The sequence below is a fragment of the Sorangiineae bacterium MSr11954 genome (assembly GCA_037157815.1).
Lineage (GTDB): Bacteria > Myxococcota_A > Polyangia > Polyangiales > Polyangiaceae > Pendulispora > Pendulispora albinea.
Map to the genome: position 1 here is coordinate 5,435,488 of CP089984.1, position 115,343 is coordinate 5,550,830.

At 65.7% G+C, this 115,343-nt stretch carries 46 protein-coding genes (2 of these 46 only partly in view); 23 read left to right on the top strand and 23 right to left on the bottom strand.

The window, feature by feature from the left end; all coding sequences use genetic code 11:
• From fabD to LZC94_21220, 10 genes are all read left to right on the top strand, one after another.
• Nucleotides 1-2,213, top strand: the 3' portion of a protein-coding gene (gene fabD / locus LZC94_21175; protein ID WXB19725.1) for an ACP S-malonyltransferase. 85 nt of this gene lie to the left of the window's left edge; only the last 2,213 of its 2,298 coding nucleotides appear in the window; its start codon lies off the left edge, out of view; it ends in the stop codon at nt 2,211-2,213.
• Nucleotides 2,214-2,228: 15 nt separating this feature from the next.
• On the top strand, nt 2,229-2,996 hold the full coding sequence (locus LZC94_21180) for an outer membrane lipoprotein-sorting protein (protein WXB19726.1): 768 nt from the start codon (nt 2,229-2,231) through the stop codon (nt 2,994-2,996).
• 133 nt (nt 2,997-3,129) lie between these two features.
• Nucleotides 3,130-4,224, top strand: a complete 1,095-nt coding sequence (locus LZC94_21185) for an FtsX-like permease family protein (protein WXB20222.1) — start codon at nt 3,130-3,132, stop codon at nt 4,222-4,224.
• A gap of 10 nt (nt 4,225-4,234) precedes the next feature.
• Nucleotides 4,235-5,491: an ABC transporter permease gene (locus tag LZC94_21190; GenBank protein WXB19727.1), complete on the top strand. Its 1,257-nt coding sequence runs from the start codon at nt 4,235-4,237 to the stop codon at nt 5,489-5,491.
• A 31-nt stretch (nt 5,492-5,522) separates the two neighbouring features.
• The gene (locus LZC94_21195) at nt 5,523-6,233 is read left to right on the top strand and encodes an ABC transporter ATP-binding protein (GenBank protein ID WXB19728.1); all 711 of its coding nucleotides are present in this window, start codon (nt 5,523-5,525) and stop codon (nt 6,231-6,233) included.
• A gap of 11 nt (nt 6,234-6,244) precedes the next feature.
• Nucleotides 6,245-8,641: a PfaD family polyunsaturated fatty acid/polyketide biosynthesis protein gene (locus tag LZC94_21200; protein ID WXB19729.1), complete on the top strand. Its 2,397-nt coding sequence runs from the start codon at nt 6,245-6,247 to the stop codon at nt 8,639-8,641.
• On the top strand, nt 8,638-27,756 hold the full coding sequence (locus LZC94_21205) for an SDR family NAD(P)-dependent oxidoreductase (GenBank protein WXB19730.1): 19,119 nt from the start codon (nt 8,638-8,640) through the stop codon (nt 27,754-27,756). The genes LZC94_21200 and LZC94_21205 overlap by 4 nt, the downstream gene beginning before the upstream one ends.
• On the top strand, nt 27,749-37,276 hold the full coding sequence (locus tag LZC94_21210) for an SDR family NAD(P)-dependent oxidoreductase (GenBank protein WXB19731.1): 9,528 nt from the start codon (nt 27,749-27,751) through the stop codon (nt 37,274-37,276). Before LZC94_21205 ends, LZC94_21210 begins: the two co-directional genes overlap by 8 nt.
• Nucleotides 37,273-37,719: an ester cyclase gene (locus LZC94_21215; protein WXB19732.1), complete on the top strand. Its 447-nt coding sequence runs from the start codon at nt 37,273-37,275 to the stop codon at nt 37,717-37,719. Before LZC94_21210 ends, LZC94_21215 begins: the two co-directional genes overlap by 4 nt.
• 20 nt (nt 37,720-37,739) lie before the next feature.
• The gene (locus LZC94_21220) at nt 37,740-39,497 is read left to right on the top strand and encodes a hypothetical protein (GenBank protein WXB19733.1); all 1,758 of its coding nucleotides are present in this window, start codon (nt 37,740-37,742) and stop codon (nt 39,495-39,497) included.
• A gap of 58 nt (nt 39,498-39,555) precedes the next feature.
• On the opposite strand, the gene LZC94_21225 is transcribed toward LZC94_21220, so the two are convergent.
• Nucleotides 39,556-52,239: an SDR family NAD(P)-dependent oxidoreductase gene (locus LZC94_21225; protein ID WXB19734.1), complete on the bottom strand. Its 12,684-nt coding sequence runs from the start codon at nt 52,237-52,239 to the stop codon at nt 39,556-39,558.
• A 737-nt stretch (nt 52,240-52,976) separates the two neighbouring features.
• Between LZC94_21225 and LZC94_21230 the strand changes: the two genes are divergently transcribed.
• The 4 genes from LZC94_21230 (at nt 52,977) to LZC94_21245 (ending at nt 60,539) form a co-directional block, all read left to right on the top strand.
• Nucleotides 52,977-58,034 (top strand): SDR family NAD(P)-dependent oxidoreductase, encoded by a 5,058-nt coding sequence (locus tag LZC94_21230; protein ID WXB19735.1) that lies wholly within the window; start codon nt 52,977-52,979, stop codon nt 58,032-58,034.
• A gap of 341 nt (nt 58,035-58,375) precedes the next feature.
• Nucleotides 58,376-58,801: a nuclear transport factor 2 family protein gene (locus tag LZC94_21235; GenBank protein ID WXB19736.1), complete on the top strand. Its 426-nt coding sequence runs from the start codon at nt 58,376-58,378 to the stop codon at nt 58,799-58,801.
• An 11-nt stretch (nt 58,802-58,812) separates the two neighbouring features.
• On the top strand, nt 58,813-59,727 hold the full coding sequence (locus tag LZC94_21240; GenBank protein ID WXB19737.1) for an NAD-dependent epimerase/dehydratase family protein: 915 nt from the start codon (nt 58,813-58,815) through the stop codon (nt 59,725-59,727).
• Between the two features lie 92 nt (nt 59,728-59,819).
• Entirely contained in the window at nt 59,820-60,539 is a 720-nt protein-coding gene (locus LZC94_21245) for a transcriptional regulator (GenBank protein ID WXB19738.1), read from the top strand.
• Here the strand turns inward: LZC94_21245 and LZC94_21250 are convergent.
• From LZC94_21250 to LZC94_21270, 5 genes are all read right to left on the bottom strand, one after another.
• Nucleotides 60,536-61,228, bottom strand: coding sequence for a hypothetical protein (locus LZC94_21250; GenBank protein WXB19739.1), 693 nt, complete (start codon nt 61,226-61,228; stop codon nt 60,536-60,538). The two genes, LZC94_21245 and LZC94_21250, sit on opposite strands and share 4 nt — an antisense overlap.
• A 76-nt stretch (nt 61,229-61,304) precedes the next feature.
• Nucleotides 61,305-63,926 (bottom strand): serine/threonine-protein kinase, encoded by a 2,622-nt coding sequence (locus LZC94_21255; GenBank protein WXB19740.1) that lies wholly within the window; start codon nt 63,924-63,926, stop codon nt 61,305-61,307.
• A 736-nt stretch (nt 63,927-64,662) separates the two neighbouring features.
• Nucleotides 64,663-66,747, bottom strand: a complete 2,085-nt coding sequence (locus LZC94_21260) for a hypothetical protein (protein WXB19741.1) — start codon at nt 66,745-66,747, stop codon at nt 64,663-64,665.
• 17 nt (nt 66,748-66,764) lie between these two features.
• On the bottom strand, nt 66,765-67,931 hold the full coding sequence (locus LZC94_21265; protein ID WXB19742.1) for a hypothetical protein: 1,167 nt from the start codon (nt 67,929-67,931) through the stop codon (nt 66,765-66,767).
• 33 nt (nt 67,932-67,964) lie between these two features.
• Nucleotides 67,965-68,795 (bottom strand): hypothetical protein, encoded by an 831-nt coding sequence (locus LZC94_21270; GenBank protein ID WXB19743.1) that lies wholly within the window; start codon nt 68,793-68,795, stop codon nt 67,965-67,967.
• A gap of 1,848 nt (nt 68,796-70,643) precedes the next feature.
• Between LZC94_21270 and LZC94_21275 the strand changes: the two genes are divergently transcribed.
• The 6 genes from LZC94_21275 (at nt 70,644) to LZC94_21300 (ending at nt 81,001) form a co-directional block, all read left to right on the top strand.
• A complete protein-coding gene (locus LZC94_21275) occupies nt 70,644-76,403 on the top strand; it encodes a hypothetical protein (protein WXB19744.1) in 5,760 nt (1,919 codons plus the stop codon).
• A gap of 11 nt (nt 76,404-76,414) precedes the next feature.
• Entirely contained in the window at nt 76,415-76,885 is a 471-nt protein-coding gene (locus tag LZC94_21280; GenBank protein WXB19745.1) for a hypothetical protein, read from the top strand.
• Entirely contained in the window at nt 76,882-77,181 is a 300-nt protein-coding gene (locus LZC94_21285; protein ID WXB19746.1) for a hypothetical protein, read from the top strand. The genes LZC94_21280 and LZC94_21285 overlap by 4 nt, the downstream gene beginning before the upstream one ends.
• Before the next feature lie 679 nt (nt 77,182-77,860).
• Entirely contained in the window at nt 77,861-79,534 is a 1,674-nt protein-coding gene (gene istA, locus LZC94_21290) for an IS21 family transposase (protein WXB19747.1), read from the top strand.
• Complete coding sequence (gene istB, locus LZC94_21295) at nt 79,497-80,183, top strand: IS21-like element helper ATPase IstB (protein ID WXB20223.1); 687 nt, start codon at nt 79,497-79,499, stop codon at nt 80,181-80,183. Before istA ends, istB begins: the two co-directional genes overlap by 38 nt.
• Nucleotides 80,184-80,326: 143 nt before the next feature.
• Nucleotides 80,327-81,001, top strand: coding sequence for a hypothetical protein (locus LZC94_21300; GenBank protein WXB19748.1), 675 nt, complete (start codon nt 80,327-80,329; stop codon nt 80,999-81,001).
• 635 nt (nt 81,002-81,636) lie between these two features.
• Here the strand turns inward: LZC94_21300 and LZC94_21305 are convergent.
• Nucleotides 81,637-81,882: a hypothetical protein gene (locus LZC94_21305; protein WXB19749.1), complete on the bottom strand. Its 246-nt coding sequence runs from the start codon at nt 81,880-81,882 to the stop codon at nt 81,637-81,639.
• A 565-nt stretch (nt 81,883-82,447) separates the two neighbouring features.
• Here LZC94_21305 and LZC94_21310 point away from each other — a divergent pair.
• The gene (locus LZC94_21310) at nt 82,448-82,702 is read left to right on the top strand and encodes a hypothetical protein (GenBank protein ID WXB19750.1); all 255 of its coding nucleotides are present in this window, start codon (nt 82,448-82,450) and stop codon (nt 82,700-82,702) included.
• A gap of 131 nt (nt 82,703-82,833) precedes the next feature.
• Here LZC94_21310 and LZC94_21315 read toward each other — a convergent pair whose 3' ends face one another.
• The 5 genes from LZC94_21315 to LZC94_21335 form a co-directional block, all read right to left on the bottom strand.
• A complete protein-coding gene (locus LZC94_21315) occupies nt 82,834-83,328 on the bottom strand; it encodes a DUF4275 family protein (protein WXB19751.1) in 495 nt (164 codons plus the stop codon).
• Nucleotides 83,325-89,096: a hypothetical protein gene (locus tag LZC94_21320; protein ID WXB19752.1), complete on the bottom strand. Its 5,772-nt coding sequence runs from the start codon at nt 89,094-89,096 to the stop codon at nt 83,325-83,327. Before LZC94_21320 ends, LZC94_21315 begins: the two co-directional genes overlap by 4 nt.
• A 743-nt stretch (nt 89,097-89,839) precedes the next feature.
• Nucleotides 89,840-91,102 (bottom strand): M15 family metallopeptidase, encoded by a 1,263-nt coding sequence (locus tag LZC94_21325; GenBank protein WXB19753.1) that lies wholly within the window; start codon nt 91,100-91,102, stop codon nt 89,840-89,842.
• Between the two features lie 1,881 nt (nt 91,103-92,983).
• Nucleotides 92,984-94,063, bottom strand: a complete 1,080-nt coding sequence (locus tag LZC94_21330; GenBank protein ID WXB19754.1) for a glycoside hydrolase family 43 protein — start codon at nt 94,061-94,063, stop codon at nt 92,984-92,986.
• A 745-nt stretch (nt 94,064-94,808) separates the two neighbouring features.
• On the bottom strand, nt 94,809-96,191 hold the full coding sequence (locus LZC94_21335) for a DUF4349 domain-containing protein (GenBank protein WXB19755.1): 1,383 nt from the start codon (nt 96,189-96,191) through the stop codon (nt 94,809-94,811).
• Nucleotides 96,192-96,364: 173 nt separating this feature from the next.
• Between LZC94_21335 and LZC94_21340 the strand changes: the two genes are divergently transcribed.
• Nucleotides 96,365-97,795: a hypothetical protein gene (locus tag LZC94_21340; GenBank protein ID WXB19756.1), complete on the top strand. Its 1,431-nt coding sequence runs from the start codon at nt 96,365-96,367 to the stop codon at nt 97,793-97,795.
• Between the two features lie 1,077 nt (nt 97,796-98,872).
• The gene (locus LZC94_21345) at nt 98,873-99,496 is read left to right on the top strand and encodes a DUF2306 domain-containing protein (protein ID WXB19757.1); all 624 of its coding nucleotides are present in this window, start codon (nt 98,873-98,875) and stop codon (nt 99,494-99,496) included.
• 55 nt (nt 99,497-99,551) lie between these two features.
• On the opposite strand, the gene LZC94_21350 is transcribed toward LZC94_21345, so the two are convergent.
• The 11 genes from LZC94_21350 to LZC94_21400 all read right to left on the bottom strand — a co-directional run.
• Nucleotides 99,552-101,327, bottom strand: coding sequence for a M4 family metallopeptidase (locus LZC94_21350; GenBank protein WXB19758.1), 1,776 nt, complete (start codon nt 101,325-101,327; stop codon nt 99,552-99,554).
• 413 nt (nt 101,328-101,740) lie between these two features.
• Complete coding sequence (locus LZC94_21355; GenBank protein WXB19759.1) at nt 101,741-102,670, bottom strand: hypothetical protein; 930 nt, start codon at nt 102,668-102,670, stop codon at nt 101,741-101,743.
• The gene (gene sbnA / locus LZC94_21360; protein WXB19760.1) at nt 102,667-103,776 is read right to left on the bottom strand and encodes a 2,3-diaminopropionate biosynthesis protein SbnA; all 1,110 of its coding nucleotides are present in this window, start codon (nt 103,774-103,776) and stop codon (nt 102,667-102,669) included. Before sbnA ends, LZC94_21355 begins: the two co-directional genes overlap by 4 nt.
• Before the next feature lie 143 nt (nt 103,777-103,919).
• On the bottom strand, nt 103,920-106,790 hold the full coding sequence (locus LZC94_21365; protein WXB19761.1) for a hypothetical protein: 2,871 nt from the start codon (nt 106,788-106,790) through the stop codon (nt 103,920-103,922).
• Between the two features lie 327 nt (nt 106,791-107,117).
• Nucleotides 107,118-107,960: an alpha/beta hydrolase gene (locus LZC94_21370; protein WXB19762.1), complete on the bottom strand. Its 843-nt coding sequence runs from the start codon at nt 107,958-107,960 to the stop codon at nt 107,118-107,120.
• Nucleotides 107,961-108,115: 155 nt separating this feature from the next.
• Nucleotides 108,116-109,345, bottom strand: a complete 1,230-nt coding sequence (locus LZC94_21375; protein ID WXB19763.1) for an MFS transporter — start codon at nt 109,343-109,345, stop codon at nt 108,116-108,118.
• A gap of 30 nt (nt 109,346-109,375) precedes the next feature.
• Entirely contained in the window at nt 109,376-110,455 is a 1,080-nt protein-coding gene (locus LZC94_21380; protein ID WXB19764.1) for a cupin-like domain-containing protein, read from the bottom strand.
• Between the two features lie 47 nt (nt 110,456-110,502).
• Nucleotides 110,503-111,402 carry a phytanoyl-CoA dioxygenase family protein gene (locus tag LZC94_21385; protein ID WXB19765.1) on the bottom strand — a complete coding sequence of 300 codons (900 nt, stop codon included), beginning with the start codon at nt 111,400-111,402 and terminating at the stop codon, nt 110,503-110,505.
• A 35-nt stretch (nt 111,403-111,437) separates the two neighbouring features.
• Entirely contained in the window at nt 111,438-112,496 is a 1,059-nt protein-coding gene (locus tag LZC94_21390; protein ID WXB19766.1) for a hypothetical protein, read from the bottom strand.
• 2 nt (nt 112,497-112,498) lie between these two features.
• Nucleotides 112,499-112,723, bottom strand: coding sequence for an MbtH family NRPS accessory protein (locus LZC94_21395; protein ID WXB19767.1), 225 nt, complete (start codon nt 112,721-112,723; stop codon nt 112,499-112,501).
• An 88-nt stretch (nt 112,724-112,811) separates the two neighbouring features.
• On the bottom strand, nt 112,812-115,343 hold the final stretch of the coding sequence (locus LZC94_21400; GenBank protein WXB19768.1) for a non-ribosomal peptide synthase/polyketide synthase. 12,339 nt of this gene lie beyond the right edge of the window; 2,532 of the gene's 14,871 nt are visible here — the last part of the coding sequence; its start codon lies off the right edge, out of view; it ends in the stop codon at nt 112,812-112,814.

A 115,343-nucleotide genomic window follows, 5' to 3' on the forward strand; every position in this document is an offset into this window, starting at 1 on the left:
TCGACGATCCCGAGCACCAACTCCATCGAACGCAGTACACGCAGCCGGCCCTCTACGTGGTGAATGCGCTTTCGTATCTTCAGTACGAGCAGGAAAATGGGCCGCCCGATTTCGTAGCTGGCCATAGCCTCGGGGAGTACAACGCCCTCTTGGTCGCCTCCGTCTTCGACTTCGAGACAGGCCTCCGCCTGGTGAAGAAACGCGGCGAGCTGATGGCGACGGCGCAGGGCGGCGGGATGGCCGCCGTCGTCGGTCTCTCGCTCGAGCAGATCCGGGAGACGCTCGCGCGTGAGGGCCATGCGGACATCGACGTGGCGAATTTCAACGCTCCCGACCAGAATGTCATTTCGGGACCGCGCGACTCGATCGAAAGGGCCAAGAAGGCGTTTGCGGAGGCGGGGGCAAACCTTTACGTCGAGCTCAAAGTTAGCAGCGCGTTTCACTCGCGCTATATGGCGCCTGCGCGGCGTGAGTTCGAAGCGTTCCTCGCGGGGTTCGAGCTGAAGCCTCCGCGGATGGCCGTCATTTCGAACGTGGAGGCGAGGGAGTACTCGGACGGGCGCGCGCACGCGCTGCTCGCGGAGCAGCTCACGGGCTCGGTTCGGTTCGTCGAATCCATCCAAGGGCTGCTCCGCCGCGGCGTGACGAGCTTCCACGAGGTAGGACCCGGCAACGTGCTCCAACGTCTCGTCGATAAGATCAAGAAGGCGCCGCTGCCGGCCGAGACGCCGGCGCGTCGCGACGTGGTCGCGCAAACTGTCGAACCGGCGCGTCTCGCCGTCGAACCGGCGCGTCGCGAAGTGGTCGCGCATGCCGTCGAACCGGCGCGTGTCATCGGCTCCGAAGCATTGGGCTCCCCATGGTTCCGTTCGGCGTACGACGTCCGCTACGCCTATGTCGCGGGATCGCTGGACGCGGGCGTGACGTCCCCCGCCCTCGTGCAAGCCATGGCCGCGAAGGGGTTCCTCGCATTCTTCGGCGCGGCATCCCTGCCGGTCGATCGCGTGATCGACGCCATCGCGGCCATCCGTCGCGGCGTTGGAAATCGGACCTTCGGCGTCGGAATTGCCCATGAGACCTCGCACCCCGAGGAGGAGGAGGCCCTCGTCGATGCCCTGATGGGCGCGGGTGTTACCGCCCTCGAAGTGCGGGGCTTCATCGGGGTCACCCGCGCGCTCGTACGCTATCGAGCGCACGGCCTTGGACGCGGTGTCCGGCGTCGGATCCTGGCCCGTGCGTCGCGGCCCGAGATCATCGAGGCCTTCTTGGCCCCGGCGCCGGAGAGCCTGCTCGCCAAGCTGGTTCAGGAAGGCGCCATTTCATCTCAGGACGCGGCCATCGCGCGCACCCTGCCGATGTGCGATGACATCTGCGTGGATATCGAGTCCGGCTGGCTCGCGGACTACGGCACCCCCGAAGTCCTATTGCCTTTGGCCCTCGCCTTTCGCGATATCGCCGCGGCCACCCATGGATATGCGCAGAAGCCACGGGTCGGGATGGGCGGCATCGGTACACCCGTCGCTGCAGCCTCGGCGTTCCTGTTGGGGGCCGAGTTCGTCCTGTCCGGCGTCGTCAACGCGGCCACCGTCGAGGCCGCGACCAGCAACGCGGCAAAAGACCTCCTCGAGAGGATGGGGGTACAGGACACCGACTTTGCACCGTGCCCCGACAGGTTCGAGTTGGGAGGAAAGATCCGCGTCCTCAAGCGTGGCGCCATGTTCGCCGCGCGCGCGACCAAACTCTACGAGCTCTATCGTCACCATGAATCGATCGAGAGCCTGGATGAGCGCACCCGCCGCCAGCTCGAGGAGAGGATCTTCCATCGATCGCTCGACGATGTCTGGAATGATGTGGAGCGCAGGCTCGAACCGGCCGAGCGCGCGCGACTCGAACGTCAGCCGCGGCAGAAGATGGCCGCTATCTTTCGGTCGTATCTGCTCGATGGTCGAAGGCGTGCTCTCGAAGGCGATCCGAACCACGTCGTCGACTACCTGATCCCCGCGGCACCTTCGCTCGGAGCCTTCAACGAGTGGGCTCGGGGGACGAAGCTCGAACGATGGCGGGATCGGACCGCCGTCCAAGTTGCCGGCGCGATCCTCGATGGCGCGGCCGACTTCATCGCCACGCGCTTCCGAATCATGCTCCCTGCCGACGCGGTCGCGGCGAAGCCGGCACGGGCACGGGCAAACGGCAGTGTCGTGCACGAGATGTGAACTGGGAGGACATGGATGCGCATCATCACCTGGCTGCTGGCCGTTTTTGGAATCTCCGTATGGCTGCTCCTCCCGCCGCGCACGAGTCAAGCCGCGCCCGCGAACGATGTGGGCGCGATCCTCGACCATGTCGACGATCTGTATCGCGGCAGCTCGAGCCACAGCACCTTGACCATGCACGTCGTGACGGCGCACTCCACGCGCGATCTCGACATCGAGCAGTGGACAAAGGGGACCGACAAGTTCCTGATGCGAATCCTCGGCCCCGAAAAGGAGCGCGGAATTTCGACGCTCATGTCGGGCAGCAATATTTGGAACTACTTTCCAAAGGTCGATCAGCTCACCAAACTTTCCCCCTCCATGATGGGCGCGTCCTGGATGGGCAGCCATATCTCGAACAACGAGCTCGTAAAGCGCTCGCGCATGCGCAATGACTTCATCCCCACCAAGACGTTCGAAGGCACCCGCGACGGTCAAGCGGTCATCGAGCTCACGCTCCTTCCCAAGCCCGACGCGGCGGTGGTCTGGGGGAAGATCGTCTTGTTGATCAAGGTGAGCGACCACAACCCGACAAAAGCCTTCTATTTCGATGAAGGGAAGAAGCTCGCGCAGACCGTGATCTTCTCGGCGGAGAGGCCGTTCAGCGGCCGGAGCCTCCCCAGCTCGATGAAGTTCGTCCCGGCAGACAAGCCGAACGAGTACACCGAAATCCGCTGGAACGTGCTCGAGTTCGACGTGAACGTCGCGGACGACAAATTTTCGCAGCGCAGCCTTCAGAAGTGAACGATGGCTCGGAGGGTGTATGGGAAGCGGCTGGCGTCTCGCGTGGCGTAATCTACATCGAAATCGATTGCGGACTCGTATAAGCCTCGCAGCGGTCGCGTTCAGCACCGCTGTTCTCGTCATTTGCTATGCGATGGCGAGCGGGATGATGGAACAAATGAGCCGCAGCATCGTCGACCTCGGGTTCGGTGAGGTCCAGGTGCACGCGACCGAGTACATGGTCGCGCGATCGATCCACGAGACCGTGCAAGGCGCCCCCGAGATCCTTTCGCGCGCGCGCGAACATGGAGTATCCGCCGCCCCTCGTGCGTTTGGTCCGGCGCTCCTCTCCATGAACGAGCACGCCGCGGGCGGTCAAATCTGGGGGGTCGATCCCGCCGCCGAGAGGGAGCTCGGTGAGCTCCCGAAGCACCTCCTTCGCGGTGCCTTCCTCGGCGAGGGGAACCACCGCAGGCGCGTCGTCCTCGGGGCCAAGATCGCCAGGACGTTGGGCGCCGATATCGGCTCGCGCGTCGCCATCATCGTCGGCGCCGTGGACGGATCGGTCAGCACGGACATGTACGAAGTCGAAGGTATTCTCAAGCCGGTGACCGAGATGATCGACGGCACGGCCGTCATCATGCGGGCCGACGATTTCGGTGAGATGTTCGCGAATGGCGGCGGGGTGCACGAGATCGCGCTCTCGTCGCATGGGCGTCTCTCTCCCGAGGCCGTCGCGGCGCTCGTCGGGGGCGTCTCCCGGGGCCAGGACGTCCGAACGTGGCGGAAGCTCCTTCCGGCGGCCGCCGGCGCCGTCGACATGGTCGGAGGGTCCACGGCCATCGTGGGCATGATCTTCCTCTTCGCGGCCGCGCTCGGAGTGCTCAACACCATGCTCATGGCATCGTTCGAGCGAATCCCCGAGTTCGGCGTCATTCGCGCCCTCGGGGCTACGCCGGGTCGCATCGTCCGCGACGTCGCGCGCGAGGCGTTCCTCCTCGGCCTCGTCGGGACGGTGGTGGGGGCGGCCTTCGGTGGGGTGATCGCCGCCTTGGCGCAGCACTACGGCATCAACCTCGGGAGCGTATCGATGTCCGGTGTCGAGATGAGCGTCTGGCGCCCGAAGCTGTCTCTCGCGGCCATCGTGGTCCCGATCGCGGCCATGTGGGTCGCGGCGCTGGGCGCGTCACTCTATCCGGCATGGAAGGCGGGCGGGCTGAATCCCATCCAAGCGATGAACCACATATGAGGGATTTGCGATGAAGCCCCGCGGAGAGAAACTGGTCGTCTTCAAGCTCGCGTGGCGAAGCCTCTGGCGCAACAAACGGCGCACGCTCATCACGTTGTCGTCGATCGCTCTGGGGCTGGCGTTCGCCGTATTTTTTGCGAGCTTCGTCACGGGGATGCATAAACGAACGATCGGCGACATGACGCGCATGCTCGCCGGGCACATCACGGTGGAGCACGCGAAGTTCCGCGAAGATCCGGCGGCGGGGTGGTTCGTCCCCAGCATCGCCAGGGTCCAGAGCCTGGCATCGACGTATCCGGAGATCGAGATCGTCAAGCCCATCGTCCTCGCCCAAGCGATGGTCAGCGTCGCCAATGGCTCGTCCGGCGCGGTGTTGATGGGCGTCGACCCCCGGGTCGAGGCGGAGGTCTCGCTCTTCGCCCATCGCATCGTCAAAGGACGCTATCTCGCGCCCGACGACGCCAAGGGCGTGCTCATTGGCAAACGTCTCTCCGAGCGGCTGAAGCTCGATCTGGACTCCAAGGTCGTGCTCACGACGGTCGACGCGCACGGTGAATCGAGCGACACCCTCTTGCGCGTCATTGGCATCTTCGAGACGGCCTCCGATGAGATTGACCTCGGTATTCTCCAGGTCACCTTGGCTACGGCGCAGAAGATCCTCGCCCTCGAGCCCGACCAGGCGACGCAGGTGGGGCTCGTTTTGTCGGACTGGAATACGCAAACCAGAGTGCTCGAGGGGCTGCGCCGCGATTTGGCCGGCCCCCTGGTCTCCGTCCGTCCCTGGCAAGACCTGATGCCCCAGATCGCGAGCTGGCTCCTCATGAGCGGCACCATCACACGCGTACTTGGGATCATCATCATCGTTCTGGTGACGGCGACCATTCTGAACACCATCCTGATGAGCGTCCTCGAGAGGAGTCGTGAGTTTGCCGTCCTGCTCGCGCTGGGGACGCCCCCGCGCCTCCTGCGAAGCCAGGTGATGACCGAATCCATCATCTTGGGCATCCTCGGGAGCGCGGCAGGGGCGCTCTTGGGCGGCGGTTGTGCGCTGTTCTTCGCCACGCGCGGCATCGATCTGGCGTGGGCATCGGGGGGTGAGTTCTCGGTGGGTGGCTTCGCCGTCGACTTGAAGATACGCACGTACCTCGATCCGTCGAATCTCGTCTTCCTCGCCGTGATGGTCTTCGTCTTCACGGTCATGGCGGGCGTCTGGCCGGCCGTGCGATCGACGCGGATCGATTTGGCGAGGGCCCTGCGATTACGCTGAAACGTCAAAAACTCTGCACCAAGGATCCGGAATGGCCATCATCCAACTCGAAGGCGTCACCAAGAATTACGGAACGGGCGTTGGCCAAGTGAGAGCTCTGCGCGGCGTCGATCTCGTCATCGACAAAGGCGAATTTGCCGCCATCTGCGGGCCTTCGGGGTCGGGCAAGAGCACCTTGCTCAACCTGGTCAGCGGGCTCGATCGGGCCACGTCCGGGCGCGTGCTGGTCGACGATGTCGAGACCACGAAACTATCGGACGCGGCGCTCAGCCATTTGCGTCTTCAAAAGATCGGCTTCGTATTCCAGGCCTACAATCTCATCCCGGTCCTCGACGCCCTCGAGAACGTCGAATACGTCATGATGCTGCAGGGGCGCGACCTGAAGGAACGCCGCGCGCGCGCGCGCCACGTCTTGTCCCTGGTGGGATTGTCGGGCATGGAGGCTCGATTTCCCGCGGAGCTCTCGGGCGGTCAGCAGCAGCGCGTCGCCATCGCGCGAGCCATCGCCGCCGAGCCCCGCCTGGTGCTGGCGGACGAGCCGACCGCGAACCTCGATGCCAAGACGGCCGCGTCGCTCATCGACTTGATGGCCGAATTGAACGAGACGAAGGGCATCACCTTCGTGTTCTCGACCCACGATCCGGCCGTCATGCGGCGGGCCCGGCGCTGCATCGCGATGACCGATGGTCTCGTCGACGAAGCAGGTTCCCGATCGGGCGATTTCGTAGCCGCTGCAAACTGAGGCTCGCGAGGATGAGCAAGCAAAAGACGGTCTTCATGTTCTCGGGGCAGGGTTCCCACTATTATCAAATGGGAAAAGAGCTCTTCGAAGAGCACCCGATCTTCCGAAAGACCATGCTCGAGCTCGACGAGTCGTTCGCGAAGCTCGCGGGCGGATCGGTCCTCAAGGAGCTCTATCGCGAGGACCGCAAAGCGAGCGACTGGTTCGACACGATTCGATACACGCACCCCGGCATCTTCATGGTGGAATGGGCGCTCTTTCAGGCCCTTCGATCCGAGGGGATCGAGCCCGATTGCGTCTTTGGTGTCAGCGCGGGCGAGTTCGCGGCCGCCGCCGCCGCGGGGATGATGAAGGTCGAGGACGTCGCCCGCTGCATCGCAAAGCAGGTCGAGGTGATCGAAGCGACGTGTCCGACCGGGGCGATGCTCGCGGTGCTCGCGGATCCCACGACCTTCGAACGGATCGACGCGGGCGGTGAACATGCCGAAATCGCGGGGGTCCATTACGCCTCGCACTTCGTGCTGTCGGGCCCCACCGAGGGCATCGCACGCGTGGCCCGCTCCCTGGATCGGCTAGGCACCGTTCATCAGAAGCTCCCTGTCAGCTATCCATTCCATTCGCGGTGGGTGGACCCGACGCGCGCCGCCTATTGCGAATTCCTTTCATCGCGTGAAATGCGACGGGCGCGGATACCCTTCGTATCGTGTTTGCGTGGCGATTTTCTCGACGCGCTCGCGCCCGATCATCTCTGGCAAATGGGGAGAGGGCCCATCCTCTTTCGCGAGGCCGTCCGAGCGCTCGAGACGACGGGGGATGAATGGGTCTACGTGGATCTCGGCCCGTCGGGCACGCTCGCGGGCTTCGTCAAGAACAATGCAAAAGAGAGATCACCGAAGGCCGTCGTGAGCATCTTGAGCCCCTTCGGGCCCGCGACGAAGGGGCTCGAGCGGGTGAAGGAGCTCGCGCATGCGGGCCGGTCCCGTGACGCGCCGCTCGTTCGCCCCGCACGCGAGGACCAAAGGCCGCCCAAGGATCGTTTGGATGCTGCGCTCCCGGCGATCACCTCCGAGACGCTCGGGAGCCGCTCGTTTCGCGAGGCTTATGGGGTCAAGTACGCGTATGCGTGCGGCGCCATGTACCGCGGCATCGCCTCCGAGGCGCTGGTGGTCCGCGCCGGGAAGGCGGGCCTCCTCGGATTTTTCGGTACCGGAGGCCTCGAGATCGCGCGGATCGATGCCGCCATCGCGACCATTCGAAAGGAGCTTACCCACTCCGAGCCGTTCGGAATGAACCTCGTTCACAACCCGAGCCTCCCCATCGTGGAAGACGAGACGGTGGCTCTCTTTCTCGCGCGTGGAATCACGACGATCGAGGCGGCCGCGTTCATGCAGGTGACCCCCGCCCTCGCGCGCTTCCGAGTCGCGGGGCTCCGGCGCAACGAGCACGGGCAGGTGGACGCGCGCCATCGCATCCTGGCCAAGGTCTCTCGGCCGGAGGTCGCCGAAGCGTTTCTCCGGCCGGTCCCGGAGAAGATCCTCGACCGCCTGCGGCGTGCCCAAATGGTCACCGAGGAGCAGGCGCAGATGGCACGCGAGGTGCCGATGGCCGACGACCTCTGCGTCGAGGCCGACTCGGGCGGCCACACCGATCGAGGCAACCTCGTCGTGCTCCTGCCCACCATGCTCCGGCTGCGCGATCGCATCGCGCGCGAGCACGGGTGGGCGGCGCGCGTGCGCGTCGGTGCGGCAGGCGGCATCGGCACCCCGGAGACGGCGGCGGCAGCGTTCATGTTGGGGGCCGATTTCATCCTCACCGGTTCGATCAATCAATGCACGGTGGAAGCCGGTACGAGCGACGCAGCCAAGGACATGCTCGAAGGGATGGATATCCAGGATACGGACTATGCGCCCGCGGGCGACATGTTCGAGCTCGGCGCGAGCGTGCAGGTGCTCCGGAAGGGGGTCTTCTTTCCAGCCCGCGCCAAGAAACTCTATGAGCTCTACCAGCAGCATCCATCGCTCGACGCGATCGATCCGGCGACGGTGGCACAAATCGAAGAGCGCTATTTCAAAAAGAGCATCGACGCCGTGTGGCGCGAGACGAAAGCATACTTCACGGCAAAGGATCCGCGTGAGGTCGAAAAGGCGGAGGCCAATCCGAAGCACAAAATGGCCCTCGTGTTCCGCTGGTACTTCGGCCACAGCCAGCGGCTCGCCATGGCCGGCACGGAGGGGAGCCGTGTCGACTATCAGATCCACTGCGGGCCCGCGCTGGGTGCGTTCAACCAGTGGGTCCGCGGCACGAGGCTGGCGCGGTGGCGCGACCGTCATGTCGACGACATCGCGCTGACATTGCTCGAAGCCACGGCCGGATACCTGAATCGCCGTACGCAGGAGCTCGCGCGATGAAACGTCGGACGCCGGACATGGATGCGGTTGCGGTCATCGGGATTGGCTGCCGATTTCCCGGCGCGCGCGATCGCCATGCGTTCTTCGAGAACCTTCGCCGCGGCGTGAGCTCCATTCGTGACGTTACGCCCGATCGCTGGGATGTCGCGCGCTTCTACTCCCAGGACATCGAGGAGGCGAACACGATCATCAGCAAGTCCTGCGGCCTGCTCGAAGACGCCTTCGCGTTCGACGCAGGATTTTTTCGAATCCCGCCGAGGCAAGCGAAGATCATGGATCCTCAGCAGCGCCTGCTCCTCGAGGAGGCGTGGCACTGCATCGAGGACGCGGGTGTCCCCCTCGAGGAACTGCAGCGGGAGCGCTCGGCCGTCTTCGTCGGTGCCAGCAACTTGGATTATGTCTTGCGTGAGGCGCACCCGACGGCGAGGGTCGAGAGCCATTCGGCGCCGGGCAATGTGCCGTTCATGATGGCCAACCGGTTGTCCCACGTGCTCGGGCTGACCGGTCCGAGCTTCACCTTCGACGCCGCCTGCTCCTCCGGGCTCGTCGCGGTCCACGAGGGCGCGCGGGCCCTGGCGACGATGGAGGCCGATTGGGCCCTCGCCGCCGCCGTGAGCCTCTCGCTCCATCCATGGCGATACATCGGCTACTCGAAGGCGCGGATGCTCAGCCCGGACGGCCAGTGCAAGGCGTTCGACAAGAGCGCAAACGGCTTCGTCCCCGGTGAAGGCGTGGGCGTCGTGCTTCTGCGAAGGCTCGCGGACGCGGTGCGGGACGGGCAACACATCTACGGCCTCATCGTGGGGAGGGGCATGAACCGAGGTGGCGATCCGCGCAGCATCACCGCCCCGAGCGTGGCGGCTCAGCGTGATGTGGTCCTGCGGGCGCTGGAGCACGCGAAGATCGACCCCTCGACGATCACCTACCTGGAGGCCCACGGCACGGGGACATCGCTCGGAGATCCGATCGAGGTGGCCGCGTTGACCGAGGCGTTCCGGCGCTTCACGGATGCCAAGGGGTACTGCCGCATCGGCTCGGTCAAGAGCAACATTGGACACCTCGAATCGGCGGCAGGCATCGCGTCGCTCGTCAAGGTCCTCATGATGCTCGAGCACCGCGAGGTGCCAAAGACCTTGCACGTCGCGACGCCGAACCCCCTCATCGACTTTGGGGGCAGCCCGTTCCAACTCGCCACCGAGCTCTCCGACTGGCATCCGGCGCGGGAGGATTTGCCCCTGCGGGCAGGCGTCAGCAGCTTCGGCGCCGGGGGCGTGAATTGTCACGTTCTCCTCGAAGAGTACGTTCCGCCGCCACAGCCCGCGCATGCGTCGCGACCGGGCGGGGCGCATCCGTTCGTGCTCTCGGCCGCGACCCCGAGCGCGCTCGCGGCGCTCGTCGATGCATGGCGGGGCTTCGTCGACGGCGCGCGGTTCGCGTCGCTGCCGGTCGAAGACATCTGCCGTACGCTCGCGACGGGTCGAGCGCACTTGCCGCAACGTATTGGCGCGGTGGTCGAACGCCATGACGAAATTCGAACGTTCCTCGCGGATCCGCCTCGTCCGATGGATCCTGCTCCCTTTTGGCTCGCCTTGGGGACCGTTCCGGCCCTCGAGCGAGAGTCGCTGAAATCGGTCCTTGCGCGCGATCCGTTCGTCTCCGTCGTCTCGGACGCCGAGAAGAAGTTCGTCATGGAGGAGCCGGCGGCGAGCGGCATCCTGCTCGCGAGCGCATTCGCGCGGGCGCTGTCGGCGCACGGCTTCGTGGCGGCTGCGATTGCCAGCGAGGGCTCCGGCTTGTGGAGCGCGCTGCTCACCGCCAACATGATCGATCTCGAGGGGGCCTTTGCGCTCTCGACCTCCCGAGCACCGCCGGGCGGCGAGCTGCGGAGGCCATTGATCCCGTTCGTCGATCCGACGACGGGTCGCATCGTTGGCCGCTTTGGCGTCGCGGCATCGTACGGGAGCTCGCTCGTCCGCGAGGCCCGCCTCGACGAGCGCGAGGCGCAGCGCCTCTTTGCGATGGCGCGCCTCCTCGGGGAGGGCCAGTACACGTTTCGGAGTCACATCGACGAGTGGAACGAGGCCTTGCGACAGCACGGCCGCGCCGGGTCGAGCGTGCTCGGTGACCACGCCGGCGAGCGACGATCCGTGCTCGACGCCGTGGCCGTGCAGAACGCCCTCGATCGACTCAACCGCAAGTGGAGCCTCTCGCCCGAGCGAAGCATCTCCGATCCTCACATCGGTGAGCTCTGCGATCTCCTGCTGGACGGCCTGCTCACGATCGAGTCGTGCGTCTCCCTCTTCGTCGGTGGTGAAGCCGCGAGCGCGCGGATCGCGGCGGAGATCGGCGCGCGCATCGATCGGCTCGACGACGGCAAGCCCTACCGCACCTTGCGGGAGCATGGCTCGCGCCTCGACGAGGTTCACGATGCGGCCGAATGGGCCGAGCGCGCGCTGCGAGCGGACGGGCGGGTCCACGCGCCGGCGGGCACGCGCCTCGTCCAGGTGGGGCGAGGTCGAGACGATCGGCGCGCGGCGCGGGTCGTCGACGATCCAGCGTCGGCCCGCTTCGCAGACGTACTCCTTTCCCTGTGGCTGCAGGGATCCCAGGTCGACTGGGGAAAGGTTCATGCGGGTACGGGTCACCGGCGCGTCCCGCTTCCAACGTACCCCTTCGCGCGCGAGACCTACGTCGCGGCGCATCCAACCCCGGGATGGCTCCCGGGTGCGCCCCAGTTGCCCGAGCTGCGATCCGCGGCCCCGGACGCGGGGGCGTCGCTCGTCCTCTTGGAGCCTCGTTGGGTGAAAGCGGCTGCCCTTCGCGAGCACGACTCCATGTCCGGTCCGGTGCTCGTCTTCGACCCGAGCACGTCCGAGCTCGACACAGCGGCCGACGGAATAGCCGACAGGATAGCGGATGCACTGGGCGCGCCCGATGTCTTCGTCGCGCGATCCGGGTCGCGCTACGAGGAGCGCGGTCGCCAATTCACGATCCGGCCTGCCGAGAAAGACGACTACGCGCGGATGCTGGGGGCCATCCGCCGGAGCGCTCCCCTGCCCTGCACCATCGTCCATGGTTGGTCCCTCGCCGCGGGACGTGACCACGAGACCGCGATCGACGAGGGGGTGATCGCGCTCTTTCTTCTGACGCAGGCGCTCATCGCGCAGCGACCCGAGGGCGCGATCCGTATCGTGCACCTGCATCGGGCAGGTCCCGCGCGGCCCGAGCTCGCCGCGGTGGAGGGGCTGGCGCGGACCGTGCGCATCGAGAATCCAGCCTTCGTTCTCAAGTCGGTCGCGCTCGACACGGGTACGCTCGACGCGGGCGCGGGAGACATCCCGTGGGGCGTCATCGCGCTCGAGGTCGCGGCCGCGTTCGACGGCACCTCGGTGCGCTATCGCGGCGCGCGACGTTTCGTGAAGCGTCATCGGGAGATTGCACCTCCTTCGGAGATCGCACCGCCTTCGGAGATTGCGCCGGTGCCGCGGCCGAGCGGCCTCCGAGGTGGCGGCGTCTACCTGATCGTGGGCGGCGCGGGCGGCATCGGTCTCGAGCTCGCGTCGCACATGCTGGCAACGGTCGATGCGAAGGTCGTCCTCTCCGGACGCTCGCCCATGAGTGACGCGCTCGAGCGCCGCCTCGGGCAGCTCGGCCACAGGGACCGCGTGGTGTATCTGCAGGCGGACATCGCGCGGCGTTCGGAGGCCGTGCGCCTGGTGTCGAGCATCAAGGCTCGGTTCGGGCGGCTCGATGGGGTCGTTCATGCCGCCGGGGTTCTCCGGGATTCGTTCGTGATCCGAAAGTCGGTGGCCGATTTTCATACGGTGCTCCGCCCGAAGACCGGCGTCGTGCACCTCGACGAAGCCACGAAGAACGAGCCGCTCGACTTCTTCGTCCTCTTCTCGTCCCTCGCGGCCGTCGTCGGGAACGCGGGCCAGACCGACTATGCTTCCGCCAACGCCTTCCTCGATGCGTTTGCGGTCAAGCGCGCTCGAATGACCTTGCGCGGAGCGCGCTCCGGTCGAACCATCGCCATCGGCTGGCCGCTGTGGGCCGACGGCGGCATGCGCGCGACCGACGGCGCGGGCACCGCGTTCAACGCCGAACACGGCTTCTGCCCCATGCCGACGAGCATCGGCATGCGCGTCTTCGAGGACGCGCTCACCCGGGCGGACGCGCGCGCGCATTGGCTCGTGCTCTACGGCCAGCGCGAAAAGCTGCTCCGTCTCGTCGAGGAAGCGCCTACCCCGACCGCCGTGGTCGCCGCGAAGCCGGAGACGAGCGCTCCCGCGGAGGGCATCGTGGAAGCGGTCACCGCCTATGTGCAACGCATCTTCTCCGAGCTGCTGGAGATGCCCATCGCCGAGATGGACGCACACGCGGGTCTCGACGATTTCGGGCTGGACTCTCTCCTCGTCAACCAGTTCAACACCCGCGTCGAGCGCGACCTCGGGCCGGTGTCGAAGACGCTCCTCTTCGAGTGCCGCACGATGGCCGATGCCGCCGCCAGCCTCGCGCGGCTGCACGCTCCACGATTGACCGCGCTGCTCCATCCGAGCGGTGGCGAGACCCACGACGCGCCGGCCACCCCGCGGGCATCGGTCCGGGCCTCCCAGCGCGACGCGTCGCGCTCGGCGGCCGAGGACGCGGGGATCGCCATCATCGGCCTCGCAGGGCGCTATCCGCAGGCCGCGGATCCAGCGCATCTGTGGTCGGTCCTCGCCGAGGGGCGGGATTGCATCTCGGAGATGCTTCGATTTCCCGCCGGAGAGCATCGGCGGTGGGCCGGAGTGCTCGAGGACGCCGACGCGTTCGATCCGCTCTTCTTTTCGATATCGCCGTCGGAGGCCGAGCTCATGGATCCTCAAGAGAGGATCTTCCTCGAGACCGCCTTCGCGGCGATCGAGGACAGCGGATACACGAGAAGGACACTGCGCGAGCGCGCGGCCCGGAGTGTGGGCGTCTTCGCGGGGGTCACGACCAACACCTACTTGCTCTGGGGGCCGGACGAATGGCGCAAAGGCCATGACACCATCCCGACCTCGTTTCCGTGGTCCGTGGCCAACCGCGTCTCGTACTTCTTCGATCTGCACGGGCCGAGCGTCACCGTGGACACGGCCTGCGCGTCGTCGCTGACGGCCCTGCACCTCGCTTGCGAGAGCCTGAAAAAAGGTGAATGCGCGCTCGCCCTCGCCGGTGGCGTAAACCTCTATTTGCACCCCTCGAAGTTCGATTACCTCCGCCAAAAGGGTATGGCTTCGCCGACGGGGCGCTGCCACACGTTCGGCGAGCGCGCCGACGGCTTCGTGCCTGGAGAGGGGGTCGGCGCCGTCGTGCTCAAGCCTCTCGCGAAGGCGCTGGCCGACGGGGACCGCATCCATGGCGTCATCAAGGCGACCGCGGTGAACCACGGCGGACGCACGAACGGATTCGCCGTGCCGAACCCGAAGGCGCAGACCGAGGTGATCGCGCGAGCCCTCCGCGAGGCACGCATCGATCCGAAGACCGTGGGGTATGTCGAGGCGCACGGCACGGGGACGTCGTTGGGCGATCCGATCGAGGTCGCGGCCCTCTCGGAGGCGTTTGCAGGTGCAGAGCGCTGCGCGATCGGGTCCGTCAAGACGAACATCGGTCACCTCGAGGCCGCCGCCGGCGTGGCGTCGCTCACCAAGGTGCTCCTCCAGATGCAGCACCGGAAGCTCGCCCCATCGCTCCACGCCGAGCGACTGAACCCGAAGATCGACTTCGCCGGCTCGCCGTTCGTCGTCCAGCAAGAGCTCTCGGACTGGGAGCCGATCACCCTTCGCGAAGGGGGGCAGCTCCGGATCTATCCGCGCCGCGCGGGGGTGAGCTCCTTCGGTGCGGGCGGGGCGAACGCTCACGCCGTCATCGAGGAGCATATCGAGGCGCGGCCGTGGGGATCTGCGCGCGACCTCGAGCATGCGATCGTCGTCTCGGCCAAGAACGTCGAGCAGCTGCGCGCGCACTGCGAGCGTCTTGCGGTCTTCCTTCGCGAGCATCCGCGCGCACCGCTCGGCACCATCGCCCATCAGCTGCAAGTGCGTCGCGAGGCCATGGAGGAGCGGTTCGCGTTCCTGGCCCGCAGCAGCGACGAGGCCGCGACGGTGCTCGCGTCGTTCGCGGACGGGACGCTCTCCGAGGGTCCGAACGTGGTGCGCGGCACGGTGCGCTCGGGCGGCGCCGCATTGGCCAAGGCCTCCGCGCGCACGCCTGCAGCCATGATTCGCCAGTGGGTGCAGGGCGCGGAGGTCGATTGGAGCTCGCGCTATGACGGTACACCGGCGCATGTCACCTTGCCGAGCTACCCCTTTGCGCGCGAGCGCTATTGGATCCCCGGCGCGGGTGCTCCTCCGGTCGAGACGACCGTTCATCCGCTCCTCGGCCGCGCGCGCGAGGGAGCTCATGACGAGCTCACCGTCGAGCTGAAGGCCGCCGAATTTTACCTCCGCGATCACGGCGTTCACGACGCAAAGGTGCTCCCGGCCGTCGCCTATCTCGAGATGGCGCGCGCGGCGGGAGCGTCCCTCGGTTTGGCGACGGCCCGACTGCGCAACAACGTATGGCCCGCGGCGATTGCCCTTCGCGCGGGCGAGCAGGCGCGAACCGTTCACGTCGGGGTGGAGGCGACCTCGAAGGGAGCCGACTACCGCGTGTGGAGCCGTGGCCCGAACGGCGACGAAATCATCCACGGGCAGGGAAAGATCGAGGCGTCGCACACACGCGAGCCCGAGATCGTGGACATCGACTCAATCCGGCGACGGTGCGCGGAGCGAGGGAGCCCCGCCGCCCTGTATGCGCGGCTCGACGAGCTCGGCCTCCACCTCGCGAAGAGCTTCCAAGGGATCCGCGACGTACGCTTCGGCGCGTCGGAAGCTCTCTCCGAGATCCAGTTGCCGGAGCATCTGCGCGGAGGGAGCTCGCCCTACGTCCTTCACCCGGCCTTGATGGACTCGGCGCTCCAGGCCACGCTCGGTCTCGTCGATCGCCGTGCGCCGCTGGACGCGCTCCACATCCCGTTCACCATGGGGGACGTCGAAGTCTGGGACGCGATCCCCGAGCGCTGCTTTGCGCACGTGGAGCTTCGCGCCGCGACGCCCAACGGCAAGAAGGTGGACGTGCGCATCCTCGACGTAGAGGGGCGAGTCGTCGTCCACATCCGCGACTTCTGGGTCCGGCCTGCGGCGGCGGCGACGACGGCATCGGCATCGGCGGTGACGGCGGCATCGGCGCCCGGGAGAAGCCCGGCCGCCGCCTTGGGATCGTTTTTCCAAGCGCGATGGGTCGGGATCGCGAAGGGCGCGGCGGCGCCTCGCGATGCATCGGGACCGCTCGTGGTCTTTGCCCCGACCCATGCGCCGCGGGCGAGCCTCGAACGGCACCTCGGGCGGGCCGTGATCACGGTCGTGCCGGGCTCCAAATTTCGCGCGGTCCCCGGTGGGTTCGAGGTCGATCCGGCTTCTGCGCCCGACCTTCAGGCGTTGGTGGACGAGGTACGTCCGCACGACGTCCTTTTTGCTTGGTCGAGGGGCGACTTCGCGTCGCGCGACGATGCGCTCGGCGCGCGCGTGCACGCCAGTCTGATGCCGATCGTGCGCCTGACGCGCGCCATCGTGGCGAGCAAGACGCATCGGTCCAAGGTGCGACTTCTGGTCGCGTATCCTGGAGGGCCCGACGACCGTCAGCCCGGAGATCAAGCGATCGCGGGATTTTTGCGCGCATCGTCGCTCGAGAGCCCGCGGCTCTCCCACGCGGTCGTCGAAGTGGCTCGGCGCGCATTCGACGCGCTCCTGGCGGGCAGGCTCGTGGGCGCTGGCAGCATGCTCGTCGACGAGCTCGCGGGCGAATGGGAAGCTTCCGAGCTCCGTCTGCATGACGGGCGGCGCTGGGTTCGCCGGCACGAGCCGCTCTCGCTCGATGCGCATGCGCGCTCGATTCGCGAAGGTGGGTCCTGGATCATCAGCGGCGGCGCGTCCGGTCTCGGCCGGCTCGCGGCGAGAGATCTGGTGGTGCGCACGGGGGCGCGCGTCGTGCTCGTGGGGCGGTCGCCTCACGATGGCCGCATCGACGCGCTCGTTGCATCGCTGCGCGAGCTCGGCGGCGACGCGCGCTACATCCAGGCCGATGTCGCGCGAGCAAGCGATGTCTTCGACGCGGTACGGAGGGCCAAGGCCGCCTTTGGAGCGCTTCACGGCGTCATCCATGCGGCGGGGGTGAAGCGGGACGGTTACCTCGTCCACAAAACGGACGAGGATTTCCGCGCGGTGCTCGCTGCGAAGGTCGACGGGACCGCCCATCTCGACGCGGCGACCGCGGACGAAGAGCTCGACGTCTTCGCGACGTTCGCGTCCATGGCCGGGGTCACCGGTAACGCGGGTCAATCCGACTATGCCTTCGCCAACGCGTTCCAAGACTCGTTCACCGAGTGGCGCGAAGAGCTGCGCGCCGCGGGTAAACGCTCCGGTAAGACCATCGCGATCGATTGGCCCCTATGGGCGGAAGGCGGGATGCAGGTCGGACCCGAGGCCCTCGAGGCGCTCCGCGCCACATTCGGACTGGCGCCCCTCGCGACCCACGAAGGTCTGGCGGCTCTCGCCTCGATCCTCGAAGGGCCAGCCGGATCCATCCTCTATGTGCCCGGCGATACGACCAAGGTGCGGCGGATGCTCGATGGCCGAACGGCCTCCTCCATCCGGGCGGTCGCGGTCGCGCCCGAAGCCCCTGCCCGCGCGGCCGCCGCCACCGTTCGGGCGGTCGCGGTCGCGCCCGAAGCCCCTGCCCGCGCGGCCGCCGCCGCGACGGATGCGGTCATCGCGATCGTCTCGGAGATCACGAAGCTGCCGCGCGGCCGCGTCGACGCGAAGAAGGCCCTCGCCGACTATGGCCTCGATTCGATCGCGTTCACACGCCTCGCGAACAGCATCAACACCCGGTGGAACCTGGAGCTCACGCCCGCCATCTTCTTCGAACATGCGACGATCGCGAGCTTCGTCGACTACCTCGCCGAGGCCCACGGCGCGGACCTCACACCGCCGGACGCTCCCGTCGCGGCGGAGCCGACCGCCCCGCCGCCGCCCGCGGAGACAGCGCCGCCCCCCGTGGAGATGGCATCGCCCTCCGTCGAGACGGCGGCGCTCCGCGTGGCGACGGCGTCGCCCTCCGTCAAGACGGCGGCGCCCTCCGCCACGACGGCGGCGCCCCCCGTGGAGACGGCATCGCCCCGCGTGGCGACGGCATCGCCCTCCGTCAAGACGGCATCGCCCTCCGCCACGACGGCGCCGCCCCCCGTGGAGACGGCGCCCGCGGGCACACGCGAGCCGATCGCCATCGTCGGGATGCACGGGCTGATGCCGCAATCGGACGATCTCGCCGAGTTCTGGCGCCACCTCGAAGCGGGCGACGACCTCGTGACGGAGATCCCCGCCGATCGCTGGGACTGGCGCGCGGTCTTCGGTGATCCCCAAAAAGAACGGAACAAAACCAACAGCAAGTGGGGAGCATTTCTGCGCGCCGTCGACGAGTTCGACGCGAGCTTCTTCGGCATCTCGCCGCGCGAGGCGGAGCTGATGGATCCGCAGCACCGCGTCTTCCTCGAGTGCGCCTACAAAACCATCGAGGAGGCCGGATACAAGCCGTCCGACCTCGCGGGCTCGAAGACGGGCCTCTTTCTGGGCATCTCCAGCCGCGACTACTACGACGTGATCCGGGACAGCGGCGTGTCCGTCGAGGCCTACACGACCACGGGCAACCTCCACTGCGTGGGGGCAAATCGCATCTCGTACCTTCTCGACTTGAAGGGACCGAGCTTTCCCATCGATACGGCGTGTTCGAGCTCGCTCGTCGCCATCCGGTCGGCCATCGAAGCCATTTGGGCTGGGAGCTGCGATCTCGCGATCGCGGGCGGCGTGAGCTTGCTCGTCACGCCGACGATTTACGTCTCCTTCTCCCGGGCGGGGATGCTCAGCCCCGACGGTCGATGCAAGACGTTCGACAAGAGCGCCAACGGCTACGTGCGCGGCGAGGGCGCGGGCGCGTTGCTGCTCAAGCCTCTGAGCAAGGCCCGGCGCGACGGGGATCATATCCATGCGATCATCCGCGGCAGCGCGACCAACCATGGTGGCCGCGTCAACACGCTCACGACGCCGAACCCCCATGCGCAAGCGGAGCTCATCGTGTCCGCTTACGAGGAAGCGAAGGTCGACCCGGAGACCGTCTCGTACATCGAGGTGCACGGGACGGGCACGGCCCTCGGAGATCCGATCGAAATCAATGGGTTGAAGAGAGCTTTCCGCGAGCTGCGCAAACGCGCGGGCCAAACGGAGCTCACGGAGCCGAGCTGCGCGCTCGGCTCGGTCAAGACGAACATCGGGCATCTCGAGCCCGCCGCCGGCATGGCAGGGCTCTTCAAGGTCCTCCTCGCCATGCGGCATGGCAAGCTCCCCCGGACCTTGCATCTGCAGGAGCTCAATCCGTACATCCAGCTCGACAAGAGCCCATTTTTCGTCGTTCGTGAGCCTTTGGAATGGAAGCCACGCCTCGACGCGAACGGGCGTCCGCAGCCGCGACGCGCCGGCGTGAGCTCGTTCGGCTTCGGAGGCGCGAACGGTCATCTGCTCCTCGAAGAGTGGCTCGACGGCGCGCGACCGGTGGAGACCCCGCGCGACGAGGTCTTCGTCCTCTCCGCCAAGAGCCACGAACGGCTGCGCGAATATGCCCGCATCCTCGCGCGCTTCGTCGATGCTCGGCCCCCCGCCCCCGAAGCCACCGGCGCGGCAGCACCGGACGCCACGGACGTGGAGGAGGAGCTCGTGACCCGCGCGGCGGAGATGCTGGGCGTCAGCCCCGCGGAGATCTTCGTCGACGAGGACCTGGAGATGCTCGGGTTCGATGGCGTACGCCGAGGAGCGCTCTGGGAGTGGATCTCTGGCGCCTACGGTTTCGCGCGCGATCCCCACGCCGAGACGTCGGCGCTGTCGATCGCCTCGATCGCGCGCTATCTCGCGACCGAGCACACGGGCGTGCGGCGCGCCCCCGGTGGCGCCCTTCGCCCGCCCGGCGCCGGTGAGCTTCCCCTCTCCGATATCGCCTACACGCTCCAAGTGGGGCGTGAGGCCATGGAGCACCGCCTGGCCATCGTCGCGCGAGGCGAGCGCTCGCTCATCGAGGCTTTGTGTGCGTTCGCCGAGCACGGGGGGCTCACGGCCGCGAGCTTCGGCGGCGTAGCCGATGCGAAAACGGCGCACCCGGCGGGTGACCTGCGCGATCCCGCCTCGCTCGCGCGCGCATGGGTGTCGGGAGCGAGCGTCGACTGGAAGCAGCTCCACGATGGGCGCGCGCCCCGGCGGGTGTCCCTCCCGACGTATCCGTTCGCGCGCACGCGTCATTGGATCGCGAAGCGGGCGGTGCCCGCGGAGAGCACCGCGCGACATCCCTTGCTCGATGGTCGCGTCGCGGGACGAGCGTCGACCTTCCACAGAACCCTCCGGCCCGACGAGCCGGTGGTCGCAGAGCACGTGGTGCAGGGACGGCCGGTGCTCCCGGGTGTCGCGCACCTGGAGATGGCGCGCGCGGCGATCGCCCAGCTCGAAGGGTTCGACGCTCGGGTCGATCTCCACGACGTCGTGTGGCTCGAGCCGCTCGACGTCCCCGCGGGCGAGGTCGAGGTGCAGGTCGACGTACGGCCCGGCGGCGGCGCGGCCCGCTACGAGATCACCAGCCACCGCGGCGAGGGTCGGATCGTGCGGCACTCCCGCGGGGAAGCGAGGCCCGTACGCGACACCTCCGAGGTCGAGACCGCCCCGCGCGAGCCCCTCCACGCCATACGTGCACGATGCACACATCGCCTCGATGGGGCCGAGGTCTACGCGCGCCTGGCGCAGATCGATCTGATGTACGGACCGAAGTTCCAGGGCATCCGTGAGGTCTTCACGGGACGCGACGAGGCGCTTGCCCGCGTGGCCCATGCAGGCGGTACCGAACCGTACGTGCTGCACCCCACGATGATGGATGCGGCCCTTCAGACGATCCACACCGCATCGCTCGCCGAGAACGCCGACAGGACACGGCTGCCCTTCGCCGCCGAACGCATCGAGGTGATCGGGCCGATCCCGGCCGTGGGGTGGACGCACGCGCGGAAGGTCGGCCACGATCGCTACGAGGTCGCCATCCTCGACGACGGAGGGCGGCCTTGCGTCGTTCTGCGGGAGGTGTCCGTCCGGGAGGCCAAGGCACCTCCGCGCATCGCGGGCGACCGCGACCTCCGCGGCCCTCGCCGGAGCGCGCACCAAGGCGCGGGCGAGGATCCGTTCGCGAACTTCTTCTTCGCCCCGGTCTATCGTCCGCGGCCGCTCCCCGCAGCGCCATCGCCCGAGGCGAGGGCCTCCGAGGCTGCGCGCCGCGCGGGCCCCGTCCTCATCATTCACACCGAGAGGAGCTCGGCGCTGGCCGATGCCATCGCCGCCCGCGAGCCGATGGCAGGACGGAGCGTGACGCGCCTCGCGATCGACCCCGCCGCACCGCAGAGCTTTCTGAACGCCCTCGGCCGTGTATCCGCGCCGCGCCGCGTGTACTTCCTTGGAGGCGCGACGGACGCGGTCGATGCCCTGGATCCCGCGCACCTCGACCTCGCCGAGGAAGCCGGCGTGGTCGCGCTCTTCCGGCTGATGAAGCACCTGGGCGAGCGCGAGCGCGTTCAGGAGCTCACGGCCCTCACGGTGGTCACGTGCGGGGCGACGGATCCCGACGGACGCGGGATCGCCCATCCCTTCGCGAGCGGGCTCGCCGGCCTCACGAAGGTCCTCGCGCGGGAGTACCCGCGCATGTCCGTCGCGTACCTCGACGTGGACGCGGGCGATCCCCAAGGTGCGGCCCAGGCCATCGTGGACGAGCCCGCACAGGGCCGAGGAGAGGACGTCGCGATCCGCGACGGGCGGCGTCTGGTGAGGGTGCTCGAGCCGCTCGTCCTCCCGCGGACAGAGACGCCCACGCTGCGCCGGGGCGGTACCTATCTGATCGCGGGCGGCGCCCGGGGCATTGGGCTGCGGCTCGCCGAACACCTCGTCGCCACCGTGGACGCCAGGGTCGGGCTCATCACGCGCACCGCGCCGAGCGGCGACGACGCGATCCGCGTCGAGCGACTCGTCAAGGCCGGCCGCGCCATCCACGTGTCCGCCGATCTCACGGATCTGTCGAGCGTGCGCGCGGCGGTCACGGCCATCGAGGGCCGGTTTGGGGCGATTCACGGGGTCGTTCACGGCGCCATGGTCCTCCGCGACGGGATCGTGGAGCGAATGAGCGAGGCGAGGTTTCGCGAAGCGCTCGCGCCGAAGGCAAGGGGGAGCGTCGTCCTCGCGAACGTCTTCGCGGAGCGGCCGCTCGATTTCATGCTCTTCCTCTCGTCGGTGGGCTCGTTCACGACCCCCGCGGGCCAGGGCAACTACGCGGCGGCATGCGCCTTCAAGGACGCCTTCGCCCTGCACCTCGCCGCGCGTGTGAGCTTCCCCGTACGGGTCATCAATTGGGGCTTCTGGGGAACGGTCGGCGTGGTCGCCTCCGACGAGTACCGGGAGCGGACGGCCGCGCGCGGTTTTGCCTCGATCACGCCCGACGAAGGTATGGAGGCGATCGAGCGCGTGCTCGCGGGCGATGCGCGGCAGGTGATCGCCGTCAAGGCCGACGCGCGCGTGCTCTCCGAGCTCGGGGTCGTCGCACCGGCTCCTCCCCGTCCGGGGATCGCGATGGCGCCCCTCGCCGGCCGCGCACGGAGCGCCGGCGACGAGGAGGCGCTGGGCGAGCTGCTCGGCCACGGGGTCCTCGAGAGCATGCGGACCTTGGGCGTCTTCCGCGGCCCGGGTGAGCGCTACGAGCTTTTGGCCTTGCCCGATACCCTCGGCGCTGCACCCGAATATCGGCGGCTGGTTCGCGCGCTCCTCGACATTTTGGAGCGGCGCGGATTCGTCCGGCGCGAGGGGTCGAGCTCCCTGGTCGCAACGGAGGCCGTCTCGGCAGAGGGACATCGCGGTGTCATGGAACGCATCGCGCACGCGATCCGCACGACCCGTCGTAGCCAGACCGCGCGGCTCGCTCTGCTCCTCGCGTGCCTCGGCGGACTGGCGGACGTCCTCGCGGGGCGGGTCCGTGCAACCGACATCGTCTTCCCCAATGGATCGACGGACCTGGTCCGCGATGTCTACGAGGGAGAGGAGACCGTCGACTACACGAACGCCAACGTCGCGCGCGAGGTCGCGCAGATCGTCCTGGAACGGCGGGCGCGCGGTCAGAAAACGGCGATCCTCGAGATTGGCGCGGGCACCGGCGGAACGACGCGCCCGGTACTTCACGCCCTCGCGGCGCACGCGGATCATGTGACCTACGACTTCACGGATATCGGGGTGCGGTTCCTCAAGAGCGCCGAGGCGAAGCTCGGACGCGCGCATCCGTTCCTCCGTGTGCGGCATCTCGACATCGAGAAACCCCTCGAGCCGCAAGGTTTCGCGCCGCAAGGCTACGACGTGCTCATCGCTGCGAATGTTCTCCATGCGACGCGAGACCTCGATGGGGCGCTCACCAACGGGCGCCGCCTCCTTCGGGACGGGGGCGCCATCGTCCTGAACGAGACGACGCGGGTGCAGGATTTTTTGACGGTGACCTTCGGTCTCCTCGAGGGGTGGTGGCTTCACGAGGAGGAAGACGAGCGGCTGCCTTCATCCCCTCTGCTCGATGCCGGCATGTGGACCGAGCGACTCGCACGGGCGGGCTTCGGTCATGCGGTCGCGATCGGCACCGGCGATGACGGCCGCGATCTGCCGCTTCAGGTCATCGTCGCCCGCGCCGAAGTGCTCCCCATGACAACGCCCTTACCAAAGAAGACGGAAACCGTGTCCCCACCCCCGAACGAGCGTGCCCTCGCGGCGCGTCCCAGCGCGCCGGATAAGGCCGAGAAGCGCGCGGCCGAAAATGCCTACGCCCGCGTCGCCGCCGTCCTCTTCGAGGCGGTATCGAGTTGCTTGAACCTTCCGGCCGCCGCGATCGACGCGGACAAGCCGCTGGCGTCGTTCGGGGTCGATTCGATCGTCGGGGTCGAGTTGATCAACAAGGTCAACGACGCCCTCGGCATCGTCCTGCGCACCATCGTCGTCTTCGACTACCCCACCATCGGAGAGCTGGCGAACCACATCGTCGCGACGTTCGGTCACGCCCTCGCCCCCGAGAACCGCGCGACCGAAAACCCCAGGCCCGAGAACCGCGCACCCGAGAACCGCGCGCCCGAAAGCCCCAGGCCCGAGAACCGCGCACCCGAGAACCGCGCGCCCGAAAGCCCCGCGCCCGCCGCCCCGCCGCGCGAGGACTTTACCAACACCGAGCTACGAGCCGTGCTCTTCGAGCGCCCCGGGCGGCCGCAGGATCTCCGCATCGTGCCTTTGGCGCCGCGGGGACCTCGGCAAGGCGAGGTCGAGGTCGAGGTGCGCGCCTTTCCCATCAACTTCTCGGATTTTCTTGCGGCGCAGGGCCTCTACCCGATGATGCCCGAGTTCCCCTTCACGCCCGGCGTCGAGTGCTCCGGCGTCGTGCGGCGGGTCGGCCCCGAGGTGACGCGCGTGAAGCCCGGCGACCCGGTGATCGCCCTGACGCGTCCGTCCATGGGCGGGCAAGCGTCGCGCGTGATCGTCGACGACACGTTCGTCGTCCCGAAGCCGGCGAACGTGACCCACGAGGAAGCGTGCGGCTTGCCTGCGGCGTTCCTCGCCATGTTCCTCGCGCTCGAGAAAGCCCAGGTGCGGCGGGGCGAAAAGGTCCTCATCCCAGCGGCCACCGGCACCAACGGTTTGATCGCCGTGCAGCTCGCGCTGCTGGCCGGCGCCGAGGTGTTCGCCACCGCCGGCTCCGAGCCGAAGGTCGAATTTCTCCGCAGGATGGGCGTCGCGCACGCGCTCAACTACCGCGAGCGCGACTTTGCCGCGGAGATCCGGCGGGTGACGGCGGGATATGGGGTCGACGTCGTCGTCAATACGGTCGCCGGGGAGACCTTGCAGAAGGGGCTCGACCTGCTCGCTCCAAGTGGTCGCTATGTCGAGATTGCCGTCTTTGGTCTCCAGACCTCGAAGGCCATCGATCTGTCGAACCTCGTCGACAACCAGCACTTCGTGAGCCTCAACGCGAAGAAGTACTTCATCCGGCATCCCGAGGAGCGCGCGCGCTACCTGGAGGTGCTCGCGTCGTATCTGGAGTCGGGGCGCATCAGGCCCTTCGTCTCGAAGGTGTTCCCGTTCCATCGGGTGCGCGACGCCTACACGGCCAAGGAGCACCGCGAGACGATTGGCCGGGTGGTCGTGACCCTCCCCGAGCGCGAGGCGATGCGGACCGTCGCACCGGAGGCGCCGGACGTTCGAGAGCTCGCGCCCCGCGGCCCTGCGATGGACATCGCCATCATCGGGATGTCCGGTCGTTTTCCGGGGGCAGAGAGCACGAACGCGCTCTGGAAGAACCTCGCCGAGGGTCGGGATAGCGTCCGGGAGATCCCCTCCGACCGCTGGGATCTCGGGCGCTTCTTCGACCCCGATCCGACGCGGCTCGATGCCTCGTACAGCAAATGGGGAGGATTCCTCGATGGCATCGACGAGTTCGACGCCGGCTTCTTCCAGATGTCCGGCAAGGAGGCCGCCCAGACGGATCCTCAGCAGCGCCTCTTCATGCAAGAAGCCTGGCGCGCCTTCGAGGATGCCGGCTACTCGCGCAAGGCGCTCGGCGGAAAGAAGGTCGGCGCGTTCATCGGGGCGGGCCAGCAGGACTACCTGATTCGGATGAACGCCGCGGGCGTCGTCAAAGAAGCCCAGTCGTTCTGGGGCAACGAAGCGTCGATCCTCTCCGCGCGGATCTCCTACTTCCTGAACCTCAAAGGCCCTGCCATCGCGGTGAACACCGCGTGCTCATCGTCCCTCGTCGCGCTCCACCTCGCGTGCCGCAGCCTCCTCGATGGCGACTGCGAGATGGCCCTCTGCGGAGGCGTGTTCTTGTGCATGGCGCCCGACTTTTATGTCGTGACCAGCAATGGGCACATGCTCTCTCCCGAAGGCAAATGCAAGACGTTCGATGACACCGCCGATGGCTTCGTACCCGGTGAAGGTGTCGCGGCGCTGGTCCTCAAACCCCTGGCCCGCGCGATCGCGGACGGCGACCACATCCACGCGGTCATCAAAGGGACCGCGATCAACCAGGATGGCAAGACGAACGGCATCACGGCCCCGAGCAGCCTCTCGCAGACGGAGGTGGAGCTCGCGGTCTACGAGGGTCACGGCATCGATCCGGCGACGATCTCGTATGTCGAGGCACACGGCACGGGAACGAAGCTGGGCGATCCCATCGAGATCCAGGCGCTGACCAATTCGTTCCGCAAGTTCACGGACAAAAACGAATTTTGTCGCATTGGCTCCATCAAGACGAACATCGGTCACACGGCTGCGGCGGCAGGTGTCGCGGGGATCATCAAGATCGTTCTCGCGTTTGCCAACGAGAAGATACCGCCGTCCCTTCATTTCCAATCGGCCAATCGCCATATCGATTTCGACGACACGCCCTTCGTCGTGAACGACCAGCTGACCGCGTGGCACCCTACCCCAGGCGCCCCGCGACGGGCCGGCGTGAGCGGGTTCGGGTTCAGCGGAACGAACGCGCACGCCGTGCTCGAGGAGCCGCCCGCGCGCCGGCCTGCCGTGTTCCGCCCTCGTGACCAGTATGTCCTACCGCTGGCGGCGGAGACCAAAGGCGCCCTCCATCGCAAACTGGAAGATCTGCTCGCGTGGCTGGACAGCGGTGCGGAGCACGCTCTCGCCGAGGTGGCCTACAATCTGCAAGTTTGCCGCACGCACTTCGGCGAACGGACCGTGCTCGCGGCCCGCAGCCTCGACGAGCTCCGGCGCGGAATTCGCGCGGTGCTCGCCGGTTCGAAGGGCGCGGTCGCGGGACCCACCCCCATCTCCGACCCGGAGGTGGCTGCGATGACCCAGCGGTATCGATCGGGTGAGGACGTCGACTGGGAGAGCCTCTGGCGCGGCGACCGAATGCTCCGCCTGCCCATGCCGACCTACCCGTTCGAGCGCGAGCGCCACTGGTTCACTGCCCACGATACGACCTACGGAGCTCGCCCGAAGAACCCGCGCACCCCCGCAGACGACGGAAAAAATGGGCATGGGAACGACGCGCCCCCGAGCGGGCGCGATCTCGTCGTGACCTTTACCGGCAAGGAGACGTTCCTCGCCGACCATCGGCTCGACGGCCGCCCGGTGCTTCCGGCGGCGATGATCGTGGAGCTCGCGCGGCGCGCCGCCGAACGCGCCGGGCTGCGGGAGACCCTCTTTCGCGATCTCGTGCTCGAGCGACCGATCACCGTCGGCGACGCGCCCATCAGCTTGGTCGGATCGGTGCACCGCGACGGCACGACCCACCGCTTCGAGCTTCGTGAACGCGATCGCCAAACGCTCCACGCCCGCGCCGAGCTGGTGGTGGACGCGCAAAGACCGGCGCCTTCGCTCGATCTCGAGGGCGTCCTCCGGCGTTGCAAACGGGTCATACGCCGCTCCGAACACTACGAGCGCATCGCGGCGACGGGCTTGGTGCACGGGCCGGCGATGGCGTCGGTCGACGAAGTGCGCGCGGGCGACCGGGAGGCTGTTGCGCGCTTGCGACTTCCGCCGAGGGCCGGGAGCGATTCGGCGCGCGCGCTCCACCCTGCCCTCCTCGACGGAGCGCTGCAACTGGTCGCGGCGTTCGAGCTCGATCGACGAGGCGGTGCGCGGTTTCTCCCCTTTGCCATCGACGAGGTCGCCGTGCATGGCCTTCTCGACGGCGACTGCCATGCGTACATGAAGCAGCTCGACTCCTCCTCCGCGTCGCTGCGGCGGTTCGACGTCGCGCTGGTGACCAACGAGGGCCGCCCGCTCGTCACCTTGCACGGCTTCGCGATCAAGGCGCCGGCCGCGGGCCGTGTCGCGCTCACGCCTGCCGTGGACGTGCTGGACGTCCTCCGCCGCCTCGAGCGGGGCGAAATCGGCGAGCACGAAGCATCTCTCATGCTGCAGACGACTGGAGGAACGGGTGAGTGATCCGAATCGCAAAGACATCCTCCGACGCATCCGCGCCGGAGAGCTCTCGGCCGAGGAAGGCTTTGCGCTCCTCGGGGCCCCTGGCGAGGGTGGGACCGCGACGGCGAGCCTCGCCCTGGCGGTACAAGCTTGGCTTTGCGGGATCGTCGCCGCCGAGGCGCGGGTCCCCATCGACCGGGTCAGCCCCGCCCAGCCGCTGGAGAAATACGGCATCGACTCGGTGATGGTCGTAAACCTGAATCGTGTGTTGGAGGAACACTACGGTCGGGTTTCGAAGACGCTCCTCTTCGAGCACGCGACGATCGCGACGCTCGCCCGATACCTCGCCGAGCATCATCGCGAAGCATCCGAGCGCCTTGCCTTGCCCGCCCCTCGCTCGCCCGAGCGCATGGCGCCCGAAGGAGCGCCTCGCGCGCACCGGGGCGGGGTCGCGAACGATGCAGGCGAGGTCGCAAACGAGGCAGGCGAGGCGTCGAACCATGCGATCGCCATCATCGGAATCAGCGGCCGCTTTCCGCTGGCCGAGGATCTGGACGAGCTATGGAAGAACCTCGAAGCGGGCAGGGATTGCATCACCGAAGTCCCGGCCGAGCGCTGGGATTGGCGGGCGAGCTTCGACCTCGAGAAAGGAACGCCGGGTAAGACGTATACGAAGTGGGGCGGTTTCCTCCGCGACGTCGACACGTTCGACGCAGCGTTCTTCCGGGTGTCACCGCGCGAAGCCGAACGCATGGACCCGCAGGAGCGCCTCTTCCTCGAAGAGGTTTGGCACGCGCTCGAAGATGCGGCGCTCTCCCCGCGGCGAATCGGGGGCAAGCAAGTCGGCGTGTACGTGGGCGTCATGTACTCGCAATATCAATTGATCGAGGCCGAGGAGGCGCTCAAAGGCAATCCCCTCTTTCTCGGAAACTCGTACGCGTCGATCGCGAACCGGGTCTCGTACTTCTTCGACTTCCACGGACCGAGCCTCGCCGTCGACACCATGTGCTCTTCGTCGCTGACGGCGATCCATCTCGCGTGCGAGGCGCTCGCGCGCGGCGACATCGAGGTCGCGGTGGCGGGCGGGGTCAATGTCACGATCCACCCGGCCAAGCTGCTCGATCTGGGGGCGGGGCGCTTCGCGTCGAGCGATGGGCGCTGCCGCAGCTTCGGCGCAGGTGGCGACGGATACGTCCCCGGCGAAGGCGTCGGCGCCGTGATCCTGAAGCCCTTGGCGCGCGCGCTCGCGGACGGGGATCGCATCCACGGCGTGCTGCGCGGCAGCGTGCTCAATCACGGCGGAAAGACCAATGGATACACCGTTCCAAACCCGCACGCCCAGGCGAACGTGGTGCGCGCGGCCCTCGCGCGCGCCGGCGTGAACCCAAACCACGTCACCTATGTCGAAGCGCATGGCACCGGCACGTCCCTCGGAGATCCCATCGAGATCACGGGCCTCGTCAACGCGTTCGGACCTCGCGACGACGGCCCTCCCTGCGCGGTTGGATCCATCAAGTCCAACGTGGGGCACCTGGAGTCGGCCGCGGGTATCGCCAGCCTCGCCAAGGTCTTGCTCCAGATGAAGCATGGCAAGCTCGCGGCGTCGATCCACTCCGAGCGTCTGAACCCCAACATCGACTTCGACGACACCCGGTTTCGGCTCCAACGCGAGCTCGGGGAGTGGGGTCGCCCGATCGCGGGCGGACGCGAAATCCCGCGCATCGCGGGGATCAGCTCCTTTGGCGCGGGCGGCTCGAACGCGCACCTCGTGGTCGAGGAGTGGCGCGAGGAGGCCGGCGAGGTAGCCGCGGAGGTGGCGGCCGGCGACCGAGACGAGCTCCTGGCGCTCTCCGCGCGAACCGAAGAGCAGCTCCGGGTTCTCGCGCGGCGGCTCGCCGACCACCTCGAGGAGCATCGCGAGCTCGACCTCGCCCGGGTCGCGGAGACGCTCCGCGGGCGCGATGCCCTCGAGCAGCGCAGCGTATTGACCTCGCGCGACCTGACGGACGCCATACGAAAGCTCCGAGCCGTGGCGCGCGGCGAGACGACGCCCGATGAGCTACCGCCCGCCGCGCGCGCGTGGCGGGATGGAGAGGATGTCGACCTCTCGCGTCTGGCGGGGCCCCGCCCCCCGCGTCCGCGCCCGGTGTCGCTCCCCGGCTACCCGTTCGCGCGCGAACGCCACTGGCCCGAGACCTCTGCGGCCACGGGCGCCCGGCTTCATCCTCTCGTTCATCGCAACACCTCGACCTTGGGGAAGCCGCGGTTCACGACGCGCCTCGAGGGTCGTGAAGCTCTCCTCCGCGACCATCGGGTGAGCGGGCGCGCGATCCTCCCCGGCGCCGCGATGATCGAAATGGCGCGGGCGGCCGCCGAGCTCTTCGAGGCCGGGCCCATCGTGGCGATCGAGCAGGTCGTCTTCGAAGCGCCCGTCGTGGTGGCCGCGGGCGACGCGCAGGAGATCGACGTCACCTTGGCGGCGGATGGAGACGGCGGCGCGGTATCGTTCACCATCACGTCCGGCGCGGGCGAGAACGCCACGATTCATGCTCGCGGAACGCTCCGCACGGGTCGCGGCGACGAAGCGCCCGAGGCGGCCGAGGCGCTAGATGTCGCGAGCCTTCGCGCGGCGTGCCCCCAGCGACTGGAGGCGGAGGTTTGCTATCGGACCTTCGCGGCGCTCGGCCTCGTGTACGGGGAGTCCTTTCGCGGCCTCGATCACGTGCTCGTAGGAGACCGTGAAGCGCTCGCCACCGTCCATCGCATCGCGCCGGCGCGCCCTGGCGAGGTCCTCGCCCCGGCCTTGCTCGATGCGTGCATGCAGTGCACGGTTGCCTTCGCAACGGAAATGCCGGCGGGCTCCGTGGAGGTACCGATCGCGTTCGAGCGGCTGGAGATCGCCGGGCGGCTCCCCGACGTTTGCACGGTCCACGCGCGGCAGACGGACGCGCCGCGTCGCGCAGGAGCGTCGCGCAGCTACGATCTGACGATCGCCGATTCGAGCGGGGGGGTCGTCGGCCGCATCCTCGGTCTCTCCGTCGCACCGATGCGAACGGGTGCGGGTGCGGTTCACGAGATGGTCGTCCTTCGACCCACGTGGGTGAGCGCCGCGATCTCCGCAGGAGAGCCCATACCGTCCGGTTCTCACGTGATGGTGATCGACCGCGACGATCGTCTGGCGAACGCCATGCGGCAGAGGAGCAGCGCGACGATCACGCGCGTCTCCCCCGCGGGAGCGACGGCCGCCCTACGCCGCGCCATCCCCGATTCCATCGTCCATGCGATCGCTCTGCACAACGACGCGAATGACGTAGGCGACGCAGGCCACGCAAACGATGCGGCAGCCATGACCGAGGCCGGGTTCCATACGATGCTCGAACTCGCCAAGTCGCTCCTCGAGGCGCGCGCCGCCGCGCCGCCCGGCGAACGAAGAGACGTCCGCATCGTCTTCGCGTATCCGCTCCACCGCGGTGCTCCCGAGCCGCTCTATGCCGCGATGGGAGGCCTGGCCAAGACCCTGCCGAAGGAGAGCCCGGCGCTCGTGACCTCGACCTTGGCGCTCGAGGCGTCCGACGTGGAACTGCGCGCAAGGGCGATCCTCGCGGAGATCGGCGCCGGTGCGGCGGGCGATGAGGTCCGCGTGGGTCCTCGAGGTCGCGAGGTTCGGCACCTCTCGGAGGTGGCCGACGTTTCGCCGTCGCCCAAGGCGAGCCTCCTCGAGGCCGGAGGGGTGTACGTCGTGACGGGCGGCATGGGTGGTGTCGGCAGGGCGGTCGCCGAACAGCTCGCGCGCCGCTTTGGCGCCCGCCTGGTGCTCTCGGGCCGCTCCCGGCTGGACGCGGACCGCCAGCGCTTCCTCGACGGACTCGCGGCGCTCGGAGGCGAGGCGATCTATGTCGCGGCCGACGTCTCCGATGCGCACGGGGCGCGACGGATCGTCGACGAAGCGATGGGGCGCTTCGGTCGCATCGATGGCGTGCTTCACCTCGCGGGGACCTTGCGCGACCGTTTGGTGTCGCGCAAGACGCGCGAGGACGCCGCCGCCGTGCTCGATCCGAAGGTGGCCGGCGCCCGCCATCTCGACCTGGCGACGCGGCAGCTACCGCTGCGCTTCTTCGCCCTGTTCTCATCGGCGACGGCCCTCATGGGCAACGCGGGGCAGGCCGACTACGCGTTTGCCAATGCTTTCCTCGACGCGTTTGCGGCCGAACGCGAGCGGCGGAGGGCCGCGGGGCAGCGCGTCGGGCGCACGGTTTCCATCGATTGGCCGCTCTGGGAAGACGGCGGTATGAACGTCGACGCCTCCGCGCACGCGTACCTTCGCGACGTGCTCGGCTGGGTCCCGCTCCCCGCCGCCGCGGGGGTCCGAGCGTTGGAGTCGGCGCTCGCGAGTGACGACGTGCAGCGCGGCGTGTTCGTGGGGGACCGGGCGAAAATCCTCGCATGGTTCGGCGCGGGCCCCGCGAAAAAAGAGGTTCTCCCCTCCACCGCGGCCCCCAGCGGAGGGCTGGTGAAGCATGTGGCCCGGCTCCTCGCAAAGGAGCTCCAGTTGCCCGCCGCGCGGCTCGATGTGGAGGCTCCGTTCGAGAGCCTCGGGCTCGAGTCGGTCATGGTGATGAACCTGACCCGCGCCCTCCAGGAGGACTTCGGCGAGCTCCCGACGACCTTGTTCTTCGAGTCCAAAACGGTCGTCGAGGTGTCACGCCACCTTGCCGCGAGGTACCCCGCGGCCGCGAAGCGCTTCGACATCGATCCGAGCGCGTCACGAAACGCCGAACCGAGGCCCGTCGCATCGAGCCGCAGCCATCGGGACCCCGCGGGCCGCGAGCGCCCGAAGGCCTCCGGGACGAAGGACGGCGACGCGATCGCCATCGTCGGCGTGAGCGGTCGCTACCCCATGGCCGAAACACTCGATGAGCTTTGGGACAACCTCGAGAGGGGCCGCGACTGCATCACCGAGATACCGCGCGATCGATGGGACCACGGCCCCTTCTTCGATCCCGAGCGCAAGGCCGGCAGCAGCTACACGAAGTGGGGTGGCTTTTTGGCGTCCGCCCTGTCGTTCGATCCTCTGTTCTTCGGCATCTCACCGCGCGAAGCCCAGCTCATCTCACCGCAGGAGCGGTTGTTCCTCGAGACGGCGCACCACACGATCGAAGACGCCGGATACACGCGAGCCTCGCTGCGCGATCAGAAGGTCGGGGTCTTCGTCGGGGCCATGTACGCGCAGTATCAGTTGTATGGCGCGTCGGCCGCGATGCAGCGGCAAGGCTTCGTCCCCGCCGATGTCCAGGCTTCCATCGCCAACCGCGTCTCGTACTTCTTCGATTTCAAAGGGCCGAGCCTCGCGGTCGACACCATGTGCTCGTCGTCGTTGACGGCCATCCACCTCGCGTGCGCGGCCATCCGCAACGGAGACTGCACCATCGCGCTGGCCGGCGGCGTCAACACCACGGTCCATCCCAACAAATACCTGCAGCTCAGTCAGGGCAAGTTTGCGTCGACCGACGGGCGGTGCCGCAGCTTCGGAGAGGGCGGCGATGGATACGTGCCCGGCGAGGGCGTCGGTGCGATCCTGCTCAAGCGGCTCGATCAGGCCCTCGAGGACGGCGATCACATTTACGCCATCGTGCGAGGCACGGCGCTGAATCACGGCGGACGGACGAACGGCTACACCGTCCCCGCCCCCGGGGCCCAAGCCGAGGTCATCGCCGACGCGTTCACGCGGGCCGGCGTGAGCGGCCGCGATATCGGCTATGTGGAGGCACACGGAACGGGCACGGCCCTCGGAGACCCGGTCGAGATCGCCGGCCTCGCGCGCGCCTTCGGGGACGAGCCTCTCGCGAAGCAATCGGTGCCGATCGGCTCGATCAAGTCGAACATCGGCCACCTGGAGTCGGCGGCTGGGATCGCGGCGCTGACGAAGGTCCTGCTTCAGATGAAGCACGGCGTGCTCGCACCATCGCTGCACGCGGACGCCCAAAACCCACACCTCGGGCTCGGAGACTCGCCCTTCCGCGTCCAAACGCGACGCGAGCCGTGGCCGCGCAAGGAGGGCAAGCCGCGCATCGCGGTCATCAGCTCGTTCGGCGCCGGAGGTTCGAACGCCCATATGGTCGTCGAAGAGCACATCGGCGCCCCGCGCAACGAAGCGGCGAGCCGCGAGCTCGTCGTCCTTTCGGCCAAGACCGAAGGACAGTTGAAGCAATACGCGCGGGCTCTCCGCGATCATCTCGCCCGCCGGTCTTTGCCCCAGCTGGCCGCGCCCCCGGGCGAGCTCCAACGTCGGGGTGCCGATCGAATCATCGCCGAGGTCACGGAGGCCGCGGCCGAGATGCTGGGCGTGCCGCCGGCGAACATCGAGCTCGACGAACCGCTGGAGTCGCTCGGCTTCGATCCCATGGGGCTCTCTGCGCTGATCGAGCGCCTCACCCGGCATCACGGCATCGCGAGCCGCTCGCCCGAGGTCACCGACCGCAAGACGGTGCGCGCGTTGGCCACGTGGATCGCGGACAGCCTGCCCTCGGGAACGTACGAAGCGCCCCCTGCGTGCCCGATCGTTTTGGGGGATCTCGCGCATGTGCTCCAAGTCGGACGTGAGGCGATGATCGAGCGCGTCGCGTTCGTGGTCGGCGATGTCGCGGACCTCTGCAACAAGCTAAGCCAGTTCGCGGAAGATTCACCCGACATCCAGGGTGTCCATCGCGGCCGAGCCGGCAGCGAGAGCGAGGCGATCCGCGCCCTCCTCGAGGGACCGGAGGGCACCGCTTACCTCGAGGCGATCCTGCGGGTCGAGAACTTCGACAAGCTGGCGCGTCTCTGGGTATCCGGGGTGGACTTTGCGTGGGCTTCGCTGCCGGCCGGGCGAACGCGGCGGCGCATGTCCTTGCCCACCTATCCGTTCCTCCGTCATCGGTACTGGGTTCCCGACACGGGCCGCGACGCGTCCACGGTCGACACGGTCGAACCGCGGGTGGCCGACACGGGCGAAGCGATGCAGATCGATCCGGCCGCGAGCCTCGCCGAGGGTGGGCTCCACTTTCGACGGACGCTCTCGCCGGAGGATCCCGCGCTGCGGGACCATGTCGTCGCGGGCCATCGGGTCCTTCCGGCGGCGATGCACCTCGAGCTCGCGCGCGGCTGCGCGGCCATCGTGCTCGGCGCCGATGCCCAGGTGCGCCTCCGAAACGTCGTGTGGCAGAGGCCACTGTTCGTGGACGAGCCGCTGGACGTGCGCGTCGTCCTGAAGGCGGCGGGGCCGGAGGCGTTCACCTTCGAGATCGCGACGGGCGCAGCCGACGGCGCACGCGTGGTGCACTGCCGTGGCCAGGCGGCAGCGCTGCCAAAGACTTCGACCGCGGTGCCCCGAGTGCATGTCGAGGAGCTGCGCGGGCGCCTTCGAACCGTGACCACGGGCGACGCGCACTACGCGGCGCTCACCGCCGCCGGCCTCACCTACGGACCGGCATACCGCACGGTCATGGAGGTACGGGCCGGGGACGGCGAGGCGGTCGCCGCATTGGCCGCATGCGACGGGGAGGCGCCCCGCGCACGATCCCCGGGGCTCCTCGACGGGGCGTTCCAGAGCGTGGCTTCGATCGCGCCGGCCCCTGGCGGCTCGACGGGATCGCGCGCGCGGCTGCCGTTCTCCGCCGCCGAGGTCGACGTTCTCTCGCCCCCCGGCCCCGCGTGCATCGCGCACCTCGCAGACGATGGCCAGGGCGAATATACGATCACCCTCGCGAGCGCGGAGGGAGCCCCCCACGTGGTCGTGCGCGGCCTCGCATTTCGGCCGCTCGCGGAGCCGCCGGTCTCCGGTGTCGTGGCCGCCCATCGTGCGCTCGATGCGTTCGGATCGCGCCTCCTCGTCCGCGCGATGCAGCAGATGGGGGCCCTGAGGAGAGCCGGCGAGGCATCCTCCGTTCGAGAGCTCGGGGCGCGGATCGGCATCGCGAAAGTACACGAGAGGCTCTGGCCGACGCTCTTCGCGATCCTCGAGCGCGATCGTTGCGTGCGCCTCGAGGGCGACCGTGTGATCGCGACCAGCCTCGTGGACGATATCGCGGAGGCCGATCTCGACCTCGAGAAGGGCGCCTTGGTCGAACGGCACCCCGAGATCGCCGCCCATGTCGAGCTCCTGTCCGCGTGCGTGCGCGCCTACCCGAACGTGCTCCGCGGTGAGCAGACGGCGACGGAGGTCGTGTTCCCGAGAGGGTCGATGGAGCGCGTCGAGCGGATCTACCGTGGAGACCCGGTCAGCGACCATCAAAACGCGCGGGTCGCCGACAGCGTGCGCGCCTACGTCGCCGCACGCGCCCAGGGTTCGGGCTCACGACGCCTACGCATCCTGGAGATCGGCGCGGGCACCGGCGGCACATCGGAGGGCGTCCTCGCGGCCTTGGCGCCCTTTGCCGAGCGCGTGACCTACGTGTACACGGACGTGTCGCTCGGCTTTCTCACGCATGGCCGCAAGGTCTTCGGTTCGAAGCATTCGTTCGTCGAGTTCGATAAGCTCGATATCGAGCGGCCCATCGAACCGCAGGGCTTCGAGCCGCGCTCGTTCGACTTGGTGCTCGCCTCGAACGTTCTGCATGCCACGCGCCGTATCACGGAGACCTCGCGGCACGTGCGTGAGCTGCTCCGCGATGGCGGCCGGCTCGTGCTCAACGAGACCACGGCGTTCAGCCCATTTGCCACGCTCGTCTTCGGCCTCCTCGAAGGTTGGTGGCGCTACGAAGACGATCACCGGATCGCGAGCTCCCCTCTCCTATCGGAGGAGGCCTGGCGTCACGTCCTCGCCGCCGCCGGCTTCGAAAGCGTGACCCGACCTGGCAAGCAAGAGCTCCCTGGTCAGGCCGTGCTCGTTGCCGATTGCGAACCCCACGTGGCCGAGGAGCTTCGCTCCCTCCGCGAGCCCGCGCGCACGGCGACGCTCGACGGCGTCCGCGTGGCGACGCTCGACGGCGTCCGCACGGCGACGCTCGACGGCGTCCGCACGGCGACGCTCGACGGCGTCCGCGCGGCGATCCTCGAGGCGATGTCCGGTGTGCTCCAGATCGACGCTTCCGAGTTCGACCTGGACGGGCTTCACTCCGATTTCGGGGTGGATTCGGTCCTCGCGGTCGACATCGTCGAGCGCATCAACACCACATTGGGGATCGAGATCAAACCGACCGACTTTTTCAACTACTCCACGATCCGGAAGCTCACGGAGTACGCCGCGACGCTCACCCCGTCGAAGAGCGACACCCCGTCGAAGAGCGACGCCCCGTCAAAGCACGACGCCACATCGAAGAGCGAGGCCCCGTTAAAGCACGACGCCGCGTCGAAGAGCGACACCCCGTCAAAGCACGACACCCCGTCAAAGCACGACACCACGTCGAAAATCGTCGTTCCCCCGACGCACCCCATTCCCGACCATGAGCCGGAGCAAGCACTCGACGAGCTGCTCCATCGCCTCGCGCGCGGCGAGATCAGCGCCATCGAAGCCAACGACCTCATCGTCACCAATGGCGCCATGGTCTTCGCGGAGTCGCGATGAAGCACGACGTGCTCGCCGAGGTGATGAACGACTACAACCAACTTTGGAAGACGGACCTCTCCGGAGTATCCCGGCTCGAATCGGTGATTCATCCGAGCTTCGAGCGCCACGGAACGTCTGGCAGCCTGCGAGGCATCCCCGCCTTCCGCCGATACCTGCTCCACTTCTTGAAGGCATTCCCCGACCTCCGCTTCCAAATTCACGACTTCATTTCGCATGAGGACAAGGTCATTCTTCGATATCGGTTCACGGGAACGCACCGCGACGACTTCATGGGCGTCCCCCCGACCGGGAATGCCATCGACGTCGCGGCCCTGACCATTTACCGAATCCAGGACCGACGGCTGCGCGAGCTCTGGGACTACACCGACATGCTGAGCCTCGCCGAGCAGCTCGACGTACTTGCGGTGTCGATGTCCTTGCAGAGGGACGAGTGCGGGTGACGAAAGGGCGGTAACGAAGAATGAAGAGAAATTACATCGGACTCGCGAGCACGCTCCACGACAGCGCGCTCGCCATCGTAAACGCGGAGGGCACGGTCGTATTTGCAGAGGCGACCGAGCGATACCTCCAGAACAAGCGATCCATCAATTGCGCTCCCGATTTCATCGACCGCACATTGAACGTGGTCGACAAGTATTGCGACCGAGACGCCGAGTTGGTCATCGCCCATAGCTGGAGCGCCGATACGACGAGCGAGATGACCTCGTCGCTCGAAGCCCTCAAGCAGGAGGAAGCGAAGCTCCTCAAGGTCATGGGCGAGGTCCCCGACTTCATGAAGGTGCACCTCGCTTCGCGCGAGTTCGTCTTCGAGTCGCAGGCTCGCACCGTCGGACATGCCGGCGTCACACTGAAGTACGAGCTCAACCTCCGGGAGGGCCGCAAATACGCGCCGGAGCTCGTGCAACGCCGCTACGACCACCACCGCACGCACGCCGCCGCGGCAGCTTACACGAGCCCGTTCGACGAGGCCGTGTGCGCCGTTCTCGATGGGTATGGCGAAGGGTCGTCGACGGGGGTCTACCGTTTCCGGAACGGCCGGCTCGACACGATCGAAGGCATCTCCGACCAGAGCTCAGCGAGCCTTGGATTTCTCTACACCATGCTCTGCGTGGCGTGCGGTTTCGGCCCGCTCACGGGGGAGGAATGGAAGGTCATGGGGCTCGCCCCCTATGGTGAAATCAACCGAGAGCACTATGAGCTGCTCCGGTCCTTCATCCAGGTCGATGGCGTCCGCTTGACGGCGCCCCCGGATGCCGTCCTCCTGAAGCTCTCGCAAAAGATCCACGAAATCCGTCGCAAAAAGCATGAATCGCCATGGGCCGCCGCGCACCTCGCGCGCGCGGGCCAGCAGGTATTTTGCGACATCTATTTCGAGTTTCTGAACAACCTCCACGCGCTCGGCATCTCGGACAATCTGGTCTTGGGGGGCGGCTGCGCGCTGAACTCCGCGGCCAACGGCCAGATCCTGAAATACACGCCGTTCAAGAACGTCCACATCTTCAGCGCGCCGGGCGATGACGGGAACGCGCTGGGGGCGGCCATGCTCGCCTACCGCGAGGACCATCCGAACGCCTCGTACGCGCCCAAAGTGCAGAGCCCGTATCTCGGGACCGCCATGAGCGATGACGCGCTGGCGAAGCTCCAGAAGTTCGGCCCTTCGAAGCAGGAACGTCTTCCCTTCCCCGAGCTCTGCAAGCGCGCCGCGCAAGCCATCGCCGACGGCAAGTTCGTCGGCTGGGTCCAGGGCCGGGCCGAGTTCGGACCACGTGCGCTCGGCAACCGATCCATCCTCGCCGATGCGCGCTCGCCCGACATGAAGGATCGCATCAATGCTCGCGTGAAGTTTCGCGAGGAGTTCCGCCCGTTCGCCCCCGCGATCCTCCACGAGCACGGCCCCGAATACTTCCACGACTACCAAGACACGCCCTACATGGAGCGCACGCTCGAGTTCAAGGACAGCGTGCTCTCGAAGGTGCCAGGGGTCGTCCACAAGGACAACACCGGCCGGCTCCAGACGGTGAAGAAAGAATACAACGAGAAGTTCTATCGACTCGTCCACGCATTCTACGACATCACGGGCGTACCGCTGGTCTGCAACACGAGCTTCAATGTCATGGGCAAGCCGATCATCCACACGGTGGAGGACGCGCTCGCGGTCTTCTACACCTCGGGGCTCGATGTCCTCGTGATCGAAGATCTCTTCATCCAGAAAGCGTGAGCCGGCCCGAGCGCGGCGAACCTCGTCGGCCATCACGAGCTTCGCCGCGCTTCGAGGTTCAGCCGGCAGCGACGGCCACGATGATGCTTTGCTCGAGCTCCCTCACGGGCGTACCGGGCATTCCGGTCACCTCGGCGCTCTCGAACCCCACCTCTTCGAGAATCCGCACCCAATCGTAGTTCTTGAGGAGGGGCGAGCCGCTGATGCGTTCGTCCTCGTCCTCGTAGAGCCACCAGCCGGGGGTGAGCCCGAATGTCAGCGTGTTGTAGTCGAGGCGCTGGGTCAGCTCGTTGATGACGATGATGCCCTTCGGCTTGAGCAGCCGGCGGCACTGCGCGAGCGTGTGATGGATGTCGCGGGTGGTGTGCAGGACGTTCGACGCGATGACGACGTCCATCGTGTGCGGCTCGAACCCCTGGACGTCCCCGGATTTCTCGACGTCGAACGGCGTAAACTCCACGAAGGGGAACTGCGGCGCGAACTGCTGCTTCGACATCTGGACGAAGCCCGCGCCCACGTCGGTGTAGACGTAGCGAACCTTGGAGGCATGCTCCTTGACCGCGTCGAAGATGAACACGCTGGTGCCGCCCGTCCCGGCGCCGACCTCGAAGAGTTGAACCTTGGAGTGCTTGTATTTGCGTAGCCGCCGGTGCACGAACTCACCCACCCGATCGGCCACCATTTTGTTGTAGTAGTCCGTCTGCAGGTTGCCTTTGTAAAGCTCGGCGACGAGCTTCATCGAGCCGCCTGGAAAGATGACGTCGACCGGATCGCGGGTCCCCTCGATCACCTCGAGGACCGCGGCCTGACACGTCGTGAGCAGCGGAACGTAGTCTTTGGCCGCCGGGAACTGCGCCTGCAAGTCCTCGGCTCGCGACCGAATCTCCTCCTCGGCCCCCGGGAAGAGGGGCTCTGCGAGCTTCTCGGTCACCGTGATCCGGTCGCCCTCGATGCGCACGTACCCCTCGCGGTCGAGGATGTCGATGTTCGCATTCGAGAGGCGGTTGTATCGGGGCTGGACCTTGAGCTTCTCGTGGATCTCCTGGCGCGTCGTGCTCTGGTTCGCCGGAGGCAGCACCGCGCGCATCCGGTCGGCGAGGAGCTGGTAACCGAACCGGTTGACCTCTTGGAAGGCCGTGTTGAAACGAAGGTACTCCTCCATGTCGAAGGGAGGGGGCCGGCGGAGGATCTGCTCCACCTCGCGCGCGGCCACGGTGAGCGTCGGCTCCGAGAGCATGTTCATGTGATCGTTGTCGAGCTCGACCACCTTCAACTTCCGACCCGACGGCGCCCCGTTCGCGTCGACCTCGATGATGTCGCGCCACGGCTGCGTGTAGTCGTAGCCTTTGAGGATGTTCGTGGGCGGCCAGTACTTCTCCGTCGCGCGGCCGGTAAAGCCATCCATCGCGCGGAAAAAGAGGACGTCCGACGCATCGTACGGCCGCATCGGGTGGAGCTGGTAGATGCCCTCCGCGTTCTCGGATACGAGCAGCCCGCCCTTGAGGTACAGGTAAATGTCCTCGACGGACATACGCTTTTTGCCTCGCTCCTTCGCCAGGCGCGCGAGCTCGTTGACGAGCAGCCGCTTGGGTACGTGGGCGACGTCCTCCTTGCGGATCACGAGCTCCGGGTTCTCGTCGACGTTGATGACGAAGTTCGCGAGGTACAGCGGCAAGAAGTCGTCGTCGTACGGGCCGAAGTGGCGCTGGAAGACCTCCTCGGTCGCCGGATACGTGTCGAACATGATGAGGTGCTGGATCTCCTCACCTTGCTCGGCGAGGCGGCGCGCCATCTCCATGGCGGGAACGCCGCCGAACGAATAGCCGCCGATGATGTACGGGCCCTTGGGCTGGACCATCCGGATGCACGCGATGTAGTGATCGACCATCTCGTCGAGCGTGTGGGGCATCGAGCGGCCATCGGTCCCCTTCGCCTGAAACGCATAGATGGGATAGTCCGGTCCGAGCCAGTCGGAGAGGTTCTGGAACCACACCGAGTAGCCCGTCGCGCCGTGGACCCAGAAGGACGGTGGCTTGCTCCCCTTCATGTTCATCGGCAAGAGCTCCGGCGGGAACTTCACGGCCTTCTTCGATCCGAGCGCCAGCGGAGCACCGGCCGCGGGTGCGGCGCCCTTTTGCATCTTCGTGCGCCCCGAGATCGCCGTACCGTCGAAGAACTCGTCGTGAATGTACCTCGCGAGCGCGCGGAGGGTCGGGTATTCGGCGGCCGCGCTCAACGGGATCTGGCTGCCGAACTTCTCCTGGGCGATCTGCATGATCATCGCGCCGAGCATCGAGTCGACGCCGAAGTCCGCCAGGTTCGCGTCGTCGTCGAGCTCGCGATCTTCGAGCTTCAACTTCTCGAGGAGGATCACGCGCAGCTCGGCCCGGACGTAATCCTCGCCCGCGAGGAGCTCGCCGCCATCGTCATCCGATGCCGCGCCGGCCGCGGTCTGCGCGATGACCTTCGCCCTCGACGGGGCGGCGGTCGGCCCATCGTGAAACCAGTAGCGCTTGCGCCCGAAGGCGTAGGTCGGAAGCGGAACGCGCTTGCGGCCGGCATGGAGCGACGACCAGTCGACCTTGCCACCCGCGACCCAGTGCTCGGCGAGCGCGGCGACGTGAGGCGCCGCCGAGAGCTCTCCCCCGTGCCCGGACGAGGCTCCACGATGGACGTGACGCGAGGGCCGCCCCCCGAGGTAACCGTCGAGTCGATCGCGAAGCTCGTCGTAGCTTCCAGCGATGCACGCCAGGCGCTCCTTGTGCGCTTCGCGCCCGAGCTGGAGCGTATACACCACGTCGGCCAAGGGGGGCACGGAGCCATCCTCTTGCCACTCGGCCATGCGGCGAAGCATCGCGCGAACGCTCTCTTCGAGCGCGGCCTCCGTCTTGGCCGAAAAGACGAAGACATGCTCTCGCCCGCGGTCCTCGTCGCCGCGCGCGGCCTTCGCCGATGGATCCCGCGGCCCTTGCCCGATCGGGGGCGCGACGAACTCCTCGAGCACGACGTGCGCATTGACGCCACCGAAGCCGAACGAGCTCACCCCCGCGCGCCGCGGCAACGGTTGCCCGCTGGCATCCTGGAGGCGTTGCCAGGGCATCTTTCGATCGACGACATAGAATCGACCATCTGCGAGATCCACGTACGGGTTGATCTCCGTGAGGTGGAGCGTCGCGGGCAATGTCGCGTGATGCATGGCGAGGATGACCTTGATCATCCCCGCGATGCCCGACGCGGGCTCCAGGTGGCCGATGTTCGTCTTGACGGACCCCAGCCCGCAATGGGGAGCCTGGGGCAGAGGGGTGCCGCTCTTCTTCGCGAGCTGACGGAACGCCGAACGAAGCCCGTTGATCTCGACGGGATCGCCGAGCTCCGTGCCCGTGCCGTGCAGCTCGATGTAACCGATCGTATCGTGCGGGATCCCCGCCTCTTCGATCGCGCGCACGACCAGCGACGCCTGGGCCTCGGAGTTCGGCGCGGTCAGCGAGGCGGCGCGACCTCCATGGTTCACGGCCGTCCCCCGGATGACGGCGTAGACATGATCGCCATCCATCATGGCCTTGCGCAGGGGCTTGAGGACGATGGCGGCCACCCCCTCGCCCTTCACGTAGCCATTCGCGCTCTTGTCGAGCGTCTTGCATTTGCCGTCGGGCGAGAGCAACCCCATCATCCCTGCGGCCACCGTCGAATGCGGCGCGAGGTTGAGCGCCATCCCACCTGCGATGGCCACCGAGCTCTCGCCGCTCCGCAGCGAGCGCACCGCCCGGTGAACGGCGACGAGTGAGCTCGAGCACGCCGTGTTCACGGGCTCGCTCGGGCCGCGCAGGTTCAAGAGGTACGAGATCCGATTGAGCACGATCGAGTGCTCATTTCCGATGCCCGCTTGCGCGTTCAGGAAGTTCGCCTCGTGCATCAGGTGCTGGTAATCGCTGAATTGTACGCCGGCGAAGAGGCCCACGTTCGTTCCGCTGAAGTCCGACGGTCGGTATCCCGCGTCCTCGATCCCGTGCCAGACCGTCTCGAGGAAGATCCGCGCCTGCGGGTCCATCACCTCGGCCTCGGCCGGCGAGATGCCGAAGAACAGAGGGTCGAACATGTCGACGTCATCGATGAACGATCCCCAGCGCGACGTGCAGCGCTCTTGTGCAGGGAGCTCGTCGTTGTCGTAGTCGCGCCAGTTCCAGCGCGCCTCCGGGATCTCCGTGACGAGATCGCGACCCGCCTCGAGGTTCTTCCAAAAGTCGCGGAGGGTCGGCGATCCGGCGAACCGTCCGCTCATACCGATGATCGCGATCGGCTCGTCATCGGGCTCCTCGGGGGCCCGCGTCTTCAGGCGCGCGCCGGCCATCGCGTGGGCTACGTTCGCCACGGCGGGCGCCTCGGCGCCCTCGGCGCCACCACCCTCGTAGCGCGCCCTCACCGCGGCCTCGTGCTCCTCGAGCAGCCACGAGGCGATGCCATCGAGGTTCGGACGCTCGAAGAAGATCGTCGGCTTGATGGTCACGCCGAAGGTCTCCGAAATCCGGACGGCGAGGTCCTTGAGCGCCACCGACTCGAACCCGTAGTCGCCGAAGTTGACCATCGGATCCATCCGCTCGGGGGCGAGGCCGAGGATCGGGGCGGACGCGGCGATGAGCTCCCGCACGAGCTCTCGACGTGGGTCCTTCTGCACGTCGAATCCGATGGGAGCCGCCGCGCCGTTCGTCGCGGTATCGTGTTCTCGCGTCTCCCGCATCTCGCTCGTCTCCCTTGTCTCGCTCGTCTCGCTCGTCTCCCTGGTTTCCCTCGTCTCGCTCGTGACCTCCACGGCACCGCCGCGGTCGTGCATCACGGGCAGCCAGTGACGCTCCCGCGCAAACGGGTGCGTCGGAAGCGGCACACGGCGGGGCTTGCGGGGACCCGGGTGGAGCGAGCTCCAGTCCACGGGCGCGCCCTCCACCCAGTGTCGCGCGATGCGATCGAGCGCACCCTCGCGGACCAACGCCGCGAGATACTCCCCGCCCGCGTTGCCATCGAAGACCATACTCCAAGGTTCGCCCGCGCGGAGCTGGCCTCGCGCGACGCCCGAAAGCGTATCACCGCGCGCCACCGCCTCGAGGATCTGCGCGGCGTCGGCCAGATCACGCGCCACGAAGGCGACGCGTTGCTCCATCGCTTCACGACCGACCATCAACGTGTAAGCCACGTCGGCCAGGCGAAGCGGAGACCCGTCGCGGACGATGGCGCGCGTCGCGACGGAGGCATCCGCGTCGAATCGCGACGCGACATCGGTACGCGACGCCAGCGCCGCCGCGAGCGCGCCGAGGCTCTCCAGGCCGGCCGACGGCTCGAGAGGCCCGGCGAGCCCGTAGGCCTCGACGATTTCCATGTCGAGCTGCGCGCGAACCACGCCATCGAGCCCGCAGTCTTGCAGATCGTCCTCGAGCCCGATCTGCCCCGGTGGAACACCGAGCAGCCGGCATGCGCGCTGGAGCAAGTCGGCCTCGAGGTGGCCGCGCCACCCACGCGCCTCCGCGGGTGCTCCGTCCGAGCGCGCCTGCGCAGGGTCGCACGAGGCACGCAGCCGCTCCCCGAGCGCGCGCGCGAGCGCTGCGAGCCGCGGCGCATCCTTCGCCGACACGAGCACGAGCTCCGCGCCGGCCGAAGGCGGCTGCTCGGCCGAAGGCGGCGTGGGCTCGCTCCACTCCTCGAGGATCACGTGGGCGTTCGCGCCGCCCGCCCCGAAGGAGCTCACCCCGGCGATGCGCGGTAAGGTGCGGGAGCTCGCGCCTTCGGTGATCGCCGGCCGATTCCAAGGCGCGAGCTCACGCTGGACGAAGAACGGGGATCGCGCGAAGTCGATGTTCGGGTTGACGCGATCGGCGTGGAGGCTCGGCGCGAGCATTCCGTGGCGCATCTGAAGGAGCACCTTCGTGATGGCCGCGATGCCGGCCGCCGACTCGAGGTGTCCGATCGAGGATTTCACCGAGCCAATGGGCGTGTGGTTGGCGAGCTTGGCGATCGACGAATACGCCTTCGTGAGCGCCGCGATCTCGATCGGATCGCCGAGCGCAGTCCCCGTCCCGTGGGCCTCGACATAGCTCACGTGGTCGGCAGGTATCCCGGTCTTCTCGAGCGCCTCGGCGATCGCGGCCGCCTGGGCATGAGGATTCGGCACCGTGTAGCCGTTCGTCTTGCCGCCGTGATTGATCGCGCTCCCGCGGACGATCGCGTGAATGGTGTCACCGTCGGCGAGCGCCTTTGCCAGGGGCTTGAGGAGGAGCGCGCCGACCCCCTCGCCCGGAACGTAACCGTCGCCGCCGTCCCCGAAGCTCCGGCAACGCCCATCGGTCGAAGCGAATTGGCCCAAGCTCAACTGAAGGTACTTCTGCGGATGAATGCTCACGTTCACGCCGCCTGCGACGGCGACCTCGCACTCGCCGCGCTTGATGCTCTCGCACGCGAGATGAAGGGCCGTCAGCGACGACGAGCACATGGTGTCGAGCGCGATGCTCGGACCGCGGAAGTTGAAGAAATACGAGACGCGATTGGCGATGGACGCGTGCGACGAGACGCCCACCCGTCCGTCGGTCGACGAAAAGAACTGGTACTGCCCATACATGACGCCGACGAACACGCCCGTCTTGCGGTCCCTGAACGAGGCGCGCGTATAGCCGGAGCTCTCGATCAATTGCCACACCGTCTCGAGGAAGATGCGCTCCTGCGGGGCCATCATGTCCGCCTCGATCGGCGATACGTTGAAAAAGAGCGGGTCGAACTCGTCGATGCCGCGCAAGAAGCCACCCCATTTGGAGTAGCTCTTACCGCGGGTCGCCTTATCGGAGCTGAAGAAGCCGTCGAGCTTCCAGCGATCCTCGGGGATCTCCGTGATGCAATCCCTCCCCTCGGCGAGGTTGCTCCAGAACGAATCGAGGTCGTCCGCCATCGGGTAGCGGCCGGCGACGCCGACGATGGCGATCTCCAGATCGGCCGCGGCCTCCTTCACCGTGGCCCGAGATCCCGCGGGGGCGTCGACGGCCACGAGCGCCGCGCTCGGCGAGGGCACGCTCGCGCGGGTCTCGATCGGGGTCGGAGCGGACTTCGGCTCGAGCGGATCCTTTCGCCGGGCGATCCGCTGCACCTCGCCACCGTGACGTTCCACGAAGTACTCCGAGAGATCGCGGAGGTTCTGGTACTCGAAGAACAACGTCTTCGGCAGCTCGCCGAAATCGACCTCGATGCGGCGCGATAGTCGCATCACCATGACCGAGTCGATCCCGTACGTTTCGAGCGGCTCGGTCGCGTCGATCCTCGCGGCGGGGACGCGCAGCTCCGTCGCGAGCAGCTCCTTGAGGTACGTCTCGATCTCGCGTTGCAGCTCGGGCGATGGGGTCCCGGAGGCGCTCGGCCGAATCTCCTTCGGGTGGGCCTCGTTCGGACGTACGAGCGAGCCTCGGGCGCCACCATGCCCCGCGAGGATGACGACCTCGGGCCCCGCGAAGGCGAGCGCGCGCACGAAGCCCGCGACGCCCTGCGCGTCGTCGAGCGGTATCACGTCCGAGGAGCGCAGCTCTTCCAGCGTGTCCGCCGACGCCTGCATGCCGCGCTCCCACGCTCCCCAATCGATCGCGATGGTCTTGCCCGAGCGCTTTCCCTCGCGCCGCAACGTCTCCCGCTGGTGGGAGAGCTCACCAAGGAAGGCGTTGGCGAACGCGTAGTCGGCTTGCCCCACATTGCCCGTGACCGCGACCGCCGACGAGAAGAGCGCAAAGAACTCGAGCGGATCCTCCCGCGTGAGGAGGTCGAGCCCGATGGCCCCATCGATCTTCGGGCGGAGGACTTCGCGAGCGTCCGAGAGCGTCTTGTGCATGACGAAGGCGTCCTTCACGACCCCCGCGAGGTGCACGATCCCATGGATCGCGCCAAACCGGCGCCGGCCCGCATCGAGCGCGCGCGCGAGCGCTTGCCGATCGGCGACGTCCGCGCGCTCGTAGAGGACCTCGGCTCCAAGTCGCTCGAGCTCCGCGATGCGCGTCTGTCGCGACGCATCGAGCGCGGCGCGACCGATGAGAACGAGCTTCGCTTTCCGGCTCGCCAGGTATCGCGCGAGGACGAACCCTACGCCGCCGAGACCGCCCGTGAGCACGTACATGCCCCCATCGCGGACGGCTGCCGCCATGGCGCTTCTTTCGGGCGCTGGCTCCGGAAGCGAGGTGTCCTCGAGCTCCCGCACCCATCGGGAGCCGTCCTCGAGGTACCGGACCTCGGGCGCGTCCACCGAATCGGTCTCGGCGAGCAAGGCGTGCACATGGTCGGCGAAGCGCGCGGCGGGGAGACCGACGACGGCGATCCGAATGTCCGAATGCTCGGCCCGAAGCGAGCGCGCGAACGCGCCGAGCGCCGCGAGATGAGGCGGGGCGGTCTCCTCGTGAACGGGCACCGCGACCGCGATGTCGACCGCCCGCTTCGGGCGCGCCCTCATGAGCGCCTGCGCGGCATGAAGTACCGTCGCGAAGCCCAAGGTGAGATCCGGCGAATCGGTGACCGTCTCTCTTCCACCGGGGTTCCACGTGATGAGCACGCGCCCGGGCGGTGCACCGATCGCATCGACGAGACGTGACCAGTCGTCCGCGAACGCGGGGTCGATTTCGTAGTCGTCTTTCCCCGACGAAAGGAAGCGCGGCCCGGCCACGACACGGATGAGCGCCCGGGAAGGATCCTTGGCCCGCAGAAGCGATGCGATCGCACCCCCTTCGCCGTCGAGGAGCAAGGTGGGCCCGGCGCCCTCGTTCGGCTCATTCGACCGCGCGCGTGCGCGCGCACGCCACACGGGCCGAAGAGCGACGAGCCCCTCCGAACCTCGCGCGACGGACGCGGGCGCCGGGCGGACTCGCGCGACCATGAGGTCCCGGATGGCGACGAGGACGCGCCCCGTTTCATCGGCCACGCGCACATCGACCGTGCTCTCGCCCGTGCGCACGACGTGCGCGATGCATCGCCGGGGCAGCGCGCCCGCAGCGGCGATCTCCGCGACCCCGCACGGAACGGATGGATCGGCTTCGCCCTTCGCGAGCCCGAGCATCGCTTGGAGCGCACCGTCGAGCAGGGCAGGATGAAGGACGAAGTCCGAAGCATCCCGCAAGAGCGGCTCGGGCAGCTCGAGGCGCGCCAGCACCTCGTCGTCGTTCATGGCCAGATCGGCGATGACCCTGAACCCGGGACCGTAATCGAACCCGATCGCCCGAAACTGCTCGTAGCAATCCGCACCGGCCCGCGAGGACGTGCAGCGCCGGCGGATGGAGTCGAGCTCGAGGCGCTCGAGGGCAGCGGGTGCCCCTCCGATGGTTACGAATCCACTCGCCGCAGGCGGCTGCGCGCGCCCGCCCTCGGCCGGCGCGTCGTCGAGCTCGAACCGAAACGCGTCCTCCTGCCGCGTGAGGCGCAGCTCGAGGCGAGAGGGCGCATCGACCCGGAGGGGACGACGCCAGCTCACATCGCGGATCGTGACGGCCGCGCCACCCGCGTCGCCCGAAAGAGCAACGGCGGCCCGCGCCAGCTCCACCGATACCATGGCCGCGAGGATCGATTTGCCGCCAACGACATGATCGGTCCTGAGGAAGGCATCGCGTGGCGGGTCGAAGACGAATCTCCCTGGCGCGTCCTCCGAGAGCAGCGGATACCGCTTCTTCGCCGCGCTGATGGCGGGCGCGGCGGGCGCTGCTGGCGCGGTGACCCAATAACGCTCGCGCGCAAACGGATACGTGGGCATCGAGAGACGCCGTCCCTTCCCCTGGGGGAAGACCAGGTCGACGTCGATCGCCAAGCCACGCACATAAAGGTCCGCCGCCTCACGGAGCCACGTGTCCCGAGACGCCGGCGACGAGGCCGCCGGCATCGATCGGCGCAACGTTTCGGCGCGCTGCTCCTTCTCGGCGGGCGTGAGCCGTGGCGGCAGACCGGCAGCCGCTCCGCGCGCGCGCGCCCCTCGGATCGCGCCCTCCAGCTCGGCGACGCTGTTCACGACGAAGGCGATCCGCTCGCTCCAATGCTTCCGACCGGCGTGCAGCGTGTACGCGATATCGGCGAGGCTGGCCTCACGCCCCTCCTCGGCCAACCACACGGCGAGCTCCTCGAGCCGCTGCGCCAGCGCCTCGGGCGTCTTGCCCGAAAGGAGAACGAGCCTCGGCCGACCGTCCTCGTCCCCGCCGGCGGCGGACCGCGGAGCTTCTTCCACGACGACGTGGGCGTTCGTGCCGCTGTAACCAAAGGAGCTCACCGCCGCACGTCGCGGCCTGCCCTCGCGCCGCCTCCAAGGTGTCGGCGATGTCACGGGGTAGAACGGCGTCTCGCGAAACGCGATGCGCTCGTTCTCCTCCGAGAGATGCAATGTGGGTGGAATCATCTCCTGCTCGAGCGCGAGCAGGAGCTTGATGAGCCCCGCGATACCCGCCGCCTGACCCGTGTGACCGATGTTCGTCTTGACCGAACCGATCGCGCAAAATTGCTTCTCTTGCGTGTACTTTGCAAACGAGCGGGCGAGCGCTGCGATCTCGATCGGATCGCCGAGCTTGGTCCCCGTACCGTGGGCTTCGATGAGCTGGATGGTGTCCGGCTGGATGCCCGCTCGCTCGTATGCGGCGATTTGTACGGCCGTCTGCGAGACCGAGCTCGGCGCGGTCAGGCCGTTGGTCTTGCCGTCTTGGTTGGTATCCGAGCCGAGAATGACCCCGTAAATATGGTCGCCATCCAGCTTGGCCCGTTCGAGCGATTTGAGCACGACGACGCCGACGCCATCGCCCGGTACGAAGCCGTTTGCGCTCTGGTCGAACGCCTTGCACAGACCATCGGGAGAGAGCATCCCGGCCTTGGCGGACGACACATGGAAGCTCGGCGTGACGAAGAGGCATACGCCGCCTGCCAGCGCCATCTCACATTGCCCCGTCTCGATCGAACGGCACGCGAGATCGACGGCGACGAGCGACGATGAGCACGCGGTGTTGATGGCCAGGCTCGGGCCTTTGAGGTTCAGAAAGTACGAGATGCGCGCAGGCAAGATGGCCGTGTCGTTGCCCATCATCGCTTGCGCGTCGTCGTCGGCCCCTGCCGCGTGCAGAAGCGCGGCGTAGTCGCTCCCGGGGACGCCGGCAAATACACCGCATCGCAGGCCCGAAACGGCGTCGCCCGCGTATCCGCTGTCCTCCAGGGCGCGCCAGCACTCCTCGAGAAAGAGTCGCTGCTGCGGATCGGTGAGCTCGGCCTCCCTGCCCGAGAGATTGAAGAAGAGAGGGTCGAACGCGTCGACGTCGTCGACGAACCCACCCCATTTGCAGTTCGTCTTGCCGGGCGCGCGCGGATCGGGGTCGTAGAGCGCATCGGCGTCCCATCGCTCCTTGGGGACCTCACGAATGCCGCACTTGCCCGCGGCGAGGTTCTGCCAAAACTCACGCGCGGAGCGCGCGCCCGCGAAGCGGCACGAGAGCCCCACCACCGCGATCTGGCGACGCGACGCGAGATCGACCGACGCGGAGACCTCCTGCGCCCGCGGGGTACCTTGCACGGGCGCCGGGCTCCTTACGTCGGGCGCCGCGCTCTCCACGTCGGGCGCCGGGCTCTCCACGTCGGGCGCCGGGGCGGGTGCGATCTGGCCGCGGAACTCCTCCGAGACGAAGCGAGCCAACTCGGCGACGCTGGGGTGGTCGAAGAGCGCGGTGGTCTTCAGCTCGATCCCGAGCTGCGCGTTGAGCGCATTGACCAACTCGACCAGGATGATGGAGTCGACGCCGTAGTCGGTGAAGGGTGCTTCGGGATCGAGATCCGCATCCGCGCGCCCGAGCGCACGGGCGATCCCCTCGGAGAGCAAACGCACGATGCGCGCCTCGACACCGGGCGCGGGCGCGGGCGATGCCTTCTCGGGCGCGGGCGCAATCTCGAGCGCGGGCGCGGGCGATGGCTTCTCGAGGTCGGTCGGCGGCTTGAGCTCGCGGGTCACCAGGCCGTCGATGCGGGCGCACACTTCCCCGTCCAGATCCGCGATCACGAGCTCGCACTCGATGGACGCACCGCTGTTCGGCAGGACGCGAACCCAGGCCAGCGCGCACGTGGGAATTTCGCGCCAAATTTGGATCTTGTGCATCGCGAATGGAACTTGGGGCCCTCGAGCGAGCCCCGAGTCATCGAGCGGGGCAAGGGCCTGTACCGCGCCATCGAAGCAACCCGGCAGCGCCTGCTCGCCCCCGTCGTGCACCAAGGTCGCGAGCACCTCGGTTTCGTTGTGGCGGATCTCTTCCACGGTCGAAAAGAAGGGGCCGTACAACACGGACATCTCGTCGAAGCGCCGGTAGTGGCTGCGCCGATCGACGCGCCCAGGGCAGCGCGCACGGATCTCCTCGACGGCGAGCTTCGGGGGGGGCGCGTCCTCTTCTCGGTCCCGCGGTGCCAGCGGCGCCGCCTCGCCGCGACTGTGAATCTCGGGTTTGCCGCCGCCGCCGGCCGTGCGAACCTCGTAACCGTACCGACCGTCGCCTTGCGATGTAATGGCGATCTGGAGCTCCTCACGACGCTCCACGAATACGGGGCGGAGAAAAACGACCCGCGAAAGTGCAAAAGGGACATCCCCGAAGATCTCGACCAGCGCGTCGTGCACGAGCGCCAAATGGCCCGCCGCTGGAAGCAGCGGCAGCCCGTGCACCACGTGGTCTCGGGCGAGCGGATCGTCGCTCTGGATCTGGCGATGAACGACGACCACCTCTCCCTTCGCCAGCACCGTCGCTCCATACGACGCCGCCGACCTTCGCTGTTGACCCGATTCGACGAGACGGCGCCGTCCTTCCTCGGGAGAGATCTTCTTCGTATGAACCAACTCGAGGATACGTTTTACGCTTAGCACCAAAGACACATTAGACCCTCGTATCGAGCGCGACCAGGTCGACTATCCGCGACATCGATCGAATTTCACCAAACGGAAGAATCGCGCAAACCTTCACCGGCTCCAGCTCCGAGCACGGCCGATTGCGCCAACGCGTGCCAAGGTGGCACCTACGACGTTCATCCCATTACAGGTCCAGCCCACATCTACAGGCTCGTTCCTATTTGCATGACGTCGACAAAAATCCATATTCACCAACAGCGCTAGCCGAGAACGCTCGTATACGAATCGCACGGATCAAATTAACATTTAAGCTCCCCCGCGCGCTCGCATCCACGATACAGCCGAGAACGTTCGTATACGAATCGCACGGATCAAATTAACGTTTAAGCTCCCGCGCGCGCTCGCATCCACGATACAAATGACGTAAGACCCACCGAATGTCCTTAACGCGTCTAAAGATTCTGGATCTCGTTCGCCGTGGTGCGATCACCCCTCGGGTCGGTGGCGTGCTTCTCGGCGAGCTGGCGCGAAATGATAGTGACCGCGAAGGTCATCAGGCGGCACTTCCGGCCGCTTCCCCTACTCCGACCGCAGGACCGGAGCGATCGCACATCGATATTGCCGTCATTGGTATGTCCGGCCGCTTCCCCGACGCAAAGAATGTCGACGAGTTCTGGACGAATCTGGAGTTGGGCAGGGACTCCGTCCGCGAAATACCGCAAAACCGATGGAACGTGAATGAACATTTCGACGCCGATCCACTCGCGCCCAACAAGACGTACAGCAAATGGGGCGGCGTGCTCGATGACATCGACCGCTTCGACCCCGACTTCTTCAACATGTCACCGCGCGAGGCGCGCCTCACGGATCCGCAGCACCGTCTCTTCTTGATGGAGGCGTGGCGCGCATTCGAGGACGCGGGCTACTCCGGACAACAACTCGATGGGAGCCGTTGTTCCGTTTTCGTCGGTTGCGCATCTGGGGACTACAAGAACCTCCTCAAAGAGAGTCGCGTGCCGCTCGAGGGTTATACCTTCATGGGCAACGACGCGTCCATTCTCGCCGCGAGGATCGCCTACTATTTGAACCTTCGCGGCCCTTCGATGGCGATCGACACGGCGTGCTCGGCGTCGCTCGTGGCCGTGCATCTGGCGTGCGAGGCTCTGCGTGAGGGGAAATGCGATCTCGCGCTCGCCGGCGGGGTCGCCGTCCTCGTCACCCCCGAGCTCCATATTCTCGGCAGCAAAGCCGGAATGCTCTCCCCGCGAGGCAAGTGCCGTCCTTTCGACGATGGCGCCGATGGCTTCGTTCCCGGCGAGGGGGTGGGCGCCCTCGTTCTAAAGCGCCTCGACCGAGCGCTGGCGGACGGAGATCACGTTCACGGGGTCATTCGCGCCTCCGCGATCAACCAAGACGGCAAGACGAACGGCATCACGGCACCGAGTGGCCCATCCCAGACCAGCCTCGAGCTCGAGACCTATCGTCGATTCGACATCGACCCCGACGCGATCACCTATGTCGAGTGTCACGGCACCGGCACCAAGCTCGGGGATCCCATCGAGATCGACGCCCTCGCGAAGACGTTCTCCGAGTTTACGTCGAGGCGCGGCTACTGTGCGCTCGGCTCGGTCAAGAGCAACATCGGGCACGCGCTCACGGCGGCGGGTGTCGCCGGCCTGGTGAAGGTGCTCCTTTGCCTGCGCGAGAAGAAGATCGCGCCATCCCTCCACGTCGAAAAGACGAATCAGCACCTCCGGCTCGAAAGCAGCCCGTTCTTCGTCGCGACAGAGGTCCGGCCCTGGGAAGGCCCGCGCAATGCCGCGATCAGCTCCTTCGGCTTCAGCGGTACGAACGCGCACCTCGTGGTGGGCGAAGCTCCCGCGCCCCCGACCATGCCCGAGCCAGAGGGTAGGTGGCGGGTGGCGGCCCTCTCGGCGCGAACCCCCACGGCGCTCCGCGAGCGTCTGCTCGATCTTCACGCCTGGCTTCGGGCACACCCGGGCGCGTCCCTGCGCGATGTGACGTTCACCCTCGCAACGGGGCGGATGCACCTGCGCGAGCGCCTCGCCTTCGTGGCGCGGTCCATCGACGAGCTGACGAGCCACATCTCCGAGCACCTCCAAGGCGCGAAGCCATCGCGCGATGGGTCGAGCCCGGAGATCATCGCCGCCGCGGACGCCTACGAGCGCGGCGAGCCGCTCCCCGCGTCCCTCTACGTGGGTGAACGCGCGAGGCGCGTGCCGCTACCGACGTACCCGTTCGCCCGCGACCGCTGCTGGGTGCCGGAGATCGACGCCCCCGCGGACGCGGCGAACGGCGTGGTCGAGAAGAGGACCCTCTCGGCCGACGATCCGCTCTTCTCCGAACACGTCGTGAACGGCAGCCGCGTTCTGCCGGCCGTGGCGTACCTCGCGATCGCCCACGAGGCGCTCTCGAAGTTGGCCGGAGCCCAATCGCTTCGCCGCGTCGTGTGGCTGCGACCGCTCGTGATGGCCGCTGGCCCCATCGAGGTGTGCACGCGGCTGCGCAAGGACAGCGGCAAGCTCACCTTCGAGATCTTCACCGCCGGCGGGGTTCACTGCCGCGGCGAGGCCGCCTCAGAGGACTCCTCGCGGGCGATCGTCCCGCTCCGCGACATCCAGACGCGATGCTCCGAGCTCGTCGATGCCGAGACCCATTACTCGGGCCTCACGGCCGGGGGCCTGGACTACGGACCATCCTTTCGCACCGTACGCGCGATCCGGCGCGCCGCGGATCGTGGGGAGGCCATCGTAGCCCTCGAGCGGCGCGGTGCGCTCGCGAGCCACCTCTTTCCAGGGGTCCTCGACGGAGCGCTTCAATCTCTCGACGCGCTCACCGATCCCACGCTCCCCTTGCTCATTCCGTTCGCCCTCGAGCGCCTGCAGGTGTGCTCTTCGCTGCCCAAACGCTCCTTTGCCCACGTTCGCAAGACGGGGAGCACGGAGTACGACGTGACCATCGTCGACGAGGCCGGTCGCCCGTGCGTGATCTTCCAGGGCATGGCCTTTCGCGCACCGAAGCTCGCAATCGCGACGGCGACGGCAACGGCAACGCCCCCGCCTTCGAAGGCCGTCGCGACCCGCCTCTACGTTCCCGAGTGGCGCGAGCCCCTCGAGCCGCCGCGAGTGAGCAGCGAGCCCGCACCGGGCAGGCATGTGCTCATCGTCCGCGAACCGCACCGCGCTCCGAGGGATCTCGCCCTCGCGATCGCGCGCAGGCACCCGCGGGACGTGGTCATCCAGGCATCCCCCGACGACGCCATCGTCGATCGACCTGGCGCCGACGTGGTCTACTTCCTCGCGGTATGCGACGAAGCCATCGACCCGCGTTCGCTCGATCTCGCGAGCCGAGCGGAGACATGGATCCTTCGGCTCTTTCGTCTGATCAAGACGCTCGGCGCGAAGGGCGCCGCAAACGACGCGCTGGATCTGAAGGTCGTGACATCCGACGTGCATGGAGTCCACCGCGACGACGTCGTCCGCCCGATGGCCGCGGCGCTCGTGGGCTTCACCAAGTCCCTCGCAAAAGAGCGCCCCCGGTGGAAGGTGACCTGTCTCGACATCTCGTCCGCGGAGCTCTCTGGAGCGTTGCGCGAGCACGTGGTCGACGCGCTCTTGGCCGAACCCTCGAGCCCAACCGGCGAAGAGATCGCGCTGCGGCGCGGGCGGCGCTGGGAGCGCGTCCTGCGCGAGGCGACCGTACCGCAGCCCGATCGCCTCGTCTTTCGGGAGCGCGGCACGTACGTGATCCTGGGCGGCGCCGGGGGCATCGGTCTGGAGCTCGGAATGCACCTCGCGCGCGTCGCCAAGGCGCGCCTCGTGCTGCTCGGGCGCAGTGAGCTGGACGAGCGCCGCCGGCGATCGCTCGACACCATGATCTCGCTCGGCGCCGAACCGCTCTATCTCCGTGTCGATGCGATTGACGAAGCGGCGATGGCACGCGCGGTCGCCGAGGCGAAAGAGCGCTTCGGCGCCATTCACGGCGCCTTCCATTCGGCGATCGTGCTTCAAGATCGCCTCGTGCAAAACATGGACGAGGCGACCCTCATGAGCGCGCTCTCGCCCAAAATTCGCGCGAGCGTGGTGCTCGCGCGCGCGCTCCGCGCCGAGCCGCTCGACTTTTTCGCGTTCTTTTCCTCGGCGCAGTCGTTCACGGGGAACGCCGGACAGTCGAACTATTCGGCCGGATGCACGTTCAAGGACGCGCTCGCGGACGCGCTGCGCCACCAGGGCGTCCCGACGGCAACCGTGAACTGGGGCTATTGGGGCGAGGTCGGCATCGTCGCAACCGACGAGCATCGCCAGCGGATGACCGCCCTCGGCGTCCATTCGATCACGCCCGCCGAGGGGATGGACGCGCTCGAGCGCCTCCTCACCCATCGCGTAGCCCAAGCCATGCCGCTCAAGGCCGAGGCGCGCGTCCTCGGCAAGTTCCGGGTGGACCCCCGTCCGCGACTCGACCTCCGCCGGATGCTCACCGCCTTCGACGCCCTGGACGACTTCGGACGGAGAATGCTCGTCGGCGCGTTGCAATCGCTCGGCCTGTTCGAACGACGCGGTGCCGGCGGCACGGTGGACGAGCTCGCACGACGCGCGGGGATCGTCGCCCCCCACCGGCGCCTCTTTGCCACGCTCCTGCGGATCCTCACGGAGGCCGGCGCTCTCGAGAGCACGAACGGGCGCGTGGTGGCGACCCCCAAGGTCGAGCGCCGCCAAAGCGAGGACGCGAAGGAAATGCAGCGGCGCCTCGTCACCCGCTATCCGGAGGTGACCGCGCACGCGGAGCTCTTACGGACCTGCGTGTCCGAGTACCCGCGCGTGCTCCGGGGAGAGCTCACGGCGACCGATGTGATGTTTCCGGGCTCGTCGATGCGGCTCGTCGAGGCGATCTACCGTGGGGATCCGGTCGCGGAGCACCAGAACGAGCTGGTCGCGCGGGAGGTCCGAGCGCTCGTCGCGCGCCGGGAGAGGACCCGGATCCTCGAGATTGGCGCAGGCACGGGCGGAACCAGCGCAGGAGTCCTCGAGGCGATCACTCCATTCGGTTCCAAGGTCGAATACACGTACACCGATCTCTCCGCGGGCTTCCTCCAGCATGGCCGCAAGACCTTTGGAACCAATCGCTCTTGGCTCCAGTTCCAGCGCCTCGACATCGAGCGCGATCCGGCCCAGCAAGGCTTCGAGGCCGGCACGTACGACATCGTACTTGCCGCCAACGTCCTGCATGCGACACGACGCATACGAGAAACCCTCGCCCACGCGACCAAGCTCCTCTGCCCAGGCGGCGTCCTTCTGCTCAACGAGACGACCGGGTTCAACGTCTTCGCGACCCTCACCTTCGGGCTCCTCGAAGGGTGGTGGCGCTTCGAAGACGATGAGCTGCGCGTGCCAGGTTCGCCTCTCGTCGCGCTCGAGACTTGGGAAACGCTCCTGCGCGAGCGGGGTTTCGGAGAGGTCACGGTCGTCGACCGCAGACCGGCGAGCGAGCACCCTCTTCAGAGCGTGATCCTCACCCGCCTATCGGTCGCACCCACCCGCCGAGCATCGATGCCGGCGCGCGCTCCCACGAACGGACACCGGGTGACGGACGATCTCACGCGATTGCTCGAACGATTGGCGGACGGATCGCTGTCACCGGACGAAGCATACGAGCACCTCCGGCCCCAATGATCTTACTCGGGGGAGTTGCGGTTGCTGCAGGCTTCGACCCGAAGGTGGAAGTCCGAATTTCAGTTTTCAACGCGCAGCTCCGAGCCCCCTCTTGATCGAGCGATCCGCCTGGTTCGTGGCGGCGGCTCCCGACTTCGACGACCTCGAGCCCGCTGCATGGTGATCGGCCAGATCACACGGGCCGCTCATTGAATATCGACGTTCTCGCATGAATTCGCGCGCCGCTGCAGGTGTGCATCGGCGCAACATCCATATGCAAAATCGCACATTGTTCGTCCGATACGGTCGCGCTTACCGTCCGATTCCAAGACACGCCACTCAATTGAAAAGAGGAATCGACCATGGGTGCTCCCTCCCCCGAACTTTGTAATCTATGGCTTGCACGCGCGTTCAACGCGCAAGACGTCGAGGCGGCCGCCGCGATGTATCACCCCGATGCTTCCATCGTCCGCGTCGACGAGGTGCACGGAGAGACCAAGGTCGCGCGAGGAGCGGCCGGTATTCGCGAGACGATGGCGGCCTACATCGGCCTGAAGCCTCATATGGACGTCATCACGCACCATACGACGATCTCCGGCGACTTCGCCATGACACGCTCGCAGTGGTTGATCACCGGCGTCGACCGCGACGGCAAGAAGACGGAGGTCCATCACCATGGCATGGAAGTGCACCGGCGTCTCCCCGACGGCACGTGGGTGTTCTTCATGGACCATCCCTTCGGCGCCGACCCGAGCTGGGCCCTGGACCGCCCGCCCTACACGGAGTGAGGAGGACGACCATGGGCTCAGTTCTCATTACCGGCGGTATGGGGTTCACCGGCCGATACATCGTCCGCGCGCTCCACGATCGGGGCCAGCCCGTCGTGAACTACACACGGGATTTCGTCGCCTCGGGCGAATCGGATATCGTATCCGAGCAGGGCGAGCTCTTCGACATTCCACGCATTCTCCGCGTCTTCGAGCGGCACCAGGTCGAAGCCATCGTCCACACGGCCGCGATGTCTCACCCCACCTTGTCGCTCGACTTCCCGATCGGAACGTTCTCCGCGAACGTCGACGGGACCCTCTGTCTGCTCGAAGCCGCGCGCGTCGCCAAGATCAAGCGCTTCGTGAACTTCTCGTCGGAGACGGTCTACGGCGCGGTCGACGGCCAGGTCGGCGACGACACACCGGTCAAGCCATCCACGCCTTATGCGGTATCCAAGGTCACCACGGAGTGGCTGGGCGACGTCTACACCAAGCACTACGGTCTCGACGTCATTTCCCTGCGCATCGCCCAGGTCTACGGTCCCGGAAACAAGATGCCCGAGATCGTCGGCGATATTCTAAAATCGCTCCAGCGAACCGGCTCCTATCGATTTCACCAAGGACGAGATCACGGCTTCAACTTCGTCCACGCCGCCGACGTCGCCTCCGCGACCTTGAGGACGCTCGACGCCAAAGGCCCCTTCGGGCGCTTCGCCTACAACGTCTCGAGCGGCGAATACTGGCGCGTGGGCGACCTCGTCGATTTGGTCCGCAAATGCCGGCCGAACGGCGAAATCGAGATCGGTCCAGGGCGCCTCTCCGAGCTGGATATGAAGGGGCCCCTCGACTTGACCTCGACGCAAAGAGATCTCGGCTTCGAGCCTGCCTGGGGGCTCGAGCGCGGCATCGTCCACTATATCGAGCACCTCGAAACGCATCCGTGGTAGCCGGTGCCGCCGATGCGTGAGTGAATCCGCGCGCGGCGGGTCTTGGACATCGGTGGCATTCGGAGGCCTCGGCTTCGGATAGAATGCGGAGCATGGATGGCAACGCGCCGAACGAACACCTCGACGATCTCGAGCTAGCATCCGCATGCGCCCGTGGCGAGATCGAGGCCATCGCCACCTTCGAAGCGCGCTATTTCCGGGAGATCGACGTCGCCCTCGCGCGCATTGCCCGCTCGAGCGCCGATCGGAGCGAGATCGCGCAGCGGGTTCGCGAGCGGTTCTTCGTCGCTCCTCCCGGGGGCCGGCCGCGCATCGCCGAATATGCCGGCCGCGGTGAGCTTCGAAATTGGGCGCGCGCGGGGATCGTGCGCATCGTGCTTCAGTTCGTGACCCGGCGGCCGCGCGATGTGCCCACGGAGGATGCGCTCTTTCTGGCGGGGCTCGCCTCGAACGAACCGAGTCCGGAAATGGCTTACCTCAAAGCCCGATACGGCGCGGAGTTCAAAGCCTCGTTCGAGAGGGCGGCGAATGTGCTGACCCCGCGCGAACGCAACCTTCTCCGGCACGGCATCCTCGATGGTCTGACGTCCGACGAGCTCGGCGCCCTCTTCGGCGTCCATCGTGCAACGGCTGCCCGCTGGCTCGCCAGCGCCCGGGAGCGCTTGAGCGACGAGCTCCGAAGAGATCTGTCCGCGCGATTGGAGGTCCCGAGCGCGGAGCTCGACAGCCTCCTTCGCGTCATGCAAAGCAGCCTCGAAATCACCCTGCGGCGCTACTTGGTGAACGCCGATGTGGAGGAAGAATCGGCTTAGCGCCCCACCCCGTCACCTTTGCACACGGCCGAACCTCCTTGTCCGGTGAAGGTGCAGTCCCATTGGAAGGATTTGGGCCTCGACCCGACGGAGAATTGCGCGCGGCATGCGCCGGTCACTCCCCTTGGTCCCGTCGCCGAAAACGTCGCACGATCGTTGGAATCGAGGGTCGCGCTGCGAAATCCGGGATTGGGGTTGCACGTGAACGTCAGGCTGCAATCGTTTTGCGCGAGCGTGCACTCGACGGAGGATGGAAACTCGCTGCACGCCGAGTTCGACCCCGCCGCATCGAGCACCACCGAATAGGCGCCGTGCACGTCGCCGCACGTCGCATTCGAGCCACCATCGCTCCGCGGACACGGAATTTCCTGCGCGCTCGTGGGCGTCCGGCAGGTTCCGACATTTCGTTCCGCGATCCGGCTTGGATTCGAGAGATCGCAGTAGCTTCCTCTTGCGCAATTGGAGGTATCGATGCAGCCCTCGAGGCATTGAATGTCCAGGCACCAGCGCCCTGGCTGGCACGTGGTATGCGCGCAGGCGGACGAGCCGTCCTGATCGTTGAGCGCGACGTTGTAGCACTTCTTACCGCCGTTTCCTGGAGGGGGATCGCGCCCGTCGTCGGCGCTATTCGTGGAACTGCACGCGGCGAACGCGATGAAGGAAAGCAGTAAGGTGCCGATAGCTCGCATGGATCACTCCTGCGCCACGTGAAGCGGGCGCGCGAGTAAGGACACGGCTCGCTCGCCTCCGTCGCAGACTTTCTTTCTATGGCGTGCGCATTTTCGAAAGGAAGGCTTCTACGGCCTCCTTTCGCGCCCTCGCCCCCGGGCCGGCGGCGGAGAAACCGTCGCGGGCGCGCGTAGCCCACGATCGGGCTTCGAGCGGCGTGAGGCCGGGCAGGTGCGCGAACGCGAACCGAGCCTCGGCGGATTTCACGGCGGGAGCCGGGTGCGCATCGTAGTATGCGATGGCTTTTTGCAACCTCGGTGCCGCGGCCTTGTCGCCGAGGGCAAGCTCCGCGCGCGCAAGGAGCACCATGGCGTCGACCGTCTCGAAGTGGTCCGGCCCGATGGACGCCTCCCAAATGGCCAGGGCGGGTGTCATCACGGTTCGCGCTTCGGCGAAGAGACCATGCCGCAATGCCAGCTCCGCCAGCGCCATGCGGCTGAACGCGACCGCCAGGTGCTTCGGACCGAAGGTTTTCTCCTCGATCGCGAGCCCGCGCCGCACGAGGGCGAATCCTTCGTCCGTTCGTCCCCGTTGGTCGACGACCGAGCCGAGATGAAGCAACGAAAAAACGATGACCGTGTGCTCCGGTCCAAAGGCCTTCTCTTGCAGCGCGAGGCTCCCTCGCAAGAGCGTCTCCGCCTCTTCGAGCCGGCCCAGCGCGTCGTACGTCTCACCCAAACGCTGCATGGCCGCGGCGGTTCGGGGATGCTCGGGCCCGAGCGCGCGCGTGAGAATGGCGACGGAGCGCTCCAACACGGCGGCGGACTCGTCGAAGCCGCCCACGTAGACGAGCGCGTGCCCCAACTGACCGAGGGAGAGCGTCAACTCGGGATCGTTCGGTCCCAAACGTTTTTCGAGCGCCGCCAGGTGCTCGCGCCAGAGCGACACCGATTCGGAGGCTTTGCCCGCCAAGAGCGCCACCATCGCCTTGGCCTCCACCCATCCATCGTGAAACTGGATCGGATGGCCCACTCGCTCGAGCGCGGCTTCCTCACGCGCGAGCGCACCGTAGGCGGGCTCGATCTTCCCTTCGAGCACGTAAGCACGACCCAGCACCGACCACGCTTCGAGCGTGGTTTCTTCCGCTCCCGAAGCCTCCGCATGCCAGAGCGCATCGAGCAGCGAGGCTTGGGCGTGCGCGAGATCGGTGACCGCCAACTCGAGAACTCCGCGTCTCAATGCGATGCGCGCCGTGAGCGGGCGAAAGCCCACGGCCTTTGCCTCCTCGGCGAGCGGCCGCACCCGCTCGAGCGCATCGCGATAACGGCCGGCATCGCCGAACGCCTTCACCACATCGAGCTTCGCCTCGAGCGATGCGATCGCCGCGCGGCTGGCCGGATCGGGCGGGGCCTTGGAGGAAGACGCCAAGAGAACGGTATCGTTGCACGTGGCAATGGGCACCAGATGGCCGGCCGCGCTCGATGCCTGCTCGACCACCCGCGCATTGGCGGTGGCCAAAACCTCCGTGAGCGCGCGGAGCTCGCCGAGACGTCGATCGAGGCAGAGTGTTCGCAGCGCGTGCACCGAATCGGGCTGATCCCCCCGGATACGGGTGGCCCGGCACGTATCCGTGCGCGACGCGATCCAATCGCGCGCATACGCATCGAGCTCACGGTCCAATTGCTGGAACGCGGCGCCGGCATAGGACTTCTTCGTCGCCTCGAACGACGCGCGAACGCGCTCCTTCACCGAGGGGTCCCACACGTTCGCGAGCGCGGCCTCCATCCCGGAACACGCGGGCGCGCGGGCAGGCGTCGACGTCATTCGCGCGAAGGCAAAGACGGTCGACGCGGCGGCAGCGAAGAGCGCAAACGCGGTCATTTTTCGCGTACGGGACGAGGCCGGGGCGAGCGACTGGAGGAGCTCGGCCATGTGCGGATGGCGGTCTTCCCGATTGGCGCTGAGCCCCCGGCGCAGGGAATCGCGCACCTTGGCCGAAAGATTTCGACCGTCGCGTGCCTTGGCAGGCAAGGCGGTAGGGCCGGCCTCGATCGCAGCGAGCAGCTCGCGCGGCGTGCTGCCACGAAATGGACGCTCGCCGTAGAGCGCCTCGTAAAGTGCGACGCAGAAGCTGAATTGATCGCTCCGCGCATCGGTGGGCATTCCGCGATGTTGCTCGGGAGACATGTACGCAGGCGTCCCGAACCGCACTCCATTCTCCGTCACGACCGGATCGTGGGCTCGCCCGTCGTGCTCGAGCTCCCCATCGAAGACGCGCGCGTGGACCAGTCCGAAATCGGTCACACAAACGCGCCCGTCGCGGCCGAGCAAAACGTTGTCCGGCTTGAAGTCGCGGTGGACCAGCCCTTTTTCGTGGGCGGCGCGGAGCCCCGCCCCCGCCTTCTCGAAATGCTCCAGGATCTCCCGGGTGGCGCGCGGTTGCTCGCGAATCCAATGCGCGAGCGTCCCCCCGTCGAAGAGCTCCATTGCCACGAAAATGCGGCCGAAAGCGGCGCCCACGTCGTAGACCGTGGCCACATTGGGATGCGTGAGCCGCGCCATCGCGCGGGCTTCGCGCAAAAGCCGTCCTTCGGCCTCCGCAGAGATGTCTCCGAGCTCGGGGCGCAGGAACTTGATGGCCACTTTTCGATCGAGCTCGGGATCGAAAGCCATATGCACCACCCCCATCCCGCCGCTGCCGAGCGGGGCGAGAATCACGTAGCGTCCGATGACGGCGCCGATCGAAAGCGGATCCCTCGGAGCCGAGCCCGCGTCATGCAGGTGGGGAGCACGAGAGACGTCCTCCAACGGAGGCATCGGAGCGTCTCGCGCGACCAGCGCCGCGAGATTCGATAAGAGCTTCCGGCACGGCTCGCAGCCATCCACGTGGGATTCGACCGTCGAACGGGCGAATTCATCGAGGGTTTGCTCCACGAATGCAACGGCGAGCGTTTCGCTGAGGCAATCGACGGGTCGCGAGTCCTCGATTGGCAGTATGTCGTTCGGCAGTCGATCCTCCACACGATGAGACGATTCCCCACTGCCCGAAAATATCCTCCTTCGTAAGGGTGTCAATGCACATCGTATACGAAACACCAACGTTGTGCGTGGTCGGGGAGGGATACGTTTGGCCCACGGCGGGTCGCCGGGCCGCGCTGGGACGTGTACATGCAATCGGAGAAGTTCGCTGACGATATGGCCATGCTGCTCACCGAAGCGGGCATGGACATCGACGATTCGACCTTCACGCAGCGGCTCGCCAAACTCAGAAATCCAGGCGAGGTCCTCTCCGCGATCAACGAGCTCCGGGACGGCGCGAAAGGCATCCTCGAGCTCGTCGAAATATGTCGTGAGCGTGCTCGCAGAACGAACGTGCGACGATGCGAGCATGAACGCATTCCTCAGGAAGCTGTGTCCTTCGCGTCCGCGCGCACGTGGTGTCGCGCCCGTCGGCTCACCAGATCACGGGCACCGGCTTGTCCGTACCGGCTGGTTCGACGCTCTCCGTGCGGTAGCAGCCGTGGCCGAGCGGGTTTTTCTCCTCGACGAGGGGGACACCCGCCGAGATCGCGTGCATCTCGTTGGAGCCCCAGCAAGCGACGGCACCGTTCCGAAGGCGTGCGCACGTGTGGAGAGTGCCCGTCGCGACTTCGACCGCGTCCTCGAGGTCGGGAACCCTCTCGGCTCTGGACTGCGCCTTCTTGCTGCATCGCGCGGCCCCGCCGCAATACATCGTCGTGCCCCAGCAAAAAACCCGTCCCGAAGTGGCGAGCGCACACGTCCGATCGCCCGCGGCGACGATTTGCTGGACGGGACCATCCATCCCGAGAACGTCGACCGCAAGGGGATGACGCGCCGTCGTGCCGTCTCCAAGTTGGCCATGCTCGTTGCTTCCCCAGCACCTGACGCGTCCCCCATCGAGAAGGACGCACGCGTGGCCGTTGCCTGCGGCAATTTGCAGGGCCGACTCGGTCCCTGCGAGCTCGCTCACCTGGTTGTCGCCCCAACAATGCACGGGTTGGCCCTCGGTCAGCGCGCACGTGAACGCGGAGCCGAGGGCCACACTCTTCACGCTGCCCAGAGAGCCCGCGCTCGGGATTGGTTTCTCCACCACCGCGTCGGGCGCGTCGCGGATTTGTTTCGATTCATTCGCGCCCCAGCACCAGAGCTGGCCGCTGCTGCGCACCGCGCACGCATGGTGCTCTCCCACGACGATCTGCACGGTCTGATCGAGATCGATCGGAGCCGTGGCGACAGCCAAGCCGGCACCCTTGGAGCAATGTGCAGCTCCTTCGCCGGAGATGTTGCAAGATGCGAATTTGCCAAAAGCAAATCGATGCGCGGGGCGTGCATCGAGGATTTGAATCGGTATTCGTACGGCCCTCTCGCTGGCCGCCGTGCTGGCGTGGCGGGAGAAGCAACGCCACCCGCTTGCAGCGCTTCGGAAGCATACTTGATCGCTGCCGACCGCGAGATCGCGCGCGTCGGTGATCCCCGCGAGGGGTCGAGGAACGTCACTGCTCGACGCGCGAGCGGTGCTGTTTGGAAGGATGTCGTTTCCCCAACATTGGATTTGACCGCTCTCCGTCTGCACGCAGCCCGCGAAATCCCATAGCGCGAGCCGGGCGGCGCCGGGGACCGTGCTCACGTGTTTTGGGGCTCCACCCCAAGCACCGAACGGGCCGATATCCCAACACCAAATGTCTCCCGCTCGCGTGAGCGCGCATGTTCCGTCCGCGCCCCCGCCCGCCAGGCTCACCATCGGCTCCAGCGGTATCTTCGCGCGCGGGCGCGTCGATGACTCACAAAATATCTGGCCCTGCTCGTCCAAGCAGCACGATCCCGAATCGGTGACGGCGAGCTCTCTGCAATGGTCCATCGGTGATTGAGGACTCGGTCGGTCGTCCTCGTTCGATGCCAGTCGGTCGCAGATCATCATTTTGTCGCGCATGCTGGCGCAGACGAAGCTCGAACCGATGGCCAGCGAGGTCGCCCCGTCCAATCGAGGGCGCTGGAAGTGCCCATTCGCATCCCAGCACGTCACATGCCCCGCCGCATCGAGCCCGCAGCCGCGATTGCTCCCCGCAACGACTCGGACGAACGAAGCCTCGCGAGGAGGTCGTGCCACGGGCTCACGGACCACGCCTTCTTTTTGGCTCGACCAACAGCGTGCATGGCCCGCGACATCGAGCTCACAACCATAACCCATCGCCCCGAGAGCAACGGTTTTCGCGGCCGCCGATGCGCCGAATTCCGAATTGGATCCATCGAGCGAGGCCGCCAAGGGGCTCTCGTCGCCCCAGCACCAGACGGAACCGTCCTTCATCGAAGCGCAGCTCGTATCCCCGGCCAACATGAGCGCCTGAACGCCGCCGCCCGGCACCGCGCGCGAAACGGGTCGTGGCGGCGGAGGGACGACTTCATCGTTGCATTGGCCATATCCACGGAGGATCACGAAGAGGCTGGCGATGCCTCCAAGGGCGACGAGCGCACCCGCGACGATCAGGAGCTTCAGCGCGATCCGGAACCGGCTCTGCACGTCTCGCCCCTTCCCCGTTATGGCTTCGGGCGCGCCTTGAAGTCGTCGAGACCCTGCTGGGCGCTCGGGGACAGCTTCAGATGATCGTCGCTCGTATCTTTATTCCAGTCCATGTCGGGCCAGATCAATGTCAGCGCGTATCCCTTCCTCTCCGCCTGCAGCAACCGCTCTCGTATGCGATTTCGTGCGCTCCCGATGTCTTTGTCATCGAGCTCCAGCCATGGCTCCCCTTGATGGGCGGTGGCGCCGATCTCTCCGAGGATGGGCTTCGGCGATTCTCGGTAAACGACAGGAAGGCGCTCGGGGTCCGTCAGAGGCACGATATCGAGCACACCGCCGAGGCCACGGTAATAACTCGGGTAGTAGTGAAATTGCTTGAGGTCTCCCGTCTCGTAGGTGTCGAGGTCCCGATAGTAGCGATGCCCGACGGTGGTTTTCGCCTGCGGGTCCTCGCGTTTGATGCGCTCGAGCACGGCTCCCAAGAAAGCGTTGATTTCTTTCACGCTCGCGGCCGGCACGCGGACCGTGTGGTTGGGCCAAATGGCCGCGTTCATCCACGAGGGCTCGTTCATCACCTCCCAAGCATAGATAACGTCTCGATACGACTTTCCGAGCTGCGCGAACGGAGTAACGATCTGCTCGACGAACGTCGAACGCATGGCAGGATCCGTTACGATGTGATGCCTCTTCTCCCATCGATGTACGGGATCGGCGACCCCGAAGTCGAGGATCGACGGAATCACCTTCATCTCTTTTTGTCGAACCGTGTCGAACAGAGTCTGCAGGTGCCTCAGAAACCGCGGATGGAGCGTCCGAGCGAAGGCCCATGTTCGAGCGCTGTTGTTCGAGGTCCCCAAGTTCTGAGCGTTGCATAGAAGAAAGATTCGAATGATGCGAATATCCCATTTCGATTTCAGGAGCTCCAGGTTCCTGGGAAGACACGTCAGCCAATTTTCCTGCCAAGGCTCCGGTCCACGCTCTCGTTTCTGCGGATCTTGTTCGTCGTGGAAGATTTCCTCGTAGGTCTTTCCCTGGTCGGGATCGACAGCGTCCCCTGGTCGCCAGTGGGGACCGAAATACCAACCAAATTTGTCGAAGCCCCACGTGTAGTTGTATCCGAGCAGCATCCGCGGGGCGCCGACAGCGCTGATGATCCGGTTCTTCTCGTCGGGGGTATCGCTCATGCTCGGTCACCCTGGGATCGGCAGCGGGCTCACCTACGCCGGCCTCCGGCGCCCTTCGTGGTGAATGGGGGTGAGCTCGTTAGCTTTCACACCATAGTCACGTTCGAAGGCCGCCACGTTCGCCTTTCGGGTTTCTTCGCGGTACGCGAGGTTGTGAAGCTTGCGATCGATGTGCCCCGCATCCTCCCCGTAGGTATTCGTGAATAGGCGTCGTTCGTAATGATAGTCCTGGAGGCCGCGGCGCGGGTCGTCCTGGGGGATCTCGCCCCATTCTAGGTTGCATTCATCGGCGAGCTCCAGATCTCGCTCGTCGATGAGGGCATTGTCGCGCGCGGTGCCCACGCGCACCACGCCGCCGATGCGCAAACGGTACGGCGCACCCGGCATCGGCTGCCGATCGCCATCCAACACCCAAATGCGCAGGCGCATGCGCGGCTGGTCCTCGTCCCGTGGATTGTCCGGCCGCGGGTCGTCCGGCTCATCGTTCTTCTCGGGAAACGGCCAGGGGAGCTCGTCGCGCTCGAACCGGAGCACCCCGGATTCGACGGCGTCATGGAGCATCGCTTCGAGCTCGTCGCGAAATCCGCGAAGGAGACGCCGGGGGTCTCGCGTCGGCTGGGGAAGCTCGTCGCCGAGGCGAGCGCCGGTAAGCGCGTCGTAGATTTGAAGGAGCTCGCGCGCGGGATGGTCTTCGATGGCCTGGCCGTGATTGAACGCACAACGGATGATATGCCAAAGCGGATCGTCCGAATGTGCGCGGCGCGGGATCGGCAGGCCGGTCTCGTGCTCCCGTGCGAGCCAGAAGCGCCACCGCCTTCCAAAAGGATCATCGACCCACCACTCGTCGTGGATGCCCCACCGCATGGTGCGGGATCCTAACGGTCTTCCAGGTGGACGAGCAAGACCGGCGCTGTTTATGCACCCAGGCGGTTGGGCCGATGATTCTGCGCCCGCCATGGCCAGCTCCCTCCTCGGCGAAGTGCGGGACGCCCGGCTCCTATGCACCGCGCACACCCCCTTCATCTGTCGCGCGCGATCCAGCTTGTACAGGCTCTGGCGCGGGCTCCTTGTCCTTCATGCCCGCCGCTGCGCGTTCGAGCATGTCCAGCCCTTGCACCAACGCCATCCGAATCACGGAGGTTCGCGTCACGAGTAGCCCGGGCGATCCATCTGTCGAGCAACGGCGTCCGCACGAAGGAGCCATTCGGGCGCCACGCGAAGCGTGATCTGAATCGCTTCTTCCCTACCTGGCCCCGGCATGGGTGCCATTGTGCGACGGTCATGACAAATTCCAAGCGTATTCGCAGCACTTGAGCTCAAACCTCCTGTCGATCCATGGTGGGCATCGTGTCGTGGCAATGCTGTCGATTGAACAGTCCACGGAGCCATCGGGCGAGCTCACGACAGCGCGACACAGGCGACGTCGGGGGCGCCGCACGCCCCTGAAATCGTCCATCTTGGGATCGCCGGGCGTGCGCGACTCATCGAAGCGACTCGCCCGCCAGCATGAGCCCCGCGCACCCCGCGGCGACAATGAGCAACGGCTCTCGGAGCTTTTTGAACTTCGTGAGCAGCCCGAGGGCAACACCGCAATGACGACCGTCGTGAGGTCGATGAGGGCCCGCCGGCCGAGCACGAAGGCGGCCCCTCGGCTTGGGCCGCGAGCTGCTCCGGATCCATATGAACGACATTGAGACCGCCCCGCCGACCGCCGCCAATCGCGGCTGGGGCCGATTGGACGAGGTGTTCGACTTCGGCCCGTGTGAGAGGACGACCGAGCTTACGCTCCTCCGACAGGAGAATCGCCGCGAGCGACGGCATGATGGTCGGGACCACGTCGGAGACTTGGCGGGCTTTTGCCGTTTGGTCGAGAAATCGAAATAGCTCGAACGGGTTGTGCCGCCGTCGTTTGCCCGATGGCGCGCATCGGGCCATCGCTCGAGCACGCGCCGGCGCGCGTGATCGTCGGGCCGGAAGGTATGCCCCGAAGCCAGCACGGGATCCTCGGTGAGCTGGTAGACGTGAAATGCGTCGAGCCACGCTATCGCGGCGCGCGGATCGTCCATCGAGATCTCCGCATCGGGCCGATCGAAGTGGTGCATGCCGCACGTGAAGAACGTTCTGCCGTCTCCAACGACCACCACGGCGCACTCGTAAAGGGCGCCCATCGAGCCCGCATCGAGACGCACGAGCCATGGTGTCCGGAGCGGAGCGAGTTTGACGCGCACAAGGAGCGAGCCGTTTCCCGTTGGGAGCTTCGGCGTCATCGGCGTACACGATCCGACTGGGGCACCCATCCATCGCAGGCGTCAAGTTCCGCAAGCTCGATGTCCTCTTGACCCGGACATCCGAGACGGTCGCCCAAGACGGAACGATTGGCCCGCACTCGACCACACCTACGCGACGGGAGCCGTGGTCTAAAACGGGCACTGGGTTTCATCGACCACGGTCAAAATCGGTTGCGGGAAATTTGGTGCCGCAAAGATAAATCAATTCGCCGCACGTTCGTTACCATTTGCCGACATCAAACTATCGCGCGCGACCCGTGAAATTCGACATTGCAAATGACAGCGATTTCGTACAATCTGCGCTTCCGGTAGCATGGACAAGGCATCCGTGCGCCGACGGTAACGTGGAGGATGCGCAGAGCTTGCGGCCCATTCGCAACAGCGCGCCTCATAGCTGATAGTCCAAAGACGGGAAGGTTCGTCGATGCAACCAGGGCTCTCTTCGAGATTTCTATCGGCGCTTGGCCTGCTGTTCGTGGTCATGCTCCCGTCATTCGGCGGATGCAGCAGCGGGGAGCCGCCTCCGAGCGGCGAGGCTCCGCCCATCGATCCCACGAAGCCGGTGAACTTCCACGAGGCCATGCGATTCATCTATTCCGGTCCGAACGCCAGGCAATCGGGCGTCGCGGCAGGCACCTTGGATCCGTCGCGCGAGAGCGTGATTCGAGGGCGGGTGCTCGACGGTAACGGGCACCCCATTGCAGGCGCAAAGGTCGTCGCCCCGAACCATCCCGAGTACGGTCAGACCTTGACCAGCACCGACGGTTGGTACGACTTCGCCGTGAACGGCGGCGAGCGCATCTTTCTGCGCTACTCGGCGGCAGGGCTCATCGAGGCGCAGCGCGGATTTACGCCCGGGCTGAATCGTTTTCGCAATTTGGACGATGTCGTCCTTCTTGGATCGAGCGCGAGGACAACGGCCGTTCAATTCAACGGCGGGAGCACCTGGCAGCTCGCCAGCGGGGAGCCCTCGGTAGCCGATGACGCAGCAGCCCGGACGGCGCATATCCTCTTTCCGCCGGGTGTTCGCGCGACGGTCACGAAAGCCGATGGCACCAAGGCGCCTCTTGGCTCCGGTACATTCCGCGTGACGGAGTACACCCGCGGCGACTTGGGCGACGAGGCCATGCCGGGTGCACTGCCTCCCGCGAGCGCCTACACGTATGCTTCGAACTTCGGGTTCGACGAGACAAAGGACGCTCGGGAGGTCTCTTTCGATAAGACCGTCATGGCGTACGTGGACAATTTTTTGTCCATGAAGATTGGGACCCTTGTTCCCTCCGGCGCGTTCGCGCCCGAGATGGACGCGTGGAAAGCGAGCGAATCCGGCCGAGTGCTGGCCGTGGTGAACGGCGCGAACGGAAAGCGCGGGTACGATACGGACGGCGACGGCAAGGCGGATAGTGCGACCGTGCTTGCGGCGCTCGGCATCACGCAGGCCGAAATCGACGCGAGCGCGCCCATAGCCCCGGTCGGAAAGAGCTTCTTCCGTGTTCCGTTGCAGCACTTCTCCACCTACGACTTCAACTGGGGACAGGCTCCGGCCGCCGACGCCGCCAATCCCGCTCAAGCAGCGGACGGAGCGTCGAACGGGTGCCGTCCTAAAGAGGATGTGCAGAAAGCCAATTCGACCATCCTATGTGAATCGCGGCTGCTCACCGAGCAGATCCCGGTGGTGGGCACCGGGCTGGAGCTTCACTACAGCTCGGAGCGGGTGGCGGGGCACACCGAATCATCGACCTTGACGATCCCCATCACGGAGGCGACGGTTCCCGCGTCCGCCAAGCGCGCCCAGGTGGAAATCGCCGTGCTGGGCGTTCGAACGACCAAGACGTACGACGCCGTCACGCCGAACATGACCCACACCTTCGTGTGGGATGGCAAGGATGCCTACGGGCGCGCTTGGCCCGGCCGAACGCGTGCATACGTTCGCGTGGGGCTCGTCTACGAGAGCGCCTACACAACGACTCCCGCCTTCGGCATGTGGACCGACGCATCGGGTCCCATCACTCAAAATCCGACGCGCCGCGAGTTCACGTTCTGGCGCACCTACGAGATGAACCTCGGCACCTTTCCACAGGAAGGGCTCGGATTTGGTGGCTGGGCACTCTCAGGGCTCCAAAATTACGACCCCGGCAATGGAGTCCTTTACTTCGGCGACGGGCGGCAGAACGAGCCCGATCCGCAGGCCGTGATCGAGCACATCGCAGGGAATTTCAGCCCCGGATACGATGGGGACGGTGGTCCGGCGACGGCCGCGAACTTGAACTACCCCTGGGGTCTCGCGCGCGCCGCCGACGGGACGCTCTACATCGCCGATGCGTCCAATAATCGGGTTCGAAAGGTTGTCAACGGCATCATCTCGACCTTCGCCGGCACTGGCGTCGACGGATTCTCGGGGGATGGCGGACCCGCTACGTCCGCAGACATTTCTGCTCCGACGTCGATTGCGGTCCGCCCGTTCGATGGCGCGGTGTGCTTTAGCGTCCAGTATCAGGATCGGGTGCGCTGCGTGACCAAGGACGGCATCATCCAAACGGTGCTCGGTGGTGGAACGCAAAGCGTCAACGTTTCGGGTGTTCCCGCAATAGAGGCCAATGTCCCCCGTCCCACGGATGTTGCTTTTGGGCCTGATGGGAGCATGTACGTCCTGGAAACGACGGACAACATCGTCGTGCAGCTCGAACCCGGCGGCTATGCGCGCCGGGTAGCGGGTGGAGGGACCGACCGCGGCGAGAACGTGCTCGCCTTGCGCGCAAGCCTCAGCAATGTCACCGGTATTGCCGTAGACCCGGATGGTGCGATCTACGTCTCCGAGCGCGGTGGAGGCATCGACAATCGGGTGCGGCGAATCGACCCGCGAGGGATTATCATGACCGTCGCCGGGGGAGGCTCCAATGGCGACGGGGGCGATGCGCGCCTCGCCAAGCTCGAGTTTCCGGGAGCACTCGCGGTGGATGGGGAAGGCACGCTCTACATCTCCGACGGAGGCCGCATTCGTCGCGTTTACCACGGCCGCATCTCGACCTTCGCCGGAGGCGGCGACATCCCGACGGTGAGCGGAGCGATCGGGCAACCGGCTCGGCGTGTCGCAAATACCGTTCCGTCCGCGCTGGTGCTCAGCCCCAATGGTGATCTTTACACATCCGAGTTTACCGACAGCGTGATCCTGCGCTTGCACCCCGTCGTTCCAGCGACGACGAATGGCGAAAAGTTGATCGTCAGTGGCGACGGTTCGGAGATTTACGTTTTTGACACGAACGGCCGCCACCTGCGCACCCTCGACGGGCTCACGAACGCCGTAAAGCTACGCTTTTCGTACAATGGCGCGGGGAAGCTCGCGCGCGTCGAGGACAACCATCACAATGCGACGGTGATCGGTTACGACACGAATGGCCGGGCAACGTCCATCGTCGCGCCGTTCTCGCAGACGACGCTCCTAGCATACGATGCGGACGGGTACCTCGCGAAGGTGACCGACCCGCTCGGGCGCGAAGAGAAGCTTTCGTACGGGCCGGGCGGGCTGCTCGAGCAGCGTCTCGATGCGGGGGGTGGCGTGCACGCGATGCAGTATGATGCGCGAGGAAACCTCTTGACCGACGCAGGCCCCGAGAACGCGACGTGGACCCTCTCGCGAGAGAGCTTGTCCCCGTTGCAGACCCGAATCACCACGGGACTTGGACGAACGCGTCTGCATTCGGCGTCGGGAGGGCGCGATACGGGGGATGTGCGCACCGTTACGCACGAAGATGGGACCAAGACCGTGTTGACGACCGATCCGGATCGCGGAGCGCACGTTACGTTGCCAGATGGGACGAAGGTGGATACCCTTGCAGCTGCAGATCCGCGCTTCGGTATGATGGCACCCTATGTTTCGCACGAGGTCGTGACGTTGCCCAGTGGTCTCAAGCGCACCATCGATACGAATTGGTCCGCGCGCTTCGACACCGACGGCTCGCTCCTCGGGCTCGATGGAACACGCACGACGGCGGACGGTGCGTCCAGCTCGACGTACGACGCGGCCGCACGCACATGGACCAACATCAGCGCAGGCGGACGGCAAGCGCGCACTGTGCTCGATGCCGATGGGCGGGTCGTGCGCGTGGAGGCGCCGGGGCTCGCTCCCCTCGAAGTCACCTACGATGATCGCGGGCACACGGCCCAGATCATCCGCGGCGACCGGCGGGTGACGTACGGATATGACGTCAACTCCGGGGCGCTCAAGAGCATTGCCGATGCTCTGGGGCCCCTCGTCTCGGTGGAGCGTGATGCCGCGCTGCGCGTTACCGCGTCGGTGCGAGCCGATGGGGCGCGCACCACATTCGGGTACAACGCACTCGACCGTGTGCTCACACTCACGCCTCCGGGCAAGCCTGCGCACACCATGACGTACGCCAAAGACGGACTCGAAACGTCCTATGGTGCGCCCGGTACCGGCCTGCGCTCGATGGCCTACGACGCCGATCGCGTCCTGGCTTCATTCACGCACGAGGACGGCGCGCAGACGGTCGTGGAGCGCGATAGCTCCGGACGCCCCGCGACCATGCGTTTCGCCGGCGGCACGGTGGCGATGGGCTACGACGCCGCCACCGGCAAGGCGATCACCTTCACCGGGCCGGACAACGCCTCGCTGCGTATGGGCTATGATGGCGCTCTGTTGACCAGCGTCGCCGCCACGGGGAGCGCCCCGGGCACCATCACCTGGACCTATGACCCGCTCTTGCGCCGCAAGACCGAAGCGATTTCCGGGGGCGCCTCGTTTACGTACACCTATGACGCGGATGGCCTTGGCACCGGCCTCGGCCCCGTCACGCTATCGAGAGATGCCGCCTCGGGGCTCTTGTCGAAACGCACGGTGGGGCGCCTCTCCGAGATCTACACCTTTACAGCACACGGGGAGGTCGCGACCTACAAGGCTAGCGGCGCAGGTGCCTCCCTGGACATGGCTTACGCCTACAACACCCGTGGTCAGCTCGTTGAAAAGCGAGAAAACGGCGTGCTCTGGGGCTACGGCTACGACGTGGCCAATCGGCTTGCGCGCGTTACCAAGAATGGCGTCGAACAAGCCGCATTTACCTTCGACGCAAACGGCAATCGTACCGACGGCGGGGCACATGTCGATGAACAAGATCGCCTCACACGCCGCGGCGATGCAACCTTCACGTACACGCCGCGTGGTGAGCGCGCGACCAAGACCACTCCCGCGGGCGTCACCAAATATTCGTACGATGGCCGAGGAAATCTGGTGTCTGTGGAGCTCGCGTCCGGGGTCCGCATCGAGTACCAGCTCGATGCCCTCGGCAGGCGCATCGGTCGGCGCCGGAACGGTACATTCACCCATCGTTGGCTTTACCGAAGCGAATTGCAGCCCGTAGCAGAGGTGGACGCGAGCGGCAGGGTCGTCACGCAGTTCGTCTACGCGCGCGGCGGCAACGTGCCCGACGCCATGGTTCGCGGCGGGGTGACCTATGCGCTCGTCAGCGATCATCTCGGCAGCGTGCGGCTCGTCGTCAACTCGGGCACGAACACGGCTGCCGCGCAGGCGCTCGACTATGACGTGTGGGGGCGCGTCACGAGCGATAGCAGTGCTGGGTTTCAGCCCTTTGGTTTCGGTGGCGGGCTTTATGACCCAGACACGGGGCTCGTGCGCTTTGGCGCTCGCGACTACGATCCCGAGAGCGGGACTTGGATAAATAAGGATCCAAGTCGGTTCGCCGGTGGACTGAATCTTTATGGGTACGCGTTCAACGACCCGGTCAACCTGATGGATATGGATGGCCATTCGCCGCGCCAAGCAGCCGGGAAGCTGGTTGGAACGCTCGTGGAGCGGGTTCGTGGTGGCCTTGAACGATTCGGCCGAGTGACCTTTGATAAAGCGGTCGAGGCTCTCAAAAATGGGGAGGACGTTCTCTTTCGCAATTCGGCTGAAGCCAAGGAGGCCGCGAAGCAAGCAGGTGGCGGAGCCTGCCCGATTCACGACAATGCTCATACAGGTGGCCAAGGCGGGCAGACCGCCCGACCGCACTACCATACGGGAGATCGAAGTGGAGGACACGCATTCTACTCCATCCTTCCCTTTCTCGACTTTGACGGGGATGGGGTAGTCGATTGGAGCGACGCGCTTGAAATATTTGCTCCGCCCGTACCGTTTTTTCCAACGCAGCAACTGCCCTCCGGTGCGTAGTGAGTCCGCCAATGAAGCTGCGCTATAACCAGGCCGAAGCAGATCTCTGTGAGTTCTTGTCGCGTTTTTCCATTGTGGATACGTTCTCGAAAAAGGAGCGGTGGCAATGGGAGCGTCGCTTTCGACTGACACACCTTCAAACAGAGAATCCCCGGAGAGGACGGAGACCAATCGGTGAGCTCCATGTGGAGTTTGGCGACTACAGGACCCGCGCTCTGGACTTCGGTGATGCGGAAGCGGAATATCGAACGCTCGACAACGCGGACGAGCACCGATACATCGTGCTGCCAGAGGTCCCGGCGACGATCGGATTCGATTGTCGCGGGCAGCTTCCGACCATGGAAGACTGGCAAAGCATAGCGAACGACTCCGGACTTCCCTTCGGTATCGTCGTCGTGGATTTCGAGCTTTGCTGGCTTTTCGGGATGACAGCCGATTGGCCCGGTCTCGGAGCGTATTTCGCATGGGGGGCGGATTCATGATGGAAACTCGAATCCTGATAAAGATGATCGTTCACGGTAAAGATCCAGCTTCCCGGAGGCAGTTCTTTCAAGTGCTCGCCATCGAGGCTACGGATGAAGCAGCCGGGAAGGCTGCTGCGCGACGATTCCTCACGTCCGACGGATATGACCTGTGCGGTTTCGATGGCGAGTCGACGAGGTTGCGTAGTCTCAACGAGGTACGGGATACGCTCCGTCTGTTGGAACCGCCTATTGACGGCGTGATTGCAAGGAGCGGGCGCGCATGGTTTGAAGCCGACGATGACGAGAAGGCGTGAGCCCGTACGACTCTCCAGAACGGGGCTCGTGCAGTGCATACGCGCTACGAAGCCCGTGGTGAGTCCCGGCAAGGGAGGCCGCAATCAGGGCGCAGGGGCCTGACGGCGCGAAGGTCCGGAGGGTCGGACATGGCGGGCATTACGCATGCCGTTTCTCGCAGTTTCGCAAGAAAATCAGCGCGCTGGAGAAACGTCTCCGCAAAGATGGCAGGGAACACGCGCTATCCGATCATAGGGCGTTTGAGAGCTCCACGCTGGGCAGGCCGTCGTCGACGGCGGTGGCAGAGCGTCTTGTAGGGCTCGGTCGAGGAGGCCACGTGCGCCTCGCGCTTGGCCGGGCGTCACCATCCGTGACGGCAGTGGGCGAAGTGACCAAGAACGGGGAGGGACCATCGGGGCCTATCCCAGAGGTGCCAGTTCATCAGGATTCATCCCATATTAACACTGTAGAGCTTGGTTTTAGTGCCACGTGCGTATTCCGACGTGACTCGGGGATCGATTCCAACGACACCCGGGGCCTCATTCCAACGTGACCCGGGGGCCGATTCCTGGGCACCCGGGGACGCATTCCAACGACACCCGGGGGCCGATTCCTAGGCACCCGGGGACGCATTCCAAAGGGGGCGGTCCCCCCCGCAGCGGCGAGCAGGGTCACAGCTTCATCGCGTAGACAGGCGCGATGTCGGAGCGAGTGTCCATGCGGAAGGTCCGAGAAGTTCTCAGATTGAAGTTCGAGTGCGGGCGCAGCCACGCCGAGATCGCGGCGTCGGTGGCAATCGGTGAGACGACCGTCGGCGATTACCTGGCGCGCGCACGTGCCGCGGGGCTCGCGTGGGCGGAGGCCCGGTTGCTGAGCGACGCCGAGGTGGAGGGGCGGTTGTTCCACGATGGTGGCCGTAACGAGCCGCCGTCGCGCGTGCCGATCGATTTCGCGTGGGTGCATCGAGAGCTGTCGCGTCCGGCGGTCACGTTGCAAACGTTGTGGGTCGAGTACCGCGATGGGGCGATGGGTCAGGCACCGCTCAAAGCCTACGAATACAGCCGCTTTTGCGCCTTGTATGCCCAGTGGAAGAAGAAGCTGAGCGTCGTCATGCGCCAGGTGCATCGTGCCGGCGAAAAGATGTTCATCGATTACTCAGGGAGAAAGCCACACGTCGTCCATCCATCGACCGGAGAGGTTTACGAAGTCGAGCTGTTCGTCGCGGTGCTCGGCGCGAGCAACTATACGTACGCCGAGGCGACGCGCACGCAGAAGGTCGCCGACTTCGTCGGCTCGACGATCCGCGCCTTCGAGTACTTCGGCTGCGTCCCCGAGGTCGTCGTGCCCGATCAACTTCGCAGCGCCGTTTCGGGGCCGGATCGGTACGAGCCGGACATCAACCCGACCTACCTCGAGATGGCGCAGCACTACGGCGTAACGGTGATTCCGGCGCGGCCGAGAAAGCCGAGGGACAAAGCGAAGGTCGAGGGAGGCGTTTTGATCGCGCAGCGGTGGATCCTCGCGGCGCTCCGGAATCGGACTTTCTTCTCACCCGGTGAGCTCAATGTGGCGGTCCGCGAGCTGCTCGAGCAGCTCAACAAGCGCCCGTTTCAAAAGCTCGAAGGATGCCGGCACTCGGCCTTCGAGACGATCGACAAGCCCGCCATGCGCCCTCTGCCCGCTCACCGCTACCAGATCGCGAAGTGGCGAAAGGTGAAGGTCAATATTGATTACTGCGTCGACTACGAGCACCGACTGTACAGCGTGCCGTACACGATGGTGGGGGCCGAGGTGGAGATTCGTGCAACCGCGACGAGTGTCGAGATCCTGCACCAGAGCGAGCGCGTGGCGTCCCACGTGCGCAGTTATGGTCCGAAGGGCACGGCGGTGATCTGCGACGAACACCGGCCACGCGAGCACCGCGACTATGGCAAGTGGCCGCCCGAGCGCGTGGTCGCGTGGGCCGAGAGCATTGGCGATCAGGTCGGTGAATTCGCGCGTCGGGCTCTCGGGCAGCGTACGCACCCAGAGACCGGATACCGTACCTGCCTCGGGGTGATTCGGCTCGCCGACCGATACGGCAAGGCTCGCGTGAATGCGGCGTGTGCTCGTGCGCTGAGCATCGGCAGCCCCACGTGCAAGAGCGTGACGGCGATTCTCAAAAATGGCCTCGACCGCGCGCCGCGGGTCGAGCCCCCAACTCGAGCGCCCATCGCGCACGAGCACATTCGCGGCGCAAGCTACTTCGATACGGAGGATGAACGTGATCCTGGAAGAAACGATTCAGAAGCTCGTCGAGATGAAGCTGCACGTGATGGCACAGACGGTGCGCGAGATGCACGCGTCTCCCCCGACGGAACCCCTCTCCACTGACGAGGTGATCGGGATGATGATCGACCGCGAATGGGTGGCACGGGAAAACAAGCGACTCGAACGTTTGCTCAAAGACGCCCGAATACCCAATGGCGTGAGCCTCGAAGAGCTATCGTGCGAAGCAGGCCGCGGTGTCGACCGCTCCTTCGCGCGTACGCTCGGGGCTTGCCACTGGGTCCGAGCGAAACAGAACGTGATCGTGGTCGGAGCAACGGGAGGCGGAAAGAGCTTTCTCGGTGCAGCCCTCGCCCAAGCGGCGTGCCGGCAAGGCTTTCGGGCGCTCTGCATTCGCACGTCGCGCCTGCTGGAGCAGCTCGCCGTCGCGCGTGCCGCGGGCACCTACGCCCAGGCGCTCGCGCGCATCGCGAAGATGTCGGTCCTCGTGCTCGACGATTTTCTGTTGTCGCCGATGACGGAGATCGAGCGGCGCGATCTGCTCGAAGTGCTGGAGGATCGGTACGACCAATCGTCGACGGTGATCACGTCGCAACTTCCGACGAAAACTTGGCATCAAGCCATCGGCGAAGCGACAATGGCGGACGCCATCTGCGACCGCCTCGTGCACAACGCCCACGTGGTGACCCTTCGGGGCGGCTCGATGCGGAAGAAGAAGGCGATTGCCCCCGAGGTGACCGAAACGAAAACCTGACCACGCTCGTCGCTACGCTCCGGGCCCCGCGTCATGTCGGATTGAGCCCCCGCGTCGGCTTGGAACAGCTCCCCGGGTCCTTCGGAATATGCACCACGAGCACCTTCTTCTTTTGCGAGCGCTCCCGTGTCAGAGTGGGTCGCGTGAGCGTGGGCATCGTCATCCGCGTCAAGGATCTGGCACGAAGCGAGGCGCTGTACATCGACACCTTCGGGGAGACGCTCGATGTGGCGGCCAAGGCTCGGGTGGAGACCCGCGGGGAGTTGCTCTGCATGCCTTGGAAGCAGGGCGGATGCTTGTTCGCCCTCGAGGCAAGCGGGCCTCCGGTCCGCCACGGCATCCCGGTCATTGCCGATTCGGCGGCTCTGGAACGCGCGGCCATTCATGGTGCCGAGCTTCGTCCCTTGGAAGGCGCGCAGGAAGTTGTCGACTACGATGGAAATATCTTTTGGGCGTTCGAGCCCGCTGGTGTCGAAGTACGTTATGAGACGGGAATCGGTAATCCAATTCTTCCACTGATCTACGCAATCGAGCGAGGACAGCTCGACCCTTCGTGGCTGCAGGTCTGGGGCCACGGTGGACGCGATCCCGTAGCCACCGCGTGGGCGGTCTCGGTTGGCTATCTCGAAGAGTTGCTCGCTCGGTTGCGGTGGACGGACGAGTCGCAGCGAGCGTGTGACATCTACAATGAACTCTCGCACCGGCTCGAGCCCATTTTTATCCAGGAGCGGATTCGTGGATCGGTGCGCGTGCCAACGTTGCAAGACGCCCAACTGGAGGCAGACCGCGTCGCTGCCGAGCGTGGCGGTCGCGCGTAGTGCCGCACCGTCGACGCCGATAAGATGCACGAGGGCCATCGACCCGTTCTGGCTCGAGCCCGCTCCGTATCCGTTCGGCGATTCGCGTCGCAAATTGAAAGGCAGAAGGCCGTAAATCCCATCGCCCCAAGAGGAGGCCGGGATGGGAGGCGAATCGCGGGAGGCGTGGGGCAAACGGGTGGAGCGACGGTCGCCGTTGCCCCCGGCCGCGGTCACCCGCGTGAGAGAGGTCCGGTGAGCATGTCGAGCAGCGCCATTGGCCCCGGGCACCACCGGCACGAACTACCCGGGCGAGATGGCCATCTCGTTTGATGGGCGATTCGTTTACGCCTCCAACTGTTCGGCGTTCACGCTCGCCGCGTGCGGCACGTCGCAGAAATCCGCGCGGCGGGCCCGACGGCTGCACTATCGACAAGATGATGGGCCGTTGCCATGGGCGGCGCCAACCCGTCGGGCTCCCGGCGTGCGCGACGCTGCGCCATTCGCGCATGGCGACCTTGCGAGGGTAGTTGCCGCGATGGGAAGGGAGAGGCCGGATCCGACGCAGGCGGAGCGCGTTCTGAAGGCTCCTCGGTGCCTGCCAAGTCCACAGCGCGTCGTGCTGCTACGGAGGACGACGCACGACCGCGGAGAAGTCATTGAGCCAACTTGGCACGCATCGCTTCGATGAGACTGCTCAAGGCTTCATCCGGCGTCGCCCCCTTGCCAACGGGTTCGTCGTAGTTTTGCCAAAACTCCGCACAATCGTTGTCGTCGCCTTCCGCAGCCTCGGGGATGCATTCGAGTGGAAACGCAATCCATGCAGCACCTGAATAGACTCCCCCGTAACGATCGCACGTAATAACGGTCGGCCAATGGTGTTTCAGCCAGAACTCGGTCATGGTGATTGGCAGGATAGGCGAAACGGCAGCGTCCTTGCGAGCGTTTCTCGCCGCTGCGGAAACTGAGAAACATCGAGTCCGTGGTTGGCCGACGCTCGCGCTCCCGTCGCGAGGGCATTTGGCCATCCACTCGGGGTGCGCGCACGGTACACCGCAGCGATCGTGACACATCGAGTCCCTTCCTTCACGCTGCTCGTTCCGGGCCCTTCTCGTGAGACTTCGCAGCTCGCCGATGCGCTGTTGGCCGCGTGCATCCGCGCGCGGGCACGAACGGACGCTGCGCTCCAACCCGGCGATGTGGAGATCGAACTCGTCTCCGATGACGCTCTCGGCGCGGCGTTCCGGTTTGGCCGTGGACCGTTGCCGGATGACGTGCGGCGCGAGGTCGAGCGTTGTCGTCGAGTTGCGGTGGTCGAGGTCGGCCTGCAACTGCAACGCGATCACGCGGCCATCGCGGCACTCGGGCGCGTGCTGCAGGCGGGCCGGCGGGGTCGCCGTTCGGGTGGAAGGCTCGGGGGGAGCGTGGGCTTGGGAACCATGGCTTGCGCGTCTCGATGCGGGCTCGATGGGCGCCCTTTACGAGTGCGCCGTGGTGGTCGTTGGAGACGGCAGAACGTTCTTCACGTGCGGCATGCACCACTTCGATCGGCCCGATGCGGAGATCTCGATGGACGATCCGCGCGCCGCGATAGCGTGGCTCGACACGTTTCACGTCTACCAGCTCACCGAGGATCCCGTGCTGGCTTCGGGGCATACCTTCCGGCCCGACGATCATGGGGATGAATCGGAACAAGTTCTTTGCGGCGTTCGCCGAGCTTGAATCGAAGGGCAATGTGCAGGCCGAGCGTGACGAGTTGGGGGTGTACGTGCGTTGGGTCAGCGCGGGCAATTCCGTAATGGGACCCATGGATATGTCGTAAACATCTGCACGCGAAGCCCATTACGGAAAGGTCATCCCATATCGCCTACATCTGGATCGTCCATTACCGCAACGACGAAGAACGGTCCCCCATAAGCATCCTGCTCGTTGGTTACGACGAAGGTCCATTCGAAACTCGGTGCGATGATGTAGATGTCTGAGATCTTCCAATGATCCATCAGGTCGCGGATCTCGTCGTATTTGGGGATATCGGCACCTGTACATCGAAAGCCCAACTCTTCATATCCGAGGATAACGATGAATGCATCGCCGCGGCGTTGCTCGTAAGCACTGACAGCGGCGAATTCGCGCTCCGCCGCATCCTCGCCAGAGGCAAGTGTGATCCAAAGATCCGGCGCGCGTACACGACGATCGGCGATACGTGTTGGGGTAAACCTCTCGCGCCACGCTTTGTGTACCTTCCACAGCTCGCGCTGTTCGAGCTGGATCGGTGTACCGTGTAGGTCCCGCAGCCACGACTCGAGGCCCGCTACCAGGTCCTCGCGGTGCATTCCAGTAATACTCATGCGAGCCCCGGCGGCAGGCCCGGTCCTTGGGAGGGAAAAAACGGCAGCCACGGCGTAAACAAATCGAGAATATCATCGCTGACATCGCCGTCGTCGTTCAGATCAAGCAAAAATGGAATCGTACCGAGGATGGTGTTTCGATTTCCGAAAAAGACGTGGGCTGGGAGTTTATCGCCTTTTTGATCGACGGGATGGTAGTGGCTTCCGTGTACGTCGTTATGCAATATCGGGCATCGGCCGCCGCTAGCTTGTCGCGCAATGGCTAGGGCCTCACTTTCGGATTTCGTCAGCACATCGCCGCCGTGTTCCACGATATGAACAGCGGCGTCGAACCCGACACGCTCCAATAGCTGAAGCCCCTTCCTCTCGATGAGATTTACCACCCGTACCCACGCCCCCTTCGGCGACAACCCTGTCGAGTCAACATAGTTGATTGGATCGTTGTTCGCATAACTGTAGAGATTTGATCCGCCGTTGAATCGCGACGGGTCTTTGCTCGTCCAGGTACCGCTCTCGGGATCATATTCTCGAGCACGGAAGTGCACGAGCCCAGTATCTGGATCGTACATTCCGCCAGCAAATCCGAAAGGCTGAAATCCAACGCCGCTGTCGCTCGTAACTCGCCCCCAAGGATCGTAGTCAAGTACCTGGACAGGCGCGGAGCTCGTGCTGGCGTCGACGACAAATCGAACGCTCCCAAGATGATCCGTGATAAGCGAGTAGGTCTTACCTCCACGGATCATAGCATCCGGGACGTGACCGCCGCCGGCATAGATGAACTGGGTGAGGACATTACCGCTCGCATCGACCTCGGCAACGGGCTGCAGCCCACTGCGATAAAGCCAGCGATGCGTGATCGTGCCATTGCGGCTTCTGGTGATGCGCCTGCCGAAAGCATCGAGCTGGTAGTCGATTCGCACGCCGGACGCAAGTTCGACAGACACCAGGTTACCGCGACCATCGTAGGAATACTTGGCCACGCTGGAGGGCGTGGACTTGGTCGCGCGTTCACCGCGCGGCGTGTATGTGTAGGTTGTATCTCCACGCCGCGTGAGGCGATCTTGCTCATCGACCTGGGTACCGTTGTCAGTCCGATTGCCATTGGCATCGAAGGAGTACCGACCTTGTTCGACACCATCTTTGGTGACACGAGCGAGACGGTCGGCGGCGTCATAGGCATAACCCCACAGGACGCCATTTTCAAGCTTCTCAACGAGCTGCCCTCGGTTGTTGTAGGTGTAGGCGATATTGAGAGGCTTGCCCGCGCCGCTGAGGGTGGATGTGGCGAGCTCGCCGTACATCGTATAGGTAAAGCTCTGGCTCACACGACCCGTCGAGAGGCTCGAGAGCCACCCCGAGTCGGATTGACGAGAGAGAGAGACCGGCCCGACCTTTGTCCGAAGCCCGTCGGCGTCATAAGTGTAGGCGATCGATGTGCCACCTCCCGAAAGCGTCTCCGTCTTGAGGCGCAGCAGTGCATCACGAGTCCATGCGATCGTGCCGGAAGCAGGTCCAGCGGTCGTGACACTGGTCAGAAATGCACCGTCATAAACAGCGCTGATGGAAGCGTTACTCGGGCCGCTGAAGGCGACCGCGTTCCCGGTGGCAGCATCGTAGCCGAAGCCAACCTGGCCGGTAGCGAAGCGGAGCGTCGCCGGGCGGCCGGAGCTGTCGCGCTCAAGCACCGTCTGGGCGCCATCTTCGTGGGTGAGAGCCTTAACGGCGCGGTCCCCATCGTAGCTCGTCGAAAGTGATTGGCCACCAGGGCTGGCATAGGAAGTTTCAAGCCCGTCCTTGGCACGGGTCATCGTGTGTGCAGGTTTGCCGGGAGGAGTGAGCGCGAGCACGTTGTCGAGCGGATCATAGCCGAAGACCGTGCGCGCGCCATCGGGACGGACCGACGCAACCACGCGGAGCGCTGTATCACGTTCCAACGCGGCGACCGGGCCGAGCGCGTCGGTGATGCTCTGAAGCACGCCGCTGTTCGCGTCGTACCCATACGTCATCCGTCGAGCGCCACGCGAGGTTTCGACAGGACGCCCACGAGTGTCATACCGAATATCCATCGGAGCAAGGCCCGGTGTCTCCACTCGGATCACGCGCCCATCGGCATCAAGCACGGTGCGTGCCTGCCGTCCGACCGCACTCGTGTTGGTCCACGTGCGCGAGGCCACGTCGTATGTCGAGCTCGACGCGCCATCCACCGTCGTCCGGGTCCCGTCGAGACCGAGAAGCGAGCCGTCCGTATCGAAACGCGCAGACCAGTTGGTATCGACGGTGCGTTTGAGGCCACTCGGCAGGGTCGTTACTTCGTGCGACACATAAGGCGACTGCATACCGAAACGAGGATCTGCTGCCACCATAGTATCTAGCTTCGTTCCGTCAGGCCAAGTCACGTGCGCTCCGCGATCCGGATCGGTCGTCAACACGGTCTTGGTCCCATCTTCGTGCGTAACGGTGCGCACATCCCCCGTATCGCGCCCTCCCGACGCCGAATGCAGACGCGTTCGTCCAAGTCCCGTGGTGATTCGGGTCTGCAACGGGGACAAGCTCTCTCGCGAGAGGGTCCACGTCGCGTTCTCGGGGCCTGCGTCGGTCAAGAGGTTTCCTCGCGCATCATACTGCATCGCGTGTACGCCACCCCCCGCATCGAGACGCTGCTCGAGCAGCCCGCCCGTCCCGTACGAAAGCTTCTCTTCGCGCCCGAGCGGGTCGGTCACCTTCGCGAGGTACCCGTCCGCATCGTATGCTAGGAGCGTCGTCTGCGAGAACGGCGCGACGATGGACGTTGCCCGGCCATTCGCGTCGTAACCGATCACCGTCGCATTGTGATGGTTGTCCTCGACGCGCGCGAGCTTCCCCGCGCCATTGTACGAAAAGCGTAGCTTTACGGCGTTCGTGAGCCCGTCGAGGGTGCGCAGGTGGCGGCCGTTCGTGTCAAAAACGTAAATCTCCGAACCGTCGCCACTGACGATCAACTTTTCGCCATTCGTCGTCGCTGGAACGACGGGGTGCAAGCGCAGGATCACGCTGTCGGTAAATTCGGATGTGTAAAGATCACCATTGGGGCTGAGCACCAGCGCGGACGGAACGGTATTTGCGACACGCCGAGCCGGTTGCCCGATCGCTCCGCTCACCGTCGGGATGTCGCCGCCTCCGGCGAAGGTCGAGATGCGGCCGTGGTAAACGCGACGAATGCGGCCTCCGTCGGAGATGTAGAGCGTGCCTTCCCCATCCACCGCGAGTGCTCCCGGAAACTCGAGCTTGGCGAGGCGCGCATCGCCCCCGTCGCCATTGGAGCCTCCCCCGGCGACGGTCATGATAATCCCTCGCGGGTCGATTCGCCGCACCCGATTGTCGATGCCTCCACCGCGTTCGGAGACGTAGATCGCACCATCCGGGTCTACGGCAATACCGGTGACATTGCTGAGGCTTGCGCGCAAGGCGAGCACGTTCTCGCCGCGGTCGGTCCCTCCACCCGCTACCCGGCGCGCATAGCCGCCGGGTTCGAGCTGCACGACGATGTTGTCCGTCGTTTCCAAGACGTACATGCTCCCATCAGGCCCAAAAGCAACATCCGTGGGACGGGGGACATTGGCCTCTATTGCGGGAACACCCGAAACGTTGACGCTTTGCGTTCCACCACCGAGCACCGTTTGGATGATGCCGTCCTTGGTCACGCAGCGCACCCGGTCCTGATACTGGACGCTAAAGCACACCGCGCCATCGAAGGGGCGGACCGCAATCGACGTCGGAGCAGAAATGTCTGCGGACGTAGCGGGTCCGCCATCACCCGAGAATCCGTCGACGCCAGTGCCGGCGAAGGTCGAGATGATGCCGTTGACAACCTTTCGAACCCGATTATTGGACGCATCGGCGATGTAGAGCGTGCCGTCGGCGGCGCGCGCGAGACCCCAGGGGTAGTTCAAGTTCGCGGCCGTCGCCGGACCACCGTCCCCATCGTATCCGGGGCTGAAATTCCCTGCGATGTGCTCGATCACGGCCTGCGGATCGGGCTCGTTCTGCCGCCCGTCGCCAAAGTAAAGGACTCCATTGCCGGGGTCGTAATTTTGGAGCCCTGAGAGTGCCCAGCCACCAAATCCGAGCCCTTCCTGTGGAAAGGTGCCGAGGTTCATCTCGTAGGTGCGCCAGAACGTGAACTCGCGGCGCGTCGGATTTTGCGTGATGGGACCCGATGCGTCGGTCCACATGCCGAAGGCGGGAGTCGTTGTGTAGGCGCTCTCGTAGACGAGCCCCACGCGAACGTATGCACGCGTTCGGCCGGGCCAAGCGCGCCCGTAGGCATCCTTGCCATCCCACACGAAGGTGTGGGTCATGTTCGGCGTGACGGCGTCGTACGTCTTGGTCGTTCGAACGCCCAGCACGGCGATTTCCACCTGGGCGCGCTTGGCGGACGCGGGAACCGTCGCCTCCGTGATGGGGATCGTCAAGGTCGATGATTCGGTGTGCCCCGCCACCCGCTCCGAGCTGTAGTGAAGCTCCAGCCCGGTGCCCACCACCGGGATCTGCTCGGTGAGCAGCCGCGATTCACATAGGATGGTCGAATTGGCTTTCTGCACATCCTCTTTAGGACGGCACCCGTTCGACGCTCCGTCCGCTGCTTGAGCGGGATTGGCGGCGTCGGCGGCCGGAGCCTGTCCCCAGTTGAAGTCGTAGGTGGAGAAGTGCTGCAACGGAACACGGAAGAAGCTCTTTCCGACCGGGGCTATGGGCGCGCTCGCGTCGATTTCGGCCTGCGTGATGCCGAGCGCCGCAAGCACGGTCGCACTATCCGCCTTGCCGTCGCCGTCCGTATCGTACCCGCGCTTTCCGTTCGCGCCGTTCACCACGGCCAGCACTCGGCCGGATTCGCTCGCTTTCCACGCGTCCATCTCGGGCGCGAACGCGCCGGAGGGAACAAGGGTCCCAATCTTCATGGACAAAAAATTGTCCACGTACGCCATGACGGTCTTATCGAAAGAGACCTCCCGAGCGTCCTTTGTCTCGTCGAACCCGAAGTTCGAAGCATACGTGTAGGCGCTCGCGGGAGGCAGTGCACCCGGCATGGCCTCGTCGCCCAAGTCGCCGCGGGTGTACTCCGTCACGCGGAATGTACCGGAGCCAAGAGGCGCCTTGGTGCCATCGGCTTTCGTGACCGTCGCGCGAACACCCGGCGGAAAGAGGATATGCGCCGTCCGGGCTGCCGCGTCATCGGCTACCGAGGGCTCCCCGCTGGCGAGCTGCCAGGTGCTCCCGCCGTTGAATTGAACGGCCGTTGTCCTCGCGCTCGATCCAAGAAGGACGACATCGTCCAAATTGCGAAAACGATTCAGCCCGGGCGTAAATCCGCGCTGCGCCTCGATGAGCCCTGCCGCCGAGTAGCGCAGAAAGATGCGCTCGCCGCCGTTCACGGCGAAGTCGTACCAACCGTCGGTGCTGGTCAAGGTCTGACCGTATTCGGGATGGTTCGGGGCGACGACCTTTGCGCCTGCAATGGGGTGCCCGTTACCGTCGAGCACCCGCCCTCGAATCACGCTCTCGCGCGACGGATCCAAGGTGCCTGCCGCGACGCCCGATTGCCTGGCGTTCGGACCGGAATAGATGAATCGCATGGCCTCGTGGAAGTTCACCGGCTTCGTGGGATCGATGGGCGGAGCCTCGCCGCTCGGAGGCGGCTCCCCGCTGCTGCATCCGCCGAATGACGGGAGCATGACCACGAACAGCAGGCCAAGCGCCGATAGAAATCTCGAAGAGAGCCCTGGTTGCATCGACGAACCTTCCCGTCTTTGGACTATCAGCTACGAGGCGCGCAGTTGCGAATGGGCCGCAATCCCTGCGCTTCCTCCACGTTACCGTCGGCGCACGGATGCTTTGTCCATGCTACCGGACGTGCAGATTGTACGAAATCGCTATCATTTGCAATGTCGAACTTCACGGGTCGCGTGAGACAGTTCGATGTCGGCAAATGGTAACGAACGTGCGGCAAATTGATTTATCTTTGCAGCACCAAATTTCCCGCAACCGATTTTGACGGTGGTCGATGAGACCCAGTGCCCGTTTTGGACCACGACCCCCGTCGCGTGCGTGTGGGTCGAGTACGGGCCAATCGTCCGTCTTGGGCGCCGTCGGCGGATGTCCGGGTCAAGAGGACATCGAGCTTACGGAACTTGACGCGGGTGCCCCAGTCGGATCGGGTACGCCGATGACGCCGAGGCGTCCAACGGGAAACGGCTCACTCCTTGTGCGCGTCAAACTCGCTCCGCCCCGGGCACTGAACCTCCACCGATTCGGTGGAGGTTCACTTCCGGTTTCGACGTTCGCGTCTTCTTTGCGCGCTTCGCCTGGGACGGTACGCCATCGCCGGTAATAGCCCGCGAGCCGCACATTAATGGGCCACCCGGCGCAATCGGGGAGCCCACTGCGCGTTCGGACGCCGACAGGTGGAAGACCTTACTGTACGTACTTGGGAGCACCGCCCCCAAACGACCTTCGAGCGCAAGCGGCTCGATCGCTAAATGTCGAGCTCACAATGCGGCGCATCGGGAAAGTTCACCCAGTCGAGCCCCGCGACGAGGCCCTCGGCGCGGGCGGCAGCCGCATAGGCCCTCCACACAGGGTCCGTCGAATTAGGAATGTAGACCGCGCCGTTCTTCGTCGGATAGCAGTCCGCCGCGGTTCCAGAACCGGGCGTGCCATTCCCTTGATGGCGAGACCGAGCGCCGACACCGTCGCGCTCCGTTACGATAGGGCCGGGACGTCCAAACGGTTTAGCGGTGGGGCGCCCGGAGCCATAGAGCCATTGTTGGCGTTCCGTCGTGCGGAAGCCTTCGACGAGTTGAAATGGCGTCCCGGATGCCGCAAGCTTGCCTAGCACGTTGTTGAGCTTATCGCGGAACGTATGAGTTAAATGCATCGGATTGGCGTCGATGGGCGGAACGACGGATGCGGCCCACTTTGCGGAAGGATCGATCCCCAACGGCGGCACTGGGGGCCGGCCTCCCGGATACCACGGCTCGGCGATGGTGACCGCCGCAAGCAGGCCGGCATACAATGGATTGCTCAAGAGCTCGTCGAGCCGCGCGGGAGCACCGTCGAGCGTGACGTCGAGGCTCACGAGCCGGATGCCGTGGCTATAGTCGACCCAATCCTCGTCGTGCGCCGGGTCACTTCCCTGAATCGGGCCACTCCCGTCTCGCGCCCAACCGCCAAAAATGATCGTGGGAAGCTTGCCCGATGACAACCTCTGATGCACGCGAGGCGATAGAATCACATCCTTCTTGTGCCCTGCCGTGAGCACACCGAGGGCCCCGCCGATGGAGCGACGCTCCGTCGCCACCACGTCATTGTACTGGCGATAACACGCATTCGACCTCATCCTCGCTTCGACACAGTCTGCCTTGCCGTACTGCCCCGCAAGCCAGAGTCGCGCCGGCGCCTGGTTCCATATTGCACGCACGATCTTCTCGGTCGGAAGGGCTGCATCGAAAGCATCTGCAACACGCTGGGCAGACGCGACCTTCATGGGGATGAGAACGAAGTCCGTGTTATCTCCCACGGCCAGATAGTCAGGCATGACGCGAATCGTCGCCTCGTGCTGCGCGGGAGCGATCATCGAGAGGTGGACATCGATGAGGTAGCGGAGAAATTCAGGGATGTTTCCCGACGTGATCTCGTCCACGATACGCCGCTCCCGGTCGGCGTCCGCGAGGCCTTCCGTTCGACGAAGGAATTCGCTACCCGAGATCGCATCCGGTCGACGTTCAGGGATCTGCATGGATGTGCTCCTTCCGGATTGACTGTTTCCGAAGCCGAACGACGACCCGGGAGCGGCGCTAACGGCCGCGATGTCCCGTTAAGGGTGAAGGTATCCGCGAAGGATACGAGATTTCTCCCTATCTGTCGGCCGCGCGTGGTCCCGGCCGAATGGCGTGCCTGTGCTCGCGCGAGCACCCCCGCGAATGAAGAATCTGCCCTGTGCGATGCGATCGGCCCACGGAACTGTTCGCACGAACGGGGGGGGGGACGTCCGGGATCGATCCGCAGAAGGCCCCCTATCTTGAGCGCAACCCACGAGATGCCCACAGCGGCACGCCTTGGCGACGAGGGCGCCGATGCGCGGCCGGCACGCGGCAAGCTCCTGGTGTGCCCGCTCTTGGGACGCCGTTGACAGATAAAGGGTGATCCCGTCCATTCGCCCTCGATGTGTTCGAGACCCGATCCGCCTGCGTCGCTCGCCTGAGTCGGCGCGAGCGATTGTCCAAGTTGGTCCGGTATTCGCTATCGGTCCCTCCGTTGTAGGCGACCAGCCCCTCGAGCATTCGCTGCGAGTGCACACCTCGGCGACAAATGGCGAATGCTGCTAAACGATTGAAATGATACGTGAGCCTTGTCAGGGCTCGATTGAGCTTCTAAGTCAAAGCTATCGGTCTGAGATTCCAGTGGACGAAGAAGGCGAGCGCGTAGCCCAGCGCCCGGGCCGCAAGAATATCGACGAATGGGGCTTCGAGCTGTCGTGCGATCGCTGCCACAGTGACGACCCTCGACATCGTTTGGGGCCTTGTCAACTCTCTGCCTCGAGCGAGCGCGGTCCGACCAGGGACCGCGTCTTTTTCACAACGTGCCGTACTTCGATGTCCGATGAAATGACGTCATGGACCGTGAGCGTCCGGCGACCGACTCCCGTCGATGAATCGCCTCGACTCAGCCCACACGCGCTCCTCGGGCGGATCGACGAACGGACAGCACGTCGGCGCGACGCTCATGTTGAATCGCCGTCTTGTGATGCCGTGCCTTGGCCATGATCCATGTCGCGGGCTGCGGCCCCATCGACGCCCTCGTCCGTGTGGAGACAGCAATCGTGTCCGAGAGCGCTCGCATCGATCGGGTCCGAGTGGCATGGCGATCCGGAACCGGGAATTGCCGCACCCGTACATGCGTCATGCGCGGCACCGGATGGGCATGTCGCGTCGCGGTCATCCAGACGAAAACACGTGTCGGTCGGCGCGCCGCCGTCGTCTGTCTCGCCCGCAGGGGTCGGATCGCCATCGGGGGCTGCCTCGTCGGAAGCGCAGTCCGTGCCGGTCGCCGACGAGCACGATGGCGTGAATCGGTAGGAAATAATCGACGAACGTTTGCGACAGACGTGGTCTCGGCAGACCAATTCGCCGTTGCACCAATCGTCTCTCCGGCAGCTGTCGGATTTGTGGCAGGCCCCCCCTTCCTCGCCCTCGCGCGGTCCGCAGGAAGGCAGCGACACAAGCTTGAGAATAGGTATGGCAAGCCACAGGAGATAACGTCGTCTGTTGCGTTTCCGCAACGCGGTGTGACTCGGCGGCACGCGCTCTCGAACAATGCCTTGGTGATTGGAGGCCATGTACGGCCCCCTCGCAAACGCGGTGCCGCCGTCGAATAGCCTTTCAGCTCGACCCGAGCCCTCGTCAAGGCCGCCATCGGCGACGCGGGTGTCGCCGGGCGACACCGTCCGAGGTTAATTGGCGTGCGCCAGCGATGGCGTTGCGGAGTGCCGGTGCGTGATGAAAATCGACCGGCAATCCGCGAGCGCCACCCCCGCTCTCACGAGCTGCCGCGTCACCCCGAAAGGGCCGCGCACGACGGCATGCTTCGTACGAGATGGCGCCGGGACAACACAGGCAGGTTACCTACCGCGGTCGCCGGAGGGGAGCTTGAGGTCCGTCCACGTGGCGGAGGCCACGCCGAAGATGGGGCTGCCGTTCGCGTCGAAGTTCATCTTGTCGATGCGGAGCGTGCGATCCCCGCCGCAGCTCCCGTACGGCCTTCCATCGGAGCTGGTCACGGCATGGTAGGCGTTCCAAAGCTCTTTGCCGTCCGGCGACGTGAAGAAGCTATTGTGCCCGGGCCCGAAGACCCAATTCGCATCGGACCGCGCGAAGACCGGCCACGGGGTTTTGCTCCACGATCGAGGATCGAGCACGTTGCCGCCTTTGTATTCCAGCATGCCCAACGCGTAATCCGGTGTTTCGCAGCCGCTGGCGGAGAACACCAGGAAGGTCCGATTTCCTGAATAGAGGGCCTCGGGGCCTTCGTTGACCGGGTGCTCGCGGCCGTTGCCATGGCGTTCCCAACCCGCCGTGGGGCTGGACAGGAGCACGGGGGCGCTGTCGAGCGTCCACGGATTGCTCATCGAGGCGATGAAGAGGCTTTGCGGGCCCCTCAGGTGCCCCGACCAAACGAAATACAGCTTTTGGTTGGGCATCTTCAGAACGGTCCCGTCGATGGAGAAGTCGTTTTGCGTCGCGAGGCGGGACTTGAACGAATATGGCCCCATCGGGTCCGAGCCCTGGCTCTCCAGGACGAACATCTGATGGACCGCCCCCTCCCCGTCCGCCGTGTAATAAACGTACCAGCGGCCATTCAAGAAATGAAATTCCGGCGCCCAGATGTTCTTGCCGCGGCCAGGCGTGGAGTCTTGCCAGACCGTCACGGCTTGCGCGCTCGCCAGGCCGGTCACCGACTTCGCCCGAACGAGGATGATGCGATCCACGGCGGTATACGTCAGGTAGTAGTAGCCATCGCGCTGGAACATCCACGGATCGGCGACGCCGCCTCGAACGGGGTTGCGGAAGGTCGGCGCCCGTTGCGTGATCGCCGCACCATCGTCGGTGCCGTCCGCCGGCGAGGGTTCGGCTGCGCTGCACGCCACCACGGTCGACGCCGCGACGGCGAGACCCGCGAAGAATGTCGAGATGCATTTCATGGTCTCTCGCACATGGCCAGACCATTCATGACTTTTGCGCCAATGCGCCGGCCGAGAGCGCCAAAATCAATCTGCGCCGCGCGCTCCTTTTCCGCAACGACGCAGGCACCGGCGGTGGCCCCATCACGGCACCGGCGCGGATGGACGGCGACCGCACGCGGATTGCGAAGGCCCATGTGGCGGGGTTCGCATCGCCGGCGGTACCGTGCTCCCCAACGAGGGCGAGCGCGCCTACAGCGATGCAGGGAAGCCGTCCGCCAAGAGGCCAATGCGTGGATCCGCACCCGCAGCGTATTCGATGGCGTCATTGATTTCGATGCGGCCATTCGCGATCCGCAGGCTCCTGCCCTCATGCAATCGCGCTTCGACTCGGGCGACATCCGAATGCGTACGGGATGCAGGCCATGGCCGACGCCATCGATCTCGACTCGGGCGACATCCGAATGCGTACGGAATGCAGGCCATGGCCGACGCCATCGATCTCGACTCGGGCGACATCCGAATGCGTACGGGATGCAGGCCATGGCCGACGCCATCGATCTCGACTCGGGCGATCACCTACATTCGAATGCGTACGGGATGCAGGCCATGGCCGACGCCATCGATCTCGACTCCGGCGACATCTGAATGCGTACGGGATGCAGGCCATGGCCGACGCCATCGATCTCGACTCGGGCGACGTCCGAATGCGTACGGGATGCTGGCCATGGCCGACGCCATCGATCGGACGCTATGGCAGTCGCGTTCAAAACCCCAATTCCGCGGTCAATGCGGGTTGGATCGCGAAGTGGGGGCCGTCGGGATTGCCGGCGAGCATGAGTCCACGGGCTTGGATACCGATCGAGATGGACTCGCTGCGGAAGATGTCCACGCCGCAGACGATCCCGGCAAGGAAGTCGGGGCGGTCTTGGAGCATGGCGAACCCGAGACGCACGCCCGCGTACGGAAGCAACCAGCGATGCTTGGACGATTGGAAATTCCTGGTCCACACGTCCCATCCGGTCTGGGCCATGAAGCCCGAGCCGCTTCTCGATGGCTCGCTTCCGCAGCACGCACGCAACAGGTCCACCTCGACGGGAAGGCCGCGGCCGCGACCGTTGCCGCGGAGGCGAAAGGTGAAGCCTCCGCCGGCGTAGGCGTCGGTTCCCGAGTCGCGCACGTCGAACAATGCGAGAGGGCGCACGCCGATGTACATAGGGGAGGCGTCGCCGTCGGCGCTGTCGTCACCGGGCAGTTGCGGCTTCGAAGGGGCGGCAAGTGCAATGGCGACGGTGGCGCGCGCGATGCGATCGCGAAGCCACGTCAGGCGTGCCTTGATGCGGTCTCGGTCGGACGAGGCCCGTTCGATTTCGCGCTCGGCCGCCAGCGCGTCCGCGGTCGTCGTGGCCTTGGCGAGCAGCAATTTGTAGCGCTCGATGGCGACGTCCAGGTTTTCGATCATCACCTGGAGATCGCGCTCTTCCGGCCCCGCATCGACGGCCTTCACGTTGCGCAACTCGACGCGTCCCACGTGCACCAGGCGCTGGGCGAAGGCGTCGAATTGCGATGAGGGCACGCGTACTAGAAGCTCGATGCGCGCGTCGTCCCTGCCGCTCGAGCTCTCGCTGTCCGTGGCGATCTGACCGTCCGAGGCAGCGACCAGATCGCGCACCCACTTGGCCGCCTGACGCGGATCCCTCACCGCAATGCCAAATTGTGCCTCGAGCTCGATGCGTTCGCCGGTCGGACGCCTCTCGCCGGGCTGGATCGCGACGGGTGCGATGGGGGCGACGGGCATGCCGAGTGGATTGTTCGGTGAAGACGAGGGCGAGCTCGAGCCACCGCCGGCGGCGAAAATCGAGCTTATCGCCTTCACGCTGTGCGAAAGGAAGTTGGGCCGAGGACCCACGTAGCCGCTGGTGAAGAGACCAAAGGAATCTCCGTGCGCGCCCCGCACCCTCGTTGTCTCCTGCTCTTCCTTCGTGGTGTTGCGCCGTGGGGTGTATTCGAAGGACGGACGTTCCGGCAAGGTCGGTGGCGCGATTGGCGGCGGCGCCTCCGCCGCGCGATGTCGTGCTGCGCTGTTGCAGCCGGCGCCGGAGGCTACGAGAAATGCTGCAATCGCCCAGCGCATGCGCTCATTGATCACGAGGGTAACCACGAGGACGTTGGACGAGGCGCTGTGAAATAACGTACAGACGAATTTCGCACGGCGCTCCAAATGGGTCGGTTGATTCGACGCGGTGCTCATTGTCGGATACGGACCGACTCCATTTCAATCCGGAAGGAAGCTCGGTGACTCGACCCACGTACGACATTCTCATGAGACCGATCGCCTTTCTCGCGCTCCTCGTGCTGCCGACGGCCATCGGCACCGCCATCGGATTGCCCGGATGTTCGTCATCGTCCTCGGACGGGCCGCCGTCGTGTTCCGATGGCCGCTGCGCGGATGGCGGAGGGGGGATCGACGATGCCTCGCGGGACGCAAACGCGGACGCGGCAGCTTCCACCATTCCATGGGAGCCGTGGATCTATCTCGAGCAGACGGCACGTCATGAGACGGCGTGGGAGGTGGAGCCCGCGCTGGACGGCGGCGCCATCGTCATCGTGCGCAGCTCGATTGGCGAGGAAGGAACCCCGCGCGACTACACCATCGTGCGCGTGGAGCCCAACGGGAAGACGCGCTGGCGTACGCCGTTTTCCTGCGCGGACTCCGCGAATTCCAACGGTTACGCCCTGGTGTCTCCGGGGCCGAACGGCGAGGTGGACTTGGTCCTGCGCTGCAGCGGCAGCATCACGCTCGCGGGCGCCGCGCAACCCCCGGGCGCCTGGAACCTCTTTCGGCTGCGCGACGCCGATGGCACGTTGGCCGGGTCGATCAAGCTCGACGCCGACCGCGGCGCCTTCGGCGACACGAAGTCGATGCATGGCAAAATTTATTTCGAATTCGATGTGGAGGACGGAGCCGTCGTGGGTGGCGTACGGCGGGCCGCCGGGGCCATGGTCGGCGCCTTTGCCCGTGACACGGGCAAGCTCGTGTTCGGGGTGGCAGCGCCGGGCTGGCAGAGCGCCACCATGGAGGTCCAGCCGAATGGCGACGTTTGGTCCGTCGGAAGCTTCCAGGGAACCCTGCAGCTCGGAGACAAAAGCGTGACCGCCAGCGGCACCTCGGATGGCCTGATCGCCCGCGTGACCAGCGATGGCAGGGTCGCTACGCTTCGTGCCGTGGGAGGCCCCCTTTCAACGGGCTCACGCGATATGGTCGGCCGTGTGACCGCTGGGGATGACGGCAGCGTGTACGTCACGGGAGCCGTATCGCGCGGGAACTCCGTCGGAGGCGATCCGATCGACGACGGCGCGCAGACGTCCGCATTTTTCGCTTCGTACGACGCGGCGGGCAACCACCGCTGGTCCAAGGCGCATCGGGGCAGCGATCCGACGTTCCTTCGCGGCCAACACAAGGTCGTCTTGAGCTTCTTCGAGGCCCCGAGCGCGTCCAACCCCGACAGCAGCCGAAAATGGCTCGTCTTCAACGAAGCGGGCGTGCTCGAACGCGAGCGCACGGTCGGCACCGGCCAGGGGTTGCACCTCTACTCCGGACTTCGGACGTTCGGTGGACGCTTGTACTTTTCGGGCAATATCGAATATCCCCCCGTAACCTTGTTCGGCCGGGCGCTCTCGTTCCCCAATCGAGGGGACGCGTCCATCTCGATTCGCAACCACGATGCATTCGCCATCAGCCAAGAACCGTAATGACGCGACGCACGACCGATCGCCCTAAAATGATATCCGCATTTGGGAGCTCGACGATACCTTTACGTCGGACGTCGAAGGTGATCCGGCGCGGGCCTTCGGTCGGCTCCGCGCAGAGGCGCCGGTCGCCGCGACTGATTCTCGTTCGCGCTTAGCCCCGAGCACCGCGTCGCCGGCTCACGGGTGCTCGCGCAGCCAATTCTCGGCGGCCGTCCGCTCTTTGTCATAGCCGGCGATCGGGGCGTGTCCTCCGGGCATGGCCCGAATCGCAACTTCGACGCCTGCGATGACAGTGCACTCGGCGCAATATCTGCTTCGTTTTGGCCGGCGCCGTCGCTGCTGACCGCGCAGCCTGCAATGGGTACTATGAACAAACAAGAAGATACGAACCACTTAAGTCTCATAGGGTCTCCTGTGGGATCCAACGATGGCCCTCCGCGCGAGTGAACGCCCGGTCGGGATTGTCTCCGAATCTTTGCAGAGCGCACCATATTGCGCAATACGTTCTGCCTATTTCATTATTTTTGGCACGATGATTCCACTGCGCCGCCGCCGAGACGCGCCGGGCGCAAATGGGAATAGGTATATTCCGGGCAGGCGCCATGAAATCGCGTTTGCCCGTACGTTTCCGCGTTGGACGTCTCCGAATGGCCAGCGATGAACGCGAGTGGTTCGGTCCCGTACGCTGCACCACTCGGGTGACCGTCGCGGGTGCAGGCCATGTCGTTTACCCATTCGTGCACTAGAAAACCTCCGGACGTGCGACGTGTGAAAGTCGCTTGCCCGGAGAAGGAGACGCGTCCAGCCGAACCATGTCGCGCTCTTGCTTCCAAAAAAATCGACATCGCTCGTGCACCCGGCACCACGTGCCTTCGGGCGCTCTCGGGTCGGCTCCTCGGATGCGCAGATTGCGCCGCGGGTGGCGCGATCGCGGCCGATCGAATCGCGCCAATGGATGTGCCCGCCAGTGGCCGCAAATTCATTTCTTTGGACTACGGCGCGGGTCCAGCGATTCGTGCTCTCGAAACATCGGATCGTGCGCGATTGCACGTGCCGCGAGGGCTACTCCATGACGGTATGAACGTCAGCCGTCGCACGAACAGCAGGCCCCTCAATGCGCTTCGAATGATCGCCGGGGTGGCGGTGATGGCCCTGTCGACGGTCTTCGTGTACAGGGCGCTCCGGCTCTTCAGCTTCGATCCCGATAAGTTGGGAAGGTACTTTTCCTTCAAATGGATCATCATGGGTCACGTGCTCGGGGGAACGGTGGCGCTCTTTACGGGCCCCTTTCAGTTGTGGAAGGCGTTTCGGGTCAAGTATTGGCGGGCGCACCGCATCATGGGCCGCATTTACCTGGCGGCCATTGGCGCGGGCGCTTCGTGCGCCTTGATCTTGGCGTCGACCACCGCGCGATCGGTGGGTTGGCCGTATGCGCTATCGCTTCACATGTTGGCGACCGTATGGCTCGCCAGCGCGCTGCTCGCGTGGCGAACGGCCGTCACGAAGCGATTCAAGCTGCACGAAGAATGGGCAACCCGTAGCTACATCGCGACCTTGGCCTTCGTGGTGCAGAGCTTCTCGTTCGAGATACCCTTCGTGGCCGGTCTCGGCGCCTTTGCCGAGGTGTCGCCCACCATCATGTGGTTTTCGTGGACGGTGCCTATGTTTGCATACGCGGTTTCGCGAGCGACGCGGGCGTGATCTCCAGAACGCGGATGGCCGACGAGCACCCCGCGGTCGGCGCCGTGCCGGGCGGTTACGGGATCAAGGGGCCGGCCGGGCAGACGACGAGCGGTCCGGCATTGGGATCGTACAACCCACCGTCGGGAATGCCCGAGCTACCGTCGGGGCTCGAATCGACGCCCGCATCCGAAGCGCCGGGGCAGTCGACGTTCCATTGCTTTTTCACGTCGTCGGCCTTCAGGACTTGAGCAGCCACCCAGGCGCAGGCAATGGGCTGCAGGGGTGCATTCTGTTTTCGGCCGGCCGACAAGGTGGCATTGGCCGCCGCTTTGTAGTCGGGGCTGGAGGGCATCTCGTTGGCTTGGACCTGATACCAGAGCCGGCTCGACCGCTCCCAACCGAGACCGCAAGGAACGCGTTGGCCCGTGGATTTGTGCGTACCGCCGAATGTCATCAAGTACCAGGCGTAGGTGATGATGCCGCCCGCGCTGTGGGGTTCGGGCCTGTCGAGCCAGCCGAACTTGTAGGTCGGGCAAAGGCTGGTGTCCGAAAGGGCATCCATTCGATCGCACGGGGGATTGGCGAGATCCCGGAGCGGCTGGTGTCGGACGTTCGTGCTCCGCCCGAGGGCGGTGGGGTGGCCACCCTCGATTTTGCTCGTAATGAACATGGCCAGTATGTCGCTCATGGCCTCGTCCACCGCCTTGGGGGTCGGGACGATCGATCCCCCCCACGCGCACAGCGCAATGGCATGGGTGAACTCGTGAGCCACGATATCCACCGCCGCCGATAGCGGGAAATATCCCCGGGCCGGATCGCCGTCGCCAAAATAGAACGAGGCATTGCACCATCCGAACAAGCCCGAAAAGGGGTCCGTCTCCATGGACGCGTTGATGGGGCCTTTGTCGTTGGCATTGATGTAAGCCAGGACGTCCTTTCCGTCCCCGAACGACTTGCGCTTATACAAGTCCTCGTAAGCGTCGACGACGCGCGCAAGGTTGGCCTGGGCGTCGATGGCGGCCCCAGAGGGCCTCGTGGTATCGGTCCAATTCGTCAGCGACGATCCCGTGATGGGGTCGGAAGACGTATGGCTCAGGGTCTGAATTCGGACCCCGGAGCGGGTCCGCCCATCGAGGATCGGAGGGTTGGAGGCGCTGACGGGAAATCGAATGTCCGTGGCCTGCACGTTGTACGGAGGATAACTCTTCGAGCTGCGGCCGCTCGCATAAGGCGTCGCGCCCTGCGAATGGGTCGCGTCGAAGCGGCCCAGAACGGCACCCGTATGTGCGTCCACGAAGGAATCGTCGGTGTGCCGAAAACCATCCACGACCGTGTCCGTGCGCACCGCAAAGGCCAGCGCCGGCGGCACGCCTTCCGCGGCATAGATGAGCGGATCGGGGCTAGCCTCCGCGCCGATGTTCGCGGCACCGCGCCACTCGCGCTTCACGTCCCCGCGCGCCGCGTCGGCCGCTTGCTCCCGCGTTTGGGTCGGGGAAAGGTCCACGGCGTCCACGCCGGGGACGTACACACCACTCATGGATGCGAGCTCGCCTCGCGCGTTCACGCTGGCGATCCAATCGCCGCCATAGACCCGGACGCCTCGGCTTTGTTGATAAAAACGCAAATGAGAGAAGCCCTGATCGTCGAGATTCGTCCGAAAGTGCTTCCACTCGACGACGGGGTCCCTCATTCCAAAGACCTCTTTGTATCGAGCAAGCATCGAGAGAACCGCCGCCTCACGAGGCCCGCCCTCGAGAGGCACGGCGTGCTTCTTGGGAACGGCGAAGCTCATCGTATGAAAGACGGGGTGTTGGTCGGTGATCCAATCCGTCCCCGTCCCCTCGCTCAAATCATTTTTCGAATCGGACGATGTGCTTTCATCTCGACAGCCAACGACGCTCAAACATGCGCCAAGCGTCAATGAACCCCCCAAGATCGCAATGCGCCTTATCCGGCCTCGGCGAAATCCCATTCCGTTCGCCCCCTTTCGGAGGCGTGGGCATGCAACGCACGCGCCGAATAATTACAGCCTTTCTGTGCGCCTCACCCCTTCGCGGCGGAACGATTCCTTCCGCGAAAGGAACGACCCTTTCCATGCACTCCCATGAAGTGCGGAACCTATGTCAACATGACACGCGTTCGCCTTGCCCGCAAGGCCGCGATCGATTCCAAGCACCTCTCGCCGTGAGCGATCCCGCCATCCTCGGTGCCCGCGTCGGGCGAGCCCGTGCCCCCGTGCGCCTCCATCGGGCGAAGCCGCCGTCAACCGTTCACGCTCCAATCGAGGACCGCCATCGCGGCGGTCATCTTGTGGAACGCTTGGCGAAAGGCCACGCTCTGAGGACCGTCCAGCACGTCATTTTCGACCTCGTAGCCCCGCATGGCGGGGAGATCGTGGAGGAAGATCGTGCCGCGCGGCTTCGACACGCGATCCATCAATGCCTGGTTCACAGTGTACGGCCGGAACGCCGACATCCAATTGGGGTCGGAGTGGACGACCCCCATGGTCAACCAGCGCGTCGTGTACACGACGTCCACATGGCGCGGCAGCTTCCCCAGATCGTGGTGGTGCTCCAAGAAAGCTCCGCTCTGCTCCGCGTACCGCGCGGCCTGCTGCAGTACGGCCGCGGGCAAACCATAGTTTGGCGGGGTGACGATGGATAGTCGGGTCTTCGGAAACCGAGGTAGCGCGAGCGCCAGCGCCGCCGCGGTGTTGTTGCCTTCACCGATATAGAGGACGTGCACGTCCTCCAGTTGACCAAACGCCTCGTGAATGGTCGCCAGATCCGCGAGCGCTTGCGTGGGGTGCTCCTCTTTGCTCATCGCGTTGATCACGGGCATCGTGTTCTGCGCGGCGATCGCCCGCATCTCGGAGACGGCGTCGTTGGTGCGAATCACGAGCGCATCGAGGTAGTTCGCGAGCACGCGGCCCGTGTCCTCGAGCGTTTCTCCGGTGGAGAGCTGCAGATCGTCGGGTCCGAACGTGAGCACCGACGCGCCGAGCCGCATCGCGCCCGTCGCGAACGAGGTCCTCGTTCGCGTGGAGGTCTTTCGAAAGAACGATCCGACGATCTTGCCCGCCAGCGTCTTCTCGACCTCTCCTCCGCGCCCGAAGACGACGGCGGCTTCGACGAGCCTGCGAACGCGATCGCCATCGATATCCACCAACGACAATACATGTCTCGCTCTCATACTTTGGCTCCTTGGGCCGCTCGAGGCCCCTTCGAGGTGGATGCGCCGATCGAAAGAACGGCCGTATCGGACGGCGCCCGCCGGAGGAGCTCCGCGCCCGCCAGCCGCGGGAATGTCTGCGTGACCCACTCGCGGCTGTAAAGCGTCGCGCCATAGCGATCGCCTCGATCGGGAAACAGCAGCAGCACATTCGGCTTCTCCCGTTGGTGCGCGCGCCACTGCGGATATTCGCGGCTCACGATGGGGACGAACTGCGGGTCGTTGAGGAGCTGCTTCGCCGCGCAATAAGCTGCGCCCGAGGAGCCACCGACGAAGAGCCCGAATCGGTGCAGAAGCTCGAGGCACCCCCGCACGATGTCCTCCTCGTCGACCATCACCACGCGGTCGATCTGCGCGCGCTGCAAATTGTCCGGGCGAATGCTGGAGCCCATGCCCGGGATGTGCCGCTTGCCGGGTGGTCCTCCGAAGATCACGGAGCCGGAGGTGTCGACCGCGATGATCTGAACTTGGGGAAATAGCTGCTTCAGGAGCTGCGAGACGCCGGCGATGGTGCCCCCCGAGCTGACGGGGACGAAGACGTAGTCGAGGCCCTGGTCCACGAAGGCCTTGTAGATCTCCATACCGGTGCCGAAGTAATGTGCGCGAGCATTACCTTCGTTGGCATATTGGTTTATCCATAGAGCGCCGCAGGTGGACTCCACGATCTCTTGGACGCGCGCGATGCGGCCCTTGAGATAGCCGCCGGAGTCGTCGCGGGTGTCGACCTGCGAAATCTCGGCGCCGTACTGCTCCAGTAGAAAACGGTTGTGGGCGAGCAAGAGCGGATCGACCACACACACGAAGCGCAGTCCTTCGGCCCGGCACACCGCCGCGAGCGCGACCCCGAAGTTGCCGGACGACGACTCGACGACCGTAGCGCCGCGGCGGAGCTCACCGCTCAGCAAGAGCTTGCGGATGATGTATGCCGCGGGTCGGTCCTTGGTGCTCCCGGTCGGGTTGTAGCCTTCGAGCTTCGCGAACAGGTGGGCGGGCTCCGTCGTGGCTTCGCTTCTCAACTGCACCGTCGGTGTGTTGCCGACGAGATCGAGCAACCCGGAGTAAATCATGTGCCTCGCTTTCGTGCGCTCGCGTCCACGCGGCCATCGGGCGCCGCCCGGATCGCGCGGCCGCCGAGCAACGGCCGTTGGACCTTGCTCATGTCCGCCATCGACATCGCATCGAAGATGGCACGGAGCCGCGTTAATGGAGATTATTTGCGGCCGTTACACATCGATAGATCGGCGGGGCACGCGTGAACGACTTCGATGCTCACCATGGGATCGAGGAAATAGCCGTTGGACTGCGTGACCAGAATGGGCCCGAGCCCCTGCTTGCGCATCCACGAGAGGGCGACGCGGAGGCGATTCTTGGCGGCCGCTGGAGCGATTTTTTCGTCGTGCCACCCCGCCTGAATGAGCGCGTCGGCCCGGATGGGCACACCGGGGGAGTCGACGCGCCATCTCGTGAGCGCGCGAAGAAGACGCCGAACGGCGGCTCGCTCATGGCACTCGACCTTGGTCCCGTTCGGCGGAAGAAAGAACATTCCGTCGGCCTCCACGCGGAGCGGATCGCGACTCGCACGCATGGGCGCGCATCGCCGCGGCTCGCCCGCGTCGGGACGAGCCAATCCATGACGCGAAACCCTTTGGCGCTCGAGCTCGCCCTCGACGACGCGCAAGGCCAGTCGAACCGCCGCCGATCGGGCCACCCGATGCTCGGCGGGCGCGAGCGTCGCGGAGGGATCACGGGCCGCGCGGAGGGGCTCGTGCTCCGCGCGGGCCGGAGCTCGCTCGCTCTCCGTCAGCGCCCGCTCGACGGGAATGCCGATGATCTCGACGGCCAGGCGAATGGCATGTCCCTCCGTGATTTCGTGGGTCGCGACGCGCAGCCGTTTCGCCGCCGCCTCCAGCTCGTCTCGGTGACCGGTCCGCGCGAGCAGGAGGGCGCGGTACGCGGTATACAAGATTTGGTCATGACAGGGTCGGAGCGACGCGAATGTCGCGTCGGCCCGCTCCAAGAGCTCCATCGCTTCGGCGGTGCGGCCCACCTCCATCTGGAATACACCGTAGGCCCCTAGGACCCGAGCCCGGTAGCAAGGCGGCGTCCTCGATGAATCCGCCGTCGCCTCCGTGTAGAGCTCCCGCGCCTTCACCATGTTCCCTGCCGATTGTTCCAGTTGGGCCAACGTGAGGAGCGAGCGCGCCTCCTCCAGATGGTAAATGCCACTTTCGTCGGGGAGCGAAACCACGTGCTCCTCACGGGATGCTCCGACCGCGAGGGCCGATCGAGCTGCGTTCAGCACGTAGCGCGCGCGCTCGTATTGCCCGAGATCGACGAGAACGACACCGAGGACACGCAGGCTCATGGCCTCCAAGCGGGGCGCGGCGCCTCTCCGGTGCAAGGCGACGGACTCCTCGAGGAGCGCGATCGACTCACTATGCCCGTTCAACTCGCGGAGGTTCATGGCGAGCATTCGAAGCAGGATACCCTCGCTTCGGGCGTCACCGACCCGGCGAGCCAGAGACAGCGCATCTTCACACTCCGCCCGGGCGGATTCGAACTCCTCTCGGACGTGAAGAGCCTGAGCCAGCCCCGCCCGAGCCGATACCTCGAGCCGCGGATCGCCGCACTCCTGGGCCAGGCGCAGCGCATGACGCATATCGTCCACCGAGCCGGGCGCGCTGCCCTCGTCCTTTCGGGCCAGCCGGAGGCGACCTCGGGCGAGCAGCACGTGCACCAAGAGAGAAGGCGGCAGATGGAACCGAGCTGCATCGCGGCGGGTCACGTGCGCAAAGAGCCGATCGAACCGAGCGAGGTACGAATCGACCGATTCGCTCACCAACGCGGTCGGGGCCACGGCGGTCATCGCGATGAAGCCCTCGATCACCGATTCGGAGTCATTGGGATCGGTGTCGTCCGCGAGGGCGAGGAGGTTCTCGTGCTCGCCGGCGAGATCCAAGGGCAGATCGTCGAGCAAGGTGACGCTCGCGCGCTCCAGATAATACTTCCGATGCCGCCCGATGAATACATCGAGCTCCGAGCCCGATGTCAGCCGCTCGAAGGCATACGCGCGGATCACATTGTAGAGAGCGAGGACCGTCGTCGCCCCCGAGGATAGCCGCACGCGAACGAGCGATTTGTCGCGAAGGCTCTGCACCAACTCGAAGACCGACGGCCCGCTCACGGCGTCGCCGATGACGGACTCCAACGCTTCGAGGGAGAATCCGCCGCGAAACACGGAGCACGCCATGAACGCCGTTCTCTCGTGGTCGCTGAGGGTGTTCCACGAAAGATCCAAGGCGTCGCGCATGGATCTGCGACCGACGGCCCGATCCCAGGTCGGCACCGACAAGAACTCGGGCTGGCTCACGGCCAGCTTGCACGCGTTGTCCGCGCCCAGCGCCACCACCCGCGCGGCGGCCAGCTCGATCGCGAGCGGGATCCCGTCGAGCTGGTGAACGAGCCGCGCCATGGCCTTTGCCGCTTGCCCGATCGGCGAGAACATGGGCCTCAGTCGTTCCACACATCGAAGCAAGAGCTCGTACGCGTCGCTACTTCCGTCTTGGCGTTCGACGGTCGACAGCGGCTCGATTTGGATGACCCGCTCTTCGGCGAGCCGCAGACGTTCGCGCGATGTCGCCAAAAAGCGGACACCGTGCGTGGCCTCGAGCAACTCGACGAGCCATGCGGCATCGCGGTGAGCCAATCGCCCCACGCCATCGAGGACGAAGAGCACGTTCGATCGCCACTCGCGCGTACCGAGCAAGTGCGCGATCCCCTCGCCCCTCGCGGCATCGCACCATACGACCTCGCCCGGAAATCGCGCGGTATAAGCCTTGACGAGCGCGGTCTTTCCGACCCCGGGAGGCCCGCACAACGTGATGAGCCGATCGCCGGCCTCGAAGGCCTCGGCCACGCTCTCGAGCTCGCGCTCGCGGGCCGTGAGCCGAGCGCGAAGGAACGCCCCCGACGGGACCCGAGGGGACGGAGAAGCCTCCGCTTCGCTGCGCCCGGGTGCTCCGAACGTCGTTGGCCCCCGCCCCGGCGAATCGTTTGCCTTCTTCGAGTATGCGAACTTCATCCGATACCGCAATTCGACTTGGTGCAATGCAACGATGACACGGAAATCCGCGTCACCCACGCCGGCAGTCGCTGCACGGTTTGCTCCGTATCACGCTAATACCAATGATATAGCTATAGCCAACAGTGTGGAATAAAAAGCAACTTTTGGGTGATGGCGCGGGTTGATCACACTTTGGCGCAGTCCGTACACGATATCCAACCAGCCGCGCCGCGAGGCGGATTCCAGGGAGCGGGATCGAGCCGGATTTTCGATGCGGCTCCCCTCACCTTACGCACAGCTGAGCGTGAAACTATACTCACACTGCACGGCGCTCTCGAACCGGAATCACATTCGTCCGGCGGCGACTTTCTCCAGAAATCCCTGGATACTGGCCGCTAGCTCCCCCGCCATTTCGAACTGAATCGCGTGCGCCGTTGGGAGCTCCTCGATCTCGGCGGCGGGTTGGAGCGCCGAGACCAGCTTTCGAACCTCCTCGGTGTGGACCATGCGATCGTGACTCGCCAACACGACCTTGAGAGGCCGGTCGACCTTTCCGAGGGCGTCCTGCCAAGGAAAGTCGATTGTCGCAGATCGTGGCGACGTGTAGACGAGCTTGTCGGGATCCGCGTCGATGAACTCGATCCAACGCGGAACGCTCGTAAAATCCTCCGGTCTCACTTCGGCACGTATGATGGGTTTTGTAAAATTTTCGGGAGAGAAAAGGTGGCTCACTCGAAATACGGCCAAAGCGAACTTCGCTTGCATTTCCTCGCGCGGGACGAAGCCGGGTGTTTCGAGCAGGAGTCCATCGAGCAATTCAGGCCGTTTTGCCGCGAGCACGGTGGCCGGCAAGGCGCCGAAACACCAGCCGACGAGTACGATGTTGCGATAGTGCGGTCGGCATTGTTCCAGCACCTGCTCGAAGTCGGCAATGCAACGCTCCGCGGACGACAAATCCCCGCGGTCTTCGCGGTTCATTCCGCTGCCGCGCCGGTCGATCGCCAGAAACGTCGTGTTCTCGTGCTGGACCACGTGGTCCGCCAGGACGGCTTGCCACCCCGAGTGGCTTACACCTCCGTGCAAAAATACCACCAAATGCTCGCCAGACGCGGGTCCCCAAACACGTGAATGGAGCGAATAGCCGTCGCTCATCCGAAGGACCCAGATACCCGATTCGTCGATGTCCATTTCGCCGTTCCTTTTGAGTCGAGTTCAGGTGTCGAGTTCAGGTTTCGTGATTCTTTCTCGCTCGTGCGCAGCGCGAAATCGCCGAAGGCGGTCGGGGGCGGCCCGTCCCGCGGTGCGCGTCCGGACGGAGAAGCATGAATGACGATCCGGCTCCGTCAATCGAGTTGGCGCCGCCACGCGGGGTTCAATGCCCCGCCGATCGCGCAAATGGTCATGATGCCCCCCATCAACATCAACGTGGTAGGCGCGCCGATGCCTCGCGCGATGAGCCCCATGACGGCCGTCCCCAGCGCAATGACGCCGAAATACAAAGCCAGGTGCGCCGACGTCGCACGCCCGAGCAGGTGCCTCGGTGTGAGCTCCTGGCGCGACGAGATGAGGAGGATCATCCGCGTGGCCTGGCAGAAACCGGCGGCCACGGCGGCCACGGTCATGGCGGCGGGCGAGTCGGCCGCGCCCGCGAGCCCGAATGCCGCCCCCGTTCCCACCATGCTCCCGACGAAGGTGGTTCCGAGACCGAAATGACGACGCGCCATCGGTGTCGCCAGACCGGCCAGCACCGCGCCGCCGGCCGCCACGGACATGACGAAGCCGATGGTTGCGTCGCCGACCATTGGGTGGCGCTTCAAAGCAAAGACGAACAGCTCGGTCGATGCGGCCGCCCAGAACGTGCTGAGCACCATCAAGGCCGTGAGGGGCCGCAACACCGGGTGGGCGATCAAGAACCGAAGGCCGGCGCTCGCCCCACGCCATCCCTCGGCCGACTCCGCGGCGCGAGGGGGATCGATGGTCGGAGCGGAAAAAGGCAATCGAATGGAGGCCACCATCAGCGCCGAGACGGCGAACGAGGCGGCGTTTGCGGCCACGGCGACGGGCGCGCCCGCGAACGCGCACAGATGACCGGCGAGCGCCGGTCCCAAGAGAAAGGACGTCGCGGCGCTCGTCTGCAATCGGCTATTTGCGGCGATCAATTGGTCCGAGCCGACGAGGTTCGCGACGATCGTGGTGTGCGCGACGTGCGTGATCCCCCCAAGGTATCCTCCGACCGCGGTCGCGATGTACACGATCCACATGTGCGGGCCGATCCGCCACCACCCCAAGGCGAGGAAGAGGTACGCGCACATCCGTCCCAGCTCGCTGCCCAACATCAAACGTCGCGGATTGCCACGATCGCTGATGCCACCGCTCGACAAGCACGCGACGAATGGCCCCATCCAGGACGTGCTCGCGACCAGGGCCATTTGGGTCGCCGATCCCGTGGCTTGAAACACGAGCAGCGGGAGGGCGACGAACGCGAACGAGTCGCCCAGGAGCGAGACGGTCTGTCCGAACCAGAACACTCGGAATGCGCGATTGCTCCAGAGACCATGGGCGGAGCGTTGCATGACGGACGGGACGTCCAAATCGGTTGGAGCTCAGCCCGACCAGGTCGCGTTGTTGGCAAAAACGTGGGCCACCGAAATGTTCGGCGACAACGCCCAGACGCAATGATACCAGCCGAGGGGCAGCACGAGGATGTCGCCCGGCTCGATGATGCACTCCGTCCGAACGGCTCGAGCGAGCAGCGGATACCGCGCGCGATCGAAATGATCGGGATCGATCAACTCGGTATTCAGGCTCACGGACGCGCTATACATGTACGGCGTCTGATCGGGGCAGAAGAGGACGACCCGCTTGCGACCGAAGACCTGCCCGAGGAACACCGGACCACCGTCGCGGTGCAGCCAGGTGCTCGGGTTCTCGCGGGCGGCCGCGCCCATCCAGAGCTGCGGCGGGAGAAAATCGCGCGGCGAGAACCACGGAGACGGTTGAACGTCGGGGAACATGGCGTCCGGGAGCTGGCACCCATTGACATAGGGCGGCCTATCGGTGTTCGGGCTCACGTCGCACATGCGCGCGACGAGCTCGCGCATGGAGATCGAGACTTGGCGCTCGAGCACGACGGTCGTATCGCCGTACTCGCTGGCGACGCGCTCGGGCGTCCACTGGAGGGCGCGCCAGTCCTCCATCATCCCCGCGGCGATCAGCGGTGTATTTCGCGCGAGGACGTCCAAAACCTGGCCCCGCGTCGGCCGGCGCACGCGAGGGACCTCGCGCAGCGGTTCGCCCCGCGGCATGGTGTCGACCGTCCGAAAATACTCGATCGCCTCGGAGTTCGTCTTCAAGAGCAGCGAATAGATCCCGAGCGCGAAGCTGAGATCGCCCTCGACGGCCAGTCGTCCGTCTTGGACCAACGTTCGAAAGTCCGCGCGATAGGACACCAGCTCGAGGAATGTCCCCGACGAGCACCGCACGGAGGCGCGCGCCTCGTTCTCTCCGCTCGGCACGACGCGCGCCACCCCGCTTTCGACCGCGATGTCGCAGGGCTCCCGATCCTCGAAGCCCAGATGGATCACGCCATCCGGCATACCGTCGCGGGCTGGCTGGGGAAAACGGGCCAGGACGTCGTCGAAGCTCGTGTATCTCTTGTTGTTGGGGCTGCGCGAGGCGTACATGTCTTTCTCCGATAGGGCCGAAGGGCCGGCGTCGAGCGCCCGCATCCCTACGGCGTGGGTCCGTCGTCGCGCGTCGAGATGGGGGTGAAGTTCCGGTTTGCGAGGAAGTCCGGGCGCGGTCGTGTGCCGAGCGGCGGCTCCGGAGATAGCGTGTTGTGAACGCTGTTGAAGCAATAAAAGAGGATCGACCTCGGCCATGGGCTCATGTTCGCCGCCGATCCGTGCATGACATTGCAGTCGGAGACGATGATCGTCCCGGCCTTGCCGAGCGCCTGAACGACGCCACGTTCTTGGATCGCTCGTCCCAAGAGCTCCCGATCGGGCGCCGTGTAGTCCTGGGTCCTCAGGTCTTCTTTGTAGTTCAGATCGGGCGTCGCCTGGATGCAGGGGACGAAGACCTCGTGCGAGCCCGGCACGAAGAGGATCGGTCCATTGAGGGCCGAGCTCTCGTCGAGCAGCACCGCGACGGAGAGCGCCCGCATGGCGGGCATTCCGTCCTCCGTGTGCCAGATCTCGAAATCGGAGTGCCACCAGAAGTCGCCGCCGCGCAGAGGCGCCTTGAAGTTGATCCGCGACTGGTGGACGTAAACGGCGCCGCCGAGCAGCTGGTTGGCGATGCCCAAGATGCGCGGATCGCGCGCCAGATTCGCGAAGAGCTCCGCGTTGCGGTCGACCTTGAAGATCGTGCGGACGGTTTGATCGCTCTTCTCGTAGACGCGCTCCTGCTGCGCATCGCCGCGGAGGGCCTCGGCCTCGCGACGCCATTCCGTGGCCTCGCGCTCCGGGATCCAATCGTGTAGAAGGATGAAGCCGTCGCGCTCGTAGCGGCCGACCTCCTCGGAGCTCAGAGGACCTCCTGCGCTTCGGTCCCAGATGACCGGATCGCGACGATTCGACGCCGGAACGCGCGTGCGGAGCCGAGACGGATACCTCAAAGCGTCACTCATGGCTGCATTTCCTCTTCCTATTCAAAGGCGGAAGTTCACTGTCCGTGCACGGCGCGAGCCTGGGCGCTGGCGTGCCAGTATTCGGCATTGAGGACCGCGCCGCCCGCGGCGCCGCGGATCAGGTTGTTGACCACGTAGTTCAGTCGTACGTCGTAGACTTCGTCGTCCGTCGAAACATTCCCGACGGCGATGGCCATGCCCTCCGCATGCCACGCGTCTTGGGACGGCCTCGGGCGCCCCGGCTCCTCGATGACGATCAACGGTCGAGCGGGGGCCGATGGAAGCTTCAGAGCCTGGAGCGGGGCATACGCCGCGAGGCGCTCCCGCACATCACCGGAATCGAGACCCCGCCGCCGCGTCTTGACCCGGACATCGACATAGTGCCCTTCCTGCACGAACACGCGCTGGCAGCTGACCGAGAGCCGGCACGATACGGGCAGGATTTTGTGGACCTCTCGGAAAATGTAGGTCTCCGTATTTTCGCTCGATCCGTGCAGAGGATAGACGTTGCCGACGACCAGATCGGGCGGATACTTCGCATCCCCGCGCCCCGAAAGCGATTGGAACGTGGTCACCGACACCTCGTCCAGCCCGTACGCGGACTCGAGCGCCGCCAAGACCAGGCACAGCCCCGAGCTGACACAGTTCGGATTCTTCACGAAGCGGTTCTCGCCGATGGCGGCGCCGTTGATCTCCGTGACCACGAGCGGATTGTTCGACTCGAAGCGCCCGTGGGGGCTGTTCGAGAACACCCGTCGATTGTGCGCCAGCAAGGTGTCTTCGAGCTCGCCGGCACGCTCCGGGATCGACGAAAATACGACCTCGATATCGGCCTGGGCGAGTCGTTCGAACGTATCCACCCGCCGATCGGCGAGGAGCGCCGGACAGGGGTCGATCGTCCACGTATCCAATCCGTAATGGCGCGCGAGCGCCTCCTCTTTGCGCTCCCACACCGCGCCGTAGGCTTCGCCGGCCGAGCTCGACGTACCTACCAACATGGCGAGCTCGAACCACGGGTGCTCCACCAGCATCCGCGCGAGCCGTCGACCCACGGCTCCTGTTGCGCCCAAAATGGCGACGGGTCTCTTGCGCATGGTCACGACGTGAGTGATTTGCCTTGATCCATGGCGCGGCGCAAACTGGCGGGGCGCATGTCCACCCAGACTTCGCGGATATGGGCCAGACACTCGGACTTGCTCCCGACCTTGCCCGTCTCCCGCCAACCGGCGGGCAGCGGCCGATCGGCGAACCAAATGGAGTACTGCTCCTCGTGATTCGTCACGACCTTGTACGAGCGCCCTGAATCGTCGTCGTCACTCATATGCTTCTCCAATCGAGATCGTTCACGATGAAGGGAGCTTCATCGCCCCGGCGAGCCTGATGCTGACACACGGTAGGGTTAATGTTCGTTATTTGATCTCCCCCTCTTCGAGCTCTCCGTCGGCGGTCGGGAGGATCGGCCCGGACGCCGCGCCGAGCATGCGCAGCACCTCGGCCAGCGCGGAGACGGTCCTCGCCTCGAAGATCGCACGAAGCGGGAGCCGCACGTGGAGCTCGCGGGAGAGCCGTGTCATGACCTGCGTCGCGAGGAGCGAGTGCCCGCCCAGGTCGAAGAAGTCGTCGTGCGCCCCAACGGTCTTCAGGCCCAACACCTCGCGGAAGACGGAAGCGACGGCTCTCTCGATGGGGGTGCGCGGTTCCACCGAGGGCGAGCCTTCGAGGGCCTCGTCCGCCCCCGGGGCGGGGAGCGCCCTTCGATCGAGCTTACCGTTGCGGGTGATGGGCATCGCCTCGAGCCACATGAACGCCGAAGGCACCATGTAGCTCGGGAGCTTACTTTGGAGCTCACGTCGCAGCTCGCTCCCCGCCGGCCGCGCGCCGTCGCCCGTCCGCTCGAGGAGATAGGCGACGAGGCGCTTGTCTCCCGGCGTGTCTTCGCGCACCACCACCACCGCGTCCCGCACCCGAGGATGCGCGCGCAGTGTGGCCTCGATTTCCCCGAGCTCGATCCGGTTTCCGCGGAGCTTTACCTGGTGATCGCTGCGCCCCAGATACTCCAAGGTCCCGTCTGCGCGAAAGCGGCATCGGTCACCGGTCTTGTAGAGACGCCCTCCAGGCGCGGTGGCCAGCGGGTCGGGTAAAAAGGTCTCCGCCGTCAGATCCGGCCGCCCGACATAGCCGCGCGCGAGCTGTACACCCCCGATATACAATTCTCCGACGACGCCGGTGGGGACCGGGGTTAGAGCGTCGTCGAGGACATAGAGCGTCGTATTCCAGATTGGTCTCCCGATGGGGACGACCGCGCCGCCGCCGAAGGCCGCCGTGCAGGGCCATGCGCTCACGTCGATCGCCGCCTCGGTCGGTCCGTAGAGATTGCAGATGCGCGCCGCGGGCAGCCTGTCCGAGAGTTGCGCGACCAACGACGAAGAGAGCGCCTCGCCGCCCGAGAGCACCAGCCGGAGCGAGCGACACGATTCGAGCTCCGAGGCTCCGACCATCGCCGCGAGCAGCGATGGCACGCCTTGGAAGATCGTCACGCCATGCAGGGCGATCTGCTCCACCAAGTACGGCGGATCGCCGTGCCCTTCGGGTCGCGCCATGACCAGCTTGGCCCCCGAGATCAGGGGCAAATACAGCTCGGTGCCCGACGCGTCGAAACCGAACGGGGTCTTTTGCAGGAAGACATCCGTCCCGGTCACGGAGAAGGTCGCGAGCATCCACGCCATGTGGTTGCAAACCGCGTGATGGCTCACCATGACCCCTTTGGGCTTCCCGGTCGAACCCGACGTGTAGATGACATACGCCAGGTTGTCGGGCGACACGCGAGCGGGTGGTGCCGTTTGCGAAGCTCGGGCCTGATCGATCCACGCTCCATCGAGCGCGAAGGCCGAAATACCCTCCACGACGGGCGCATCGGTGCCGTGGGTGAGCATCATCCGCACCCCCACATCGCGCGCGATCGACGCCAGCCGTTCGCGCGGAGACGTTGGGTCGAGGGGCACGTACGCGCCGCCCGCTTTGAGGACGCCGAGCAGCCCCACCACCATCTGAATGGATCGCTCCGAACAGATCCCCACCCGCACTTCGGGCCCGACCCCATGGGACCGAAGGGCGTGCGCCAATCGGTTCGCGCGTTGGTCGAGCTCGCGGTACGTCACGTGCTCCCGTTCGAAGACCACGGCGATGGCGTCGGGAGACCGCGCCGCTTGCCGCTCGAACAGCTCGTGGATGCAAATGTCGGTGGGGAGCGGCGCGCGGGTGTCGTTCCAGCTCACGAGCACTTGCTCGCGCTCGGCGGCCGTCATGAGCGGGAGCTCCGCGATGCGCCCGCCGGGATGGAGCGCGATGGCGTCCAGCAATGTCTCGTAATGAGCCGCGAGCCTCTCGATGGTCGCCGCATCGAAGAGGTCCGTGCGGTACTCGATGGTTCCTTGGATCGAGCCATTCACCTCGACGAGAAGGAGCGACAAATCGAACTTGACCGCCGCCCGTTCGACATGGAGCGCGCTCGAGGTCAGATCGGGGAGGGTCAAAACCGAAGGCACCGCGTTGTTCAACGCGAACTCCACTTGGAAGATGGGCGATCGGCCCATGTCCCGATCGGGCGACAGCTCCTCGATCAACCTCTGAAAGGGAATGTCCTGGTGGGCATATGCGCCGAGGGTCACCTCACGCACGTGCGACAGCATCTGCTGAAATGTCCACAAGGGTGAAATTTCGGCGCGAAGGGCGAGCGTGTTCGCGAAGAAGCCGACCAGACCTTCCAGCTCGGTGCGCGAGCGATTCGCGATGGGTGAGCCCACGACGATGTCCGTCTGGCCCGTATAACGCCATATCAATGTTTGGAACGCCGCCAGGAGGGTCATGTACAGGGTCGCGTTTTCACGGCGGCTCAGGATCGCGAGCTTCGACGACAACGCCTCCGGCAACGACATCGCATA

What these genes read in the sequence shown, in the direction of transcription:
- LZC94_21220 (WXB19733.1), top strand. Translation starts at nt 37,740, where the DNA reads ATGAAGAGAAATTACATCGGACTCGCGAGCACGCTCCACGACAGCGCG.
- sbnA (WXB19760.1), bottom strand. Translation starts at nt 103,776, where the DNA reads ATGATTTACTCCGGGTTGCTCGATCTCGTCGGCAACACACCGACGGTG.
- LZC94_21265 (WXB19742.1), bottom strand. Translation starts at nt 67,931, where the DNA reads ATGAGCGATACCCCCGACGAGAAGAACCGGATCATCAGCGCTGTCGGC.
- LZC94_21320 (WXB19752.1), bottom strand. Translation starts at nt 89,096, where the DNA reads ATGCAACCAGGGCTCTCTTCGAGATTTCTATCGGCGCTTGGCCTGCTG.
- LZC94_21370 (WXB19762.1), bottom strand. Translation starts at nt 107,960, where the DNA reads ATGGACATCGACGAATCGGGTATCTGGGTCCTTCGGATGAGCGACGGC.
- LZC94_21205 (WXB19730.1), top strand. Translation starts at nt 8,638, where the DNA reads ATGAAACGTCGGACGCCGGACATGGATGCGGTTGCGGTCATCGGGATT.
- LZC94_21325 (WXB19753.1), bottom strand. Translation starts at nt 91,102, where the DNA reads ATGCAGATCCCTGAACGTCGACCGGATGCGATCTCGGGTAGCGAATTC.
- LZC94_21390 (WXB19766.1), bottom strand. Translation starts at nt 112,496, where the DNA reads ATGCGCAAGAGACCCGTCGCCATTTTGGGCGCAACAGGAGCCGTGGGT.
- LZC94_21285 (WXB19746.1), top strand. Translation starts at nt 76,882, where the DNA reads ATGATGGAAACTCGAATCCTGATAAAGATGATCGTTCACGGTAAAGAT.
- LZC94_21315 (WXB19751.1), bottom strand. Translation starts at nt 83,328, where the DNA reads ATGAGTATTACTGGAATGCACCGCGAGGACCTGGTAGCGGGCCTCGAG.
- LZC94_21310 (WXB19750.1), top strand. Translation starts at nt 82,448, where the DNA reads ATGGGCGCCCTTTACGAGTGCGCCGTGGTGGTCGTTGGAGACGGCAGA.
- LZC94_21395 (WXB19767.1), bottom strand. Translation starts at nt 112,723, where the DNA reads ATGAGTGACGACGACGATTCAGGGCGCTCGTACAAGGTCGTGACGAAT.
- LZC94_21280 (WXB19745.1), top strand. Translation starts at nt 76,415, where the DNA reads ATGAAGCTGCGCTATAACCAGGCCGAAGCAGATCTCTGTGAGTTCTTG.
- LZC94_21200 (WXB19729.1), top strand. Translation starts at nt 6,245, where the DNA reads ATGAGCAAGCAAAAGACGGTCTTCATGTTCTCGGGGCAGGGTTCCCAC.
- LZC94_21340 (WXB19756.1), top strand. Translation starts at nt 96,365, where the DNA reads ATGAGACCGATCGCCTTTCTCGCGCTCCTCGTGCTGCCGACGGCCATC.
- LZC94_21250 (WXB19739.1), bottom strand. Translation starts at nt 61,228, where the DNA reads ATGCGAGCTATCGGCACCTTACTGCTTTCCTTCATCGCGTTCGCCGCG.
- istB (WXB20223.1), top strand. Translation starts at nt 79,497, where the DNA reads ATGCACGCGTCTCCCCCGACGGAACCCCTCTCCACTGACGAGGTGATC.
- LZC94_21365 (WXB19761.1), bottom strand. Translation starts at nt 106,790, where the DNA reads ATGAAGTTCGCATACTCGAAGAAGGCAAACGATTCGCCGGGGCGGGGG.
- LZC94_21245 (WXB19738.1), top strand. Translation starts at nt 59,820, where the DNA reads ATGGATGGCAACGCGCCGAACGAACACCTCGACGATCTCGAGCTAGCA.
- LZC94_21215 (WXB19732.1), top strand. Translation starts at nt 37,273, where the DNA reads ATGAAGCACGACGTGCTCGCCGAGGTGATGAACGACTACAACCAACTT.
- LZC94_21385 (WXB19765.1), bottom strand. Translation starts at nt 111,402, where the DNA reads ATGAGTGACGCTTTGAGGTATCCGTCTCGGCTCCGCACGCGCGTTCCG.
- LZC94_21275 (WXB19744.1), top strand. Translation starts at nt 70,644, where the DNA reads ATGCAACCAGGGCTCTCTTCGAGATTTCTATCGGCGCTTGGCCTGCTG.
- LZC94_21375 (WXB19763.1), bottom strand. Translation starts at nt 109,345, where the DNA reads ATGCAACGCTCCGCCCATGGTCTCTGGAGCAATCGCGCATTCCGAGTG.
- LZC94_21230 (WXB19735.1), top strand. Translation starts at nt 52,977, where the DNA reads ATGTCCGGCCGCTTCCCCGACGCAAAGAATGTCGACGAGTTCTGGACG.
- LZC94_21330 (WXB19754.1), bottom strand. Translation starts at nt 94,063, where the DNA reads ATGAAATGCATCTCGACATTCTTCGCGGGTCTCGCCGTCGCGGCGTCG.
- LZC94_21185 (WXB20222.1), top strand. Translation starts at nt 3,130, where the DNA reads ATGGCGAGCGGGATGATGGAACAAATGAGCCGCAGCATCGTCGACCTC.
- istA (WXB19747.1), top strand. Translation starts at nt 77,861, where the DNA reads ATGTCGGAGCGAGTGTCCATGCGGAAGGTCCGAGAAGTTCTCAGATTG.
- LZC94_21240 (WXB19737.1), top strand. Translation starts at nt 58,813, where the DNA reads ATGGGCTCAGTTCTCATTACCGGCGGTATGGGGTTCACCGGCCGATAC.
- LZC94_21180 (WXB19726.1), top strand. Translation starts at nt 2,229, where the DNA reads ATGCGCATCATCACCTGGCTGCTGGCCGTTTTTGGAATCTCCGTATGG.
- LZC94_21345 (WXB19757.1), top strand. Translation starts at nt 98,873, where the DNA reads ATGAACGTCAGCCGTCGCACGAACAGCAGGCCCCTCAATGCGCTTCGA.
- LZC94_21235 (WXB19736.1), top strand. Translation starts at nt 58,376, where the DNA reads ATGGGTGCTCCCTCCCCCGAACTTTGTAATCTATGGCTTGCACGCGCG.
- LZC94_21380 (WXB19764.1), bottom strand. Translation starts at nt 110,455, where the DNA reads ATGTACGCCTCGCGCAGCCCCAACAACAAGAGATACACGAGCTTCGAC.
- LZC94_21195 (WXB19728.1), top strand. Translation starts at nt 5,523, where the DNA reads ATGGCCATCATCCAACTCGAAGGCGTCACCAAGAATTACGGAACGGGC.
- LZC94_21190 (WXB19727.1), top strand. Translation starts at nt 4,235, where the DNA reads ATGAAGCCCCGCGGAGAGAAACTGGTCGTCTTCAAGCTCGCGTGGCGA.
- LZC94_21270 (WXB19743.1), bottom strand. Translation starts at nt 68,795, where the DNA reads ATGCGGTGGGGCATCCACGACGAGTGGTGGGTCGATGATCCTTTTGGA.
- LZC94_21355 (WXB19759.1), bottom strand. Translation starts at nt 102,670, where the DNA reads ATGAGAGCGAGACATGTATTGTCGTTGGTGGATATCGATGGCGATCGC.
- LZC94_21305 (WXB19749.1), bottom strand. Translation starts at nt 81,882, where the DNA reads ATGACCGAGTTCTGGCTGAAACACCATTGGCCGACCGTTATTACGTGC.